Here is a 115343-nt window from a genome sequence, read left to right on the forward strand (position 1 = left end):
ACCAAGGACCCGACCGACATGGCCGGCTTCATCGCCGACCTCGACAAGGTCAAGGCCAAGGGCATCGCCGCCCCGCTGGCGGTCGGCAAGGACTGGACGCAGCTGATGCTGTTCGAGTCGGTGCTGATCACCAACCTCGGCGCCGAGAAGTTCACCGGCCTGTGGACGGGTGCCACCGACTGGAACGACGCCAGCGTCACGAAGTCCATCAACGACTTCAAGCAGCTGCTGACGTACACGAACAAGGACCGCGACGCCCTCGACTGGACCGACGCCGAGAAGCTCGTCATGGACGGCAAGGCGGCCTACCAGCTGATGGGTGACTGGGAGGCGGCCGACCTCGACGCCAAGGGCTTCAAGGACTACGGCTACTTCACGTTCCCGGGCAACGGCACCACCTTCCAGTGGCTCGCCGACTCGTTCGTGCTGCCCAAGGGCGCCAAGAACGCCGAGGGCACCAAGTGCTGGCTGAAGACCGTCGGCTCGGCCGCCGGCCAGAAGGCGTTCAACACCAAGAAGGGCTCGATCCCGGCCCGTACGGACGCCACGCCCAGCGACTACCCGAAGTACCAGCAGGCCGCGATGGCGGACTGGAAGTCGGCGACCCAGGCGCCGTCCTGCGCCCACGGCTCGGCCTGCTCGCAGGGCTGGCAGGGTGCGGCCAACTCGGCCCTCGGCGCGTTCAGCACCAACCAGGACGTCGCGGGGCTGCAGAAGGCTCTGGCCACCGCCGCGTCGGAGTTCGTGAAGAAGTAAGTCCCACACGCGGAGGGCGGGGCGGCCGTGAGCCGTCCCGCCCGAATGCGTAGAAACAAAAGAGGAGCCCTGATGCGCCGACTCCGGCACTGGGGACCGGGCCTGCTGCTGCTTTCCCCGTCGCTGATCCTGCTCGCGATCTTCGTCTACGGCCTGATCGCCTGGACGACCAAAGTCTCCGTCTCCGACGAGCACAACGCCCGGGGGTCGAAGGGCTTCGTCGGCCTCGAGAATTACACGAAACTCTTCACCAACGACATCAACGACCGGTTCACCCACTCGCTGAAGAATCTGCTTCTCTTCACGGTGGTGTTCCTGGTCGGGGCCATGTTCTTCGGCCTGCTGTGGGCGTTCATCCTCGAGCGTGGAATCAAGGCCGAAGGCTTTTTCCGTACGATCTACCTGTTCCCGATGGCGGTCTCGTTCGTGGCCTCGGGCGTCGTGTGGCGCTGGTTGATGAATCCGAACAAGGGCGACAACGCGGGCGGCCTGAACGCCGTACTGGGAAGCCTCGGTCTTGATTTTGCCCAGAGCACCTGGTGGACCAATCCGAACTGGGGCATGGCGTCGATGGCTATTCCGGCCATCTGGCAGTTGTCGGGTTATGTGATGGCGCTGTTCCTGGCCGGCTTCCGGGGCATTCCGCAGGAGCTGCGCGAGGCCGCGGCGATGGACGGCGCGTCGACCTACCGCCTGTACCGCAACGTGATCTTCCCGCAGCTCACGCCGGTCGCGCTGTCCGCGCTGATCATCCTCGGGCACATGTCGATGAAGATGTTCGACCTGATCATGAGCGTCTCGGGCCCGCAGTGGCTCACCGAGGTGCCCGCCATCTACGTCTGGCAGACGCTGCTGACCAGCGACTACGCCAAGGCGGCGGCCATCTCGATCATCCTGCTTCTGCTGGTCGCGGTGGTCATCGTGCCGTACCTGATCTACACGAACCGGCAGGAGAAGAACGCATGACCGCCGTTGCGACTCCGCCGCCGACGATCGAAACCCTGGCGCCTGCCCGGAAACCGAAGAACCGCGGTGGCGTGGGTTCGATCATCAAGTACGCCTTGGCCCTGCTGTTCCTGATCATCGTGCTGATGCCCCTGTACGTGCTGATCGTGACCAGTTTCAAGTCGGGCTCGGACATCGGCGTGGCCAGCCAGTGGAACCTGCCCGACAAATGGACCACGGCGTCGTGGGAAAAGGCGTGGACCGCACTCCAGCCCGCTTTCTTCCGTACGTTCCAGCTGGCCATCCCGGTCGCCATCATCTCGTCGCTGATCGGTGCCGCGAACGGTTTCGTGTTGTCGCGCTGGCGGTTCCCCGGTGCCGACATCGTGTTCACGCTGATCCTGTTCGGCATGTTCATCCCGTACCAGGCCGTCATGATTCCGCTGCGCGAGATCGTGACGACGCTGGGCATCCCGCCCGGCATCACGACGCTGGTCTTCGTGCACTGCGTCTACGGCATTCCGATCTGCACGCTGATCTTCCGGAACTACTACGCCACCACGGTTCCCGAGGAACTCATCGAGGCGGCCCGGGTCGACGGCGCGGGCCTGCTGCGCACGTTCGGCCGGATCATTCTGCCGATCTCGATCCCCGGCTTCGTGGTGACGATCATCTGGCAGTTCACGTCGGCCTGGAACGACTATCTGTTCGCCATCTTCCTGTCGAACACGAGAAACGGGCCGATCACGATCGCCCTGAACGCGCTGGCCGGCGCCCAGTCGCCCGACTACGCGGCGTCGATGGCGGGCGCGCTGATCACGTCGCTGCCGACGCTGCTGGTCTACGTGTTGCTCGGTCGCTGGTTCATCGGCGGCCTGATGGCGGGCTCGGTCAAAAGCTAGAGCCGTCGATGGCCCCCGGTGCGTCCGAACGGCGTGCCGGGGGCTTTCTTTTTCCCGTACGCCTCCAGCCCGCCCCCGCTCATCTCTATTCGGTCAATTCACCCTTGGCGTTAAAGACGTGGTCCATGATCACCTCTAGGCTCGACATCGTGAGCTTCACCGATCGCATGGCCTACGCCCTCGAGAAAGACCTGATCGACGACGAGCGCCACACGCGGGTCGGCCTGCGCGTCACCGCGATCACGGCGTTCTGGGCGGTCATCGTGCCCATCCTGGTCGTGTACGGGGTCACCGGCCGCCAACGGGAGACCGAGGTGCTCTCGATCGCCGCCTCCCTCACCGTGCTGCTGCCCTTCCTCGCCGCCGTGATCGCCACTCATGGACGCCGGTTCGGCATCGGTGGGGCGTACGTGGTGCTGACGCTTCTGATGGTTCTGCCCGCTGTCTGGATCGCCCAGCTGGGCTGACCGGCGCTGTCGGCGTGGCACGATGGGCGGCATGGCGGACAAGGGCGAGGAGCGCGACGGCGTCAAGCTGACCAACCTCGATCAGGAACTTTTCTCCGATGCCGGGGCGACCAAGCGTGACCTGGTCGACTATCTCGACGCGGTGACCGACCGGATCCTGCCGGTGCTGCGCGACCGTCCGCTCTCGGTGATCCGTCTGCTGCGCGGCCAAGACAAGTTCATGCAGAAGAACCTGCCCAAATACACGCCCGACTGGGTGCCCCGCACGTCGGTGTGGGCCGAGGCCAGTCACCGCGAGGTCACGTACGGGCTGTGCAACGACCACCGCACCCTCCTGTGGTTCGGCAACCAGCGCGCCATCGAGTATCACCCCGCCCTGATGCTCGCCGGTCAGACCGCACCGACTCACCTGATCATGGATCTGGACCCGCCCGAGGGCGGCGCGTTCCAGCTCGCCGTGCAGGCCGCCCGCCTGGTCCGCGAGGCACTGGCCAGTGCCGGCATGTCCGGCGCGGTCAAGACCAGCGGTGCCAAGGGCGTGCACGTGTTCGTCCCCCTCGACGGCAAGTCCGACCCCGAAGAGGTAGCCGCCGCCACTCGCGCCGTGGCCGCCCGCGCCGAGCGAATCGACCCCGAACTGGCCACGACCGCGTTCATCCGCGAAGACCGGCACGGCAAGGTTTTCCTGGACGCGACCCGGGCCGGCGGCGCCACGGTGATCGCCGCCTACAGTCCACGGGTCCGCCCCGGTGTCCCGGTGTCGTTCCCGGTCGCCTGGGACGACCTGGACAACGTGAAGCCGTCGGATTTCACCGTCCACACCGCACTGTCCCGGCTGTCCGACGGCGACCCGTGGGCCGCCGCGATGCCCGAACCGCAGCCCCTCGACCAGGGCCTGATCGACGAGGGCCGCACGATCCCGGTGGCTCGGGTGCAGGCCATGCACGAGGGCAAGCGCCGAGCCAAGGCCCGCCGAGAGGCCGGCTGACTGAGCAGCAGCAGGGCCGGCACGAACGCCCCGAACCGCGTCCCCGACGGAACACCCGCCGTAAGCACCTCCGGCTGAGTGCGTACGGGGAAACGGTCTTCAGGTTTGTCTTGATGCGGCGGTGAAGCGGGCGGCCAGCTCGGCCACGGCTGCGCGCAGCTCGGGGCACTCCTCGACGGTGAAGTCGAACGGGACGGCGGCCAGCCACTCCTGGGCGTACATGCGGGTGTTGGTGGTGCTGCCGGTCAGCACGCAGCGGTTGTCGCCGGCGGGCTCGAGGCGGCCCATCGTGGGGCGGATGAACGGGGCCACGCGGTCGTGCGGGGCGTGGAAGACGACGCGGGTCTGATATTTCCAGCCCGAGCCCAGGTTCTGCTCCAGGGACGCCACCGGGTCGAGGTCGTCGGGTGGGGTGAAGCGCTGCGCCAGCTGCTTCACGGCCCGCATGCGGTCGATGCGGTAGGTGCGGATCGCGTCGGCGCGGTGCGAGTGGCACAGCAGGTACCAGCGGCCGAAACGCACCACCACGGCCCACGGGTCGACCTCGGCGTCCCACTGGTCGCCGTTCTCGTTGGCGTACGTGACGAGCGCCCGGCGACGGTCGGCGACCGCTCCGACCAGCGTGCTCATCACGGCCGGATCGGCGCGGGACGAGCGGCGGTCAGGGGCGGCCGACGCGTACGCGCGCAGGGCGGCCGCCTGCCGGCCGACGTTTTCGGGGAGCGCCCGGATGACCTTGCTGAGGGCGCCGCCGATCAGGTCGTCGGCGTCGATCGCGGCCGGCTGCCCGTCGAGCACGGCCATGACGAGCCCGAGCGCCTGCTCCTCGGTGAACACGACCGGGGGCAGCCGCGTGCCGCGGCCCAGGCGATATCCCCCGTACGGGCCCCGGACCGACTCGACCGGGATGCCGGCCTCGCGCAGGATGCCCACGTAGCGGCGCGCCGCCCGTTCGGTGACGCCGAGCTGGGCGGCCAGCTGATCGGCGGTCGTGCCCGGGCGGGCCTGCAGGATCTCGAGCGTGCGCAGCGCCCGCGCGGTGGGGCTTTCCATCGCCCACACCGTAGCGGAAGCGGAACGTCCGGAATAGGTCCTAGGGTCGAGGCATGACGAACGGACAGATCGTGCTTCTCGGTGGCCTGTGGCTCGACGCGTCGGCGTGGGACGACGTCGTCGCCGACCTCACCCGTCAGGGGCGTCGCACGATTGCGGTGACCCTGCCCGGCCAGGGCGACGGGAACGCCACGGCGACGCTGGACGACCAGGTCAACGCCGTGCTCGCGGTGGTCGACGCGGCCGCGGGGGAGTCGATCGTGGTCGGGCACTCCGGATCGTGCACGCTGGCCTGGCTGGTCGCCGACGCCCGGCCCGAGCGGGTCGGCAAGGTCGTGATGATCGGCGGCTTCCCGCAGGCCGACGGCGACCTCTACGCCGACTTCTTCCCGGCGGTGGACGGGGCGATGGCCTTCCCGGGCTGGGAGCCGTTCGAGGGGGCGGACGCGGCCGACCTCGACGAGGCAGCGCGTCAGCGGTTCTCCGATGCGGCCATTCCGGTGCCCGAGGGTGTATCGAAGGCCGTCGTGCACCTGTCGGACGAGCGCCGCTATGGCGTGCCGGTCGTGATGGTCTGCCCCGAATACACCCCGGCCCAGGCCCGCGAGTGGATCGACGCAGGGGAGCTGCCCGAACTGGCCAAGGCCAAGCAGGTCGACCTCGTCGACATCGACTCGGGACACTGGCCGATGCTGACCAAGCCGGCCGAACTGGCCCACATCCTGGCCGCCGTCTGACCGAGAGCGCCGACGTCCGAGCGGCCGCCGACGTCCCAAGTCGAGCACCGGCGTCTGAGCGGGCGCCGACGTCTGAGCGGGCGCCGACGTCTGAGCGGGCGCCGATGTCTGGGCGTGCGCCGACGTCCCAAGCCGAGCGCCGGCGTCTGGGCGGGCGCCGACGTCCCAAGTCGAGCACCGGCGTCTGGGCGGGCGCCGACGTCCCAAGCCGAGCGTCGATGTCTGAGCGGGCGCCGACGTCTAGGCGGGATACGCCGACCAGACCTTTTTGGGCACGACCATGCGCCACGCGTCGAGGACGAGCTCGGTCATCCGATCCTCGTCCAACCGCGCCATCCACGCCTGGACCCAGTGGAAGCGCAGATCGGACTCGCGCGGCAGATGGAAGGTATCCGGCTCGGCGGCGATCAGGGCGTCACGCTCCTCTTTGGGGAAGCCGAAGCCCATGATCGTCTCGTCGCGGGAGAACGCCACATAGACGATCGCGCCGACCCGGAACTTCACGCGGTCGTGGATCAGGTGCTCGGAGCTGCGCGGAAGGTCGCGGGCGACCCGCCGGACGTCATCGACGGTGACCATGCGACGACCGTACGGCCGGGGTCTGACACTTTTCAGGGGCGGCGCGGCTTGGGCACCGGCAGGTTGGTGGTCGGCTCGTCGGGCAGCGGCGTGCTGTTCGGAACCTTCGCGCGGAACACCCGGTCGGCCGGCAGCCGATAGGTCGCGGCCTGCACCAACTCGTCGGGCACGGTGTCCTGACTTGGCTCAAGATCGCTGATCTTGGTTAGGGTGCTGGCTGTTGAGCTGATGTTTACTGGCTGCGCGGCACCGGTGCCTCATACGCCCGGCTGTACTGGGAAAGCCTCCGGCAGGTCAACGAATGGATCTCCGGGTCGGCCGGCGCGCCGGTGACCGTACCCACCGGCTGTTCGGTCTTCCCCAAGGAGCTGCAGCGCCCGTCTCGGCGGTGGGCGGAGCGCCGGTTCCCGAACGTCCGGTACTGGAACGAGCCCGGCAAGGGCGGCCACTTCGCGGCGTTCGAGCAGCTGGCGTTGTTCGTCGACGAGGGTCCGGTCATTCTTCCGGCTGGTCCGCTGATGGTCACCCATGCTCGGTAAGCGGCTGGCTAAAGATCAACAAGTGCCCATCGGGTGTCCGTACGTTGAAGTCGCGCATCCCGTAGGGCCGGTCAGCCAGTGGCTCGACGATGTCGGCGCCGCGGGCGCGCAGCTCGTCGTGGCAGGAATCGACGTCGTCGACGATAACCGTCACCCTGGCCGGGCCGACGCTGCTTTCGGCGTACAGGTGGAACTCGGCGGTGTCGCGGATCACGGCCGCGTAGCTAGGTGGGGTCTCCCAGGTGAATATGGTGTCGAATCCGAGCGCGTCCGTGAAGTACGACCGCGCTGCCTCCACATCTCGGCACGGCAGCACGGGAACCGCCACCCGCATGACCATTCCGTCACCTTAACCAACTTTGACTCAAGATCGCCGATCTTGGGTGGGGTGCTGGCTGCTGAGCTGCGGTTTCGTCGTATGAACGGCGAAAATCTGCGCACTGGCGGCCGGTTCCCGGCTGTCTCTCGTGGCGTATGTGCGCACGGTGAAGACGGCGTCGGGCGCCAGGGCGGTGCAGATCGTGCACTCCTCGCGTCGCGGGTCGCGGGACATCGAGCACATCGGCTCGGCGCATGACGATGCGGCGTTGGAGGCGCTCAAGGCGGTGGCGAGGCAGCGTCTGGCTGTGGGGCAGCCCGAGCTCGACTTTGGCCCGGACTTCGCGGCGTGCAGGCCGGCAGTGGTGTCGTTCATCCTCGGCGCGCGGATACCCGACGTGCTTGCGTGTCCGATCTACCACCACAAGCGCGAGTCGGTCGACGCGCACCCGACGGTCGTGTTCGCCGCCCTGGCCGTCAGCAGGTGGATCGAGCAGACCACCGGCTGGTCGATCAAGAAGTTCGTGCGCACCAGCCGCCGCTACCGCACCATCAACATCCAGGCCGGCGAGCACACCCTCACCACCGTCGACCCGCTACCCGAAGACCTCCGCGATGCCCTCACCCGCATCCACGACCGCGGTGCGCACTAATTTGAGCCAAGTCAGGGATCAGATGCTCGGAGCTGCGCGGAAGGTCGCGGGCGACCCGCCGGACGTCATCGACGGTGACCATGCGACGACCGTACGGCCGGGGTCTGACACTTTTCAGGGGCGGCGCGGCTTGGGAACCGGCAGGTTGGTCGTCGGCTCGTCGGGCAGCGGAGTGCTGTTCGGAACCTTCGCGCGGAACACCCGGTCGGCCGGCAGCCGATAGGTCGCGGCCTGCACCAACTCGTCGGGCACGGTGTGCTTGCCGCCCGAGCGCGCGCGAGGCGTGACCGTGGTGGCGTCGTCGGTCGCGTGCGCGCGGGGCGTGATCACGGTGGCGTCGTCGGTCGTGCGTGTGCGGGGCGTGACCACGGCGTCGTCTGTCGCGTGCGTGCGGGGGGTGACCACGGTGGCGTCGTCGGCGGTGCGCGGGTCGGGGAACTGCTGATAGGTCACGCCGCCGACGGCCGGGGGCTCGGCCACCGTGTGCCGCGGAGGCGGCGGCGGAGCGGGAAAGCCCGGCTTCTCGGTGCGCTCGGAAACAGCCGGAGCCGGAGCCGGGCCGGCGACGCCCTGGTGCCGGATCGCGCGGCCGGGATCGGTATCGGGCTCGGAAGGCGAAGCCGGCGACGGCGAAGCGGTCTCCTTCTTGGGCACAGCCGACCGGACGGCCAGGCTGAACACCCGGTTCGAGGCCGTTTCGTAGCCCTCCCGATAGGCCTCGTCGCGGTCCCGCTTGAGCTGATAGCGCTGGTGCACACGGCCGGCGGCATAGGCACAACAAGCGACGAACAAAGCCAGCAGGAGGAAAATGAGCACAGTGTCGCCCGGCGCGTTCATGCGTCGATTGTTTCGCTTTCAATAGACCGAGAGCTATGGCCCGTTTGACGTACCCCGATCGGATTATCCGGAACGCTCAGGTTCCGCTCCGATTCACCCGCCGGAGGTGGTGAGCGCGGCGGCGCAGGCGCGCACCTCCTGAATGAACAGCTCGGGCTGTTCGAAGGCCGCGAAATGCCCACCCCGCGGCGGCTCGTTCCAATAGCGGATATCGGTGAACCGGCGGGCCGCCCACCGCCGCGACGGCCGTGGATTTTCGCGCGGAAAGATCGAGCACCCCACCGGTACGGGAACCGCGGGCGCGTCGCTTCCGTCGCCGCGGAAGATCGCCTGTACGGCCGGGAAGCTCTCGTAATAGAACCGCGCGGCCGAGGCGCCGGCGCCGGGAAGCCAATACATCATCAGGTTGTCGAGCAGCTGGTCCCGGGTGAGCACATCACCGTCGGTCCAGGCGTGGAACTTCTCGACGATCCAGGCGCACAGCGCGGCCGGCGAATCGACCAGCCCGTACCCGATGGTCTGGGGCCGGGTCGACTGCACGAACGAGTAGCCGTCGCCGTCGGCCGCCGCGGCCAGGTCGTCCAGGGCCGACTGCTCGGCCGGGGTGAGCGCGCCGAACGTGGCCGGGTCGGGCGCGACCAGCGGCGGCACCAGGTGCAGGCCGATGACCCGCGACGGGTGCCGCAGGCCCAGTTCGGTGCTGACGCTGGTGCCCCAGTCGTGGCCCTGGGCGATGAACCGCGGATAGCCGAGCCGGGTCATCAGCTCGGCCCAGGCGTCGGTCGTCCGCGCCACGCCCCACCCGGCGACCGTCGGAGCCGAGCTGAATCCGTAGCCGGGCAGCGACGGGCACACCACGTGGAAGTCCGCCGAGAGCGGCCCGATCACGTCGAAGAACTCGACCACCGACCCCGGCCAGCCGTGCGTCATCAGCAGCGGCACGGCGTCCGGTCGCGGCGACCGCACGTGGACGAAGTGCACGGTCACGCCGTCGACAACGGAAAGGAACTGCGGGTGCCGGTTGAGTCGAGCCTCGGAGAACGGGTAGCCCGACGCCCAATAAGAGCATAAATCCGAAATGTGGGCTAGCGGGGTTCCCTGGACCCAGCCGGTCCGGGGCGCCGGAGAGGGCCATCGCGTCCGCGACAACCGGGAGCGCAGGTCAGCGACGTCGTCGGAGGTCACCGCGACGTGAAACGGAACGATCACCCTCAGGCTCCGCCGACGATTGCTCCGGTGGCCACCGCCTCCTGCAGTCCGCGCGCGGCCAGCCGGTCGGCCCGCTCGTTCTCGGGATGGCCGGCGTGCCCCTTCACCCAGTGCCACTGCACATCATGACGGCGTACGGCCTCGTCCAGGCGCTGCCACAGGTCGACGTTCTTGACCGGCTGCTTGGCCGAGGTCAGCCACCCGTTGGCCGACCAGCGCGGCAACCACTTCGTGATCCCGTCGCGCACGTAGATGCTGTCGGTGTAGAGCTTGACCGTCAGCTGCTCCCGGTTCAGCGTCTCGAGCGCCCGGATCGGGGCCATCAGCTCCATCCGGTTGTTCGTGGTCGGCGCGTGGGTGCCGCCGAACAGGTCCTTCTCCTTCGCGCCGTAGCGCAGCACCGCCCCCCAGCCGCCGGGGCCGGGATTGGGCACGCAGGCCCCGTCGGTGTAGATCTCCACCACGGTCATGTGAGCACCCTAACGGGGCGGCCCCGCCCACAGGCCGATGGGAAACGACGGCACGTAAAGTGGATCCGTGACGGACGAGGCGGTCGAGCTGCGCGACATCGTGGTGCGCTACGGCGACACGACGGCCGTCGGCGGCGTTTCGCTCACCGCCGGCCGGGGCCGGGTCCTCTCCCTGCTCGGGCACAACGGCGCCGGCAAGACCAGCCTGTTGCAGGTCTGTGAGGGCTTCCGGCGGCCCGACGGCGGCATCGCGCGGGTGCTCGGGCTCGACCCGATGGCCGATCACGACGCGCTGATGCCCCGGCTCGGCATCATGCTGCAGTCCGGCGGCGTCTATCCGTGGGCCACCGCGGGCGAGATCCTGCGTCTGTTCGCGTCGTTCGCCGCCACCCCGCTCGACGTCGACATGCTGCTCGACCGGCTGGGCCTGCGGAAGTTCGAGCGGACCAGGTGGCGCCGCCTCTCCGGGGGCGAGCAGCAGCGCCTGTCGCTGGCCGTCGCGCTGGTCGGCCGGCCCGAGCTGGTCTTCCTCGACGAGCCCACCGCGGGCATGGACACCGAGGCCCGCCACACCACCTGGCGCCTGATCGAGGAGCTGCGCGCCGACGGCGTGACCGTGCTGCTCACGACCCACCTGCTCGACGAGGCCGAGCGCCTGGCCGACGAGGTGGTGATCATGCGCTCGGGCGCGGTCGCCGCCACCGGCAGCCCGGCCGAGCTGACCGCGGCGGCCGGCATCGACCTGCTCGAGGTGCGGGCCGAGCCGGGTCTGGTGCCCGACGGCCGGCTGGCCGACTTCAAGGTCGTCGAGACCACCCCGGGGGAATACGCGATCACCGGCTCGCTCGACGCGGCCACCATCTCCGACGTGCTGGGCTGGTTCGCCGGCGCCGGGGCCCAGGTCACCGCGGTGAACACGCGCCGCCGCACGCTGGAAGACGTCTACCTGGCCCTGACCAGCGGCGAGAAGGTCTACCGATGAGCGGCGTCTTCGCCCCTGCCCCGGGCCGCGCGCCGATGCGCAGCGTCGTGGCCAGCCAGATCCGGATGGAACTGACGCTGACCGCGCGCCGGGGCGAGGCCGTGGTGCTGGCCCTGTTCGTGCCGCTGCTGGTGATGCTCGGGGCCGGGCTGACCGAGGCGACCAACGTGCCCGGCGACGACCGGCTCGCCTTCGTGGTGCCGGGGGTGCTGGCGCTGACCGTGATGTCGACGGCCTTCACCGGCCAGGCGATCACCACCGGATACGAGCGCAGCTACGGCGTACTGAAAAGGCTCGGGGCTTCTCCGCTCAACCGGTCCGGCCTGCTCTTCGCCAAGATCGCGGCGGTGCTCGGCCTGATCGTCGTGCAGCTGATCGTGCTGGCTGCGGTCGGCGTTGCGGTCGGCTGGCGGCCGCACCTCGAGATGCTGCTGCCCGCGCTCGGGGTCACCGTGCTGGCCACCGCGGCATACAGCGGACTCGCTCTTCTCATGGCCAGCCTGCTGCGGCCCGAGGCGACCACGGGCGCGGCCACGCTGATCTACGTGGTGATGCTGGCCGCGGGCGGCATCATGTTCGCCGCGCCCGACCTCGGGACGGCCGGCTGGTTCCTGCTGCCGCTGGCGGCGCACGCCGAGGCCCTGCGCGAGACGCTCTCGCACGGCGGCAGCGTCCCGGGCGCGATCTGGCTCAGCCTGGCCACCTGGGCCGTCGTCCTCGTCACCGCGGCGGCCAGGAAGTTCCGCTGGGAATGAGCAACGCCAGGAACGTCCGCTCGGAATGATCGGTGTCCACCGATCGGTGGACACGGGCTGACGACCGCGCGGTCGTCCCTCGGCGAGAAACAAAAAAGCACGATCAAAGGCATGACAGCCATTGAGGTGCGCGGCCTGAGAAAGGCTTATAAAAACCATGAGGTGGTCCGCGGCATCGATCTCGACGTGGCCCGCGGCGAGGTGTTCGCGCTGCTCGGCCCGAACGGCGCCGGCAAGACCACGACCACCGAGATCCTGGAAGGACACCGGTTCCGCGACGGCGGCGAGGCGCGGGTCCTCGGCGTCGACCCCGGCACGGCCGGGACCGAGTGGCGGGCCCGGATCGGCATCGTCCTGCAGGACACCGACGACGCGGCCGACCTGACCGTCCGCGAGATGGTCCAGCACGTGGCCGGGTTCTATCCGAAACCGCGCCCGGCCGACGAGGTGATCGGCCTGGTCGGGCTGGAGGAGAAGAGCAGGAGCCGCATCCGTACGCTCTCCGGCGGTCAGCGCCGCCGGATGGACGTCGCGCTCGGCATCGTCGGACGGCCCGAACTGCTGTTCCTCGACGAGCCCACGACCGGCTTCGACCCCGAGGCGCGCCGTCATTTCTGGGACCTGATCCGCACCCTGGCCGCCGAGGGCACCACGATCCTGCTGACCACGCACTACCTCGACGAGGCCGAGGCGCTGGCCGACCGGCTGGCCGTGCTGGCCGCCGGGCGGATCGTGGCCGAGGGCACCCCGGCCGCGCTCGGCGGGCGCTCGTCGGCCGGTGCGACCGTGTCGTGGCGCGAGGACGGGGTGCTGCGTTCCGAGGAGGTGCCCGACCCGACGCCGCTGATCCGCAAGCTGGTCGCGGCCGAGACCGACCTGAGCACGCTGACCGTCAGCCGCCCGACGCTCGAGGACACCTATCTGAACCTGATCGGAGCGCACCGATGAGCACCCTCTCCCTGGGCGTCAGCCGCGGCCACGTCGAGCTGCTCCAGTTCCTGCGCGACCGGACGGCCATGGTCTTCACGTTCGCCTTCCCGGTCATGCTCCTGCTGCTGTTCGGCACCATTTTCAGCGACAGCTACGACCAGCCGGGTGTGACCGCGGCCCACGTCTTTTCGGCCAGCATGCTCGCGTACGGAATCCTGACCACCGCCTTCGTGACGATGGGTTCCGGACTGGCCATGGATCGCGAGGACGGCACGCTGAAACGGCTGCACGGCACACCGATCAGCGCCACCTCGTACGTACTGGGAAAGCTCTTGCTGGTGTTGGCCCTTGTCGTCGCTGAGGCGGTGCTGCTGATCGCCGTCGGCACGCTGGTCTTCGACATGTCGCTGCCGGACGCCTCGCACTGGCTGGCCTTCGTGTGGATCTTCCTGCTCTCGGTCACCTCGTCGTCGCTGCTCGGCATGGCGGTCAGCGCGATCGTCAAGCACGCCCGCACGGCCGGCGCCATCCTGAACGTGCCGGTGGTGGCCCTGCAGTTCATCTCGGGCGTCTTCATCTATCCGGTCATCCAGCTGCCGTCGTGGCTGATCACGGTCTCGTCGATCTTCCCGGTGAAGTGGATGGCCCAGGGCTTCCGCTACGTCTTCCTGCCCGACGGCATGCGGGTCAACGAGGCGGCCGGGCAGTGGGAGCTGGGTCGCATCGCCTTGGTGCTCGGTGCCTGGTGTGTGGTCGGATTGGTGCTGTGCCTGGTGACCTTCCGGTGGACGCGGCCCGACAAGTGACCTCCGAGCCCCGCGCCCTGTTCTGGGACGCCTACCTGACGTTGATCGCGGTCGTCGTGGCGGCCGCGGTCCTCGCCGTGGACAGTTCCGCGCTCGCCGCCCGGATCGGGTCGGCCGCGGCGGTCCTCGGCATCGTGGGGGTGCATTTCGCGGTCGGCCGGCATCTGATCCGGGCCGACCGCGAGAGCGTGGTCCTGATGGGCGTCCAGCTGGGGCTGTTCGCCACCGCGGTCACCCTGGTGCCGAACGCGAACTGGCTGCTGTTCGGTGTGATCCCGCTGATCTTCCAGCTGGTTCCGCTGCGGGCGGCCACGATCGGGGTGATCGCGGCCAATCTTGTGCTGCCGGTCTCGAACCTGATCCTGCGGCCCGGCTCGCTCGGCATGGACCTGGTGATCGCGGTCATCTCGGCCGCCGGCGGCATCTGGCTCGGCTACTTCATCACCCGGGTGGTCGCGCAGAGCCGCGAGCGTCAGCGGCTCATCGACGAGCTGGAGAAGACCCGGGCCGAGGTCGCCCGGCTCTCCCGCGAGGCCGAGCGGGCCCGTCTCTCGGCCGAGATCCACGACACGCTGGCCCAGGGGTTCACCAGCATCATCGCGTTGCTGCAGGCGGCCGAGCCGGACATCGACCTGGCGGTGCGGACGGCGCGGGAAAATCTGGCCGAGGCGCGGTCGCTCGTCGCGGCGCTCTCGCCCGCGCCTCTCGCTTCAAGCTCACTTCCTTCCGCCGTACGCCGTCAGACCGACCGCTTCCACGAGGAGTCGGGCGTCCCGGCCGGTTTCCGGGTGACCGGCGACGAACGTGCACTGCCGACCGCCGTCGAGGTGGTGCTGTTGCGGGCGGCCCAGGAAGCGCTGGCCAACGTGCGGCGGCACGCGTCCGCGCACGAGGCGGCGGTCCTGCTGGCGTACACGCCCTCGTCGGTGCGGCTGGTGGTCCGCGACGACGGGTGCGGCTTCGTGCCGGGGGCGGCCGACGGCTACGGGCTGTCCGGCATGCGCTCGCGCGCGGCCCAGGTGGAGGGTGCGGTGACCGTGCACAGTGACCCCGACACCGGCACGACGATCGAAGTGGAGGTGCCGGCGTGATCCGGATCCTGCTGGTCGACGACCACCCGGTCGTGCGGCACGGGCTGCGCGGCATGCTCGAGGCCGAACCCGACCTGACCGTGATCGGCGAGGCGTCGTCCGGGCTTCAGGGCGTGGCGCTCGCGGTGGAAACACAGCCCGACGTCGTGCTGATGGACCTGCGCATGCCCGGCGGCGACGGCGTGGAGGCCACCGAGAAGATCGTCGCGCAGGCTCCCGGCGTACGGGTGATGGTGCTGACGACGTACGAGACCGACCGCGACATCCTGCGCGCGATCGAGGCGGGCGCGGCCGGCTACCTGCTCAAGGACGCGTCACCGGCCGACCTGGCCGACGCCGTGCGGGCCGCCGCCCGGGGCGAGACCGTGCTGGCCCCGAGCGTGGCCTCGACCCTCGTCCGGCAGGTGCGCAAGCCGCCGCCGCCCCCGTTGTCGGCGCGCGAGGTCGAGGTGCTGAAACTGGTCGCGCGCGGCCTGACCAACGCCGAGATCGGCAAGCGGTTGTTCATCTCGGAGGCGACCGTCAAGACGCACCTGTTGCGCGCCTTCAACAAGCTCGACGTGGCCGACCGTACGGCCGCCGTGACGACGGCCATGGAGCACGGGTTGCTCTAGGTTTCTTTCTTGACAAAAGTGAAGGTCAGCCCGGACTTGCCGGCGAGCTCGCCACCGGTGCCGAGCAGCGACACCTGTCCCTTGGCGCTGATCTCGGCACTGATCTGCACCTGCTCGAGCCGGTATTCGCCCATCGCGGCCGGCACCCCGTCGAGCACCGACCCCATCGTGGCCACGAACTGCTCGACCCGCTCGCGCAGCACCGCGGCCGGCACCTCACCCCAGCCCAGCCGCAGCTCGTCGGCCCGCCGGAACAGGCCGCGCTCGGTGCGCCCGCTCTGGCCCTCGTCAAGCCCGAAGATGCGTACCACGTCGTCGTCAGTCATGAACTCTCCCAGGGTCGGATGTGCAGATCGGGATCGGCGTACGCCGCATAGCCCAGTCCGAGCGGATTGCCGAACCGGGCCAGCAGATGGTTGCGCGCGTGGTGGACGGACTCGCCCAACGGCCGGCGCCGCAGGATGAACGCCGTGTAGAACGCGGCCGAGAACTCCGACGCGACGTCGTCCGGCACCTCGACGTCACTGCCGATGAAGCCCCGGTTCCGGTTGCCGTGCAGGAAGAGCGACGGGAACGAGAGCGCGCTGGTGGCCGCCATCCGGGACGCGCCGCAGGCGTTCATGAAGATCAACGGCATGTTTCCCGTACGGGCGGCACGCGTCATCCGCCGGTCGGTGAGCTCGATGCCGAGGTCGTCCAGGCGGGTCACCACCGTGCGCCCGTCCCCGCTGAGCTCGATCTCGTTGCCCAGCGGGTCGTCCGCCCGCGTGTGGCAGTGGCAGGCGAAGTGCTGGATCTGGTCCGGTTCGCGGCCCGCCGCGCCGGTCAGCGACAGGGCCGGGTCCCAGATCAGGTCGACCAGGCCGGGTTCGTTCTCGTCGCCGCTCGGATAGGCCCGCTCGATCTCGACGTGCTCCCGCGCCGGGCCGGTGAGCCACGCGAGTTCGGCCGCCGCGCCCGGCAGGCCGTCGTGCCGCAGGAAGCGGACCGGGATCCGGCCCTCGGCCCCCGGTTCCAGCGTCCGGCCCTGGGCCACCGGCGCCTCGGCGAACGACCGGCGGATCACGCACGAGAACCCGGCGAAGTGGCGGCACGCCTCGACCAGGCCGGCCCGGTTCGCGATCCGCCGCGTTCGGCGGGGCACGAACAGCGGGAGATACTCGATCGGCAGCAGGGTCTCGATGTCGCCGACGCATTCGATCAGTGGGGGAGTCGCGCCGGGGCGGTCGGCCATGGCCCGGGTGAAGAACTGCTGAATCTTGTCGATGTCTTCGGCCTGGTCGAACAGCAGGAGCATCATGAGCATGCCGGTCCGGCGCAGCATCTCGTACACGTCCGCGGCGTCGGCGTCGGCGATCTCCAGCTTGGGGATCGAGTCCTTGAGCTCGACGAGCAGGCGGTCCAGCGTCGCCCGGGCCTCGAGGACCCGTCCCGGGGCGGGCATCTTCAGCAGCAGCTTGCGCCGCGGGCGCCACGTTCTCGCCGGGATCGAAAACTCCAGGATCTCCCTCGACCGCACGGCGCGGATGGTCACCGCGGCCTGTGTCACTCGCCCACCGACGCCGGCTCGGCTTCCACGTCCACCGCGACGGCCTGGATCAGCCGGCCGCCCTGATAGAGCTGGAACCAGATCTGGTGCGTCCCGGGCCGTTCCGGCACGGCGAAGACGAACACCGCCTCGGCCGCCTGCTCGACGATCAGCGTCTCCCGCCCGGGTTGCGGGCGCAGGGTCGGGCTGTCGGCCACCGCCTCGAACTCGGCCAGCGGCTCGGCCCGTCCGCCCTCGATCTCGATCGGCTCGGTGATGAGGAAGGCGTCTCGCGGCGCCCCGTCCCGCACGACCGAGAACCGCATGCCCAGGACGCCACCGGCCCGCGCCCGGATCACCTCACCGGCCCGTCCGCTGCCGTCGGCGAGGTCGAGCGCCATGAACCCGGTGAAGTCGACGAGGGGCGGTCCGGTCACCGCGTCCTCGATGCTCTGCCGGACCAGCGGCTCGAGGCGCTCGCTCAGGATCTCGGCGACCGGTTCGGCCGCGCGCTGGGCGACCCGATCGGCCAGCCCGGCCAGTTGCTCCGGGCTCAGCTCGGGCGGGTCGATCCGGCGCGCCGGGAACTGCTGAGCCCGGAGACGCTCGAGCTCGGCCACGAGACTCTGCGTCGCCTTGCGGACGGCCGAGTCGTCGGCCGGTTCCTCGGACGGCACCAGCTCGGTCGGCGAGTCCACGCCGCTCAGCAGGCCGGCGGCGGCGATGAACGCCTCGGGATCGCGGGGGATCGGCACGTGCAGCTTCCGGGCCAGGTCGAAACGGTAGATCTCCACGGCCTCGGCCCGCTGATCGTACATATCGGACACTCGGTCGGACAGGTCCGCGAGGAAAGCGGAGGCCAGACCGAGGAGAGCTAGGGCGGCCGACAGCGCGAGGAGGGTGGCGAACCCGGTCAGGATCAGCGTCACCAGGCAGGCCAGAGCCGTGTTGACGGCCGCGGCGGTCACGACGCGACGCGCGGCGATCGATCGGTCGGCCCGCCGCAGGCGCGTGCGCACGTCGGGCGGAAGGACCAGCTCGATCCGGGGCCACACCGTGCCCAGGGAGAGGCCGGTGCGTTCGATGACGTCGGTGAGGGCGGCCGAGACCGCTGGCGTCCACAATGGCCGGGCGAACCCGCCGCGCCGGGCCGGGACGGGGATCGACGGCGTTCTCGTCGGCGGAGAGTCTGCTCGAGCCCGCTTGGCCCGCATCTGCCGGTCCACTTCGGCCCGTCCGAGAGCGATCCATTCATCGACGCTGACCGGTCCGGTCGCGAGCCATCCGAGCAGGGGGCGTTGCAGCCCGGCCACGACGACGGCCACCCCGACGGTGACCGCGATGGCGCTGCCCGGCTTCTTGGCCGCCCAGTCCGGACTGTTCGACACCAGGACGGCCATCGCCGACACCGTCGGTACGACGACACCGGCCAGACCATAGGGCCACGGGACCGTGTTGTCGCCGGAACGGAAGCCGACCCGGCCGAGCGCGATGAACAGGGGTAGCGCTGCCACCGCGATCAGAGTCCAGAGGACCGCCGGGCGATCGCGCAGGCCGCTCGCGACGGCGGCACTGATCGCGGCGCTCTCGAAGGCGGCCACGCACACCCAGTAGAGCCGGAACCGGGCCGTCCGGCTCCGGCTCGAAGGCCCGTACCGCATCAGTGCAAAAAGGGCGCCGACGCCGGACCGCCTGGTCGCGCTCGCGACAACGGCGGCCGCAGCCACGGGCACCAGCAGGGCGACACCGGTCGACAAAGACCCGGCCAGGACCTGGTTGTGGGCGAGCCAGGCGGTCGCGAGAGCGATGATTCCCGCCTCGAGCACTAGGAACGTGATCACGTCAGTCCGCAGCCGAGCCTGCGGGCCGGGCCAGAAGATCTGGGACGCCCAAGCGACGCCGAAGATCGCGACAAGGCACAACGCCAGACCGGAGACGAGAAGTGGGGCCCGGATGGTGGCGACCTGGTCGATGACCAGGAGCGGGCCGAGCACCGCGGCGGGTGCCGCGATCAACAGCAGAGCGACCGCCGCACCCGGCCGCCGGGGACGCTCGTGATCCGCCACCACCCAGAGATATCACGAGGGCGCAATCAAACCGTCGCGTGTGGACCTTGTGGCCGGGGTCACCCGGCGTTCACAGGAACTGCCAAGGGGAGCCACAGGTCAGGGCGAGGGGAACCCCGCAAGGTGGTTGAGGTGTCAAGCAATGGGACCGCAACGGAGGGAGACAGGGGATGAAACGGGAGACCGGTCGGCGTAGTGCCGCGCTGCTCACCGGCGTCCTGGTGGCGGCGAGCGCGGTGGGGACCGCCGCGGTGGCCGCCGCCGCGTACGCGTCCGAGAAGTCCGATTCCTCGGTCACCACGACCGATGACTCGGCCACCACCAGTACCGACAGTTCCGACAGCTCGTCGACGAGCGACTCGCCGTCGCTGTCGAGCGACAGCGGCAGCAGCGGCCAGTCCGCGACCTCGGGAGGGTCCTGAGATGCCGCTGATCGAGATGTTGCCGGTGGGCGCCGACACCGCGCAGTGGGACGTCTGGGGCACCGTGGCCCGCGTCGTCGTCACCGACCCGGCCGGCACGGACGAGGCCGCCGCCATCGTCGCCGACGAGCTGGCCGCGGTCGACCTGGCCTGCAGCCGGTTCCGCGACGACTCCGAACTGCGGGCGGCCAGTCGGTCCGGCGGCCGCCCGGTCATGCTCACCGACGTTGCCGCCGACCTCGTGCGGGCGGCGCTGACCGCGGCCCGCGAGACCGGCGGTGCCGTCGACCCGACCGTGGGCGCGGCGCTGTGCGGCCTCGGCTACGACCGGGACTTCGCCGCGCTGACCGGGCGCGAGGTGGCGCCCGCGGTCCGCGTGTTCCCGAAGCCCGACTGGCGGGCCGTACGGCTGCGCGGTCGCGAGCTGACCGTGCCCGACGGAGTGCTGCTCGATCTCGGCGCCACGGCCAAGGCGGTCGCCGCCGACCGGGCCGCCGCCAAGGTGGCGGCCCGTTGGGAAACCGGGGTGCTGGTGGCACTGGGCGGGGACATCGCCACGGCCGGCCCGGGACCCGAGGGCGGCTGGCGGGTGCTGGTGCAGGACCGTCCGGGCGATCCGGCGTGCACCGTCCGCCTCCCGGCCGGCGCCGCCCTGGCCACGTCGAGCACGGCCTCCCGCACGTGGGGCCGGCGCGGCGAGTTGCTGCACCACATCATCGACCCGGCCACCGGCCGCCCCGCCCCGCGCGTGTGGCGTACGGTCTCGGTCGCCGCCTTCTCCTGCCTGCGCGCCAACACCCTCAGCACCGCCGCCGTCGTCCGCGGCCACGACGCGCCCACCCTGCTCGGGGGCACGCCGAGCCGGCTGGTCACGCCCGCGCTCGAGGTTCTGCGGATCGGCGGGTGGCCGCAATGACCGACGCGCTCTGGTATTTCGCCCGGGGCAGCGGTGTCATCTCGCTGGTGCTGCTCTCCGTCGTGGTCGCCCTGGGCATCGGTGCCCGCAGCGGCCGTACGGCGTTCGGACTGCCCCGGTTCACCGTGAACCTGGTGCACCGCAACGCCGCCCTGCTCGCCGTGGTCTTCCTGATCGGGCACGTGGTCAGCCTGCTCTTCGACCCGTACGCCCAACTGCGCCTGTTCGACCTGGTCGTCCCGTTCGCCGGCAACTACCGCCCGGTCTGGCAAGGCCTGGGCACGCTGGCGTTCGACCTGCTGCTCGCGATCGTGATCACCAGCCTGCTGCGGCACCGGCTCGGCGCGCGCACCTGGCGGGTCGTGCACTGGCTGGCCTACCTGTGCTGGCCGATCGCCCTGATGCACGGTCTCGGCAACGGTTCCGACAACGGCACGGTCTGGCTGTGGACGATCTCGGCCCTGTGCACGGCCCTGGTGCTGGCCGCCGTCGCCTGGCGCCTCAGCCCGAGCTTCACCCGGTTCCCCCAGCGGGCGGACCGCAAGATCAACCCGGCTCTCCAGGAGGTCCGATGACCAGCGTCGCGGAAGCCCCGCCCGGCAGTTCGGTGCAGCTCCGGCTGCTCGCGGGCACGCCCGGCACCCGGCTCGATGCGCATCTCTCGCAGCACGGCCGGATGCCGGTGACCGACACCGCCCAGGTGATCGGGATGGCGCGCGACGCCGGCCTCACCGGTCGCGGCGGCGCCGGATTCCCGCTCTGGCGCAAGCTGAGCGCCGTCGCGGCGTCCGGCCGCCCGCCCATCGTGATCGCGAACGGTGCCGAGGGCGAGCCGGCCAGCGGAAAGGACAAGACCCTTCTCTCGTACGCCCCCAACCTGGTGCTCGACGGCCTGCAGCTGATCGCGTACGGGGCGAAGAGTGCTGTTCTCTATGTGCCCGCCGCGTCCCATCCGGGGCTGCGGAGCCTGCTCGACCAGCGCCGGTCGGCCGGGCTCGACCGGGTGCCGGTGCAGCTGGTCGCGGCGCCTGACGCCTTCGTGTCGGGGGAGGAGTCGGCGGTGGCGTCGGCCGTCGCCGGCCGGGGTGCGGTGCCGGCCGACAAGCTGATCCGCATCACCGACTCGGGGCCGGGCGGGGCGCCGACGCTCGTGCAGAACGTCGAGACGCTCGCACACCTGGCGATGATCGCGCGGTACGGCGCGGGCTGGTTCCGGACGGCGGGCACCTACGACGAGCCGGGCACGTTCCTGGCCACGATCGGCGGGGCGGTGGCCGCGCCGGGTGTGGTCGAGGCCGGCTACGGGGTCTCGCTCGGTGACCTGCTCACGGCGGCCGGCGGGGCCACCCGGCGACTGTCGGCGGTGCTGGTCGGTGGTTATCACGGCGGCTGGGTGCCGGCCGATCCGGGACTTCCGATCAGCCGGGCCGCGCTTACGCCGTACGGGGGAAGCCCTGGGGCCGGTGTTGTCATGGCGTTGCCGACGGACGCCTGTGGTCTGGTCGAGACGGCCCGGATCGCCGGTTATCTGGCCGGGCAGACCGCCGGTCAATGCGGTCCCTGCATCAACGGCCTGCCCCGGCTGGCGGACACGCTGACCGATCTGGCGCAACGCCGGGCCCGGCCGGGGTTGCCGGCCGAGGTCGAGCGCCTGGCCCGGCTGGTCACCGGTCGCGGGGCCTGTCGTCACCCGGACGGTTCGGCCCGGCTGATCCACAGCGCGATGCGCGCGTTCGAGGCCGACGTGGCCGCCCACCTGACCGGCCGGTGCCTGAGTGAGGAGAACTACCGATGAGAGTCCACATCGACTGGACCGCCTGTGACGGGCGGGGCCTGTGTGCCGAGTTGTTGCCGGAGTTGCTGTCCGAGGACGACTGGGGCTTCCCTGTGGCGCGCGGTGACATGACGGTGCCGCCGGCCCTGGAGCCGGCGGCACGTCAAGCGGTGGACCGGTGCCCGGCCCTGGCTTTGAAGCTGATTACTTCAGACCCAGCGCGCGCTTCATCGTGAAGAACAGGTCGGTCTGGTTGGTCACGCCGAGCACGTTGGCCGCCTGCGGGCCGCCGGCGGCGATCCGCACCTCGGTGCCGGTGTGCTGCTGCGAGCCGGCGATGTCGGCTGTGGCGTAGCTGATCGTCATGTTGGCGTCGTCGGCCGTGATCAGCGTGGCGGTGTAGCCGAGGGTCACGTCCTCGACGATCTGGCTGGTGTGACCGTGGTCGGCGGTGACGACGACCAGGGTGTCCGGGTTCTGCTTCTGGTACTGCAGCACCCGCTTGATCGCGGCGTCGAAGGCCACGGTCTCACCGATCTGACCGCACGGGTTGGCCGCGTGGTCCTGCTTGTCGATCGAGGCGCCCTCGATCTGCAGGAAGAAGCCCTTGCGGCTGTTGCGGGTCTGCTTGTCGAGCACGGTCAGCGCCTTGTCGGCCATGTCGACCAGGTGCGGCTGCGAGGCCGTACGGGCGGTGTTGACCGCGCACTTGGCCGGCTCGGTGCCGGTGCGGGTCGGCTTCGGGCCCACCCACTCCAGGTCCATGTTGTTCTTGGCGAAGGCGCCCAGGATCGGCTTGTTCGCGCTCGCCGCGGTCAGCCCCGCCGCGTCGGTCACGACCTGGTAGCCGTTGGCCTGAGCCTGCTGCGCCACCGTCAGGCCCTTGTACTGGCCGGCCTTGACGGTCTGGTCGAAGTACTGCTTGCCCCCGCCGAGCAGCAGGTCGGGCTTGGTCTGCACGAGCTGCTCGGCGATCGAGCCGGCCCCGCCGTTGACCTTGTCGTTGACCGCGCAGGTGGCCATCGCGTCCGGGCCCTTGCAGTCGCGGTTGATCACGTGCGAGCCGAGCACGGCCGGGGTGGCGTCCTGCAGTTCGGCCGTGGTGACGTCACCGGTCTTGTAGCCGGCCTTCTTGGCCAGCTCGAGGATCGTCGGCACCGGCTTCTCGTTCGGCAGCACCGAGATCGCGCCGTTGTAGGTCTTGTGACCGGTCGCCCAGCCGCTGCCCGACGCGGCCGAGTCGGTCACGTAGTCGGGCTTCGACGGGTCCGCCTTCTGCACCGCATAGGTGGTGTAGGCGCCGGTCAGCGGCAGCTTGTCCATCGACAGGCGGCCGTTCGCGCCGACCTGGTAGTTGCGGGCGATGGTGATCTCGCTGTCGCCCATGCCGTCCCCGATGAGCAGGATGACGTTGCGAGCCTGGCCACCCTTGATCGCCTGCTTGGCGGCCCAGGTGTTGTCCTGGTGCCCGTCGCCGGCCAGCGCGGCCGACGGGATCGCGATGATCGCGGCCGCCGCCACGAACAGGGCTTTCTTGGAACGCAGAGCATTCATTGATGCGCACTCCAATATGCGTTGAAGCTTGGTCGACTTCACGCCATCAGTCGACGATGACCGGTAGGTGGCCGCAACGTGACCAAAGGGCCAACTCGGGCCGCAGGGGACGTTGAACGTGAACGGGCAACAACCACGCGCTGTCAGTTTCCTGAGATCGCCGCGACTCGTAAGTGGAGGCCGATCCCCATTTGATCACGCCGTTTAGGCTCGCGGAGTGCTCAGGGTCCTGCGGCTGGTGCTCGCGATCGCGATCAGCGCGGCCGCGGCCCTCGGGGTGGTCCGGCTGGTGACTCCGGCGGACGGTGATTCCGGCGTACGGCGGCAATTGGCCTTTCTTCGTCATGAGCTCGAGTCGGGTGCGGCCGAGGACGCGCAACGGCTCTTCCCCGAGGGCTATTTCTTCCTGTACGCCCTCTACGGGCTCACCGCCGTCGACGCTTCCCGGCTGGATGATGCCCGCTGGGCGTTGTCCCGGCTGGAGTCCGACGCCGGCCGGGCACCGTTCGCCGGGGACATGCCCCTGCGGTACGGCGTCTTCTACCGCGGCTGGGTCAACTGGCTGCGCGGGGGCATCGCTTCGTTGTCCCGAGATCCGGCCGACCTGCGTGCGCTGCAGGAGGACTCGGCCGCCATCGCCGCCGCGTTCGACGCCTCGCCCACGCCCTACCTGACCTCCTACCCGGGCCAGGCGTGGCCGGTCGACTCGACGGTCGCGATCGCCTCATTGCGACTGCACGACAAGGTGCTCACGCCGGCCTACGACGTGACCGTGATCCGCTGGCTGGCCAACGTGCAGGCCCGGCTCGACCCGGCGACCCAGCTCATGCCGCACATCGTCGACGCCGACACGGGTTCGCCGACCTCGGGCGCCCAGGGCACCTCGCAGAGCCTGATCAACCGGTTCCTGCCCGAGATCGATGCCGATTTCGCCCGGCAGCAGTACACCCGGTTCCGCACGTGGTTCCTGGCCGCCCCGCTCGGCCTGGGCCCGACCGTGCGCGAATATCCGGTCGGCGTGGACGGCCCGGCCAACGTCGACTCGGGCCCGCTGGTACTCGGCACGAGCCTGTCGGCCACGGTGGTGACGATCGCCGCCGCCCGCCTGAACGGCGACCCGTCGCTGGCTCGCGGCCTGGCCCAGTTCGGCGAGGTGGCCGGCCTGCCCGTCTCGACCCCGTGGAGCAAGCGGTACGCGTTCGGCGCCGCCCCGATCGGCGACGCGTTCCTGGCCTGGTCCAAGACGGCCCGCCCGTGGGTCGCGGCGCCCCCGCAGCCGGCCTCTCGCGTGCTGTCCCGCTGGTGGCAACTGCCCCTGCTGACCCTCTTTGTGGCCGTCGGCCTCACGCCATGGCTGATCGGTGCGGCCCGTCGCCGTCACCGGCCTGCCTCTCAGGGGTGAACGGCCGTCCCTCCCAGGGGTGGCCTTGCCCGGCTTGGCCGATTTAGGCCGAAAAAAGCGTTCCGCCGCTAACGAGGCAATCAGCCGGTTAGCCTACGGAAAGCGAAACCGGATCTTTCTTCGGTTTTCGCAGCTCGGCCGGCCCAAGCCGGTTTCCCCGAGCCCGCCCATCGGTGCGGTACCCGAACAGGCAAACCCGTCGCAAGGCGGGGACGCAAAGCCAGGGGCCTCCCCCGACGGAGGCAGCCCAGCCGCCGAAGGAGACAGAAAGACATGCGCTATCCCAAAGCCCATGCAGACTCGAGCGGCTCGGTTCCGTTCGCTCTGCTTGGCTCCAAGTCCCTGCGAACAGCATTGTCGGTGACAGTTGCCGCAGCGATCGGTTTCGTACCCGCGCTGATGGTCGCCTCGCCGGCGAGCGCCGCACCGGGTGACCTCACCATCGCCGCCACCAGCGCGGTCGAGGGTGGCAACCTGACCTTCACGCTGACCCGCGTGGCCGGTGGCGGTCAGATGACCTACACGATGAGCACCACCGCCGGTTCGACCAACCCGGCGACGGCCGGCACCGACTACGTGTCGACGCCGACCCCGGTGACCGTCAACTTCAGCGACAGCGACACCACGAAGACGGTGGTCGTCCAGACGATCGACGACTCCCTGTACGAGGGGTCGACGCCGGAGACGCTGAACCTGGTCGCGACGCCGACGACCGGCTCGCCGGTCAGCGCGATCGGCTCGATCACCGACAACGACACGGCGCCGACCTACACGCTGAGCGCGTCGCCGAGCCCGGTCGTCGAGGCGACCGGTGCCAAGGCCACCATCACCGCCAAGCTGGACGCGCCGTCCGGCCTGGCCACGGTGGTCACGCTGTCCAGCGCGGACGACACCGCGATCGCGGGCAGCGACTACACCGCGATCCCGAACGGCACCACGATCACCATCCCCAAGGGCGACACCTCGGCCACGGCCGACGTGGCGGTCACCAAGGACGGGATCAAGGACGCCCTGGACCTCGAGTCGTTCACGGTCAACGGCACCGCGACCAACGTGTCGACGCCGGCCAACCGTTCGACGCAGGTCTGGATCAAAGACGTCGACGCGACGCCCGTGCTCACCCTGGGTGGCGGCGGCACCGTGGCCGAGGGCAGCAACCTGGTGCTCCCGCTGACGCTCGACCACGGGTCGGAGAAGCCGATCACCGTTCGCTGGGACGCGGTGGCCCCGTCGACTCAGCAGACCGGCCACGGTCTGGCCACGGCGGGTGACGACTTCACGTACCCGACCGCGGCGCAGCGGGTCATCACGATCCCGGCCAAGTCCACCACGGTCAACGCCACGATTCCGATCACGGCCGACTCGCTCAACGAGCTGCCCGAGGACTTTGCGGTCTCGCTGGCCGACCCGACCAACGCCACGCTGGGCACTCCGTCGAAGGTGGACGCGACCATCACCGACGGCGACTCCGCGCTCGCCCCGACCGTCGCGATCACTCCGCTCGCGGTGACCGAGGGCAACAGCGGAACCACCAGCAAGACCTTCACGGCCACGCTGAACCGCAAGTCGGGCCGGACGGTCACCGTGGACTGGAAGACCGCGGCCGCCGGCGTCGGTCTGACCTACGCCACGGCGGTCAAGGACTACATCGCCAAGAACGGCACGCTGGTGTTCCCGGCCGGGACGCTGACGCAGACGTTCACGATCGACATCGTCGGCGACACCATCGACGAGGGCACGGGCGAGACGTTCAACATCACGCTGACGGCGCCGACCGGGGACACCTCGGCCAACCTGAGCAGCCCGACCACGGCCATCACGATCACCGACGACGATGACGTGCCGACCGTGTCGTTCGACAACTGGAGCATGAAGGAGGGCAACGCCACCACGGCGCAGCTCCTCCCCGTCAAGCTCAGCAACGCGAGTGACCGGCCGCTGACGTTCGCCATCGCGGACGCCGGCTCCGGCACGGCCCTGCCGGCCACCTCGACCAGCACGGCTGTCGGCAACAACGACTACAACCTGCTCGCGGGCAACGTCGTCGTGCAGGCGGAGACCACCACCGGCTACGGCGTGGTCCTGCTCAACGGCGACATGATCAACGAGAAGGACGAGACGGCGACCTTCACGGCCACGCCGGACTCGGCTGCGGCCACCTATCTGGGCTCGGCGACGGCCAAGTCGATGACGTTCACCATCGAGAACGACGACAAGGCGCCGGACCTCGAGATCCAGAGCGTCAAGGGCGCCGAGGGCACCACGGTTCCGGTCACCGGCACGGTGACCGGCATGGCGGACGCCGCGGCCACCCTGAGCATCTCGTTCAAGGGCCAGTCGGTGAAGGGCAGCAAGGCGGCTGACGCCTCCGACTTCACCAACCCGGGTGTCAAGACCGTCACCATCGACCCGGGCACCAACCCGGGCACCGTGGTCGCCGTGGCCAACGTGGCCCTGACCGACGACACCATCCCGGAGCCGGTCGAGACGATCGTCGGCACCGGCACGGCGCTGGGCAACTTCGGCACCGTGACCGACGGCTACATCTACATCGACGCCAGCGACGGCTGGAAGGGCGACGAGCCCGGCGGCGAGGAGCCCGGCACCAAGCCGACCATCAAGGCGCCGATGAAGATCATGGGCCCCGGTTCGGTCGAGGTCGAGGGCATGGCCACGGCCGGCCAGGAGGTCCAGCTGTGGTGGGCTCCGGTCGGTGGCGGCGCCCTGAAGTGGGCCAAGAACGTGACCGCGGACAAGGACGGCTACTACTGGTTCAAGACCGACATCACCTGGGGTACCCGCTTCCAGACCATGTCGCAGAAGGTCAAGTCGGACGAGGTGACCGTCTGGGTCACGCAGGACCCGGTGTTCGTCATCTCGACCAGCACCAAGGGCCAGCTGAACCTCGGCGTCAAGGGCATGCCCTGGGCCGCGGGCCAGACCGCCGCTGTGCAGCAGTGGAAGAACGGCGGCTGGGTCACCATGTGGAGCGGCAAGACGGGCGCCGACGGCGTCTGGCGGGCCTCGCCGAAGTTCGCTTCGGGCACCAAGGTGACGCTGCGGGCCTGGGTCGCCGGTGAGCCGGGCAAGGGCACTCTGCCCGCCTTCACCGACCAGATGATGGCCACGGTCAAGTAACCAGCAACACCTGACGGAACGAAGGCGGGGGCGGCCATCTGGCCGCCCCCGCCGCTTTCTGTGGATAACTCAGGTCACCCGCTTGACATGCCGTAGTCTCCCCACCGCTCCCAGGGCGGGTGGGGGAGGCGGCGGCTGCTCACAAATGATCTTGATTTTGAGCGATCTTGGCGTCAGTCGATCTCGGCGACCGCCTGGGCGAACTGCGCCGAGTAGAGCCGGGCGTAAGCGCCGCCGGCCGCGATCAGGGAGTCGTGTGTGCCCTGCTCGACGATCTGGCCGTTCTCCATCACCAGGATCACGTCGGCGTCGCGGATCGTGGACAGGCGGTGGGCGATCACGAACGACGTGCGGCCCTCGCGCAGCGTGCCCATGGCCTGCTGGATCAGCACCTCGGTACGCGTGTCGACCGAGCTCGTCGCCTCGTCGAGGATCAGGATCGACGGCTCGGCCAGGAACGCCCGCGCGATCGTGATCAGCTGCTTCTGGCCCGCGCTGACGTTCGAGCCCTCCTCGTCGATCACCGTGTCGTAGCCGTCCGGCAGCATCCGCACGAAGGCGTCGACGTGGGCTGCCTCGGCCGCCGCCTGCACGGCCGCCATGTCGAACGAGTCGGCCCCGTACGCGATGTTCTCCGCGATCGTCCCGCCGAACAGCCAGGTGTCCTGCAGCACCATGCCGATCTCTTCGCGCAGCTGTTCGCGCGGCATGGTCGCGATGTCGACGCCGTCGAGCACGATCCGCCCGGAGTCCACGTCGTAGAACCGCATGATCAGGTTGACCAATGTGGTCTTTCCGGCACCGGTCGGCCCGACGATGGCCACGGTCTGGCCGGGGGCCACTGACAGCGACAGATCAGTGATCAGCGGCTTCTCGGGAAGGTAGCGGAACGACACGTTGTCGAAGACGATCTCCCCGCGTACGCGCCCAAGATCAACAGCGTCCGGCGAAGGGGACTGCTCCGGCGCGTCGAGCAGCGCGAACACCCGCTCGGCGGAGGCCACCCCGGACTGGATCAGGTTGGCCATCGAGGCGACCTGGGTCAGCGGCTGACTGAACTGCCGCGAGTACTGGATGAAGGCCTGCACCTCACCGAGCGACAGCGACCCCGAGGCCACCCGCAGACCACCGACCACGGCCACCAGCACATAGTTCAGGTTGCTGATGAACATCATGGCCGGCTGGATCATGCCGCTGATGAACTGGGCACGGAACGACGACGCGTACAGCTTGTCGTTGTGCTCGCGGAAGACCTGGTTGGCCTCGTCCTGCCGGCCGAACACCTTGACCAGCGAGTGCCCGGTGAACATCTCCTCGATGTGCCCGTTGAGCTTGCCGGTGGTCGCCCACTGGGCCACGAAGTTGGGCTGGGACCGCTTGCCCACCGCGGTGGTCACGAAGAACGAGACCGGCACGGTGACCAGCGCGATCAGCGCGAGCAGGGGCGAGATCCAGAACATCGCGCCGAGCACCCCGATGATCATCAACAGTGCGGTGATGAGCTGGGCGAAGGTCTGCTGCAGGGTCTGCGCGATGTTGTCGGTGTCGTTGGTGGCCCGGCTGAGCACCTCGCCGCGCGCCTGCTGGTCGAAATAGGACAGTGGCAGGCGGGACAGCTTGTCCTCGACCTCCTGCCGCAGCCGGTAGACCGCGGTCTGCACCACGTGCGCGGTGATCCGGCCCTGCAGGATGCCGAACAGCCACGCGAACACGTAGATGATGGCGACCCAGGCCAGCACGTTGAACAGCTTGTCGAAGTCGATGCCCTGCCCCGGCGTGAAGTCGATCGCCGAGAGCAGGTCGGCCTGGGTGTTCTCGCCGCGGGCGCGCAGGGCGGCGATCGCGTCGGCCTTGGTGACGTTGCCGTCGACCATCTGCCCGACCACGCCGGCGAAGATCACGTCGGTCGCGTGGCCCAACAGGTAGGGGCCGATCACCGACAGGGCGACGCTCACGGCGCCGGCCAGCATGACGAAGCCGACCAGCACCCGCTGCGGCTTGAGCCGGACCAGCAGACGCTTGAGCGAGCCGCGGAAGTCCTCGAGCTTCTCGGTCGGCGCCGGCCCGGCCATCATCCGAACCGCCGGCGGCCCACCCATGGGACGGGGTCCGCGATTGGGAGCAGTCATGCTGCGGCCTCCTGAGCGGTCAATTGCGACAAGACGATTTCTCGGTACGTGTCGTTGCTGTCCATCAATTCGGCGTGGGTGCCCGTGCCGACCACTCGGCCGTCGTCGAGCACCACGATCCGGTCGGCGTCGCGGATCGTGCTGACCCGCTGGGCCACGATCACCACGGTGGCGTCGGCGATGTGGTCGGTCAGCGCCGCCCGCAGCGCGGCGTCGGTCGCGTAGTCGAGGGCCGAGAACGAGTCGTCGAACAGGTAGATCTCCGGCTTGTGCACCAGCACCCGGGCGATCGCCAGCCGCTGCCGTTGCCCGCCCGACACGTTGGTGCCGCCCTGCGCGATCGGGGCGTCCAGGCCGCCGTCCATCCGTTCGACGAAGTCGCGCGCCTGGGCCACCTCGAGCGCCGTCCACAGCTCCTCGTCGGTCGCGTCCGGATTCCCGTACCGCAGATTGGAAGCGACCGTCCCCGAGAACAGGTAGGGCCGCTGGGGCACCAGGCCGACCAGCCGGGACAGCAGCGCCGGGTCGAGTTCGCGGACGTCGACCCCGTCGACCAGCACCCGCCCGCCGGTGGCGTCGAACAGCCGGGGCACGAGGTTGAGCAGCGTGGTCTTGCCGCTGCCGGTGCTCCCGATGATCGCGGTCACCTCGCGCGGCCGGGCCGACACGTCGATGCCGCAGAGCACCGGATGTTCGGCCCCCGGATAGTGGAAGTCGACGTCGCGCAGGTCGAGCTGCCCGTGCGCGGTCACGCTGGTGACCGCCGAGGCCGGTGGGACGACGCTCGACTCGGTGCCGAGCACCTCCTCGATGCGCTCGGCGCAGACCTCGGCCCGCGGGATCATCACGAACATGAACGTCGCCATCATGATCGACATGAGGATCTGCATCAGGTAGCTGAGGAACGCGGTGAGCGCGCCGACCTGCATGGCGCCGTCGGCGATGCGGTGGCCGCCGAACCAGAGCACCGCCACGCTGGACAGGTTCACGATCAGCATGACGGTCGGGAACATCAGCGCCATCAGCTTGCCGGCCTTGAGCGACACGTCGGTCAGCTCGCGGTTCGAGACCTCGTAGCGGTCGCGCTCGCGCTCGTCACGGACGAACGCGCGGATCACCCGGATGCCGCTGATCTGCTCGCGCATCACCTGGTTGACCCGGTCGATGCGTACCTGCATGGAACGGAACAGCGGCCGCATCCGCACGATGATCACGCCGACCGTGGTGACCAGGATCGGGACGATCACCAGCAGCAGGGCGGAGAGCGGCACGTCCTGCCGCAGGGCGAGCACGATGCCGCCGAAACACATGATCGGCGCCGAGACCATCAGCGTGAAGGTCATCAGCACCAGCATCTGTACCTGCTGGACGTCGTTGGTGGTGCGGGTGATCAGCGACGGCGCGCCGAACTGGCCGACCTCGCGGGCCGAGAACGTCTGCACCTGCCCGAAAATGGCGGCGCGGACATCGCGGCCCACTGCCATCGCCGTACGGGCGCCGAAATAAACCGCGACGATCTGCGTGGCGATCTGGCCCAGTGTCACGGCGAGCATCCAGCCGCCGATCTGCATGACATAGCCGGTGTCGCCCTTGATGACGCCGTTGTCGATGATGTCGGCGTTCAGCGTGGGCAGGTAGAGCGTGGCCAGTGTCTGCAGGAACTGGAAGAACACGACGAGACCGATGTCCCGCCGGTAGGGGCGTAAGTAGCCCCGGAGCAGTTGGATGAGCACTAGTGCGTCCCCCGTCGGATGAGCAGTCCGTCGAGCAGCAGGGAGGCGGTCTCCTCGCCGCTGAAGTTGTCCGGGTCGCCGAACGGCCCGTACGTGTTGGCGCCGCAGAACAGAAGCAGCAACGACGCCACTGCCGCGGGTGTGCGGCGGAGTTGGGCGCCGTCGGCCGCGATCACACCGGTGATCGCCGCGTGGAGCCGGGACCGGTTGTCGGCGAGTTGCAGGGCGGTGTTCCCGTCCCGCTGGCCGATGATCAGTGCCCGCGCCGCGGTCATCAGCTGAGCGTTCTCGGCGAACCGGCCGTGCACCAGGTCGGCCGCCTGCGCCATGCGGTCCCGCAGGGGCAACGCCGGGTCGATGGCGGCGAGCGCGTCGACCGTCGGTTGCGGGTCGAGGCCCTTGATCACCGAGCACACGACCAGCGACGACTTGGTCTCGAAGACGCCGAAGATGGTGCCCTCGGCGACGCCCGCGGCCTGGGCGATCTGGCGGGTGCTGACGTCGACCCCGTGCTCGTGCAGCAGCGGGATCGTCGCGGCGATCAGGGCCTCGCGCCGTTCCTCGGGCGCGAGCGCGGGCACGCGTCTCCGTTTGTTCTCCACGTCCAACCACTCTAATGAGCGAGCACTCACTCAGCCACTGACATTTGTCATGGGGCCTCCTTCGGGTGCGGGTTGGCTCAGGTTGCAGATCGGGTGGCCGATTACTGGGCCCGTGCAGGATGTCGAGATGGACGATCACACGGCCGACTACTGGGCGCGCCAGTTGCGCATCGGTGCGGCCATCGCGGCCGTGGTCACGGCGATCGGCGGGCTACGGATAGCGATGGGCTGGGACGGAGCCGGCCGCTGGTGGCTGGTCCCGGTCGGGCTGGCCGTGCTGGCCCAGATCGCGCTGCTCCGGCTGCCCTGGAACCGTCTGGTGCGCAGCCCGCGGACCCGGCGCTGGCTGACCCTGTGGTGGATGGCCGAGCTGCCGGTCGCGCTGCTGTTCGGCTGGGTCGACTCGGACGGCTGGATGCTTTACGTGCCGGCCGTGGTCCTGCTGCTGGTCTCGGCGGCGGCGCTCTGGTCGCCCCGGTTCGTCATCGCGCTCGGCGTGATCTCGGTCGGCGGCTACGCCGTCATGCTCCCGGTGCGGGCCGGCAAGACCTTCGGCACCACCTTCCTGCTGGTCGCCATGATGGGCTGCGTAGTCGGCCTGACCGCGATCTACGCCAAGAGCCGCCGCGCCCTGGACAGCCGCCGCCAGGCCGCCGAGCACCGGGCCGAGACCATGCTCGCCGCCTCGGCCGACGCGGTGATCGCGATCGGCCCGGACACCACGGTCCGCTACGCCACCGAGTCGGTCGGACAGCTGCTCGGCCTCCCGGTCGCATCGCTGGTCGGACGCACGATGATGGACCTGATCCCGGCCGACCGACAGGGCCGGGCGGCCGACTTCATGACCGCGGTGCTGGCGCTGCCGACCGGGCAGAGCCTGCGCGCCGAGTCGCAGCTGGGCGACGCCGCCGGGGAAACCGTCTTCGTCGACGTGCTCGCCACCAACTGGATGGACGACCCGGACATCGCGGCCGTCGTGGTGAGCCTGCGCGACATCGGGACCCGCCGCGCCCTCGAGGACCGGCTGCACCTGCAGGCGTTCACCGACTCGCTGACCGGCATGCCCAACCGCGCGCTGTTCCGCCGCCGGCTGGAGGAGGCCGTGACCACCGCGACGACCAGCAACCCGATCACCGTGCTGCTGCTCGACCTCGACGACTTCAAGCTGGTCAACGACAACCTCGGCCACTCGGCGGGCGACGACCTGCTGAGCACCATCGCCACCCGGCTGCGGGGCCACGTACGCCCGTCCGACGTGCTGGCCCGCCTCGGCGGCGACGAGTTCGCCATCCTCATGCACGACCTCGAGCCCGGCGACGCGGCCGCGCTGGCCGAGCGGCTGCTGCGCACGATCCGCGAGCCCATCCGGCTGGCCAGCCGTGACGTCGCCTGCTCGCTGAGCATCGGCATCGCGACCTCGGAGTCCTGCGCCGGGATCGACGACCCCAAGGTGCTCGCCGATCACCTGCTCGGCAACGCCGACCTGGCCATGTACGCGGCCAAGCGGGCCGGCCGCAACGGCTATGCGATCTTCGACCCGACCATGACGATGTCGGTGCTCGAGGAGGCCCAGCTGCGCAGCGACCTCGAGCACGCGCTCGAGCACGACGAGTTCCTCGTGCTCTACCAACCGGTGGTCGACATGCAGACGCAGAGCGTCACCTCGGTCGAGGCGCTGGTGCGCTGGGAACACCCGCGCGACGGCCTGCTCGGGCCCTACCACTTCATCGGCGCCGCCGAGGCCAACGGCCTGATCGTCCCGCTCGGCCGCTGGGTCCTGCGCGAGGCGTGCGCCCAGCTCGCCAGCTGGCGGGCCGCCTCCCCGGCCGCGGCCCGGCTCAAGATCAACGTGAACCTGTCGGCCCGCCAGTTCCAGTACGCGGGCCTGGTCGACGACGTCGCGCAGGCGCTGGCCGACGCCGGGGTCGACGCCGGCTCGCTCACCCTCGAGATCACCGAGTCGATGCTGATGGAGGACATCGAGACGGCCAAGCGCACCCTGTACGCCCTGCGCGAGCTCGGTGTCCGGCTGGCCATCGACGACTTCGGCACCGGCTACTCCTCGCTCAGCTACCTCAAGCAGCTCCCGGTCGACGTCATCAAGATCGACAAGACGTTCGTGGACGACGTGCACATCGACGCCGACGACGTGGCCCTGGTCGACGCGGTGGCCGGCCTCGGTCAGGCGCTCAAGATGCAGACCGTGGCCGAGGGCATCGAGACCGACGCCCAGTGGTCGACGCTGCGCAACCTCGGCATCGACCACGGCCAGGGATACCTGTTCGGTAAGCCCGCCGATCCCACCCAGATCCACGCACTCCTGACCGGCGTGGGCGCTATCTCAGCCTGAACCTGAACCGCGAGCCCTCACCCAGCGTGTACCTGTTGTAGGTCCCGCACCCCTGGGTTAGGAAGCTCCAAGTGTCGCTCATGAAACACGTGCGCCGTGTCGGCGGCGCCGTGCTCACACTCGCCGCCGCCGTCCTCGTCTTTCTCGCACTGGTCACGCCCGACCAGATCACCCGTCTCGCCCCGGGCAACTTCTGGGGCACCGCCCTGGTCCGCGTCCCGATCGAGGGCCTGCTCGCGGTCGCTCTGCTGCTGGCCCTGCCCGCCCGCGCCCGTCGCATCACCGCCACCGTCCTCGGCGTGCTGCTCGGCGTGCTGTCCGTCCTCAAGATCATCGACATCGGCTTCTTCGCCGTGCTGGCCCGTGCCTTCGACCCGGTCCTCGACTGGACGCTCTTCAAGGACGGCTTCAACTTCCTGACCGACTCGATCGGCACCGCCGGGGCGATCGGGGTCGCCGCCGGCGCCGTGCTGCTGGCGGTCGTGGTCCTGGGCGCGATGATTTTTTCCGTACGCCGTCTCAGCCGCCTGCTGCCCGCCGCGCCGAACCTGGTCCGGGGTGGCGTCGTCACCCTCTCGGTGGCCTGGATCGTCCTCGCCGTGATGGGTTTCCAGCTCGTCGGCGGCATCCCGGTGGCCAGCCAGACCGCGACCGACCTGGCCCGCGACACCGTGCTCGCGGTCCCGCAGGACATCCAGGACCGCAAGGACTTCGCCCGCGAGGTGCAGGACGACGACTTCAAGAACCTGCCCACCGACCAGTTGCTCAGCGCGCTGCGGGGCAAGGACGTCATCGTCGGCTTCGTCGAGAGCTACGGCCGTGACGCGGTCGAGAACCCGGCCTTCAACCAGCCGGTGGTCGAGCAGTTGCGGGCCGGTCAGCAGAAGCTCGCGGCCAAGGGCTTCACCGGAAAGAGCGGCTATCTGACCTCGCCCACGTTCGGCGGCGGCAGCTGGCTCGCGCACTCCACGTTCCTGTCCGGCCTCTGGATCGACAACCAGAACCGCTATCGCAGCCTGGTCGCCACCGACCGGCTCACCCTGACGTCGGCTTTCAAAAAGGCCGGTTTCCGTACGACCGGATTCGAACCCGGCGTCACGTTCGCGTGGCCCGAGGGACAGTTCTACGGGTACGAGCAGATCTACGACGCGCACACGCTCGGCTACCACGGGCCCATGCTGAGCTGGTCGACCATGCCCGACCAGTACGTGATGAAGAAGGTCCACGACTACGAACTGGGCCAGGACAAGCGCCGCCCGACCCTGGCCGAGGTCACGCTGACATCCAGCCACACCCCGTGGACGCCGGTGCCGTCGATGTTGCCGTGGGACAAGATCGGCGACGGCTCGGTCTACAACTCCCAGATCGCCGGGGCGGAGAGCCCGCAGAAACTCTTCAGCGAGGGCGACAAGGTCAAGCAGGCGTACGCCGGATCGATCGCCTACTCGCTCGACAGCTTGATGTCGTACGTGCAGGAGTACGGCGACGACAACCTGGTCCTGGTGCTGCTCGGCGACCACCAGCCGGCCTCGATCGTGGTCGGCGGCAACGCCACCAAGGACGTGCCGATCTCGATCGTCGCCAAGGACAAGAAGGTCCTCGACCGGATCAGCGCCTGGGGCTGGACCGACGGCCTCACCCCCGCACCCGACGCGCCGCTGTGGCCGATGAACGAATTCCGCGACAAGTTCCTCACCGCTTACAGCCCGCAAGGGGAGCCGCACTGACCGCACAGTGCCAATCTGCGAAAATCAGAAATCGACACCGATCTACCCGCGCGTAACTGACGTTCCGTAACCAAACTCCGGTTGGATACCCGTCGGCGGGTCGCGAGGGGGCGACCGCGTTTCGACGTGTGTGGGGGAGTTCGGTGAACGAGCGGAAGGGGCCATCGCGCGCGGACCGCTTGCGGCTGACCCGAATGCCGGATGTGCGCCCGCGCGACCGGTCGGCAGCACCGCCCGCCGCGCCTACGGCAGCACAGCCCGTGCCTGCGGCGGCATCGCCCGCTGTGCCTACGGCGGCATCGCCCGCTGTGCCTACGGCGGCATCGCCCGCTGTGCCTGCGGCGGCACCGCTCGCTGGGCCTACGGCAGCACCGCCTGCCGTGCCTGCGGTGGCACCGTCCGCCGTGTCCACGACAGTGCCGCCTGTGCCTGCGGCCGTGCCGTCGTTCGGGCCTACGGCCGTGCCGTCGTTCGGGCCTGCGTCGGCGCCGGATGGTGTCGCCTTGGCCGGGCGCTCGGAGTCGCGTTTTCCGGGGCGTGAGCGGGTGGCGCAACCGTCCGCCGTTCTGAGGGCGGCGCCGTCCGGGTCGTCGGCGCCGGACGCTGTCGCTCCGGCCGGGCGGGTCCCGGCTGCTTCAGCCACCCCAGTTCGTCCACGGCGTCGGGCGCGCAGGGGTTGGTGGATGATGGGTGGGCTGGTAGTGATTCTGGCGTCGGCGGGTGGCCTGGCCGTGGCTTTCCGGGCCGGGGCCGACGCCACGGTCCCGGCTCCCAGCGTCCCGCTCCTGGCAATCCCCACCAACACCGTCACCGAAGCCGACCCAGCGGTGACATCGAGCCCGTCGTGGGCCGCGCCCTCCGGCGCCGTGCCCTCGCCCTCACTCAGCGCGAGCCCGGCCGCGACGATCACAGCTCCGGGGCGGCCGGCGGTCACCGGGCGGGCCAACCCGTCCGGGGCCAACCTGGCCCTGACCGGCAAGGTGACGGCGAGCAGCATCGAGGGCAGCCCGTATCCCGCGAGCAAGGCGGTCGACGGCGACCCGTCGACGCGCTGGTCGAGCGGCTTCGCCGAACCGCAGTGGATCAAAGTAGACCTGGGCGAACGACACCGCCTGACCGAGGTCACGCTGATCTGGGAACACGCCTACGCGGTCGCCTACCAGATCGACATCTCAATCGACGGCAAGACGTGGCGCTCGATCTACACCACAAACGCCGGCCAGGGCGGCACCGTAGTAGCCGACGCCACCGGCACCGTAGCCCGCCAGGTGCGTGTGCTGGCCACCAAGCGCTCCAACCAGTACGGCTTCTCGCTCTTCGAGTTCCAGATCCGCTAGCCCCAAGCAAGCCCAACTCGAAGCAGGGCCCACCCTCCCGGGGGCCCCCGTCCACCGCCAATTATCCCGGATCTTCAAGATCGGTGCGGGGCGAAGCAGCTCTGCCTGTGGACAACTCTCGACTGTGGATAACGCGTCATTGAGCTGGCCCTCGCGGAGCGGCGGACGTGCGCGGGTGAAACGTTGCACTGCACGTGGTGGCGGTGTGCGTTTTCTGCTCACGGTGCGCGGTATCTGCACGGCTGCGCGGTGGCGGCAAGCGTTGCGCGGCACTGCAAGCGGTAACCGCGCACCGTGCGCGTAAACCACGCACGGTGCGCAGTCTCTGCGCCTGTTGCGCGCTGGCGGCGCGTTGCGGGCACTGGAGGTGGTGGCGGTGCGCGGTTACTCCCGCGGGGCGTGGTTTTTGCTCACGGTGCGCGGTATCTGCACGGCTGCGCGGTGGCGGCAAGCGTTGCGCGGCACTGCAAGCGGTAACCGCACACCGTGCGCGTAAACCACGCACGGTGCGCAGTCTCGGCGCCTGTTGCGCGCTGGCGCCACGTTGCGTGGCACTGCAAGCGGTGGCGGTGCGCGATTGCCCCCTACGGTGCGTGGTTGTCGCTCACGGTGCGCAGTCTCTGCGCGTGTTGTGCGCTGGTGGCGCGTTGCGTGGCACTGCAAGCGATAACCGCGCACCGTGCGCGTTAATCACGCACGGTGCGCAGTCGCAGCGCCTGCTGTGCGCTGGCGGCGCGTTGCGTGGCACAGCAAGCTGTGGCGGTGCGCGGTTGCCGCTCGCGGTGCGCAGTATCTGCACGGCTGCGCTGTGGCGGCAAGTGTTGCGTGGGTGGTGCGCGGTGCTCGACTCGTTGTGCGGGGGGCGGTGCATGGAGACGTACGGGAAGGAAATGAGGCGCTCCCCGCGGAAAGGACCACGGGGAGCGCCTTTGACGGTCGACTGGGACCTAGTCGACCGTCGGAGGGAGGCTTCTGGCTGCCTTCAACGCGGCGGCCGCGCTGGAATACGGGTTGTAGCTGTAGCCGCGGTCGAGTGAGCCGGGCACCTTGAAGTACGAAGCGGCCAGCTTCGCCGGATCAGTGGCGATCTCACCTCGTGCCGGAACGTCGTTGCCGTCGTCCCAGCCCCAGGGGGCGTTGGCCGAGTTGGTGCCGCAGCTCCACGTGCCCTGGCCGCAGCCGCCGGTGGTGTCTCCGGCGAATGTGCCCAGGTTGGCGAACAGGTTGGTGTTGTTGCGCTGCGCCCACAGGCCGCCGCTCGCAAAGATGTCGATCAGCTGGTAGCGCACGTCGCGGTCGTTGGGGCCGCTGGGCGCCTCGGACACGTTCGACGTCGGGAAGTAGACGACGCCGTCGCCGTTGATGTCGTATTGCGGCCAGGCCTTGAGCCCGTGCCCGCCGCGCTCCTGGGCGGTCACCGGGTGCTGGAACGAGTCGTGCGGCGACGACTTGAACTGCATTGTTCCGTCGATCGTCTCACTTCCGTTCGTCCAGTCGCTGCCGCTCGGCACGTACGAGTAGAAGTCGCTGTGCGCCACCGTGACCGCGGCCTTGAGCGTGCCGTAGGTGGAGCCGTCCTTCTGCACGATCTCGAGGACGCCCTCGCCGTCGTTCTCGTGCTCGGTTTCGAAGAACGGGTGGTCGATCCAGTCGCGCGGGTGGAAGAAGAAGTACGTGAGGTAGTAGTGCGTGCTGGTCTCGAGCACCGAATAATAGACGGCGGCCGAAGTGTTCTGCCCGGCGTTGTCCCAGTTGTCACGTCCGTTCAGGTTGCCGTCGAAGTCGTACCTCGTAATGAAGTCGCTCTTGCCCCCGAGGGCATGCGCACCGGTGGTGTCCACGTCCTGGTAGTGCACCGGCGCCCAGCGCAGCGCGAGCTCGGCCCGGCTGGGCGCGGCCTGCGCCGGCGCGGCGAGCCCGGCCGCCGCGAGCACGCCGGCCACGCCGACGGCGGCGGCCCTGCGAACGATCCCCATGTTGCCCTCCTCAAGCATTGATGATCGTAAATGTATGCGCGCCGGATGGACACGGGGAGGCTTGAAAATGACGGGCCGGCGGCGGCTACGCTGAAGCCGTGTTCAAGGTCGAATTGGGCGGGGGCGCCGAGCTCCGGCCGCTGGAACCGTGGCGGGCGGGCGAATTCCTGGCCCACATCGACCGGGCGCGGGCCTCCGTCGACCCGTGGATCCCGTGGGCGAGCCGCAGCACCGACCGCGAGTCGGCCCGCGCGACGCTGCAGAAATACGCCGACCTGCAGGCCCGCGGCGAAGGCCGGATCCTCGGCATCTGGCTCGACCGGGTGCTGGTCGGCGGCGTCATGACGTTCGGCTACGACCCGGCCTCCGGCGTCTGCGAGGTAGGCTGCTGGCTCGAGCCGTCCGGCAGTGGCCGCGGCCTGATCACCAAGGCGGCCGGCCTGCTCATCGAGTGGCTGATCCGTGAGCGGGACGTCTACCGGATCGAGTGGCACTGCCGCCCCGACAACGTCGCCAGCTCCAACGTCGCGCGCCGCCTGGGGATGAAGCACGAGGCGACGCTGCGGGCGAACTTCGTGTGGAAGGGCGCACGGCACGACACCGAGATCTGGGCCGTGCTGGCCCCGGAGTGGCCCGGCCTGGAGGACTGACGATGTCGCCCGGCGATCCGGTTCTGAGCGATCGCGCCGAGGGCGGGCGGCGGGTGCCGTTGCTGGTGTGGCGCTTGGAGCGGCCGGTGCGGTCGATCTCGTCGGCCGTGCTCGGTGGCGGCATCGGCGAATGCGACTGGCTCGTCAACGCGACCGTGCCGATGTCCTACGACCGCGACGATCCGGCCGACCATCTGCGCGAGATCGCCGCCGCACTCGATCTGCGGGGGCGCGGCGTGGGGCTGCTGACCGGCGTCGACGTGGCCGACGTGGTGCGCGCGTCGGACGGGGGAGTGCGGCTCTGGGCCACGGTCGGCTTAGGGGCACCGATCCAGGCGGCGAGCCCGCCTTCAGAGGACGAGTCAGCGACGCGCGTGGGAACGGTCAACATCGTGGCATGGCTTCCCGTACGACTCGGGGACGGCGCCCTGGTCAACGCGGTGGCCACCGTGACCGAGGCCAAGACGCAGGCGATCCGCGATCTGGGCCTGGCCGCGACGGGGACGGCCACCGACGCGGTCTGCGTGTTGTGCCCGACCGACGGACCGGTCGCCGACTATGCCGGACCACGCTCGACGTGGGGAGCGCCGTTGGCCCGCGCCGCTTACGACGCGGTGCGGCGCGGGGGAGCGGTCAACCTGACCGGCACCCAGTCGTGGTCCGACCGCGCCGATGGCGCGCAGCCGCCGCCGCACCAGGCCGGCGGCGGCGGCAAACGTCAGTGGTAGGTGAGCTCGCCCGCCTCGATGGCGGCGCTCACCGTGTTTTCCGGTGGGGCGAGCGGACACTGGTAGGCGTCGTTGTAGGCGCACGACGGGTTGTAGAGGTAGTTGAAGTCGAGGCGTACCCGCGTAGGGGAAAGGGTCTGTAATCCTCGCCCGTGGGTGCCCTTGACCGTGTCGGTGAGGTAGCGCCCGCCGCCGTAAGCGCCCCGCCCACAAGTCGCGTCGCGCACGGGCAGGAACAAACCGCCGCCGTAGGCCGCGATCCACCACAGCGACAACTCGCCGACCGGGGTCTCCAGGATGCCGGCCCGGGTGTAGTGGACCACGCCGTCGGCGCCGCCCGTGTCGATGTCGATCTCGCCGGGCGCGGGCCGCAGTTCGGCCTCGACGATCGCGTCGTCGTTGGGCGCGAAATAGCGCAGGCCCTCGAAGGTGGCCCGATCATCAAGCGCGATGGCCGACTGCGGGTGCGTGGCGAACAGCTTGTCCCGTTCGGCGCGGAACTGTTCCAGGCCGGTGTCGGCCAGATACATCCGGGCCACGGTCTCGCGATAGTCGGTGAGCTCGAGTGCCTCCATGACCCCCAAAGTAGCCCGAAAAAGAAGAGGACGATCAGGCTTGGTACGCGCGTACCTCGGTTGCCTTCACGCTGGCCCACACCTCGCGGCCGGGCTCCAGCCCCAGGTGAACGGCCGCCGCGGGCGTCACATCGGCCGCCACCGGCAGGGCGCCGCCGAGTTCGATCCGCAGGCTTCCGCCCTGGCGCGAGACCGACATCACGGTGGCGGGCCAGGTGTTGCGGGGGCTGCCGTCGGGGCGGCTGGGATAGAGCGACACGGCCGACGGCGGGAAGGCCACGAAGACGGCGGAAGCGGACGAGGCGGACGCGGTGATCAGCGTGAAGCCGTCGGGCAGCGTGACCGTCGTACCGTCGGCGCGGCCGTGGTAGAGGTTCAGGCCGACCAGGCGGGCCACGTAGTCGGTGCGGGGCTCGGCGGTGATCGTGGCGGCGTCGCCGGTCTGCACGACGCGGCCGTCCTCGATGATGACCAGGCGGTCGGCCAGCATCAGCGCGTCCAGCGGGTCGTGCGTGACCAGCACGGTCGCGCCGGGGAAGGCGGCGAGGTGGCCGCGCAGCTGGGCGCGGGTGTCGAGGCGGGTGCGGGCGTCGAGCGCGGCCAGCGGTTCGTCCAGCAGCAGCATCCGCGGCTCGGAGGCGAGCGCCCGGGCCAGGGCCACCCGCTGGGCCTGACCACCGGAGAGCTGACGAGGCTTTTTCCGTACGTGGTCAGCCAGGCCCACGCGATCCAGCCACTTCTGGGCGTTCTGCCGGGCCTCGGCGCGCGGCACCCGGCGGCAGCGTGGACCGAACGCGACGTTGTCGAGCGCGCTCAGGTGCGGGAAGAGCAGGTAGTCCTGGAACACGACGCCGATCCGCCGCTGCTCGGGTGGCAGGGGGTCGAGGCGTACGCCGTCGAGGGTGATCTCGCCCGCGTCCAGCTGCAGCAGGCCGGCCAGGGCGCGCAGGGTCGTGGTCTTGCCGGCGCCGTTCGGGCCGAGCAGCGCGACGACCTCGCCCGGTTCGGCGGTCAGCTCGACGTCGAGCGTGAAGCCGTCCCGCCGGACTGTGATGGACGCGGCCAGACTCATGCGGCGACCCACTTGTCACGGAGCGCGGCCAGGATGCCGACCGAGACGACCAGCAGGATCAGGCTCAGCACGATCGCCGCGTCCACGTCCTGTTCCAGGGCCAGATAGACGGCGAGCGGCATGGTCTGCGTACGGCCGGGGAAGTTGCCGGCAAAGGTGATCGTCGCCCCGAACTCGCCCAGCGCCCGCGCCCAGCAGAGCACCGCGCCGGCCGCGATCCCGGGGGCGATCAGGGGCAGGGTGACCCGGCGGAACGCCGTCCAGCGGGTGGCGCCCAGCGTGGCCGCCGCCTCCTCGTAACGGGCGTCGGCCCCGCGCAGCGCCCCCTCGACGGCGATCACCAGGAACGGCATCGCCACGAACGCCTCGGCCACGACCACGCCGGTGGTGGTGAACGGCAGGCTCACCCCGAACGTCTGGTCGAGCCACTCGCCGACCAGGCCGCGCCGCCCGAAGACGAGCAGCAGCGCCACGCCACCCACCACCGGGGGCAGCACGAGCGGCACGGTGACGAGCGCGCGGACGAACCGGCGGCCCGGGAACTCGAGGCGGGCCAGGACCCAGGCCAGCGGTACGCCGAGAACCAGGCACACCACCGTGGCCAGGCTCGCCGTGATCAGCGAGAGGCGCAGCGCGGTGAGGATGCCCGGTTCGGTGAGCCGTTCCGGCAGGGTCGACCACGGCGCCCGGATCAGCAGCCCGGCCAGGGGCAGGATCAGGAACGCGAGGCCGAGAACCGCCGGAACGGCCAGGGCTAACGGGATGCGGAACTTGTTCAGGGCTTCTGGAACCCTGCGTCGGTGAGGATCTTCATCTCGGGCTCGGACTGGACGAACGCGACGAACGCCTGGGCACCGGTCGCGTTGGGCGCGTTCTTGAGCACGACGATCGGGTAGTCGTTGATCGCGCCGGCCGATTCCGGGAACTCGACACCGTCCACGTCGGCGCTCGCCGCCTTGGCGTCCGTGCGGTAGACCAGCGCCGCGTCGACCTCGCCGAGCTTCACCTTGGACAGTGCCGCCTTGACGTCCTGCTCCAGCGTCACCGGGGTGAACTGGACGCCGGCCGCCTCCATGGCCTTCTTGGCCGCCGCGCCGCACGGCACCTGCTCGGCGCACAGGGCGACCTTGAGGTCCGGGTTCTTCAGGTCGGCCAGCGAGGCGATCTTCTTGGGGTTGCCCTTGGCGGTCGCGATGACGAGCTGGTTCTTGACGAAGACGGCGGGGTCACCGGCGGCGTCGCCCGCGTCGACGACCGTCTTCATGGTGGCCGGGCTGGCCGCGGCGAACACGTCGGCCGGTGCGCCCGAGGTGATCTGCTGGGCGAGACCGGAGCTGCCGCCGTACGAAATCGTGACCTTGACGTTGGGGTTCTGCGCCTGGAAGTCTTCCTTGATCTTGTCGAACGACTCGGTGAGCGACGCGGCGGCCAGCACGATCACTTCGCCGGTGGCGCCCGTGCCGGCGCTGCCCTCCGGGGAGGAACCTCCGCTCGCCGCTGAATCATTGTTGGCACCGCAGGCCGCGGTCGCCAGGACAGCGAGCATCGCGACCCCGGCCAGGACTCTCTTCATTTGTCGTCTCCTCGCTCCACGACCACTGTGGTCGATTTGATGACGGCGACCGCCGTCGAACCCACCTCGAGCCCCAGATCGTCGACCGCCTCGCGGCTCATCAGCGACACCACCCGGAACGGCCCGGCCTGAATGTCGACCTGCGCCATCACCTCGTCGCGGACGATCGCCGTGACGATGCCGCGGAGCCGGTTGCGGGCCGACGAGCGGCTCGCCCCCGGATCGGGCTGATCGGCCAGCGACCGGGCGAACGCGGCGAGGTCGGCCCCCGCGACGTGGCGGTGCCCATGGTCGTCGCGCCCGGCCTTCAAGCGCCCGGCGTCGACCCAGCGGCGGACCGTGTCCACGCTCACGCCGAGGAGGTCGGCCGCCTCACCGATGCGATACGTCGTCACAGTGGTCACTTTAGGGCCGCTTCTGCGAGGGCTCCTACCTCGTACGGCTGGCAGATGCGGAACCGTTGCACAGCTCACATGAGCGACGGCATGCTGGTGGCGTGCCCGAACGCATTGCCGAGGTCACCGCCTTCCTGGCCGAGGTGCTCACCCCGCGCGCGCCGCTCACCGTGATCGTCGACGGGGGAGACCACGGCGCGGCCGCCGTCTTCGCCGCGCAACTGGCGGCGGCGTTCCCGCCCTCGGCCCGGGCCTGGAACGTCGACGCGGTGATGGGCTTGAGCGGCCCGTCCGGCGGCGGTTTCGACTCGGCCCTCAACGTCCTCGAACCGGCCGCCGACCATGTGATCGTCCAGCTGCGCGCGGGTCCCCGCGGTTCCGGCGGCTCGGGTTCGCGCGCCCACGTCGTGATCGACCACCACGATCCGCAGTGGCCGGTGATCCGGCACGTCCACCCGCGCCTCTGCGAACCCGACCGATGGCACCTGTCGGAGAGCCGGGCCTTCTTCACCACCCGGGCCGCCGGTTGGGACGAGAAATTCGGAGACGACCTTCCCGCGTACGCCAAAGCTGTCGACGCCGCCGCCCCGGCCCCCGGCGATCTGGCCGTCGACGTCGGCTGCGGCACCGGGCGGGCGCTACCGGCCCTGTCCGCCGCGGTCGGGCCCACCGGCCGGGTGATCGGTCTCGACTGCACTCCGGCGATGCTGGCCGAGGCCCGATCCAAGGGCCGCGACCACGCGGCGGCCCTGGTGCAGGCCGACGCCCGCCGCCTGCCCCTGCCGGACGGGACGGCGGCCGTGGTCTTCGCGGCCGGCCTGGTCCACCACCTGCCCGACCCGGCGGCGGGCCTGGCCGAGCTGGCCCGGATCACCCGGCCCGGCGGGCGGCTGGTCCTCTTCCACCCGACCGGGCGGGCGGCGCTGGCGGCCCGTCATGGCCGCGAGCTGACCCCGGCCGACCCGCTGAACGAGGACAACCTGACCCGGGCGTGGGCCGCCACCGGCTGGACACCGACCCGCTACGAGGACGCCGAGGACCATTTCCTGGCCGTCGCCGTCCGCACGCCTTAGTTCTCCGGGGGCAGCCACCCGGGGGCGTCGAGGCGGACCGGCTGCGGGCCGACCAGTGCGGTGAGCTGCTTCTCCAGCTTTTCGAGCTCGTCCGCCCCGATCTGCGCCTTCCACCGCTCCCGCAAATCGTCGAAGATCGCCTCGCCCGTGCGCATCACCTCGAAGCCCAGCGCCGTGACCTCCAGCCGCTTGCGGCGAGCGTCCCGCGGGTCGGGGGCGGTCGTGACCCAGCCGCGTTCCTGCAGGTCGGCGATCGTCCGGGCCGCCGACTGCTTGGTGATGGAGAGGCGCCGGCCCAGGTCGGAGGCACTGTCGGCGCCGGCCGCGATGGCTCGCATGGCGAAATCGTGCACGGGGCGTACGTCGTAGCCGCGTTCCGACAGTTCGGCCCGCGCGGAGTCGACCAGCGTACGGAAGCCACCCAGCAGCAACAGCGCGAGGTCAGCGCCCGAACGTGACATACGAGTCAGGCTAGCGCCTGGACATTCGACAGTCTTGCTGTCTATCGTCGGTACAAGAAAGACAGTCATGCTGTCGAAATGGAGGACCCCGAGATGACCATCACCCACTACCGGGCCGAGATCAACGGCACGACGCTGCACTATGTGTCCGCGGGCTCCGAGGGCACGCCGATCCTGCTGGTCCACGGCTTCCCGGAAACCTGGTACGCCTTCCACGAGGTCATCCCGCGGCTGGCCGCCGAGCACCGGGTCTTCGCGGTCGACCTGCGCGGCTTCGGCGACTCGGCGGCCGGCGACAACGACAGCAGGACGGCCGCCGAAGACCTGCACCAGCTGATCGCCCACCTCGGCGCCGGTCCGGTGCACCTGGTCGGCCAGGACATCAGTGGCGGCGCGGTGTTCCGCCTGGCCAGTACACACCCGGAAGACGTGCTCAGCCTCACCGCGATCGAGACCGGACTGGCCGGCTTCGGGCTGGAGGCGCTGGCCGACGTCACCCACGGCGGCGTCTGGTACATCGGCGCCCTGGTCACGCCGGGCGTCCCCGAGATGCTGCTGGCCGGCCGCGAGCACGAATTCCTGAACACCCTGCTGCCGAGCGGAACCGACAAATTCGTTCCCTCGTACGCCCGTAAGGACGGCTGGCGAGGCGCGTCCGGCCTCTACCGCTCGATGCTCAGCGAAGGCGACGAACTACGGGCCCTGCCTCGCCTCACTATGCCCGTGCTCGCCGTAGGCCCGTTCGCCGAGGCCACCATGAAGCAGGTCGCCGACCATGTGACGTCCGTACATCTGGAAGGCGTCGGCCACTACGCCGCCCTGGAAGCTCCGGACCAGGTGGCCGACGCGATCCTGAGTCAGGCCCGGTGACAGACCGCTTCCAGGTTGATGCCGTGCGGATCGGTCACGAACCCGCCGTAGTAGTCGTCGTGATACTCCGGATGCACCCCGGGCTCGATCAGTGACCCGGCGCCGGCCTCGAGCGCGGCCCGATAGAAGGTCTCCACCTCGTCGCGGGTGTCCACGGTGAAGGCCAGGTGCATGTTGGTGCCGACGGTCCCGCCGTCGATGAGCCAGAAGTACGGTTTCACGCCGGCCAGCCCGAAACCGGTCATCGCGGTCGGCTGGTTCGGCGTGGCGTTCGGCGGGATCTCCAGCATCTTGACGATCCCGATGGACGCCAGCACGGGCTCGTAGAACGCCACGGCCACGCCGAGGTCGGGCACGGCCAGGTTGAGGTGGTCGATTCGGGATCCGGAACGGTCGAGTGTCATGCCCTCACCGTTCCCGGGATAGCGGTCATCATGTGACCGCTATCCCCGTCGTGTCTCAGCCGAGGGCCTTGAGCTGCTCCTCGAGACGCTCCCGGCGCTGCTCCAGCGTGTCGATGATCGCCTCGTTCTCGGCGATGCCGGTCAGCTCGGTCGCGATCTCCTCCGGCTCGATGTAGCCCTCGGAGGTGTCGCTGTCCTGCCCCCGGCGCGCGGCCGCGTCGCCCCCGACCCGGCGCAGCTCGGCGAGCTCCTGGTCGAGGTCCTTCAGTTCCTGCCGCAGCTGGTCAGCGGTCTTCTCGTCACTCATGGCGCCATCCTAGAACTGGCGGCAAGTTTCGCTGTCGGGTCATGAATATTTCATAGATCTGTTCAACTATTGCGAACCTGTGACGCGGACTGTAACGATGACCGTCGATCGACAGGAGCCCCCCCATGACTGTCACCCGTCGTACCCTGCTGTCCGCGGCCGCCCTCACGCCCGCGGTGACCCTGCTGAGCCGCCCGGCCGCGGCCGCGTCCCCGCCCGGCGACGTGGTCGGCAAGATCAGCGTCGGCTACCAGGGCTGGTTCTCGTGCCCCGGCGACGGCGCCCCGATCGGCGGCTGGTGGCACTGGAGCCGCGACCGCTTCCAGCCGCCGTCACCGGCCAACACCACGATCGTGTCCTGGCCGGACATGCGCGACTTCACCCACGCCTACCCGACGGCCTATCCGAATCTCGGCGGCGGCCGGCCCGCGACGCTCTTCTCCTCCTACGACCAGCAGACCGTCGACACGCACTTCCAGTGGATGCGCACCCACGGCATCGACACCGCGGCGCTGCAGCGCTTCAACCCGATCGGCGACGAGGGCCCGACCCGCAACGCGATGACGGCCAAGGTCCGCGCCGCCGCCGAGGCGACCGGCCGCAAGTTCTACATCATGTACGACGTCACCGGCTGGACGTCCATGCAGAGCGAGATCAAGCAGGACTGGACACAGACGATTTCCCCGTACGTCTCCTCGCCCTCCTACGCCCGCCAGAACGGCAAACCGGTCGTCTGCATCTGGGGTTTCGGCTTCAACGACGACGGCCGCCCGTTCGCGCCGGCCGCCTGCCTCGACGTGGTGAACTGGTTCAAGGCCCAGGGCTGTTACGTGATCGGCGGCGTGCCCACCTATTGGCGTGAAGGAAAGAACGACAGCCGTACCGGCTTCTCCGACGTCTACCACGCGTTCCACATGCTCTCGCCGTGGATGGTCGGCCGCACCGGCACGCTCGACGGGCTCGACTGGTTCCTGGCCAACGTCAACACCGCCGACCAGGCCGACTGCACCGCGCACGGCATCGACTACCAGCCCTGCGTGCTGCCCGGCGACCTGTCGAGCGGGCACCGGCGGCACGGCGACTTCTACTGGCGCAGCCTCTACAACATGGTCAAGCTGGGTGCCCAGGGCCTCTACGTGTCCATGTTCGACGAGTTCAACGAGGGCAACCAGATCGCCAAGACGGCCGAGACGAGCGCGTCGGTGCCGGCCGGCACGGGCATCCGGGCCCTCGACGAGGACGGCACGTTCTGCTCGTCCGACTACTACCTGCGGATCACCGGCGACGGCGGGCGCATGCTCAAGGGCCAGATCGCCCTGACCCCCGTACGCCCGACGCCGCCGGTCACCGGGACGACGACGCCGACCGGTGACCTGGCCGCGGGCCGGCCGGTCACCGCGAGCAGCGCCAACGGCCCGTACGGGGTGGCCAACGCCGTCGACCGCAATGCGGACAGCTACTGGGAGAGCGCCAACCACGCGTTCCCGCAGTGGTTCCAGATCGACCTGGGCGCTGCCTATCCGGTGCGACGGCTGGTGCTGCGCCTGCCCGGCTTCTGGGAGCGGCGCACCCAGACGATCGCCGTGGAGGGCATCGCGGCCGCGGCGACCTGCGTGTTCGACCCCGCGTCGGGCAACTCGGCCACCATCACGCTGCCGGGCACGCCGGTGCGGAACCTGCGCCTCACCTTCACCGCCAACACCGGTTGGCCGGCCGCGCAACTCTCAGCCGTGGAGGCGTACGGCTAACCCTCGACCTGGGCCAGCCGGTTCCGCAGTGCGGCGGTGACCGCCTGCTGGGAGTCCGCGCCCAGCACCAGCCGCATCGGAGCGGGTTCCACGCCGGCACTCTCGATCACGCGAGCGGCGTATTCCACCGGGTCGCCCGGGATCTCGACCAGACCCTGCTGGAGGCCCCGGACGAAAGAGGCAGGCGTTCCGTCGTACGCGGGAAGGGGTTGCCCGATCTTGAGACTGCCCCCGGCGAACGAGGTGCGGGCCCCGCCCGGCTCGACCAGAGTCACCCCGATCCCGAAGGGCGCGACCTCGCCGGCCAGGGCCTCGATGAAGCCTTCGACGCCCCACTTGCTCGCGTGATAGAGCGACGCGCCCGGGAAGGCGGCCAGCCCGGCGACCGACGAGATCTGGATGAGCCGGCCGCCGCCCTGCGCGCGCAGGTGGGGCAGGGCCGCGCGGGCGGTCTGGATCGAGCCGAGCAGGTTGGTGGCGATCTGGTGCTGCATCTGCTCGTCGCTGACCTCCTCGGCCGCGCCGAACAGCCCGTAGCCCGCGTTCATGACCACGACGTCGATCCGTCCGAGCTCGGCGAACGCCGCGTCCACGACCTCGCGGACCTTGGGCAGATCGGTGACGTCGACATGCCCGAGCCAGGTCAGGTCGAGGTCGTCGGCACTGCCTTCCCGCCGTACGGTGCCCGCAACTCGATTTTTGTCAGCCAGCAGCCGGCGCGCCATCTCGTGCCCGAAACCGCTGCTCACACCCGTGATGAACCAAGTTTTCATGCCTCCCAGCCTCGGCCGGCGGCGTGCTTCGTGGCAGGTCCCCACTGGGGTACCCCCACCGTCGCCGGCCGCGGCCTAGCGTGGATCGCATGGACAACGCCCTCGGGGACTACCTGCGCGCACGCCGTGAGCTGGTCACTCCGGCCGAGGTGGGCCTGCCGCCCGGCACCGGCCTGCGGCGGGTGCCCGGCCTGCGCCGCGAAGAGGTGGCGATGCTGGCCGGCATCAGTGCCGAGTACTACCTGCGCCTGGAACGCGGCCGCGACCGCAGCCCGTCGGCCCAGGTGCTCGGCGCGCTGGCCCGGGTGCTGCAGCTCGACGCCGAGAGCACCGCCTACCTGCGCGCGCTGGCGGCCCCGGTCAAGGTCCCACGCCCGGCCGCGCAGGAGATCCCACGCAGCATCGACCTGCTTCTCCGTACGATCAACGTGCCCGCCCTGGTCTTCAACAAGTACAGCGACGTCCTGGCCGCGAACGCCCTGGCCCGCGAACTGTCCCCCGACATGGTCCCCGGCGTGAACCGCCTGCGAACCCTCTTCACCGACCTGGACGCCCGCGCCTACCACCCCGACTGGCCGTCCTACACGGCGGCCGCGGTGGCCCACTTGCGGGCCCAGGCCGGAACCGACGTCGACGACCAGCGCCTGCACGCCCTGATCGGCGAACTGTCCTTGAAGAGCGAGCGTTTCCGCCGCCTGTGGGCCCGCCACGACGTCCGAACCGCCAGCGGCGGCACCTTCCGGATCCGCCACCCCCGGGTCGGCGACATCGAGCTGCTGATCGACAAGTTCGCCGTCCTGGGCACGAACGGCCTGGAGGCGCTCCTCCTGCACACCGAGCCGAACTCCCGCTCGGCCCAGGCCCTGGCCGAGCTGGCCACATCCGTCGCCGCCGATTAGCCCGTATGCACGTGCGTACGGGTCGTGCGCGTATCGGAGCTGGTGGCGGTCCGATTTTGTCGGTGGTCGGCGATAGCATCGCGACCATGACCGCTTCCGCGCACGACATCGCCGCAGCTCTGCGTGAACGGCTACCGGGCATCGGCAAGAAGAAACTCCACAAGCTGCTCTATTACGCGCAGGGCAGTCACATAGCGTCGTTTGACCGGCCCCTCTTCTCCGAATCGATCAAGGCTTGGGACATGGGTCCCGTCGTCGCCGAGCTCTGGCGGGACGAAGACCGGAACGAGCCGCGCCCCGAACCGCACGACCTCGGTGAGGCAGAACTGAACACCGTGGGCTACGTGGCAAGTAGATATGGCTGGCTGACCGGAAGTCAGCTCGAACGGCTCACACACACCGAACACCCCTGGCAGGCCGGCGACGCACGACGGAAGGTAGGTGACTCGAACCGCATCGAGCTGGAGTGGATCCGCCGCCACTTTGTCGCCGAGGCAGTCAACGACGGCGAGGAGGAGGAAGTCCTCGACCCATCCGTGATCTCGGCGTCCATCGCGGACACGCAGACACCGAACGGTCCCGGACGTTTGGACGACATCAGCGGCCTGATCGGCAAGCTGAGTCGTGCCTAGTCGGTCGAGCGGATGGAACCTGGCCGAGTTCAACGAATGGGTCGACCGGTGGATCGATCTGGACTCGCCTGACGACGACCTACGGTTAGCGGTACGCGCCTGGTTGCTTTCTCGCCTCGAGGATCCCTACCAGGGCGTGCGGCGCGAACCTGGCTTCGACAATCTGTGGTCGTGCGCCATCCCCGGAACAAGACGTGAGTGGACAGCCGTCGCATGTTCGTACTTCGTCTTCGAGTCGACGGGAACCGTCCGATGCAACAGTCTCGCCACCCTGAGTTGGCCGGTCTGAGATCGGCTCTGGCCCCAGAAAGTGCTGGTCAGAGCGGGAGGTTGAGCATGCTCAGGCTGGTGACCGGGCGGAAGCCGGCCCCGGTGTAGAGCGCCAACGCCCCATCGTTGTCCGGCTCGGTCTGCAGCGACACCCGGCGCGCGCCCGCGGCCCGGGCGGCCACGATGACGTGGTCGAGCAGAGCCCGCGCGATCCCCTGACGACGTGAGCGAGGCGGCACGAACAGGTCGCGCACGAGCCACGCGGTTCCCAGAGTCAGCGAGGCCGGGATGACCGTGGTGGTGATCAGGCCGCCGGCGTCGGAAGGGGCTGCGACCGCGAACCGGCCCGCGGAGATCTGCTCGGCCAGCCAGGCCTGGGTCGCGGTGGGCGCGGACGGTTCGCCGTAGTGCACGCGGTATTCGTCGAACAGGGCGGCCACCCCGGGGAACGACGCGTCGCCGGGCGTCACCCAGGTGATCACAGCGCGGCCAGCTCGGCCTCGAGCAGCCCGCGCACCCAGTGCTGCCGGTCAGCGTCGGCGTCGATGCCGCGGCTGGGGCCCTCGGTGAGCATCAGGACGTAGAGGTGCACTCGGTAGAGCGCCAACCGGACCTGCTCCTCGGCCGTGAACGACTCGATGCCGTAGCCGGCCGCGAACGGATGGTCAGCGGTGATGCGTCGGCCGAGCGCCGGTGACACGAAATCGAGCAGCGGATCCCCGTACAGGAAGCGCTCCCCGTCGACCAGGCCGCTCAGCGAACCGTCGGGGGCGACCAGCACGTTGCCGTCCCACAGGTCGAAGTGCAGCAGCGCCGGCCGGGTGACCGTCGCCAGCGCCGGCCGGTGGCGGTCGACCAGGCCGTCCAGCGGCGGCAGCGACACGCCCCAGAGCGCAGCGTCAGCGCGCAACGACTCGATCATCGCGCCGAACGCCGTCGGCCAGTCGGGGCCGGACGGGCGGTCGCCGGTGTAGCCGTAGTGCGGGCCGGTGATCTTGTGGACCCGGGCGACGGCCGTGCCGAGCTGCCGCCGGGCGAGCGGCGAGTCGCCCGCCGTGAGTGGCCGGCCGGGCAGCAGCGTCGCGATGATCCAGCCGTCGGTGTGGGCGAGAACCGTGGGGACCGGTGCCACGTCGCGCACCAGACCGAAGTACGCGACCTCGGCCGGGAGCATGCCCGCCTCGTACGCGAGAAGGGAAGCCGACGGTGGCGGACCCACCTTGACCACCACCTCGCGCCCGTCGGTGAGCGAAGCTCGCCAGACCGCCGCGAAGCCACCACCGCTGAGTTCGGCGGCCGCGGATACGACGGCGCCGAGACCGTCATGGACGATCCCGGCGATGTCAGCAGTGTCGAGCAGTGGTTGCGTAGGGCTCGGCATGAAACCGAATCTAGTGGGCGACCGCCAGCACCGGCTCGCCCGTTTCGACCGGCAGAGAGCTCGGCCGTACGACGCCCCACAGCACGACAACCGCAGCGGCCATGCCCCCGGCGACGACGATCGCCATCGCGATCGCGCTGTTACCGAGCACCCCGACCAGCGGGGCGGCCAGCGCGCCGACGCCGAACTGCACCGCGCCGAGCAGGGCCGCGGCCGTACCGGCGGCCTCGCCGTGCCGGGACAGCGCGAGCGCCGGAGCGTTCGGCATGGCCAGGCCGACCGCGGCCAGCACCAGCCACAGCGGGACCAGGATGCCGGCCAGTCCACCGAACCCGGTCAGCGCGAAGATCAGCAGCACGATGCCGGACACCGCCCCGGCGATCAGGGCGCCGCCCAGGATCTGGGTCGGCTGCCAGCGCCGGAGCAGCCGGACGTTGAACTGGGTGGCACCGATCAGCGCGACCGCCCCGGCGGCGAACACATAGGCGAACTGCTGCTCGTTCATGCCGTACTCGTCCTGGAAGATGAAGGACGAGCCGCTCACGTACGCGAACAGGGCGGAGAAGGCCAGCGCGGCAACCAGGATCAGACCCACGTACGCGCGGTCGGTGAACAGCCGGCCGTAGTCACGCAGCGTGCCCGCCGCGCCGCCGTTGCGGCGCTGCTGGACGGGGAGAGTCTCGGGCAGGACCAGGGCCGTGGCGGTCAGGATCGCGATCGAGACCACGGTCAACACCACGAAGACACCGCGCCACGAGGTCCAGTTGAGGACCGTGCCGCCGATGGTCGGCGCGAGGATCGGCGCTACCCCGACGACCAGCATCAGCCGGGAGAAGAGCTTCGCGGCGGCGAGGCCGGAGAACAGATCACGCACGATTGCCATCGCGATCACGGCCGCGGCGGCCGCGCCCAGACCCTGAAGCACCCGCAGCGTACCGAGCACGGCGAGGTTCGGGGCGATCACACAGAGCACCGAGGCCAGCACGTGGACGGCCATGCCGGCGAGCAGGGGAGTGCGTCGGCCGAATGCGTCCGAGAGCGGGCCGATCAGCAACTGTCCGAGTGCCAGCCCGAGCAGCGTGCCGGTCAGCGTGAGCTGCACGGCGGCGTCAGTGGAATGCAGGTCGGTGGTGATCGTCGGAAGCGCCGGCAGGTACATGTCGATCGTCAGCGGCCCGAGCGCGGTCAGGAACCCCAGCACGAGGACGATTCGGAGGCGGCGGCCGGAGGGCAGGAGGTCGCCAGGTGACAATTCAGCGCGCATATTCATCCGCAAGTCCTCCGGGCCCGGCATTGTTCCTGCTCGTAATGGTGATCACAGATCGGCCGAATGCTGGAAATGAGCTTGACGCGGCGGGCGCGAATGAGGTGACCGGACGCACGTGTGGCGTGGGCCGCGATCGGTTGTGACCTTCGGGCGGCCGGAGAAGGCTGGTTCCCGTACGCGTAAGAAAAGTTCGCGCAAGACAAGGCTAGTGGAAGGCGACCCCGTGCCCCTGCGTCCCCCAGCAAGGGCCTGGGCGGTCTGGGCCGTCGGCCTCGCCGCGTACATCGTCGCAGTGCTGCACCGCACCTCGCTCGGCGTCGCCGGGCTGGACGCGCAGCATCGCTTCGGCATCGGAGCCGGAGCGCTGGCCTCGTTCGCCGTCCTGCAACTGCTCGTCTACGCGGCCCTCCAGGTGCCGGTCGGGTTGCTGCTCGACCGGTTCGGTTCGCTGCGTCTGGTGGTCAGCGGCGGCGTGCTGATGGCGGCCGGTCAGGCGATCATGGCGACCACCGATCACGTCGGCGGTGCCGTGCTGGCCCGCATCCTGGTCGGCGCGGGCGACGCGATGACCTTCATCAGCGTGCTGCGCCTGGTGCCGCAGTGGTTCCCGGCCCGCCGGGTGCCGGTGATGACCCAGGTCACCGGGCTGGTCGGGCAGGCCGGGCAGGTGCTGTCGGCCGTCCCGCTGGCGGCGCTGCTGGCCGGTCCCGGCTGGGGCACCGCGTTCCTGGCCACGGCCGGCGCCGGTGTGTTCGTCGCGGTCGCCGCCCTGGTGGCCCTGCACGACACCCCGGAGCGGCGGGTCAGTCGTGGTCCCGCGATCACGATGCGGCAGGTCGGCCTCGACCTGAGCAGCGCCTGGCGGCATCCGGGCACCCGGCTCGGCCTGTGGACGCATTTCACCACCCAGTTCACCGGTACGGTCTTCGCGCTGATGTGGGGTTTCCCGTTCCTGATCGCCGGGCAGGGCCTGCCCCAGGAGACGGCGAGCTCGCTGCTCACGCTGTTCGTGCTGGTCGGCATGGCGGCCGGCCCGATCGTCGGGATGCTGGTGCAGCGGCACCCGCTGCGCCGGTCGTGGCTGGTGCTCGGGGTGATCGCGGCCAACGCGGCCGCGTGGGGCCTGGTGCTGGCCTGGCCCGGACACGCGCCGATGGCGGTGCTGGTGATCCTGGTCGTGGCGCTCGGCCTGGGTGGTCCAGGTTCGATGATCGGCTTCGACTACGCCCGTACGTTCAACCCGCCGAACCGCCTCGGCACCGCCACCGGAGTCGTGAACGTGGGCGGCTTCGTCGCGTCGCTGCTGTCGATCGAATTGATCGGGCTGATTCTCGATGCGCGTACGGGCGGCGGCGTGAACTATGACATCACCGACTTCAAAGTGGCCATGTCGGTGCAATACGTCTTCATCGTCATCGGCGTGACCGGAATCCTGCGAACCCGCAGGCTGGCCCGGCGGCGGATGGCCGAGGAGGGCATCGTGGTGCGCCCGTTGCGCGAGGTGTGGGCGGAACGGAGGGGTTTAGCGATCGCCCGTCCGGAGAAGGCAGACACCTTGTCGCGATCGAAATGACCCGGAAGGTAAGGGCAGAGGAGGACATGACCGAGCACGCACCGGCCAAGATCTGGTCCGGTATCGACGTCCCCAAGACCATCGGTGGAACCCTGGCCGCGATCACCGCGGCCGTCCTGGGTTCCTTCCTAGGAGTCGCCGGCACTCTGATCGGCGCGGCCGTAGCCAGCATCGTGGGCTCGGTCGGAACGGAGTTGTACACCAGGTTCATCCACCGCGGCACCCAGACGATCAAGTCGACGTTCGTGACCGCCCCGGCCGCGATCGGCACCCCGCCGGTGGCCGCCGCCGAGGACGAGGTCCCCTCGCAAGAAGAACCGGCGACACCGCTCAAGATGCGCTGGGGGCGGATAGCGGGTCTGGCCGCGGTCGTCTTCGTGCTGGCCATGGGCAGCGTGACGGCGTTCGAACTGATCAGCAAGCAGACTGTGGCGGACGCGGTCGGGCACAAGACCAGCTCGTCCACGACGATCGGCTCCGCGTTCAGCGGCGACGATGCGAAGAGCACGCCCGCGCCGTCCGAGTCGGCCTCGACCGAGCCCACGGCCGATCCCACCGAGACCGCGGATCCGGCCACCACGCCGACCGCGGACCCGACGACCCCGCCGACGGCCGACCCGACCGCCGATCCGACCGGGACCACGGCCCCGGAGCAGTCCGGCAGCACCGACCAGGGCACCACGCCCACCGAGGCGCCGACCGGGGAGCAGAATCAGGGCACGACGCAGGATCAGCAGGTTCAGCCTCAGGGGGAGTGATGGACGCCAAGGACGTACTGATCGAGGCCTTCGGGCGCCTGCCCGAGCTCGTCGACACGGCGGTGCGCGGGCTCACCCCGGAGCAGCTCCGGTGGCAGCCGGCGCCCGGCGCGAACTCGATCGGCTGGCTGGTCTGGCACGCCACCCGGGTGCAGGACGACCACGTCGCCGACGTGATGGGCGCCGAGCAGGTCTACGCGACCGGCGACTGGCCCGCGCGGTTCGGGCTGAAGGACGCCCGTGAGACCGGCTACGGCCACGACGCGGCCGAGGTGGTGGCGGTGGCTCCGGAGAGCGCGGAGGCGTTGATCGAGTACTACCGGGCGGTCCACGACCGTACGGTGGCCTGGATCGCCGGACTCAGCGAGGCCGATCTCGACCGGGTGGTCGACGACAACTGGGATCCGCCGGTGACGCTCGGCGTACGGCTGGTCAGCGTCTATGACGACGACGCGCAGCACACCGGTCAGGCCGCGTACGTCCGCGGTCTTCTCTGACGGAAGGCGGGCGGGTGCAGAACCCGCCCGCCACAAATCAGGCCGACGACGGCTCGGTCAGCGGCAGCCGTACGAGAAACCTGGTGTCGCCCGGCTTGGAATCGAGCTTGATGTCGCCGCCGTGGCCGTTGACCACGATCCGGTACGAGATGTCCAGGCCCAGGCCCGTGCCCTCGCCCACCGGCTTGGTCGTGAAGAACGGCTCGAAGACGCGCTTCTTGAGATCCTCGGGCACGCCCGGACCACTGTCGCCGACCGAGACCACCACGTGGTCGTCCTCGCGGTAGGTCTTGATGGTCAGGGTGCCGGCGCCCTTCATGGCCTGCACGGCATTGTCGATCAGGTTGGTCCACACCTGGTTGAGCTCGGCCGGGTGGGCCGGGACCTGCGGCAGCGTACGGTCGTAATCCTTGACGATCTTGACCCCGTTGCCGATCTTGTGGTTGAGCATGACCAGCGTGCTGTCGAGCCCGCCGTGCACGTCGATCCACTGGTGCGCGGCCCGGTCCATCTGCGAGTACTGCTTGGCCGCGGACACCAGCGACGACACCCGGCCGGTGGCGTCCTCGATGTCGGTCATCAGCTGCTCGGTCTCGAGCGCGTAGCCGATCCAGTGGATGGCCTGATCGAGCAGCTCGCGGCTGCCGACCCGTTCCTCGATCAGGGTCAGGCACTCGATGTCGATGCCGCCCTGGGCGAAGACCGGAGCCAGGTCCCACCCACCGGTGACCTGGCGTTCGTCCATCCAGTCGCCGAGCTCGTCCTCGCGGTCGGCCGTCTCCATGGCCGTGAGCGGCTTGGCCTTGGCGGCCCGCTCGATCACGTCTTCCTGAAGCTCGACCAGCGCCACCAGCTTGGCCGGGTCGACCTTGCCGGCGGCCAGCATGGCCAGCTTGTGCCGCATGCCGGCGACCCGCTGGCGGAGCGCCGCGGTGGCCCGCGAGGCGGCCGCGGCCGGGTTGTTCAGCTCGTGCATCAGGCCGGCCGAGAGCGCGCCGAGCGCGGTGAGCCGCTGCCGCTCGCTGACCGCGGCCTGGGTGTTGCGCATGCCGATGGTCAGGCCCTCGAGCAGGTGGATGGCCATCGGGAACCACTCGCGCATCATCGAGCCGAAGTCGGTGGCCGAGATGACGAAGAAGTCGCTGTCGTCCAGGGCGCGCAGGGTGGCCATGTACTTCCGGGGGACGCCGTCGTCTCGCAGGTAGGCGTTGGTGGCGCCCATGTAGACGCCGCGCTGCTCGGTGCGGTTGGTGCGGACCTCGTCCTGGCCGACCCGGCGGGTGAGCTCGATGGTGCCGGTCAGCAGCACGAAGAACTGGTCGGCCGGGTCACCCTCGCGGATCACCACGCCGCCGGCCGGCATGTGCATCGTGCAGCCGTGCTCCGAGATCCAGGTGAGCTGGTCGTCGGTCAGCTTCTCGAACAGGAACAGCGTGCGTAGCTCGTCGTTGGTGAGCTGTCCCGGCTCGCAGGGGACGAGCCGGACCTCGTCGCTAGTGTCGGTCATGGCTTTACTGCGCCTCCAGGTAACGATGGACCAGCGTGACGGCCATCGCGCCTTCGCCGACCGCCGAGGCCACCCGTTTCACCGAGTTGGCCCGGACGTCGCCGGCCGCGAAGATGCCGGGAACACTGCACTCCAGGTAGAACGGATCGCGGTCCCGATCCCATCCCTTCGGACGGGTGCCATTTGAGAGCAGATCCGGCCCGGTGTAGACGAAGCCCCGCTCGTCCCGGGCGACGGCCGTGCCCAACCAGTCCGTACGCGGCTCGGCGCCGATGAAGACGAAGAGGTAGCCGCACTCGACGGTGGTGCTCAGCCCCTCTTTGCTGTCACAGATCGTGATCGCCTGGAGGTGCCCGTCGCCCTGGGCGCCGATGACCTCGCAGCGCGTCCGGACGTTGATGTTGTCGACCGCGTTGAGCTGCTGGATGAGGTAGTACGACATCGACGCCTCGAGCGAGTCGCCCCGTACCAGCAGGGTGACACTCCGGGCGTACCGGCTGAAGAAGAGCGCCGCCTGACCGGCCGAGTTGGCACCGCCGACGATGTAGACGTCGCTGCCCGCGCAGGACGGGCCCTCGGTCGAGGCCGAGCCGTAGTAGATGCCCGACCCGGTCAGCTCGGGCACGCCGTCGGCGACCAGCGGGCGGTAGGCGACCCCGGTGGCCAGCACGATCGAGTGGGCCGAGATCTCGCCGCCGTCGGCGAAGGTCAGGGTGCGGGCCGAGCCGTCCTGCCGCAGGCCGGTGACGTCGCGGGTGGTCAGCACCTCGGCGGAGAACTTGCCGGCCTGGCGGCGGGCCCGGTCGGTCAGCTGAGCGCCCGAGATGCCGTCGGGGAAGCCGAGATAGTTTTCGATGCGCGAGCTCTGCCCGGCCTGGCCGCCGACCGCACGGCGCTCGACCAGCAGCGTCTTGAGGCCCTCGGAGGCGCCGTAGACGGCCGCGCCGAGCCCGGCCGGTCCGCCGCCCACGATGATCAGGTCGTAGAAGTCACGGTCGGGCGTGATCGAGAGCCCGACCGCCTCGGCCACCTCGGACGTGGTCGGCTGGGTCAGCGCGCGCCCGTCGGCGGTCACCACCAGCGGGACCGACTCGGGACCGACCCCGGCCGCCTCGAGCAGCCGGCGCCCCTCCGACTCGTCGGCGCCGAGCCACTTGTAGGGCACCAGGTTGCGGGCCAGGAAGTCGCGGATCTGGAACGACGGCTCGCTCCACCGGTGCCCGACGACGCGGATGTCCTCCATCTCGCGGTCGCCGGTGGCCTGCCAGGCGTCGAGCAGGGCGTCGATCACCGGATAGAGCTTCTCCTCCGGCGGATCCCAGGGCTTGAGCAGGTAGTGGTCGACGTCGACCACGTTGATCGCCTGGATCGCGGCGTCCGTGTCGGCGTACGCGGTCAGCAGTGCCCGCCGCGCGTTGGGGAACAGGTCCATCGCCTGCTCGAGGAACTCGATGCCGTTGACCTGCGGCATCCGGTAGTCGGCGAGGATGACGGCGACACGGCCGCCGCGCAGTTTGAGCTCTTTGAGCGCTTCGAGGGCCTCGGAGGCCGACGAGGCGCGCACGATGCGGTACTGGTCGCCGTAACGACGGCGCAGGTCGCGGGCGATCGCCCGGGAGACCGCGGGGTCGTCGTCGACGGTCAGGATCGCGGGGTGGCCCATGGCAGTTACCTCAGCTATCCGCAGTCGGGGTGGCCAACAGGTCGGCGAATTCGGGGTGTCGGTCCAGATATCCGATGACGAAGGGACAGGACGGGACGACCGGGGTGGCGCGGCCGCGGGCATCCTCGAGCGCGGCCGAGGCGAGACGGCCCGCCAGGCCCCGGCCCGAGAAGGACTGCTCGATCTCGGTGTGCAACAGCTCGATCTTGTCGCCGTGGCGGCGGTAGTGCAGCACCCCGGCGACCTCGCCGCCGAGCAGCAGCTCGTAGCGCTGCCGCTCGAAGGCGTCGACCACGACCGCGTCGGCCGCGTCGGGCACGCCGACCTGGGCGCTGCCCTCGACCCGAAGCTTACGTCGGGCCCGTTCGTAGAAGCTGGTGCGGCCGAGCCGGATCACCTGGGCGGCGGACGGGATCGGCTCGATCGAGAGCTGGTCGCCCGGGCCCGCGTAGCCCTCGATGATCCCGTCGACCTCGATCGCGAGCCGGCCGCTGGCCGGCAGCACGTCGAGGTCGAGCCGCTCCTGCAGGGCCAGCATGAGCGGGCGGTTGAACGACGAGTGGGCGGCCGAGGCGGTGACGATCAGGCCCTCGACGTTGGGCGAGACGATCGGGCCGCCGGCCGAGAAGCTGTACGCCGTCGAGCCGGTCGGGGTGGCCACGATGACCGCGTCGGCCGCGTAGCTCACGAAGTTCTTGCCCTCGAGGCAGATGCCGACCGCGGCCAGCCCGTCGCCCGGCACCCGCACCAGCGCGATGTCGTTGAAGGCGGACACATCTTTGCCGTCGGGCAGCGTCGTGCGGACGGCCAGGCGCGACTCGATGGTGAACTTGTGCTCGTCGATCGCCGTGAGCGCGGCCGGCAGGTCGGGCAGGTCGACCTCGGCCAGGAAGCCGAGCCGGCCCACGTTGACGCCCAGCACCGGGGTCTTGCGGCCCTCGGCCATCCGCATCGTGCGCAGCATCGTGCCGTCGCCGCCCAGGCTGACCAGCAGGCCGGCCCGCTCGACCATCTCTTCGGCGGTGACCGCGACCGCCTCGCAGTCGATCCGGTCGATCTCGTCGTGCAGCCCGAGCACCTTGACGTTGCGGCGCTCGGCCCAGTCGACGATCGCGTCGATGGCCGATCCGCAGTCGCGCCGGGGGTGCAGCACCAGGCCGACGACCTTGACCATGCCCATGCCGGATTACCGCCCGTTCTCGTAGTTCAAGAAGACAGCCTTGCACGTTCGGCGCCGGATCGGCGAGGGCAGGCGACCGAGCACACCTGGTTCGTACGGGCAGGTTTCCTTCTTGTTTCTTGACAGCGTTGTCAGAGATAGACAGTCTCCGATTTATCCCCGGTTTTCCCCGGCGCTCCGAGAGGATCCCCATGCGCCTACGATTGCTGGCCATCACCGCGGCGGCGGTCACCGTCGCCACCCTCAATCCGATCCCCGCACAGGCCGCCCCCACTCCCTCCCCGTCGACCGGCCTCGACGCCGGCATGCTCAGCGCCATGCGTCGTGACCTCAAGCTCACCGACGCCCAGATCGCGACCCGGCTGCGCACCGAGGCGGCCGCCCCGGTGATCGAGAAGCGCCTTCGTGCGTCGTTGGGCACGTCCTTCGCCGGCGCCTGGATCCCGGCGGGCAGCTCTCGACTGACGGTTGCGGTCACGTCCGCTTCAGCTGCGGCTTCCGTACGGGCGGAGGGCGCCGACGCTCGTGTCGTCGCTCGTAGCGATTCGGCGCTGACGGCCACCCGCACCCGGCTCGACAAAAAGGCCAAATCGGCGCCGTCAGCTGTCCGCGGTTGGTACGTCGACACCCCCAACAACCGGGTCGTCGTCATGGCCGCCCCCGGCTTCACCCAGGCGGCACGTGATTTCGGCGGCGCCGACGTCACCGTGGTCACGCAGGCCGAGCAGCCCCGCACGATGTACGACACCCGCGGCGGCGACCAGTACGTGATCAACGGCAACACCCTGTGCTCGGTCGGCTTCTCGGTGGCCGGCGGTTTCGTGACCGCGGGCCACTGCGGCGGCACCGGCAGCCCGACCCTCGGCTACAACAACGTGTCGAGCGGTAACTTCGCCGGCTCGTCCTTCCCCGGCAACGACTACGCCTGGGTCCGTACGAACGGCAACTGGACCTCACAGCCGTGGGTCAACAACTACGCCGGCGGCAACGTGACGGTCGCCGGTTCGCAGGACGCCGCGATCGGCAGCTCGATCTGCCGCTCCGGCCGCACCACGGGCTGGCGCTGCGGCACCCTGCTCGGCCGCAACGAGACGATCAACTATTCGCAGGGCGCCGTCTCGGGCCTGTCCCGCAGCAACGCCTGCGCCGAGCCCGGCGACTCGGGCGGCTCCTGGATCTCCGGCAACCAGGCCCAGGGCGTCACGTCCGGCGGCACCGGCAACTGCTCGAGCGGCGGCACCATGTGGTTCCAGCCGGTCAACGAGATCCTGCAGACGTACGGCTTGTCGCTGACCACCACCGGCGGCGGTGGCACCGGATCGTCGGTGATCAGCAGCCTGAACAACAAGTGCCTGGACGTGCCCAACAGCAACTTCTCCGACGGCGTACGGGTGCAGATGTGGAACTGCAACAACACGGCCGCGCAGAAGTGGAACTTCGTGAACGGCACCTTGCAGACGTCGAACAACAAGTGCCTGGACGTGGCGTGGGGCTCAACGGCCAACGGAGCAGTAATCCAGATCGTCAACTGCAGCGGCAATCCCGCCCAGCAGTGGGTGCTCAGCAGCGCCGGTGACCTGGTCAACCCCCAGGCCAACAAGTGCCTCGACATCGACGCGTGGAACGCCAACGACGGCGCAGTCCTGATCCTCTGGGAGTGCACCGGCGGAGCCAACCAGAAGTGGCGCCGCGGCTGACCTCACGCACCGCATGAACGGCCCGGCCTCGTGCCGGGCCGTTCATCGTCTGCGGCCGGGGCGCGATGGGGCAATGCGGGCGGGGATTAAGGGCGTTCGGGATGATCTTTAAGGTGCGTTTAATGCGGTGCTGCCGAGGATGATCCGGTCCGCTTACTACGGAGGCCGGTTCCACGATGCGTCACAGAAGAACGTTGCGTCACAAGCGCACGATTGTCCTCTCCACCGCGGCTGCGGTGCTGGTGGGGGCCACTACCTGGCTTGCTCTGCCGGCCTCGGCGGCGGCGCCCACGGCCACTCTGCGTACGGTCTCGGACTGGGGCTCGGGGTGGCAGAGCGAGGTGACGATCAAGAACACCGGCGCCGATGCGATGTCGTCGTGGAAGGTGGAGTTCGATCTGCCGGCCGGAGGTGCGATCGGTAGTTTCTGGGACACCAACCTGAAAGTCGCGGGCAGCCACCTGACGTTCTCCAACCGGGACTGGAACGGCAGCCTCGGGGTGGACGCCAGCGTCACGTTCGGGTTTGTCGGGTCGGGCGGTAAGCCGGCCAACTGCAAGCTCAACGGCATGCCCTGCGAGGGCAACGGCGAGGTCATTCCGACGACGCCGCCGACCGTGGCGCCGACGACTCAGGCTCCGACGGCGGCCCCGACGACGCAGGCACCCCCGGCCACGACCAAGCCGGCCGAGCCGACGAGTGAGCCCAAGGAAGACGTGCCGCCGAAGAGCGACATCCTCCCGGTCAAGGTCACCAACGACACCGGCCGCGGCGAGAACGTCTTCCTCTACATGCTCGGCACCAACCTGAACACCGGCAAGCTCGGCTACGTCAACGCGGCCGGCGCGTTCACCGACTGGACCGGGGGCGCCTCCACGCCCGTACCGGCGCCGGATGTTTCGATCCCCGGCCCGGCCAACGGGTCCAGCGTCACCATCAAGATGCCGAAGAACCTGTCCGGCCGCCTGTACATGTCGTTCGGGCAGAAGCTCGACTTCCGGCTGACCAACGACGGGCTCGTGCAGCCCGCGCCGTGGGCCGGGGCCGACCCGAACCGGGACATCCTGTTCGACTGGAGCGAGTTCACCCTCAACGACGGTGGCCTGTTCATCAACAGCTCGCAGGTGGACATGTTCGCGGTGCCGCACGCGGTCAGCGTGACCGGCGGCGACGGCAGGACGCTCACGACCGGTGCGGTCAAGCCGGGCGGTCGTCAGCGGGTCATCGACGCGATCAAGGCCGCGCCCGACTTCGCCAAGAGCGTGGTCACCCGGGGCGACGGCACGGTGCTGCGGGTGCTGGCGCCGGGCAAGGCAGCCGACGCCGGTCTGATGAACCCGACCTACCTCGACTCGTACATCACGAAGTCGTGGAACGCGTACACGAACAAGAACCTGACCGTGGTGCCGTTCGGCGACCGGCCGGACACGAAGTTCTTCGGCCGCACCTCGGGCAACGTCATGAACTTCACCGACACCAGCGGCAAGACGGTGGCCTCGTTCAACAAGCCGTCCACCGCGAACGTGTGGGGTTGCGACGGCGCCCTCGGCGCCCCGAACGACCTGGTCGTGGGTCCCATCGCCCGTACGCTGTGCGCCGCGCTCACCCGCAACACGCTGGACCGCCTCGACGTGCAGCCGAGCGGCACGGCGGCCGACTTCTACCAGGGTGACACCCCCAACGTGTACGGCAAGGTCATCCACGACAACATGGTCGACGGCCGGGCGTACGCGTTCGCCTTCGACGACGTGCAGGCCCAGGAGTCGCTGGTCCACAGTGGCGACCCGCGCCTGGCCGGGATCACGCTGAGCCCGTTCTAGGCAAGGAGCGTCCGGCATCGATATGGTGCGCGGATGTCTGATACCGGAGCGCCGGCACCGCAGCGGGAGGGGACCGCGCGGTGGCCGGCGCTCCGCGTCATCCTGAAGAACCCGTGGGTGGTGGCGGTCGCCGCGGTGGCCGTCCTGGGCGCCGCGATCTTCACGGTGGTCGGCGGCGGCGATCCGGCCGGGCCGGTCGGCAGCTTCGTCTCGGCCCAGCCAGGCGCTCCGAAAGCTGACAACACCAAACCCAAGGCAAGTTCTTTCCCCGTACGGGCGTCAGACGACCTGGCAAGAGTGTGTGAGGGCTGGTTCTACCCCGATTCCCCTCGCTACGACGGCCGGGCACCGCATCAGATCAGCATCGCCGTCCGGGACCAGTCCTCCGACACGACGCACAGGGTGAAGGCCGCCCTGGACGTCCCGCCCACACTCAGGGCGAAAACCCGCGAGGCGTGGATGCCCTCGCAGCCCGCCAAGTCACAACTGGTCGCCTGCGTGACCCTGGACAAGACCGGAACCCAGGTCAAGAAATGCGACCAGGTCGCCCTGAAGCGCGGCGTCTTCACTGTGGCGGTCTATGAGGTGGCCACCCACCGTGAACTGGTGAAGCGCGAGGTGACCGGCGACGTGGTCCGGTGCCCGAACGTGATCCCGCTGGGCACCGGCGACACGATCGCCACCACGGTCTCCGACCGCACGCTCTATCGGCTGCTGGACGACTACGTCACCGGTTGACCCGAGGGTCAGGACCGGCGTTCGCTCCGGGCGGCCAGCAGCTCGAGCCGGGACGATTTGTTCGGGCCGTTCAGGTCGTCGAAGAAATCGAGCAGCGACTGGTGGGTGAACAGATAGCCGCCGCCGACCCGGTGCAGGAAGAGGCACCGGGTGGCATGTTCCAGAGCCGGTAGGCCGGGCAGCACGAAAAGGCCGTGGTCGCGCAACACCCGCCGGATCATCGCCTGTTCGACTGCCGCGTAGAAGCCCAGGCAGGTCAGGGCGTAGGTGAAACCACCGACCCCGGCGAACAACGCGAATCGGCCCGGATCCAGATCGGTCACCAGGGCGATCGGCAACCAGGCGACGCCGGCCCCGAGCAATCCGATGACCACCGCGACCAGCGGCGCGATCCTCAGCGCGGCCCAGAGCTTGGGGCTGGGCAGCTCGGTCTCCCCCGCACGCGCTTTCAGCTGCCCCAGTGTGTGGGAATACGAGTAGCTGACCCAGGCGGTCGCGACCACCGCGACCGTGACACTGACGGCGACGCCCAAGGCCGCCGCCGATCCGGACGGGAGACCGATCAGGGCCGCGGCGGTCAGGCCGATGATCCCGGCGACCACCAGGGTTCCGGGGCTGTCGATAAAGCCCAGCACAAGTGCGGAGAAGGGAAACACCCACTCCCACGGATCGAGTTTCTCCCTTCGGTTCAACCAGCGGTTCTGGAAGTACTGCAGGGACCACGTCTCCAGGCGCTCATTTACCGGAAGAGCGAAGCACAACCCGGCAAGGACGCCGATGAGGAGGCCGGCCCCGCCGAGCAGTGCATAACCGGTCGGACCGAGAACCAGAATGCCCAGGGCGGCGCAGGTCCAACTCGCCACTCGTAGCGGCTTTCGCTCCCCGAACGGAAGCCAGTATTTGTCGATCACATCGATCGTGAAGATCGTCTGCGAGTTCGCCCGGAGTCTTCCGGCCAGGGTGACCAGGCTGCTGAGCAACGCGTGTCCGGACAGGGTCGCGATGGGATAGCGCTGGAGCATGGCGACCACAAAGGCGTGGAACAGCCGGGTCTTGGCGTCGCCCGGTCCGTCGCCGATCGACTCGCCGTGTGCGCCGTCGCCCGGAAAAGCCAAGGTCAGCACGCTGAGCATGAGTGGCGAAACCACCAGTTCACGTAACTCCTGATCACCGGCCAGCGCGGCTCGGGCGTCGGCCGCACCGGGTCCGATCCGATGAAGGAAGTCGTTCACCTGATCCGGTGTCAGCGGCTGCAGGCGCAGCGTTCCGTACAGCTTCAGCCGTCCGTGGAGTTCCTCGTAGTCGGCGCTTCGACAGCCGACCACGATGGCCGTGGTGCCGTGGTCGCGACGGAACTCGTTGATGGCGTCGACACACGACTCACGATGCGCCTCGGCCACCTCGTCCAAGCCGTCCAGCAGGAGCGTGAGCTCACCCGCCTCCAGCCAGCCCCGAACGTGCCGGCTCGGCACCTGATACCGCTCGGACACCTCGGCGATGATCCACTCGGTCAACTGCTCCTTGCGTTGCGTCCAGGAAGACAGGTTGAGCATCACGGGCAGGATCACCAGGGCGTGATTCTCCCCGTCCGGACGGTGGGCGGCGTCCGCCAGGAGGTCTCGGAGCAGTTCCAGCATCATGGTCGTCTTACCGGAACCGGGAGCGCCCAGCACGAGCATGGTGCGGTCGAGATCCTTGAACACCGTCCGCATCGCTGTCCCGGGTGGTACCGGCCGCGGCTCACCCTCCGGCTCGGCCGCCAGCACCTGCCATGGATGTGGGGCATCCACCGTGGTCTCCAGCCCGAGCTCGATGCGCGCCTGCTGATGGAAGGAGCGTTCGAGCACGCCCTGGATCCAGTAGCGGTGCATCCGTTCGAGGAGCACGGCTCGGGACTGCGCCCCGGTCGTGGGAACGTCGGGTGCGCTGTCCCGTTGCCGGCGGACCTCCAGGATGACGACCGCCAGCACGAGCACGGCCATCAGCGGCCAGGCCACCCAGAGATACGGCTGCCAGCCGTCCGGCAGGGCCGAGGTGGCCACATTGGTCGCCACGCCCAAGGCGGCGACACCCAGGACTCCGAGGACGGCGGTCGTTGCCCGCGTGCGCATGCAACGATTTGTACAGCACAGCCGCGATCCGCCGGCGAACAGTTCTGGTCAGGCGGTCTGCGGCTGCAGGTGGGTGGTCAGCCAGTCGACGGTTTCGCGGAGGTAGTCGGCTCGCGACGAGCGGTGCAGCAGCTCGTGGCCCTCGTTGGGGAACAGCAGGTAGCGGTGCGGTACGCCCCGGGCCGCCAGGGCGTTCACCACCTGCTCGGCCTCGATCACCGGCACGTTGCTGTCGTTCTCGCCGTGCACGATCATCAGCGGCGTGCGCAAGCGGTCGATCCGGGTGATCGGGGACAGGTCGGCCAGCAGCTCGCGATCCTCGAGAGGGTCGCCGTATTTGGAGACCGCGGCGGCGGCGATCCACGGCTCGGTGTGCTCGTAGAACGTGGCGAAGTTGGACATGCCGCACACGTCGATGCCGACCGCGAACATGTCGGGGAACGTGGTCAGCGCGGCCAGCGTCAGGTATCCGCCGTACGAGCGGCCCATGATGCCGACCCGGGTGACGTCGAAGGACGACTGCAGGAAGCGTACGCAGGAACGCACGTCCTCGATCGCGTCGTAGCGCAACGCGAGATTGTCGGCGTTGACGAAGCTGCGCCCGAAGCCGGACGAGCCGCGTACGTTCGGGGCGAACACCGCGATTCCGCGCGCCACCAGGGCCTGGAAGAGCACGCCGTGGCCGGGACGTTCCTGGGCCTCGGGGCCGCCGTGGAACCACAGCACGACCGGGTGCGGCCCGTCGCCGGCCGGGCGGAACAGCCAGCCGGTCAGGGTGAGGCCGTCGTGGGCGGTGAACGTCTCGAGTGTGGGGACGACCGCGTCGGGTGCGGCCGGGAAGGCCGAGACGGGACGTACACCCTCGGCCGAGGACACCCAGACGCCGTGCGGCTGGCCCGGCGCCTCGGCCGTGAAGGCCAGCGTCGAGCCGTCGAAGCACCAGGACAGGCCGCTGATCACCCGGCCCGGCTGCGGGGTCAGCGGCTGGGAGGTTCCGGCGTCGAGGTCGATCAGGTCCACGCGCGACTCGCCGCCGTGCACGTTCCACAACACCGCGGCCGTACGCCCGTCCGCCGTGACCGCGAAGGTCTCCACCTCGTCGCGGTCCGACCAGGCCAGCAGCTCGAGTTCGCCCTTGACCAGCCGGATCAGCTGGGGCAGTTCGTCGCTCTCGCTGCGGGCACAGATGGTGTCCCCGGCGAAGACGGCCTGTTCGCCCCGGGTGACGAACGTGTCGTCGCCGGTGCTCAGGTCGCGCAGGACGACCCAGCGGTCGCCGCGCGGCCCGAACCGCAGCAGCGCCTGCGTGCCGTCGGAGGAGACGTCGAGCAGGGAGACGAGCTCGCCGGAAGCCACCACCGTGCGGTCGCCGGTGACCGGGTCGACGGTGAGGGCCGTCGTCAGGTTCTCGGTCAGGGCGAGCAGCGACCGGCCGGGCAGCCAGCGCATGTTGTCGGCCGTGTCGGACCCGAACCCGGCCACCTGGTGCAGTTCGGAGCCGTCCGGCCGGACCAGCCACACCTCGTGCCGCGGCGCGCCGCCGGGAGCGGTCAGGCAGGCCAGCCAGCCGCCGCCGGTCGACCACTGCACCTCGGCGACCGGCGCGTCGCCCGTGTCGACCAGGAACTTCAGGTCGCTGCCGACCGGCTGCACCCACACCTGCGGGCGGCCGCTGCGGTCGGAGACGTACGCGGCGTGCCGGCCGTCCGGCGAGAGCGCCGGCGACCAGCTTCCGGAGACTTCCGAGGGGAAGGAACCCGTATCTATCGTCGTCCAGCCCAGGGGCAATACGGTGACGTCGACACGGTTGAGCTGACCGGTCATACGGTTCCTCCCTCGATATCTAGATGCCTTTGTCCTGCAACCACATCTCCAGCAGGGCGAGTTGCCACAGCTGGTTGGCGCCGAGCGTGGTGCGCGGCGTGTTCGGGTCGGCCAGCAGGAAGTCCACGTACTCCGGCCGGAACAACCCCCGCTCGCGTGCGGCCGGGGCCGACAGCGCGTCGCGGACCTTCTCGAGCATCGTTCCCTCGAGGTGCCGAATGCCCGGAACCGGGAAATATCCCTTGGTGCGGTCGATCACCTCGTCGGGCACGACACCCCGGGCCGCCTCCTTCAGCACCCCCTTGCCGCCGTGCGCCAGTTTCAGAGCGGGCGGGCAGGCCGCGGCCAGTTCCACCAACTCATGATCGAGGAACGGTACGCGAGCCTCGAGGCCCCACGCCATAGTCATGTTGTCGACCCGTTTGACCGGATCGTCGACCAGCATCACCTGGGAGTCGAGCCGCAACGCCGCGTCCACCGCGGTGTCGGCGCCGGGCCGGCCGAAACTCGCCGCGACGAACTCCCGGCTGACGTCCGCGTCGATCAGCCACTCGGCGTTGAGCTGCTGAGCCAGCTTGCTGTGGGGACGATCGAAGAATTCTTTCCCGTACGCATCCACAGCCTCGCCGTAGGGCACCCCGGCCAACGGCGGGTACCAGCTGTAGCCGGCCAGGATCTCGTCCGCGCCCTGACCCGATTGTACGACCTTGACCGACTTCGACACGTCCTCGCTGAGCAGGTTGAACGCGATGCAGTCGTGCGAGACCATCGGTTCACTCATCGCGGCGACCGTGCGGTCCACCGCCGGGAGGAACCTGTCCCGGCCGATCCGGATCTGGTGGTGCGTGGTGTCGAACTGTTTGGCCACGATGTCCGAGTAGGCGAACTCGTCGCCCTGCTCGCCGCCGCCCGCCTCGAACCCGATGCTGAACGTGGTGAGGCCCTTCTGCCCCTGCTCGGCCAGCAGCGCCACGATGTAGCTGGAGTCGATGCCACCCGAGAGCAGCACACCCACCGGCACGTCGGCGACCATGCGCCGCTCGACGGCGATCTTGAGCTTCTCGTGGATCAGTTCGGGCCACTCGGCGTCGGCGATGTCCGGGCGGCGGGTGTGCGACGCCTCCCAGTAGACCCGGTCGGTCGCGGTGCCGTCGGTCCGGATGATCCGTACGGTGGCCGGGGGAAGCTTCCGGACGCCGTTGATGATCGTGCGCGGCGCCGGCACCACCGAGTGAAACGTCATGTAGTGCTGCAGCGCGACCTTGTCGATCGACTTGTCCACGTCGCCCGCGGCCAGCAGCGCGGGCAGGGTCGACGCGAAGCGCAGCCGGCCCGGCGACTCGGCCAGATAGAGCGGCTTGATGCCGAGGCGGTCGCGGGCCAGCATCACCGTGCCGGTGTGGTGCTCGACGATCGCGAAGGCGAACATGCCGAGGAAGTGCTGCACACAGTCGGCACCCCAGCGGTGGTACGCCTTGATGATCACCTCGGTGTCCGAGGTCGAGAAGAACGTGTAGCCGTAGCCCCGGAGCTCGTCGCGCAGCTGCTTGTAGTTGTAGATGCAGCCGTTGAAGACCAGCGACAGGCCCAGCTCCTCGTCGATCATCGGCTGCTGCCCGGCCTCGGACAGGTCGATGATCTTCAGCCGGCGGTGACCGAGGGCCACCGGGCCGCGTGCCCAGAGGCCCTCACCGTCGGGACCGCGCGACTCCAGGCACGGCAGCATCCGGCGGACCGCTTCCTCGTCCGCCAAGTGGCCGTCGTACCGCAGCTCGCCCGCGATTCCGCACATAGTTGATGAACCTCCCTGTTGTCGGTTTCGCTTCTGTGAAGGAGCCGTAACGCCGGTGTCACCCCAGCAACCAGGTGTCCTTCGAACCGCCGCCGCGCGACGAGTTGACGATCATCGAGCCGGCCGGGGCGACCCTCGTGAGCGCGGCCGGGGCGACCACCGACTCGGAGCCGGTGAACACGAAGGCGCGCAGGTCGACGTGCCGGGGCGCGAGCTGGTGACCGTCGAACACCGGGTGCGTCGAGAGCGCGACGACCTCCTGCGCGACCCACCGGTGGGGAGCGGTGCGGATCTGCCGGCGTACGGCGGAAAGGTCTTGATCGGACGCATGGGGACCGATCACGATGCGATCGCCGCCGTAACCGTCCACCGGCTTGCAGACCAGCTGGTCGAGCCGGTCGAGCACCTCGGCCCGCTGCTCCGGGATGCCGCAGAGGTAGGTCGGCACGTCGGCCAGCAGCGGCTTCTCACCCAGGTAGTACTCGATCAGCTTGGGCACGTACGCGTACACGGCCTTGTCGTCGCCGATGCCGTTGCCGAGCGCGTTGGCCAGCACCACCGTGTCGGCGTGCAGGGCGGTGACCAGGCTCGGTCCCAGCGGCATGCCGTCGGCGCCGGGGGAGTGGACCAGGCTGTCCTCGCCCATCCGCAGATAGATGACGTCGACCGGGTAGCGCTTGCCGTCACGCAGCCGATAGACGCGGCTCTCGTCGACGAAGAGCTCCGTACTGCGTACGACGGGAACCCGCATCTCCTCGGCCAGCATCCGGTGCTCGAACCAGGCCGAGTCGTCCGGACCCTGGCTGAGCACCACGATCCGCGGGTCGTCGCCGGCGGCCGGACGGGCCGATTCGACCAGCGCGCGCCGCAGCAGCTCGGGGGTGCGCTCGATCGAGATCAGATCGTCCGGCTCGGGCAGTTCGGGCAGCACGGCCTCGGTCAGCCGGCGGTTCTGCATGGCGTAGGCGATGCCGGACGGGACGCGCAGGTTGTCCTCGAGCACGCACCATTGACCGTCGGTGTCGCGCACCAGGTCGACGCCGGCCACCTGGGCCCGCACCCCCTCGTGCGAGACGAGGGCGCCGCTCGGCCGCAGCTCGGGCGAGCCGTCGATCACCCATTCGGGGACGATGCCGTCCCGCACCACCTCGCGCTCGCCGTAGACGTCCTGGATGAACCGGTCGAGCGCCCGGACGCGCTGGACCAGCCCGCCCTGCAGCGAGGCCCAGTCGGCGGCGGGCACGATCCGCGGCACCAGGTCGAACGGGAAGAGCCGGGTGGCCGCCTCGCCCGCGACGCTGAACGTGATGCCCCGCTGGCGCTGTTCGTCGTCCCGCGCGTCCTCACGGCGACGCAGGCCACCCGAGCCCAGCGCGGTCAGGACATTGAGGATTCCCGCGTACGCCGGTGCCACGTCCCCGCTGGGGAAAGCCTCGTCCCCGGCGCGCGAGTAGGGGAACAGCCCACCCGGCACGGTCTGGCCCTCGGGGCCGATGCCGGTCGCGCCGCCCCGGGTGTCGGCCACCACCAGGTCGACCACGTCGGAGATGCGGCCGCGGCGAGCCATCGCCCGCCGCTGACGGGCGGCCGAGCTGCCCCGGCTGAGCGCCCGCACCGACAGGTCGAACACCTGCTCCCAGTCGCCCAGTTCCTCGAGCTGCGGCCGGAGGTCGCCGACCAGCCGCTCGACGGCCACGGCGGCCGGCACCGGTGCGTTGTGGTGGATGAGTTCGCCTTCCAGCCCGCTCCGGGCCGCGCGCCACATCGCCGCGCGGTGCAGCGGCGGCCTGATCTTCTGGGCCGGCCGCTCCGCGCGGTAGTCCTGCCGGGCGCGCAGCACCAGACCCCGGAACAGCCCGGCCAGCAGCACGACCGTGTCGACGTCCGGGCTGGAGTCGGTGACCCGCAGCTCCACCGTGGGCAGATGGGCCGACGGGCGTACGTCGAAATAGACCATCTTGGGATCGGTGATGGTGCCCGAGGCGAGCAGGTCGGCGACCAGTTCGTCGTAGTCGGCGGCGCTGTTCAGCTCGCCCGGGTCGCCCGCGGTCGGCCAGCGCAGCCAGACCAGCGAGCGCACGCTGGAGTAACCGGAGTCCTCACCCATCCAGTAGGGCGAGCTCGTGCTCAGCGCGAGCAGGGTGGGCAGCGCCGAGGAGACCCGCTGGGCCACGGCGACCGCCTCGTCGCGGTCGGGGACGCCGACGTGCACCTGGGCGCCGCAGATGAGCTGTTCCCGGGCCAGCAGCTGGTAGTCGTCCAGCATCCGCCGATAGCGCGAAGTCGGCGTCACGGGGAGTGACTCCAGGTCGACCAGCGGGACCGTGCCCGCGGCGACGAGGCCCAGCCCGAGCGACTCGGCGACTCCGATCGCGGTGCGCCGGCGGTCGACGATCGCCTCGCGCAGACCGTCCAGCGTGTCGGCCACCGGGGTGTTCGTCTCGACCACGGAACGGTGCAGCTCGGCCGAGAAATGCTCCGGGTTCAACTGGTCCAGGATCTCCTGCGCCCGGGGCACCAGTTCCCGGGTCACCAGGTCGACGACGTGCAGTTCCTCCTCGGCGCCGAGGTTCAGCTCGTTACCCGCCGTGGGGTCGCCCGCCGCGACGCTCAGAGACTCCGTCATGAGACCCGCCTATCCCTAGCCCGACACTCCCGCGAGCCTCGCCATCACATGTACCGATCCTGTTCCGTGCCCATTTCCTGCTTGGGCCAAGCATGACTGTGATGACACAGCGGGCGGTATGCCACGTTGTCGCGCACACCCTGTAACCTCGGGCCGTTCTCTCACCGGGAGGTTGTTTGATGAGCAGTGTCGTCGTGGTGACCGGTTCGGCCGGGCTGATCGGATCCGAGTCGGTGCGGCACTTCGCCGGCCTCGGCATGGACGTGGTCGGCATCGACAACGACATGCGCAGCTACTTCTTCGGTAAGGACGGGTCCACCCGCTGGAACCTGGACCGCCTGACCAAGGAGGTCGGTTCCCGCTACACGCACCACGAGATCGACATCCGCGACCGCGAGGCTCTGCTCAAGCTTTTCGCCTCGCTGGGCAAGAACGTCGGCCTGGTCATCCACGCCGCCGCGCAGCCCTCGCACGACTGGGCCGCCAAGGAGCCGTTCACCGACTTCGACGTGAACGCGGTCGGCACGCTCAACATGCTCGAGGCGGCCCGCTCTTTTTGTAAAGATGCGCCGTTCATCTTCACCTCGACCAACAAGGTCTATGGCGACACCCCGAACCGGCTGCCGCTGATCGAGCAGGACACCCGGTACGAGCTGCCGGCCGACCACCAGTGGTATGAGGGCATCGACGAGGACATGTCGATCGACCAGACCCTGCACTCGGTGTTCGGCGCCTCCAAGGTCGCGGCCGACGTGCTGACCCAGGAGTACGGCCGCTACTTCGACATGCCGACCGCGGTGTTCCGGGGTGGCACGCTGACCGGCCCCGGCCACTCGGCGGCCGAGCTGCACGGCTTCCTGGCCTACGTGATGCGCTGTGTGATGGAGCAGCGGCTCTACCACATCTACGGGTACAAGGGAAAAATGGTGCGCGACGCCATCCACTCCCACGACCTGGTGTCGGCGTTCGAGGCGTTCTACCGCGCGCCGCGGGTGGCCGAGGTCTACAACATGGGCGGCGGCCGGTTCTCCAACTGCAGCCACATCGAGGCGTTCCAGATCGCGTCCGAGATCACCGGTCTCGAGGCCCGCACCGACTACGTCGACCAGGCCCGCACCGGCGACCACCAGTGGTGGATCAGCTCGACGGCCCGGTTCGAGCAGCACTACCCCGAGTGGAAGCTGACCTACGACGTGCCGGCCATCCTGCGCGAAATGTACGAGGCTAACCAAGACGTCTGGACGCCCGCTGCCTCTTAGCTGTGGCTTCCCTGGGGTCCCACGCGTCGTAACGGCGGGGTAACCCAGAATCGGTACATTGCCGGAATGTCCGTCTTGAAGGCATTCCGGCAGGACGTCCCGGCCTCGGTCGTGGTCTTCCTGATCGCCATTCCGCTCTCGCTCGGCATCGCGGCCGCCTCGGGCGCGCCCCTCATGTCCGGCCTCATCGCGGCCGTCGTCGGTGGTGTCGTCGTGGGCTTCCTCGGCGGCGCACCGCTGCAGGTCAGCGGCCCGGCCGCCGGCCTCACGGTGATCGTCGCGGGCACCATCGCCACGCACGGCTTCGCCGCCACCGCCGCCATCGTCGCGATGGCCGGCCTGATCCAGATCCTGCTCGGCGCGGCCCGCCTGGGCCGGGCCGCGCTCGCCCTCTCACCGGCCGTCGTGCACGGCATGCTGGCCGGCATCGGGCTGGTCATCGCGCTCAGCCAGGTGCACGTGCTGCTCGGCGGCGACGCCCAGAGCGAGGCCTGGAAGAACCTGCGCGACCTGCCCGCCCAGATCATCGGCAACCACGGCCACTCGACCCTGCTCGGCCTGCTCACCATCGCGATCCTGCTGTTCTGGCCCCGGATCGTGAAGACGTCCCTGCTGCCCGCCGCCCTGGCCGCGGTCGCCATCACCACCGCGGTGTCGGCCTTCTTCGGCACCGACGTGCCCCGGGTCGACCTGCCCGCCAACCCGCTCAGCGAACTGACCCTCCCGCGCTGGCCCGACGCCGGCGTCGGCACGATCGCCGGCGCGGTGCTGGCCATCGCTCTCGTCGCCAGCGTCGAATCCCTGCTCTCGGCCGTGGCCGTCGACCGTATGCACGACGGCCCGCGAGCCGATCTCAACCGGGAACTCGTCGCCCAGGGCGTCGGCAACACCACCTCGGGCCTGCTCGGCGGGCTCCCGATCACCGGCGTGATCGTGCGCAGCTCGACCAACGTGGCGGCCGGGGCCAAGACCCGCATGTCGGCCATCCTGCACGGCCTGTGGATCGCGCTCTTCGTGCTGCTGTGCGCGCCGCTGCTCGAGATGATCCCGATGGCCGCCCTGGCCGCGGTGCTCGTCGTGGTCGGGTTGCGGCTGATCAGCCTGGCCCAGATCCGCACCTACGTGCGGCATCGCGAACTGCCCACGTACGTGGTGACCGCCGTCGGGGTCGTCGCCACCGACCTGCTGACCGGTGTCGGGATCGGGCTCGCCCTGGCCGTGCTGGTGATGCTGTGGCGGGTCGCGCGCTGTGAGGTGCGGGCCGACTCGCCGTCCGACGGGACCTGGACGGTGACGATCAGCGGGACGCTCGCCTTCGTCGGGTCGCAGCGGGTCGGGCGCACGCTGGCCGGCCTGCCCGCGGGCGCTTCCGTCATCGTCGAACTGCATCTCGACTACCTCGACCACGGTGCCTTCCAGGTGATCGACGACTGGCGGGAGGCGTACACGAAGGCCGGGGGAACCGTCACCGTCCGCGAGGCGCACGAGGGCTGGTTCCAACGCGCCACCAGCGGCCGCCTCGGCGCCGGCAAGACGGCCACGCCGAGGCGGTTCGGCTCGTGGACCCAGTGGCAGGACCTCGACCGTCAGCGGCGCGACGCCATGGCGGCCGGGATCCGCGAGTTCGAGCGCAGCGTGGCACCGTTGGTGCAGCCGCACCTGGCCGGGCTGGCCCGCGACGGGCAACAGCCGGAACAGCTGTTCATCACCTGCGCCGACTCGCGCCTGGTGCCCAACCTGATCACGACCAGCGGACCGGGCGACCTGTTCACCATCCGCAACGTGGGCAACATCGTTCCCCCGTACGCCTCCGGCGACACCTCGGTGGGTGCGGGCATCGAATACGCGGTCGACGTGCTCGGGGTCAGCGAGATCACGGTCTGCGGCCACTCCGGCTGCGGTGCCGTGAACGCGCTGATGACCGGCGGCTACACCCCCGACGGCACGCTGGGCCGCTGGCTGTCCCAGTCCGGCGTCCAGTTCGACAACTGCGGCGACGAGGAGGGCTGCGTAACCGCCAACGTCGCCCAGCAGCTGGTCAACCTGCGCACGTATCCCGCCGTCCAGGCCGCCGAGGCCGCGGGCCGGCTCACGCTGAACGGCCTGTATTTCGACCTGGCCGAGGCCCGCATGTACCGCGTCGACCCGGTCCTCGGCATCCGCCCGCTCGAGGCCGTGAGTTAGAGCCCACCCGCCGGTGGTTTCACGGGGTCGTTGCACCACGGTCGCGGACGTAGACGGGCACACGATCGCCGCAGTCTCGGAGCCGCCCACCTGATTGTGCGTCTTGGTCCCAGGTCAGCGAGCGTTTCGAGTGGGCGGGAAGGGTGACCGTGTGGAGCGGGGCGTGGGCTTACGGCGTGGGCGATGCACCGAGCGCCCGATGCGTAACGCCGCGGTCAAATCCCGGCGCAGCACAGGCCGTGGCCGGGACTGTAGATGACCGGTCAGCGGCTGAGCAGGTCGGCCAGGGTGGTGGCCGGGCGGCCGGTGAGGCGGGGGAGGGCGTCGCTCACGGCCTCGAGCTCGCCCGCGGCGATGGCGGTGTAGGTGCTCACCCACGCGTCGAGCTGCCACTGCGGGGCGCCGTAGGAGGCGCGGGACGCGTACGCCTCGGGAAGGCTCTCGTTCTCGAAGCGCACCTTCCGCCCGGTGGCCGCGCTGATCGTCTCGGCCACCTCGGCCAGGCTCAGCGCGGCCGGCCCGGTCAGGTCGTAGGTCTGCCCGGCGTGCGGGCCCGGCTCGCGCAGCACCGCCACCAGCGCGTCGGCGATGTCGTCCTGCGCCACCACCGCGGCTCGGCCCGAACCGGCCGGGCCGCGGATCACCCCGTCGTCACCCACCATCATCGGCAGGAAGTCGGCATACAGGTTGTCGCGCAGGAATGTGAAGGCCGGCCCGCTCGCGCGGATGTGCTGCTCGGTGGCCCAATGATCGCGCGCGAGGGTGAAGGTCGCCTCGGGCGCCGCGCCCATGAACGACGTGTAGACCAGATGCTCCACGCCGGCCGCGACCGCCGCGTCGACGAAGCTGCGATGCTCGGCGACCCGGTCGGGCGTCTCGGCCGCCGACACCATCAGCACGGTCGAAGCCCCCTCCAGCGCCCGCCGCACAGCCGCGCCGTCGCGATATTCGGCCACAGCCACCTCGGCGCCGGCCACTTCGGGAGCCCGCGCCGCATTCCGGACCAGCAGCCGCATCGGCCGTTCGAGCCGCCGGGCCACCCGTCCTCCCAGGCGCCCGGAGGCCCCCGAAACCACGATCAAGTTCATTCCCCAGTTGTACGCCTCCCCGCCCCGCTCAAACGCAACTCTCCGTCTCGGATTCCGGGCGGCGTCCCGGCTCGGTGTGTTCCACGGGTGGTGTCGGCCGATCGGGCAAACGTTGACGGCGAGAGGTGGATCCGGACGATTTGGTAGTTTGTGAGTTATATGACCGGGACATACTGCGGGGGAACGGCCCACTCGTCTCGACTTCGAGGGATCTGATGACTGCTCTTCTCCGGCGCGCCCAGGTCTGGGGTGTCGTGGCCGCCTCCGTCGCGGGCGTGGCCCTGGCCGGCGGGCCCGCGTTGGCGGCGCCCAAGAACACGATCCCCGGAGCGGGCACGTTCCTGGTCGGCAAGGACTTCAACGCCGGGGTCTACCGGTCGCCGGGCAACGATTCCTGTTACTGGCAGCGGGCCACCAACGCCAGCGGTTCGATGAGCAGCATCATCGCCAACGACATCGGCGGCGGCCAGCGGCTCGTCTACGTCAAGCCGACCGACAAGGTCTTCAAGACCAGCGGTTGCCAACCGTGGACCCGCGTCACCACGGCCGCCATGACCGCGAAGTCGAAGAAGACCACGATCCCCGGCAACGGCGTCTTCTTCGTAGGCGCCGACTTCGTGCCCGGCACCTACCGTTCCACCGGCAACACCGACTTCTGCTACTGGGAACGCTCCCGCTCCGCCGACGGCGCCTCGGCCAGCACGATCGCCAACGAGTTCGCCCAGGGCCAGCTCGTCGTGACCATCACCCCCGGCGGCCTCTTCCAGACGAGCGGCTGCAAGCCCTGGACCCGAGTAGTCGGCTGACCGTTCGCGGCAGCCGGTCGCCGCGTTCAGCTGCCAGGCAGGCGCCCGGTGGTCGCGGGAGGATCACCTCGCTCGGGATCGGCGATCGCCGGAACCATGAGGACGGCCGCCGACCTTACTGCGGAAAACCACACCCCGACGCCGGGCAATCGATCCCTGAGCAGGTCGTTTCCGTATCTGTGAGCGAAGGGCGAGCCGAGAGGGGTGTCGATGACCAAGATGACCGCGACCACGGACGGAAGTCGCCGGGTGGTCAGCCACGAGCAGGTCGTCCGGGCCGGCGTCGAGCATTTCCTCGAGCGGTCGACCCTCGACATGGAGGCGCTCGCGGGCGGGATGGCGATCAGCCGGGCCACCCTCTATCGGGTCGCGGGCAGCCGGGACGCCCTGCTCGAGGCCGTGCTGGCCGCGGTCACGACGACCATGTTCGACGAGGCGCGGGCGGTTCGGACAGAGTCCGGATTCGACGGTGTGGTCGAGGTTTCCCGGCATTTCGGCGAGCAGTTGCGCTCGCCCGTGCTCGCCCGGTTCCTGCGGCTCGACGCCGAGGCCGCCGGTCGCATCCTGTTCACCCCGGCCGGGGGCGTGCACGAGAGCGCGGTGGCGGCCCAGATCGAGGTCTTCCGCGAGACCGGGGTGGCCGCGCAACTGCCCGACGACGCCGATCTGGGCCGCATCGCCTATCTCTACGTGCGGATGGTCGGGACGTTTCTGTATTCGGAGTTCTTCACCGGTCGCCGCGCCGATTTCGACGAACTGATCCCGTCCTTACGAGCGCTGCTCAATCAGCCCGACTGAGCAGATCGCGCACGAGCGACATCCCCGTGTGCAGTTCGGTAAAACTCGTGCTCAACGGCGCCGGCCCGATCCGCAAGCCGTCCGGGCGGCGGTAATCGGGCAGCACACCCCGCTCCCAGAGCCGTTCGAGCAGTGTGTCGAACCCCGGTTTCTGCAACGTCACATGCCCGCCCCGGCGGGCCGGGTCGCGCGGTGACGCGATGGCCACACCCAGGGGGACCAGCCATTCGTCGGCCAGTTCCAGCGCGTACGCGGAAAGCCGTTGCGATTTCTGCCGGACCGCGGCGATCCCGGCCGATTCGAGCATGTCGAGATTGGCGTGCAACGGCACCATGGCCAGGATCGGCGGGGTGCCGCTCAACAGTCCCCGCGCACCCTTGGCGGGCTCGTATCCCGGTCCCATCTCGAACGACGCCCGGTGCCCGATCCAGCCCTGGATCGGCTGGCGCAATTCGGCCAGCAGATCGTCGCGCACATAGGCGAAGGCGGGCGATCCCGGTCCGCCGTTGAGGTATTTGTACGTGCAGCCGACGGCCAGGTCCACGCCCCATTCGTCGAGCTCGATCGGCACCGCGCCGACCGAATGGGAAAGGTCCCACAGGGTCAGCGCGCCCGCCGCGTGCGCGATCTCGTTGATGGCGGCGACGTCGGCCAGCCAGCCCGACCGGTAGGCGACGTGGCTGAACGAGACCAGCGCCACGTCGTCGTCGATCACGTCGGCGACCTGCGCCGGTTCGATGCCGGCGACCGGATCGGTGGTGATCCAGACCAGCTCGAGACCGCGTTCGGCCGCGATTCCCTCGAGTACGTAGCGGTCGGTGGGGAAATTGTCCTGGTCGATCAGAATCTTCCGCCGGTGCGGGCGCGCGTCGACGGCGGCCCGGGCCAGTTTGTAGAAAAGCACGGTGGTGGAGTCGGCGATCACCACCTGACCGTTCGCGGCGCCCAGGGCGATGGATCCCAGCCGGTCGCCGAGCGTGATCGGCCATTCCCACCACTCGTCGGTCCAGCCGCGGATCAGCCGGCCCGCCCACTGTTCGCGGATGAACTCGTCCATCAGTTCGGCGGTGGCTTTCAACGGGCGGCCGAGCGAATTGCCGTCCAGATAGGAGACGACGTCGGTGGCGAGGAACTGATCCCGGTATGCGGCCAGCGGATCGGCCGCGTCCAGAGCGGTGGGGTCGGTCACCCGAGAAGGCAACCACACGGCTCAGATATTGGCGAGCGATCCATCGGTGAGAATCGGTCCCCAGTACGCCCACTGGCCGTCGTTACGCACGAAACGGCTGCGCTCGACCATGTCGCCGTTCTTGCCGTGGTCTTTGTAATGGGCCCGGAACTCGACGACACCCTCGTCGTCGAACATGCCCCCACCGGTCGACTCGATGATGTCGAGACCGGTCCAGCGCAGTTTCGAGTCCGGTTCGATCCGCTCGGGCCGGGTCTTGGGATGCCAGCTGCTGAGCACGTACGCGTCGTCGTCGAGCGCGAACGCCGAATAGCGCGACCGCATCAGCGCCTCGGCCGTGGCCGGCGGCTGCCCATGGTGGGCCGGCTCGCAGCATTCCTCGTACGGCAGCCCCCGCCCGCACGGACAGAGCTTGGTCTTCTGCGCCATGAGACCCATCTTGTCAGCCACCCGTCGCTCGACGCCGATCCGGTTCCACGATCGCACCGAGCGGCCGCCCGCGCGGCGCGTTCACAAGACTCGGCACCAGGGCGCTCGGTTCAGCCGGCGGCGCGAGAGCCGAGGATCCGGCGGGCACCACGGCGCACCTCGGGCCGCGGATCGTCGAACAGCCGCGACAGCAGATCGGCCGGCACCCGTCGCTCGAAGGGCCGCAACGCCCGGGCCGCCTCCCGGATCACCCCAGCCGCCGGATCCTGCAACAGAGGCAAAAAGCGTTCCACCCGTACGGCGTCAATCGCCACGAGCGCACGCACGGCCGCGGCCCGGATCCGCGGGTCGGGGTGGCTGAGCAACGGCGTGAGCAGCGCCTCGTCGTCGTAGCGGCCGACTTCGCCCAGACCCGCGACGAGCCCCGGCGTCGGGTGGGCGGTGACGGCCGCCCGGTAGTGGGAGAGCGGGTCGGCGATCCGAGTGCGGGCGTAGGCGCGCACGAGCGGGGCCGGGTCGTCGGCGGCCGCCGCGACGTCGGCGTCGAGGCCGGAGAAGGCCATCTTGACCAGCGCCGCGATGCGGACACCGGAGAAGCGGGACGCCGCCATCCGGCGCAGATCGGCCGTGTCGGCGTGTCGCACCGCCGCCTCGGTGGCGCGCGAGCGGATCACCACGTCGCCCTCGTGCAGCGCGAAATGCAGCAGCTCGGCCGAGGTCCACCGGTCGAGCTGCTCGCCGACGCCGAAGGCGAGCCGCCGGGGCGCCGGCCGCGGAGAAGCCATCAGCAGCGGGGCGACCCGATCGAAGTTCGCCGCCGTCGCCGCGCGCACCTGCTCCATCGCCCAGCCACCCCGCATGCGCCCGGCGGTGTGGGCGGCGATCGGCACCGCGGCCGGCAGGTAGACCTCAGGTTGCTCGGCGAGCAGGGCGGCCACCGCGACTCGGGCCGGCTCCCGCACCGGGCCGACCCAGTCGCCGCTGCGCAGCACCAGGAACGGCATCACCCCGGGCGCGGGCCGAGCCGCCATGGCCAGCACCGCCTGCTCGCGCACCCGCCCGTCGCGATGCATGGACGCAAGCGCGAGCAGCTCATGCCCCAGCCCGCCGCGATGCAGGGAAGCCGGCACGGCCAGGTCACGCGCCCGCTCGTCGCGGTGTGAGGAAGCCATCTGGCGTTCGTGGCCGAAGCTGCGACGGAGGCGTTCCATCAGGCCGGGACCGGAGCCGGAGCTGGGCCGGTCGAGCCCGATCAGGGAGTCGGCCCGCTCCCACCAGGTGTGGCCGCGGAAGCGATCGTCGAGCTGCGTGACGAGGCGCGGTCGCTCGATCAGCGAGACGAGCGTGACGAGCGGGAACGGTGAGACCACGTCGGTCGGCAAGGCCGGCGAGATCGGCGAGGCCGGGGATGTCGGTGCGGCCGACGATCGGCCGAGCGCCACGAGCACGGCGTCCAGTGCCTCGCCGCCCCGCCGGGCGGCCTCGTCGAGCAACGGCGAAGCGGTCATCGGGCCATCCTGCCGGGCCGTCCGGGGATCCGTCCGCTCGTTTTCTGTGCGGGGCGTTATGGAACTGTGGTGTAAGTCGATGCCGGGGGTTTCGTTGCGGAGAGCGACGGCTTAATCGCTTCACCAGGGGACGGGCGCGCACGCCACGCAACATCGCGGAAACACTCGACCGGGCGCTTGCAGGGTGGACTGCAAAGATGAACGTCGAAATCTGGAGTGGCTGCAAGTAGCGGTTCGAAATTTGCATTGATCTGACGTAGGATTCCCGCGTGACCAAACGTCTGGCCGAGGTGGCCAAGAAGGCGGGCGTCAGCGAGGCGACCGTCAGCCGGGTGCTCAACGGGCGCAGTGGCGTGAGCGAGGCGACCCGGGCGTCGGTGCTGACCGCGCTCGATGTGCTCGGCTACGAGCGGCCGACCAAGTTGCGCGGCGAGCGTGGCCGGCTGGTCGGGCTCGTGTTGCCCGAGCTGCAAAACCCGATCTTCCCGGCCCTGGCCGAGGTGGTCACCGCCTCGCTGGCTCAGCGCGGGTTCACGCCGCTGCTGGCGGCCCGCACGATCGGCGGTGTGCCCGAGCGCGACTACATCGAGATGCTGCTCGACCACCAGGTCTCGGGGGTCGTGTTCGCCGGTGGCTCCTATGCGCTGGCCGAGGCCGAGCACGGGCACTACCGGGCGCTCACCGATCGCCGCATGCCGGTTGTCATGGTCAACGCGGGCGTTGCTGACCTGGGGTTTCCGCACATCTCGACCGATGACGCGGTGGCCGTCGAGCAGGCGTACGGGCATCTGAGGTCCCTCGGTCACGAACGCATCGGCATGGTCATGGGCCCCGAGGATCATGTGCCGTCGCGGCGCAAGCTGGCCGGGCTCGAGGGCAAGGAGTTCTTCGTCGAGCGCACGAACTTCTCGATGGAGAGTGCCCGGCTGGCCGCGGCCAAGCTGATCGACCGCGGCGTGACCGGCATGATCTGCGCGTCCGACGTGCTCGCGCTCGGCTCGATCCGGGCCGCCCGCCGGCTCGGGCTCGACGTGCCGTCCGACGTCTCAGTGGTCGGCTTCGATGACTCGGCGTTGATGACCTGCACCGATCCGCCGTTGACGACCGTGCGGCAGCCGATCGAGATGATGGGCCAGGCCGCCGTCGACCTGCTCGTCAACCAGATCGAGGGCAGCGGCGTCGAGCCGGACGAACTTCTTTTCGAGCCGGAGCTCGTGGTCCGGGGTTCCACCGCCCCGGCCAAGAAAGCGGGCTGACCAGCAAGTTTGTTTACCGAAGGGCGGGCCGATCGGCCCGCCCTTCGTCGTGTGCGCACATCTGACGGCCCGTCGAGTTTTTTCTTACATCAGTCGGCTTCTTGCGGCGACCCGTAGGACTTTGTATCGTCACCTCCACGAAACATGACGAGAGACCTGGATCACAAGGTCCTCGTCGGTAACCGTGACGACACCGCAACTCGAATTCATGGCCCTGGATAGAACCCGTTCCCGAAGGGATGGACAGATGTCCGTACCGCAGTACCGGAAGGCGGCGGCGCTCGCGCTCGCGGCCGGCCTGGGGATCAGCCTGGCGGCGTGCTCGACCAAGAGCAACGACGACTCCGGGACTGACGTCAGTGGCAAGGTCACCATCACCGTCGACTGCCAGCCGGTCGGCGCGCAGAAGGAGCTCCTGGCGAACTGGAACGCCGACGTCGAGGCGTTCCAGAAGGAGAACCCCGACATCACCATCAAGAGCGTCAGCGTCGGCGAGCAGTGCAACAACCCGCCGGACTTCACCGCCCGCCTGGCCGGCGGCACGATGACCGACGTCTTCTACGGCTACATGACCGACCTGCAGCAGGTGCTCGACTCGGGCCAGGCGATGGACATCACCTCGGCCGTCAGCAAGGACACCATCCCGACCTGGGACAGCGTCGACCCGGCGATCAAGGACGTCTTCACCGAGGAGGGCAAGCTCTACGCCATCCCGGTCAAGAACTACTCGATGGGCCTGGTCTACAACAAGACGCTGTTCAAGAAGGCCGGTCTGGACGCGGCCAACCCGCCCAAGACCTGGGCCGAGGTGCGCGCGGCGGCCAAGAAGATCGCCGCGACGGGCGGCGGCGTGGCCGGCTACTCGGAGTACAGCGCGGGCAACACCGGCGGCTGGCACTTCACCGCCGAGACGTACTCGCAGGGTGGCCGGGTGCTCAGCGAGGACGGCAAGAAGGCCGCCTTCAACGACGCCGCCGGCAAGCAGGTGCTGCAGAACCTCAAGGACATGCGCTACGGCGACAACAGCATGGGCAGCCGCCAGCTGCTGCAGTGGGGCGACCTGCTGACCAACGCCGGCGCGGGCAAGGTCGGCATGTTCATCGGTGCGCCCGACGCCACCCAGGCGATCGTCAGCCAGTTCCAGGGCAAGTACGAGGACTGGGCGATGGGCCCGATGCCCGGTCAGGACGGCCCGGCCAAGGGCACGCTCGGCGGCGGTGAGGGCTACTTCTTCAAGAAGGGCCTGAGCGACGCCCAGGTCAAGGCCGGTCTCAAGTGGATCGCCTACCAGAAGCTCACGCCCGGCAAGGGCCAGTTCGACTACGCCCGGGCCAAGCCGCAGAACTACCCGGTCGGCCTGCCCCAGCCGCTGCTGTTCACCAACGGCAGCGAGGCGCAGAAGCAGGAGCTCGACCTGCGCAAGGCCAACGCCAACATCGACACGGCCAACTTCAAGGTGTTCGAGGACAACCCGGTGCCGATCGTCGGGGAGCCGCGCAACGCCCAGGCCATCTACGCGGTGCTCGACTCGGCGGTGTCCGGGGTGCTGACCAACCCCAACTCCAACATCGACGCACTGCTCAAGACGGCCGAGACGAAGGTCAACCAGCTCCAGGCCGCCGGTAGCTGATCAACGGGGGGTGCGGGAGCCGGCGACGGCTCCCGCACCTGATGAAGGAGTTCGCCTTGGCGACCATGACCGCCCCCGGCGTCACCACGCAGCCCGCGCCGGCTCCGATCAAGAAAAGCAGCAAGACCGGCCGCAAGGTCCGCGACAACCTCACCGGGCACGCGTTCCTGATCGGGGCGGTCGTCTGCTTCGCCCTGTTCATGTGGTTCCCGATGGTCCGCGGCATCGTGATGAGCTTCCAGCGCACCCGCCGGGGTGAGACGAGCTGGGTCGGCTGGGACAACTACACCCGCATCATCGCCGACCCGAGCTTCTGGATCGCCTGGAAGAACACGTTTCTGTTCACCGCGCTGGCCCTGGTCGTCGGGTACGTGCTGCCGTTCTTCATCGCGATCCTGCTCAACGAGCTGCGCCACGCCAAGGGCTACCTGCGGATCCTGGTCTACCTGCCGGTGATGCTGCCGCCCGCCTCGGCGCTGTTCCTCTTCAAGTACTACGCGTACGACCCGAGCGACGCCGGCCTGTTCAACGCCGTCCTCAAGTTCCTGCACCTGCCCACCTCGGAGTGGATGCAGTCGCCGACGATGACGATCCCGGCCATGGTGATCGCGTCGACCTGGATGAACCTGGGCAGCGCGGTGCTGATCTACCTGGCGTCGCTGCAGAACATCCCGGGCGAGCTGTACGAGGCGGCCGAGCTCGACGGCGCGGGCGTATGGCGGCGGATCTGGAACGTCACGATCCCGCAGACCCGGCTCATCCTCGCGCTGCTGGCGATGCTGCAGATCGTGGCCACCATGCAGCTGTTCATCGAGCCGCTGATCCTGGCCAACGGGGCCGGCACGCAGGACTCGGCGACCTCGGTGGCCTACCTCATCTATCAGCACGGCTTCTTCCAGAACGACCTGAACGGCGCGGCCGCCCTCGGCGTGATCATGCTGATCGTTCTGGCCGCGTTCTCCGCCGTGTACGTGCGACTGACCACGAAGCAGGACTGAAGCCATGGCCGATGGAACCCGGACCCTCATCTCGCAGGCGCAGTTGCAGCGCGGCCGCGGCAGGTACCTCTACTGGGCGCTGCTGATCCTGGTGGTCGGCGGGTTCACCCTGGTCTTCCTGGGCCCGCTCTACTGGATGGTCACCGGCGCGCTGAAGAGCGGCCAGGAGGTAGCGCAGACCCCGCCGACGCTGTGGCCGCACGACCCGCAGCTGCAGAACTACGCCGACGCCTGGAACAACCTGGACCTGGCCAAGCTGATGTTCAACACCTTCTACTACGCGGCCGGCGCGGTCTTCTTCCAACTCGTCTTCGACACCGCGGCCGCGTACGCCCTCTCGAAGCTGCGCCCGGTCTTCGGCAACGTGATCCTCGGGGCGATGCTGGCCACGCTGATGATCCCGGCCATGGTGCTGATCGTCCCGCAGTACGTGACCGCCATCGACCTGCCGATCGTGCACGTCAACCTGCTCGACTCGCCGTGGGCGCTGTGGCTGCCGCTGATCGCCAACGCGTTCAACATCTTCCTGCTCAAGCGGTTCTTCGACTCGATCCCGGAGGACCTGATCGCGGCGGCCCAGGTGGACGGCGCGTCGCCGCTGCGCACGCTGTGGTCGATCATCCTGCCGATGTCCCGGCCGATCCTCGGCGTGGTGTCGATCTTCGCGGTGACCGCGGTCTGGAAGGACTTCCTCTGGCCCAAGCTGGTCATGCCGTCGCCCGAGACGCGCACGCTCAGCGTGGGCATCTACGCCTTCTCCGGTGGGACGCCGATGAACGTCGTCATCGCCGCCTCGGTCATCGCCGCCATCCCGACGGTGATCATCTTCCTGCTCTTCCAGCGAAACATCATGTCGGGCCTGACGTCCGGCAGCCTCAAGGGCTAGCGCGCCCGGAACGAGGCGCGCGAACGAAGCGCGCCCAAGCGAAGCGGCGCGAAACGAAGCGCGCCCGAAACGAACGAAATGGGCGGCCGTTGAACGGCCGTCGGACCCAGCGTGCACAGAAAGCGGGTAAAAGTGTCTCTCCAAGATTCCCAGTGGTGGCGTGACGCGGTGATCTACCAGGTCTATCCGCGCAGCTACGCCGACGCGAACGGCGACGGCGTCGGCGACATCGCCGGCATCCGGGCACACCTGGGACACCTGAGCGCGCTCGGCGTCGACGCGATCTGGATGAGCCCCTGGTACCCGTCGCCGATGGCCGACGCCGGCTACGACGTGGCCGACTTCCGCGACATCGACCCCGCCTTCGGCACGCTGGCCGACGCCGAAGCGCTGATCGCGGAGGCCAAGCAGGCCGGCATCCGGATGATCGTCGACATCGTCCCGAACCACATCAGCAGCGAGCACCCCTGGTTCAAGGCGGCGCTGGCCAGTCCCGATGCGCCCGAGCGCGACTACTTCTGGTTCCGGCCGGGCCGGGGCGGCAACGGTGACGAGATGCCGACGGACTGGCGGGGGGAGTTCGGCGGCACCACCTGGACGCGTACGGCGGACGGGTCTTGGTATTTGCACTTGTTCACACCCGAGCAGCCGGACCTGAACTGGGATCACCCGGACGTGCGGGCCGAGTTCGAGAGCATCCTGCGGTTCTGGTTCGACCGCGGGGTCGACGGCATCCGGATCGACTCGGCCGCCCTGCTGCTCAAGGACCCGGAACTGCCCGAGGTGCTCGAGGACAACCCGCACCCGTTCCACGACCTCGACGGCGTGCACGAGGTCTATCGGGCGTGGCGGCGCGTGGCCGATTCGTACGGGAAGGATCGGGCCTTGATCGGTGAGGTCTGGATGCCCGACATCGAGCGGTTCGCCAACTATCTGCGGCCCGACGAGCTGCACGCGGCGTTCAACTTCGACCTGCTCGGCTGTGCCTGGGATCCGCGGCTCATGCGCGAGAGCGTCGACCGCACACTGGACGCGCACAAGGCGATCGGCGCGCCGGCCACCTGGGTGCTGTCCAATCACGACGTGACCCGGCACGTGACCCGGTACGGGCGCGAGGACACCACGTTCAGCTTCGAGAACAACCTCGACGGCACCCCGGTCGACCTCGAGATGGGCACCCGCCGGGCCCGGGCCGCGGCGCTGCTCTCGCTGTCGCTGCCCGGCGCCACCTATATCTATCAGGGCGAGGAACTCGGGCTCTGGGAGAACGAGAACATCCCGCCCGAGCAGTTCCAGGACCCGATGTGGGGCCGTCGCGGGCACAGCCGCGACGGCTGCCGGGTGCCGCTGCCGTGGACCGGGGACGAGGCGCCGTTCGGCTTCACCACCGCCACCCCCTGGCTGCCCCAGCCGGCCGAGTGGAAGGACCGCACGGTGCAGGCCCAGACCGGCGACCCGAACTCGATGCTTGAGCTCTACCGCTCGGCGATCGCGCTGCGCCGCACGTCGGTTCGGGAGGCGTTCGCCTGGCTCGACCTCGGGCCGGATGTGCTGGCCTTCTGCCGCGGCCACGACTTCGCCTGCGTTCTCAACATGTCGGGCGCCCCCATCGCCCTGCCCGCTCACGATTCCGTTCTGCTCGCCAGTGGACCTCTCGACGGTGACCGCCTCCCCCAGGACACCGCCGTGTGGCTGCGCATGCATTCGTAACACCCGGGGGCTGGCCACCTTTCGAAAGGGATCCCCATGGCCAACCGAAAGTTACTGTGGTGCGCGCTCGCTGCCCTCACGGCGAGCACCGCCGTAGTCCTCAACGCTCCATCGGCTCAGGCGGCCGGGCTTTCTCCGTTCGACATCACCGGGCGGGGCGCGACCGTGCCCTTCGTCGAGATCGAGGCGGAGAAAGCCGCGCACAACGGCACGTCGACCGGCACCGACCGGACGTACGGGAAACTCTCGTCCGAAGCCTCCGGCCGCGAGGCGGTGACGCTGGACGCGGCCGGCGAGTACGTCGAGTTCACGCTGACCAAGCCGGCCAACGCGGTGACGTTCCGCTACAGCATTCCGGACAGCGCCAACGGTTCCGGGCGGGATGCCACGATCGATTTGCGTACGGGCTCCACGCTGATCAAAACAGTGCCGGTCACCTCGAAGTACAGCTGGTACTACGGCTACTACCCGTTCACCAACAACCCGGGTGACCCGCTGCCGCACCACTTCTACGACGAGGCAAGGGCGCTTTTCGGTACGACGTACCAGGCCGGCACCAAGATCCGTCTGCAGGTGTCGTCGACCGCGCAGTCGCCCACGTTCACCATCGACCTGGCCGACTTCGAGCTGGTGCCCGACCCGATCGCCAAGCCGTCCGGCGCCATCGACGTGGTGGCCGACTACGGCGCCGACGCGAGCGGCGCGACCGATTCCACGGCCAAGTTCCAGGCCGCCATCAATGCCGGCGCCGCGAGTGGCCGGGTCGTCTACGTGCCGCGGGGCAACTTCACGCTCTACAGCCACGTGATCGTCGACCGGGTCACGCTGGCCGGGGCCGGACCCTGGTACACCGTGCTCGGCGGGCGGCACCCGACCCAGCGCAACCTGGCCGCGGGCATCTACGGCAAGTACACCAACGAGGGCGGCCCGAGCCAGAACGTCGTGGTACGCGACCTGGCGGTGATCGGTGACATCCGCGAACGGGTCGACGAGGACCAGGTCAACGCGTTCGGCGGCGCGATGTCGAACTCGACCATCGACAACGTGTGGATGCAGCACACCAAGGTCGGCGCGTGGATGGACGGGCCGATGGACCGCTTCACCATCAAGAACAGCCGGATTCTGGACCAGACCGCGGACGGCGTGAACTTCCACATCGGCGTCACCAACTCGACGGTCACCAACACGTTCCTACGTAACACCGGCGACGACGCGCTGGCCATGTGGGCCGAGAACGTTCCCAACGTCGGCAACTCGTTCACCCGCAACACGATCGTGGCTCCTATTCTGGCCAACCACCTGGTCTCGTACGGGGGTCGCGACATCACGATGACCGACAACGTGGTGAGCGAGTCGGTGTCGAACGGTGGCGGCATCCACGTCGGCAACCGCTATCCGGGGGTCACCGGGGCGACAGCCGTGGCGGGGACGTGGACGCTGGCCCGCAACACGCTGATCCGGGCCGGGAATTCCGACTACAACTGGAACTTCGGGATCGGGGCGCTCTGGTTCTGGGGTGACTCGTCGCCGATCACCGGGGCGACGATCAACGTGAGCGACACGGACATCCTCGACAGCTCGTACTCGGGGATCCAGTGGATCGGCAACCAGACCAGCGGACTGAACCTGACCAACGTCAACATCGCCGGCGCCGGGACGTTCGCGTTGCAGGCCCAGGCTCCGGCATCGGCCCGGTTCACCAACGTCAAGGCGTCGGGGATCGCGCAGGCGCAGACCGTCTACAACTGCGCGGGCGCGGGGCTGCAGATCGCCGACGGCGGGGGCAACTCGGGCTGGTCGACGGCCAACTCGTACTGCGGCCCGTGGCCGGCCCCTCGATACGGCAACACGCCGACCACCCCGCCCACGACTCCTCCGACCACCCCGCCCACGACCACCCCGCCCCCGTCCACCGGCAACCTCGCGCAGGGCAAGCCGGTCACCGTCTCCTCGGCCAACGGGCAGTACGTCGGGGCCAACGCGGTCGATGGCAACCAGGCGACCTACTGGGAGAGCAGCGGCGCGCTCCCGCAGACGTACACGGTGGATCTGGGCTCCTCGCAGGCGGTCGGTCGTCTGGTCGTCAAGCTGCCTGCCAACTGGGAGTCGCGCAACGAGACCATCGCGGTCTCGGGCTCGACCGACGGCTCGTCCTACACGTCGCTTGTCCCGGCCGCCGCGTACACCCTGAATCCTCAGGCGACCATCACCCTGCCGAGCGGTAGCCGGCGCTACGTGCGGCTCACCATCTCGGCCAACACGGGCTGGCTGGCCGCGCAACTGTCCGAGCTGGAGGCGTACGGGGACGGTGGAACCACCACGCCACCGACCACGCCACCTACCACCCCTCCGGCGAGCGGGAATCTGGCCTCGGGACGCCCGGCCACCGCGACCAGTCAGGCCGACGTCTACACCCCGGCCAACGTGACCGACGGCAACGCCAACTCCTACTGGGAGAGCACCAGCAACGCCTTCCCGCAGTCGATCACGGTCGACCTCGGCGCGTCGCGAACGGTCGGGCGGGTCGTACTCAAGCTCCCGCCGGCCGCGGCGTGGGCCACCCGCACCCAGACGCTGTCCGTGCTCGGCAGCACCGACGGCTCGTCCTTCTCGTCCCTGAAAGCGAGCGCCGGCTACACGTTCAACCCGGCGAGCGCCAATACCGCCACCGTCACCCTCACCCCGGCCACCGCGCGTTACGTGCGGCTGACCTTCACCGGTAACACCGGCTGGCCCGCCGGCCAGCTCTCCGAGTTCGAGGTCCATTCCTCCTGAGCCCGTCCCGCTCTGATCCTCGAAGAAAGGTGCGCTCCCGCATGTCCAGAATGAGGCTTTTAGCCGCGGCGATAGCCGCGAGCGTCGTAGCCGCCCTGATACAAGCGCCGGCCGCCCTCGCGGCCGGACCCAACCTGGCCGCCGGTAAGACCTTCAGCGCCAGCAGCTTCACCGACGTCTACCCGGCCGGTAATGCGGGTGACGGCAACGCCAACACGTACTGGGAAAGCAACAACAACGCCTTCCCTCAGTGGATCCAGGTCGACCTGGGCACCGCCCAGCAGGTCAACCAGGTCGTCCTCAAGCTGCCACCGGCCGCCGCCTGGGCCACCCGCACCCAGACGCTCAGCATCCAGGGCAGCACCGACGGGGGCTCGTTCGCGACCCTCAAGGCGAGCGCCGGCTACGTCTTCAACCCGTCGAGCGCCAACACCGTCACCGTCGACTTCACCGCGGCCAGCGCCCGCTTCGTGCGGGTGAATGTCACCGGCAACACCGGCTGGCCCGCGGGTCAGCTGTCCGAGGTCGAGGTCTACGGCCCGGTCTCGGGCGGTGACACCCAGGCCCCGAGCGCGCCGGGCAACCTGGCCTTCACCCAGCCGGCCTCGGACCAGATCCGGCTCACCTGGTCGGCCTCGACCGACAACGTCGGCGTCACCGGCTACGACGTCTTCGCCAACGGCACGCTGCGGACCAGCGTCGCCGGGAACGTGCTGACGTACACCGACACCCAGCCCGCCACGTCCACCGTCACCTATCAGGTGCGGGCCAAGGACGCGGCCGGCAACACCTCGGCGCTGAGCAACGCGGTGACCCGCAACGGCACCACCCCGCCGGGCACCAACCTGGCGCTGAACAAGCCGATCGAGGCGTCGTCGGTCGTCCACACGTTCGTGGCGACCAACGCGAACGACGGCAACACCGCTACCTACTGGGAAGGCAGCGCCTACCCGGCCACGCTGACCGTCAAGCTGGGCGCCAACGCGTCCGTCTCGTCGGTTGTCGTCAAGCTCAACCCGGACAGCTCGTGGGGCGCGCGTCAGCAGACGTTCTCGATCCTCGGGCGAGACCAGGGCGCGACCGCGTACACGACGATCGTGGGCTCGGCCACGTACGCCTTCACCCCCGGCTCGGGCAACACGGTGACCATCCCGGTCAGCGCGACCACGGCCGACGTCCGGCTGTCGTTCACCGCGAACACCGGCGCCCCCAGCGGTCAGGTGGCCGAACTGCAGGTCAACGGCACCGCGGCGCCCAACCCGGACCTCACCATCACCGGCACGTCGTCCTCGCCGGCCGCCCCGGTCGAGACCGACGCGGTCACGCTCTCCGCGACCGTGCGGAACGCCGGTGGTCTGGCCAGCCCGGCTTCCAACGTCAACTTCTACCTGGGTACGACCAAGGTCGGCACCGCCACCGTCGCGGCTCTTGCGGCCGGCGCCTCGGCGACCGTCTCGGCCAACATCGGCGCTCGTGACGCGGGCACGTACGCGGTGACGGCCAAGGTGGACGAGGCCAACACGGTCATCGAGTCGAACGAGGCCAACAACTCCTTCACGGGCTCGCTGACGGTGACGCCGGTCAGCAGCTCGGACCTGGTTGCCTCGGCCGTCACGTGGTCGCCGGGCACCCCGGCCGCCGGCAACACGGTCACGTTCTCGGTGACGCTCAAGAACCAGGGCTCGGCGGCCTCGGCCGGTGGCGCCCACGGCATCACGCTCACCGTGCTGAACGGGTCGACGGTGGTGCGGACGCTGACCGGCTCCTACACCGGCGCCCTGGCCGCGGGCGCGTCGTCGCCGGCGATCAACCTCGGCACCTGGACGGCGGTCAACGGGCGTTACACCGTACGGACGGTGGTGGCCAATGACGCCAACGAGCTGCCCGTGAAGCAGGCCAACAACACCAGCGAGAAGTCCTTCTTCGTCGGTCGTGGCGCCAACATGCCGTACGACATGTACGAGGCCGAGGACGGCACGGTCGGTGGTGGCGCGGCGGTCGTCGGGCCCAACCGCACCGTCGGCGACCTGGCCGGTGAGGCTTCGGGTCGCAGGGCCGTGACGCTCAACCAGACCGGGGCGTACGTGCAGTGGACGACCCGGGCGGCGACCAACACGGTGGTGGCGCGGTTCTCCATCCCGGACGGCACGACCAGTTCGATCAACGTGTACGTCAACGGGACGCTGAACAAGACGCTGCCGCTCAACTCCAAGTACGCCTGGCTCTACGGCAACGAGACCGCGCCGCAGAACTCGGGCACCGGGCCGCGGCACATCTACGACGAGGCCAACATCCTGCTGACCGGTTCGTTCCAGGCCGGCAGCACGATCAAGCTGCAGAAGGACTCCGGCAACTCGGGCAGCATCGCGATCGACTTCATCAACCTGGAGCAGGTCAGCCCGAAGGCCAACCCGGATTCGGCCCGCTACGTGGTGCCGAACGGGTTCGACCAGAACGCCGTACAGGCCGCCCTGGACACCGCCCGTCAGGACAGCACCAAGCTCGGTGTCTACCTGCCGGCCGGTGACTACCAGACCGGCAGCAAGTTCAACGTGGGCGGCCGGGCCCTGCGCGTGGTCGGCGCCGGACCCTGGTACACCCGCTTCTACACGCCGTCCGGCCAGACCGAGACGGACGCCGGTTTCCGGGCCGACCCGACCGCCAACGGGTCGACGTTCGCCGACTTCGCGTTCTTCGGCAACTACACGATCCGCATCGACGGCCCCGGCAAGGTGTTCGACTTCGCCAACACGGCCAACATCACCATCGACAACATCTGGGCCGAGCACGTGGTGTGCCTCTACTGGGGCGCGAACACCGACAACATGGTGATCAAGAACAGCCGGATCCGGAACACGTTCGCCGACGGTGTCAACATGACCAACGGCAGCACCGGCAACCTGGTCGACAACAACGACGCCCGGGCCACCGGCGACGACAGCTTCGCGCTGTTCTCGGCGATCGACGCGGGCGGGGCGGACGAGATCAACAACGTCTACTCCAACCTGACCAGCACGCTGACCTGGCGGGCGGCCGGAATCGCGGTCTACGGCGGGTACGCCAACACGTTCAAGAACATCTACATCGCGGACACCCTGGTCTACTCGGGCATCACGATCAGCTCGCTCGACTTCGGCTACCCGATGAACGGGTTCGGCGCCGACCCGCCGACCGTGCTCGACAACATCTCGATCGTGCGGGCGGGTGGCCACTTCTGGGGCGCCCAGGTGTTCCCGGCGATCTGGGTGTTCAGCGCGTCGAAGGTCTTCCAGGGCATCCGGGTCAGCAACGTCGACATCGTCGACCCGACCTACTCCGGAATCATGTTCCAGACCAACTACGTGGGCGGCCAGCCGCAGAACATCGTGAAGGACACCGTCTTCACGAACGTCACCATCACCGGCGCGCAGAAGTCCGGCGACGCGTACGACGCCAAGAGCGGCTACGGCATCTGGGCCAACCCGCTGCCCGAGGCCGGTCAGGGTCCCGCGGTGGGCTCGGCGACCTTCACCAACCTGCAGATGAGCAACAACTACCGCGACATCGAGAACCCGACGTCCACCTTCACCATCAACCGCAACTGATCCTGACCCTGCTCCCATAAGAAGGAGGGGTCCGCGAACGTCCCCCGCGGGCCCCTCCGGGTGCGTATTTTCGTCCACATGGAACGTCTCGTCCTGCCCGACGGCCGTACGCTCGAATATCTGGTGGACGGCCCGCCCGGCGGCCTCCCGCTGGTGCTGCACCACGGCACCCCGTCCGGCGCGGTCCGCTACGCGCCGATCTTCGACTCGGCCCTGAGGCACGGCCTGCGCATCGTGCTGGCCAGCCGCCCCGGTTACGGCGGCTCCTCGCCCCACCCCGGCCGCCGCGTGTCCGACGTCGCCGCCGACACCGCGGCCCTGCTCGACGGCCTCGAGGCCGCCCACTTCGTGACGGTCGGCTGGTCCGGCGGCGGCCCGCACGCCCTGGCCTGCGCCGCCCTGCTTCCCGGCCGCTGCGCCGGCGCCGCCACCATCGGCGGCGTCGCGCCCTATTCGGCGCCTGGCCTCGACTGGCTCGACGGCATGGGCGCGGAAAATGTCGCCGAGTTCGAGGCCGCGGCGGCCGGCGTGGCCTCGCTGGACGCCTTTCTGACCGGCATCGCCGACCCGCTGGCCCGGATCACCGCGCCCGACGTCATCGAGGCCTACGGCGACCTGTTGTCCGAGGTGGACAAGCGGGCCCTGACCGACGGCCTCGACGACTACCTGGCCGAGTCGACGCGCTACTCGGTGTCGGCCGGCATCGCCGGCTGGCGCGAGGACGACCTGGCCTTTCTGGCCGACTGGGGGTTCCCGCTCACCGACATCCGGGTGCCGCTGGCCATCTGGCAGGGCGAACAGGACCGGATGGTCCCGCCCGCGCACGGTCACTGGCTGGCCGGGCACATCCCCGGGGCCGAGGTCCACCTGCTCCCCGACGAGGGCCACCTGTCCCTGATCGCCGGCATCGACACCATCGTCGAGAATCTGCTCGCCCACGTAACGGTCTAGCGTCGATGGCCCTCAATGGATAACTTAGAGCTTCGTCTATCCACGGGGGATATTCATGTTTTCGATCCGACGCCTCACGGCGGCGGTAGCGGTCGCCGTGGCGGTGGCCGCCACCCTGTCCGCTCCGGCTCACGCGGCCGCCGTCGCGCCGTTCGCGCTCACCGTTCCCGAGATCAGTTTCTCGACCACCGGGTCCGCACTGCCGCTGGTGCTGTCGCCGGACGCGGCGGAGATTCCGCCCGCGCTGACCGATGTCCAGATCGACGTGGACACGTCCGGCCTGGACGCCATCGCGTCCGTGACCGTTCCCGACGGCTCGATCGGCACGCTTGAGGCCGCCTCGGGCTGGCGGCTTCCCGACCTGTTCGTGAAGGCATTGCCGGAGGCGGAACTCGGTGCGTCCGGCGCGCTCGAGGTCACGCTGACCGCCGACGGGTACGAGCCGATCGTCGCCGTGGCCACGCTGACCGTGAACGACATCCACGTCTACGCCGGACCGCCGAATGCCACGTACACGGTGACCGACGGGACCGCGGTGGCCAAACCGGTGCTGCAGTTCACCAGCACCGGGGCCGTCGAGACGACCGAGATGACCTTCCGCATCGTCGGCGACCCGGGGCTGCTCTTCGTCGACCCGAAGCAGGGCGAGCTCCTCTGCTGGCGCAACACCAGCGAGGTCCGTTTCGTCGAGCGCTTCTGCGACTACTCGTTCCTCTGGATGACGCCCGGTTCGACGTGGCAGATTCCGCTCACCGAGACGCGCGCTCCGGGCGCCGAGCCGGGCGACCAGTACAACTTCCGGGCGACGTTCTGGCTCGGCACGGGTGCCCGCAACGTGGTCGAGGCGCTGAAGAAGCAGTCCGGGATGATGCGGGGCACCAGCATTCGGGGCGTGTACCCGCCGCAGAAGCTCCCGGACGGGGTCGGCGGTCCCTTCGGCACGGAGTCGTCGACGACCGGGACGATCACCGTCGGCGGCTGAGTCCCGGCGGCCGGCACCACGGCGGGGTCGTGGTGCCGGCCGGAACGGGGACTGGGCCTAGACCTCGACCGGGGTGAGTTCCGGCGTGGCCTCGGCCAGGCGCTCGGGGGCCGGTTTGCGGGCCGCCGGCACCAGCAACGCGACCAGGAAGGCGGCCGCGGCCAGCACGGTCAGGATCAGGAACGACACCGTGTAGCCGGACTCGGCGGGCAGGCCCTGGACGCCGGGGTGGCTGGTGATGATCGAGCTGACCAGTGCGGTGCCGAGCGAGGCGCCGATGGTGCGGATGTTGGTGTTCATGCCGCTGGCCACGCCGGTCTGGTGCCGCGGCACGCTCTGCACGATCAGGTTGACCAGGCTGGAGTAGACCAGGCCGAGCCCGATGCCGAAGACACCGCCGGCCACGGCGACCTCCCAGCGCTCGCCGTGCCGCAGGGCCAGCGACAGGGTGGCTACCGTGCTCAGGCCGGCGCCCCACAGCAGCTGCGCCTTGGGGCCGGCCCAGCGGGTGAGCGGGCCGGTCAGCGAGCCGAAGACGGCCATCGCGACCAGCATCGGCAGCATCAGCAGGCCGGCGCCGGTGACCGTGGCGCCGAAGCCGTAACCGGAGGCGGCGGGGATCTGGATGAGCTGGGGCAGGAACGCGAACACGCCGAACATCGCGGCGCCGAAGAGCAGGGCGACCAGGTTGGCGGTCCAGACCGCGGGCAGGCGCATCATCCGCATGTCGATGAGCGGTTCGGGGGAGCGGAGCTCGGCCACCAGCCAGGCGGCGAAGAGCGCGGCGGCGGTGGCGAGCAGCCCGAGCGTACGGGCGGAACCCCAGCCCCACACGGCGGCCTTGCTCAGCGGGAGCAGCAGCGCGACCAGCCAGCCGGACAGCAGCGCGGCCGAGAGCCAGTTGACCCGGCCCGGGGTGCGGACCGGCGACTTCGGCACGTAACGCCAGGCCAGCAGGCCGACCACGACGACCACGGCCATCGGCAGCCAGAACAGCCAGCGCCAGCTCAATGCGCCGACGATCGGACCGGCGAGCACGATGCCGAGGCCGCCGCCGGTGGCGATGACCGCGGCCAGCACACCGATGGCCGAGGTGACCCGGGCCGGCGGGAACTCGTCGCGGACGATGCCGAACGAGACCGGGAAGATCGCGCCGCCCAGACCCTGGATGACGCGGGCGACGATGAGCACGGTGACGTTGGGGGCGACCGCGGCGAGCAGGCAGCCGACGGCGATCGCGGCCAGCGCGACCAGCAGCGCGCGGTCCTTGCCGGTCATGTCGGCGATCCGGCCCATCAGGGGGGTGGCGACCGAGGCGGCCAGCAACCAGGCGGTGAGCACCCAGGTGACCGTGCCGGCCGAGGTGTGCAGATCCTGCTGGATCGTCGGGAGGACCGGCGTGACCAGCGACTGCATGAGCGAGAACGCGGCCGCGGCGGCGGCCAGGACGGCAAAGGTCGTCCGGGGCGTGCCCTGGTAAAGTCGAGGCATGCCTCCAGATTAGTGGAGGGGTGCCTCCGGTTTGCAATGTGGGGTGGGTCTCATGGCGGTCGCGGTACGCCGTCCCCAGCGCGCCGACGCGCGGCGCAACTTCGACGCGCTGCTCGTCGCGGCACGGGAAGCGTTTGCCGAGAACGGCACGGACGCGTCACTCGAAGACATCGCCCGGCGGGCCGGGGTGGGCATCGGCACGCTCTATCGCAACTTCCCGACCCGGCAGGATCTGTTCGAGGCCGTCTACGTCGACGAGATCGACCAGCTCGGCCAGGTCGCGATCGCCGTCTCCGAGCTGCCGCCGTGGGAGGCCCTCACGGCGTGGATCAACCAGTTCGTCTCGTACGCGGCCACCAAGCGAGCGGTCATCGAAGCGCTCAACCGTGAGTCCGAGATGTTCAAGTCGTGCCGGGCCGCCATGTATGAGGCGGGCGAGCCGCTCTTCCAGCGTGCCCAGCAGGCGGGTGAGGTGCGCGGCGACGCCAGCTTCGACGACCTGCTGCGCATGGTCTCCGGGCTGACCTCGGGCTCGTTCGTCGACAACATTCAGCGCGACCGAGTGATCGGGTTCGCGCTGGCCGGGATCAAAGCCTGATCGCCTGACCGCTGCGCGCGCTCTCGCGGGCCGCGTCGAGGACGGTCATGTTCCGTACGACGTCGTTCGGGTCGACCGGCAGCGGGCCCTCGCCACGCACCGCCGCCGCGAAGGCCGGGTAGTAGAGATCCCAGCGGCCGCGCTCGCTGCGCACCCGGGTGCCGTCGTCGCCGCGGTAGATGCGGCCCCACGTCTCTTCGGCCTCGACACCCCACTGGTCGCCCAGATCGGCGGGGGAGCGGCCGGCCTTGAGCTCGGCCTCCTGACCGTCGATGCCCGCGATCACGAAGGTGCCGGTGGTGCCCGCGACCCGGTAGCGCGGACCCGGGGCGCCCTGCCGCCAGCTGCCCCACAGGTGCGACTCGACGCCGTTGACGTGGTGCAGCGCGAGGAAGAAGTCGTCGTCGAGTTCGCCGCTGCCGCGGACCTCGGCGTAGGCGCGGACGGCCGGACCGTTGAGCACGAGGGCCTGGTCGACCAGGTGCGACCCGAAGTCGAGCAGGGTGCCGCCACCGGCCGGGCCCGGCTTGCGCTCGGGGGACCAGCGCTCGAAGCGGGACTCGAAACGGCGTACGGTGCCGAACTGGCCGTCGTCGATCAGACGCCGCAGCGTGCGGAAATCGGAGTCGTAGCGGCGGTTCTGATAGACGCTGAGCAGCACACCCTTGGCCTTGGCGGCGGCCACGACCTCGCGGGCCCGGGGCGCGTCGAGGGTGAACGGCTTGTCGACCACGACGTGCAGCCCGTGAGCGATGGCCTCGAGCGCCAGTTCGGCGTGCGTGGTGACCGGCGTCGAGATCGCGACGGCCTCGGCCCCCGCCTCCTTGAGCGCGGCGATCGAGTCGAACGCCGCCTTGCCCGGCAGGTTGCCGGCCAGCTCCTTGCGGCGCTCCTCGTTGGTGGTGACCACACCGAGAAACTCGATGCCGGCCGCCGAGGCGATCAGCGGCGCATGAAAGATCCGCCCACCCGACCCGTAGCCGACCAGCCCGAACCGCACCGCATCACTCATGCTCGAAAGCTTTCCACACCCCCGCACCCCGGGTCAGAGGAGGCCGGGTGCTTCGGTCGGCAGTCCGGCCGCGCGTGCGACGTCGAACATGCGCCGGTCGTAGGTAAGCAAGGTATCCAGAGAGTCGCCGACCACCTCTGGGCGCTGGCCACATAGCCTCGCAGTTCCTTCGCATGCTTGCGCCCGGAGAGCAGGGTGCCGAGGGCGGACGCGTCGACGTAGATCACCAGTCGTCCTCGTCCCGTGAGCTGAGCAGGATGTCCAGCGGGGAGGCGTCGACCGGAACGTCGTACTGCGGCAGCCGGTCGAGGTCAGCGGTCGTCGTGGCCTTGAGCCGGATGAGGCCCTTGGCGACCAAGGGGGAGTATCGGCCCAGGCTGCCGACCACGGGCAGCAGCACGGCGATCACCTTGCCGTGCCGGGTGACCTCGATCGTCTCGCCCTGCTCGACGCGGGTGAACATGGCACTCGGGTTGTAGGAGAACTCGCGAACGGAAACCGAACTCATCGGGCGCCTCTCCGTCGATGTACCTACTTCGACGGAATGTACCTACCTGAGGGCTCAGGCGGGGACGGCTGTCTTGCGCTGGGCCTTGGCTGAGTACATGGCGATGTCGGCCCGGCGGGAGAGCTCGGCCAGCGTCTCGCCCGGCCCGGTGACGGCCACGCCGATGCTGGCGCCGACGGTGACGGTGGCTCCGGAGCCGAGGTGGACCGGTGCGGTCAGGTGGGCCGACAGTGTGGCCGCCAGCTCGTCGGCCGCCGCCGGGTCGGTGACGCCGGTCAGCAGCAGGGCGAACTCGTCGCCGCCGAAGCGGCCGGCCAGGCCGCCGCCGTGCCGGGTGAGGCGGGCGGCGATCTCGATGAGCAGCTCGTCGCCGGCCGCGTGGCCGTGCGTGTCGTTGACCTGTTTGAAGTCGTCCAGGTCGATGTTGAGCAGCGCGACCGTGCCGGGCCGCCCGGTGGCCACCGCCTCGGCCGCGGCGCGCAGGAACTTGCCGCGGTTGGGCAGCTGGGTCAGGTGGTCGTGGTGGGCGCTGTGCTCCAGCTCGGCGTGGGCCAGGCAGCCGTTCTCGGCCAGGATCACCTGGTTGGACAGGTTGCGGAACGCGTCCAGCACGTCGGGCGGCACCGACCGCAGTCCGGCCACCACGATGTAGACCTCGCCGATGTGCAGCACCTCCCAGGCGCGGTACTCGGGCAGCAGGCTGCGCAGCATGTCGCGGTCGGTGACGATGGCCGGGTCCAGGCGCCGGTAGCGCAGGTCCTCGGGTGCGCCGGCCACGTTCGAGAGATAGAGGCCGTCGGCGTCGCGACGAATGATGATCATCGCGATGCCGGGGTTGAGGCGCACGATCTGTTCGCCGACCTCGCGGCCGATCTGGCGGATCCGCTTCACGTCGGTGATGCCGACCATGGCCAGGCCGCCCCGGGCCAGGGCGGACTCGCGGGCCATGTCGCGCTCCTGGCGGCGCAGGGCCAGACAGATGCCGCGGGCCAGCGCGCCCATGAGGATCAGCTGGGGCAGCAGGTTGAGCACGACGCCCTCGTGCCAGGTGACGACCCGGCCGGCCGAGTCGGGGGAGATGGCGACGGCGGACGGGATGGCCACGGTCAGGGTGGCCAGCCGGGTCAGCCACTGGGCCGACCCGCCGTACTGGGAGAAGACCGCGGCGGCGCCGAGGGCCAGGCCCGTGGTGGCGAGCGGGTCTTTGAGGCCGGAACCACCGAGCACCACCAGTACCGGCACCACCGGTACGGTCCACCAGCTCGACGAGCCACGCCAATGGGTCAGGATCAGGATGGCGAGCAGGGCCGCGATCGAGGCCCCGGACAGCTGGACGTAGCCCTCGGAGCGCCCGGCGTTGCCGAGCTGCAGGAGCTGACTGCCCGCGCCGAGGAAGCCGACGGCGAGCGCCGCCAGCCGGGCCTGGTTTCGCGCCCCGGCCGGGAGGCGCGACCTGAGTTGCCGCACGTTCGTCCATCGGCGGCCAGAGGCGCGACCTGAGTGCATGCTGTGTTCCTCGCCTGTCGGATGGGTGACCGGTCCCGTCTGCCGAGGCATCTGATGCGTCAACATTTGCCGCATGGAGCCCGCGCAGATGGAACGCACGCCGTTCGCCGACCTCGACCGGCAACCCCGCGAGATGACCGCGATGCTGCTGGCCGCACTCGAGACGATGGGCCGCCATCCGGAGATCAGGCGGGTCCGGCGAACGGCGATGGACGCTCTCCACCCGGCCGACGGCTGGCGGGTGCTCGACGCGGGATCCGGGGCGGGCGACGTGGCCCGGTGGATCGCCACCGAGGTCGGCCCGACGGGTGAGGTGATCGCGCTCGACTACTCGGCCGCCACCATCGCCGCCGCCATCGAGCGGCACGACGGCAGCAACGTGCGCTACACGACCGGTGACGTGTCGTCGATCGACCTGCCGTCGGCCAGCGTCGACGGGGTCTGGTGCGAGCGGGTGCTCCAGCACGTCGAGGACGCCGACCGGGCGATCGCCGAGCTGGTGCGGGTGACCCGGCCCGGCGGGCGGGTCTGCCTGATCGACACCGACTGGAGCTCGCTCGCCTTCGACGGGGTGCCCGCCCGGCTGGCCGGCACGGTGGTGGCCGACATGCACGGCCGGCTCACCCCCAAGCAGGTCGACATGGGTCGCACGCTGCGGCGCCGGCTCGTCGGGCTGGGGCTGGAGGACATCAGCGCGACCCCGGTGACCTGTGTCTTCGGTGACCCGGCGTCGGCCGCGGTGGTGCTCCCGATGGTCAATCCGATGGTTCCGGAGCAGGCGTGGAGGAGTGCTCCGGGCGTACGGGAAAAGTGGTTTGCGCAGGTCGACGAGGCCGGCGCCCGGGGTGACTTCCTGGCCATCCTCACGATCTGGGTCGTCGCCGGAACAACGGGGAGCAAGGCCTAAGCGACGCGCCGCCAGTACTGCTTCTTCTTCTCGTCGCGTACCACGAAGCCCATCCGGCCCAGCTCCTCGCGCAGCTCGCGGATGTCGTCCTCGTCGCCCGAGTCGAGCGCCTTCTGCCGGGCCGCGAAGATGGCGTCGGGCAGGTCGGACAGGCCGGGGACCCAGCGCCGGTACGCCTCCAGATAGGGATCCTGACCGGCCCAGGCCACGCCGCGCGCCCCGAACGCCTGCTGGAGTTTCGCGTGCGACAGATGCGACGGCTCCCGGGCCAGCTCCTGCCCGCTGCGCCCGAGCAGCACGAGCTGGTCGCGGTCGGGGAAGGCCACGGCGATCTCGCCCCGCGGCACCACCCGCCGGTGGCCGGGCCGGGTGAGCACGACCTCGAGCGTGGTCACCCGCACGGTCAGCGACTCGGCGTCGACCAGGGCGGCGAAGATCAGCCCGATGATCGCGCCGACCCCGAGCGCGACGACCAGGTCCCACGGCTCGGGCAACCGCCGCACCAGGTTGAACGGACCGCCGAAGGGCAGCCACTCGATCAGCTGCAGGACGCCCCACAGCAGGGCCGCACCGACCACGGGCAGGCAGAGCCACACCAGCACCCGTACCCACACCGGGGTGGGCACTCTCGTTTCCTGTTCCAGCACACCGATGACTCTGCCCGGGGCGGAGGGCCGCCGGATACCGACTCCGGTCGACATGGCGTAGACCAAAGTCGACTGCCCGTCCGAGCGCGCCGCCGGTAACTTCAGGGGCATGAGGAGATGGCTGGTCGACGCGGCGGTGGCCCTGGCCGCGTTCGGGCTGGGCGTCTTCTTCATGGTCAACTCGCTGTCCGACGAGGGTGCGGCGCCGGTCTGGCTCGAGCTCACGCTGGGCGTGCTGTCCGCGGCCGGCCTGGTGTTCTTCCGGCGTTCCCGGCCGGTCACGCTCGCCCTGGTCCTCATCCCGCTGGCCATCCTGTTCGCGCTGCCGATGGGAGCCCTGCCGTTCGCCCTGTTCGCGGTCGGGGTGTATCGCCGCGGCGGGGTCGCCGTCGGGCTGACCGCGCTGCACGCCGTGCTGATCGCGGTGATCTACCGCGTGGCCATCGGCGATGTCGGGCTCTACTACGAGATCGTCACGTTCCTGGTGCTGCTGCACGTCAGCATGGTCGCGGTCGGCATGCTGACCCGCTCGCACCGCAAGCTCGTCTCGTCCTGGGCCGAGCGGGCCCGGCAGGCCGAGGAGGGTCAGCGGCTGCGGGTCGAGCAGGCCCGCCTGGCCGAGCGTGAGCGGCTGGCCCGCGAGATGCACGACGTGCTGGCCCACCGCATGTCGCTGCTCGCGGTGCACGCGGGGGCTTTGGAGGTACGCCGTGAGGCGTCCCCGGCCGAGCAGGCGGCGGCCGGCGTGATCCGGGAGTGCGCGCACGACGCCCTGGAGGATCTGCGCACGGTGATCCACATGCTGCGGGACCCGGCCGAAGACCACCCCCAGCCGACCCTGGGCGACGTTCCGGCGCTGGTCGAGCAGTCCCGGGTGGCCGGCGCCGAGGTCGGCCTGGCCCTGGACAGCGGCGGTGACGTGCCCGACAGCGTGGGCCGGCACGCCTACCGGATCGTGCAGGAGGCGCTGACCAACGCCCGCAAGCACGCGCCGGGCGCGCCGGTGCGGGTCACGATCAGCGGCGACGCGGCCCGCGGCCTCGACGTGGCGGTGGCCAACAAGCTGGCGCCCAGCGGTGACCTGCCGGGCGCCGGGGCCGGCCTGACCGGGCTCGGGGAGCGGGTCGCCCTGGTCGGCGGCCGGCTCGAGCACGGCCCGACGGCGGGCGGCGAGTTCCGGGTCAGGGCGTGGCTGCCGTGGCCGGCGTGAGGGTTCTGCTCGTCGACGACGACGCCCTGGTCCGGGCCGGGCTGACCATGATGCTCGAGGCGTTCGACGATCTGGAGGTGGTCGGGGCGATCGCCGACGGCACCGAGGTGGCCTCGGCCGTCAACACCCACCAGCCCGACGTCGTGCTGATGGACATCCGGATGCCGGGCCTGGACGGACTGAGCGCCACCGAGTCGCTGCGCCGGCGCAAGGACGCGCCGCAGGTCATCGTGCTGACCACGTTCGACACCGACGAGCACGTGCTGCGGGCGCTGCGGGCCGGGGCGGGCGGGTTCCTGCTCAAGCACACCCCGCCGCGCGAGATCGCCGACGCCGTCCGGCGGGTGGCCGCGGGCGAGCCGATGATGTCGCCCGAGGTGCTGCGCACGATGATCGGGCTGGTCTCCGGGGCCGGCGCCGACCCGGGCCGCGATCAGGCGCGGGCGGCCCTGGCCCGGCTCAGCCCGGGCGAGCACGACGTCGCGCGGCTGATCGCCGAGGGCCGCACCAACGCCGAGATCGCCGCCGAGCTGCTGATGAGCACGGCGACGGTCAAGGCGTACGTGTCCCGGATCTTCACGAAGCTGACACTGACCAACCGGGTCCAGATCGCCCTGCTGGTCCACGACGCGCGTTAAGCGACCGGCATCATCCGGGCCAGCAGGGCGTCGAGCGGCACGCTGGCGAAACCGATCCGCACGTCGCTGGCCCCGTACGGCATCCAGAGCCGCCCGTCGTGCACGATCCCGCCGCACGAGTAGAGCACGTTCGGCACGTACCCCTCACGCTCGATGTCGTCCGGGTCGATCAGGCCCTCGGGCAGGTCGGCGATGACCTTCGACGGGTCGTCGAGGTCGAGCAGCATGGCCCCGATCGCGTAGCGCCGCATCGGCCCGACGCCGTGGGTCAGCACGAGCCAGCCGGCCTCGGTCTCGATCGGCGAGCCGCAGTTGCCGACCTGGATCAGGTCCCATCCGCGGTGCGGCAGCAGCAGCGGCGCCAACGGCTGCCAGCGGTGCTGGTCGTCGCGGACGGCCAGGCCGAGCGTCTCGCCGTCCGAGCGGCAGAGCGCCATCTTGCGCCCGTTGATGTAGCGAGGGAACAGCGCCACGCCCTTGTTGCGGGCGGCCGGACCGCTCATCCGGGTCACCTCGAAGTGCCGCAGGTCGCGCGAGAAGATGACCCGCCCGCTGATCTGCCGCCCGTCGTACGCGGTATAGGTCGCCTGATAGACGTGGCGCCCGTCCGGGTCGGTGACGCGGACGAACCGGGCGTCCTCCATGCCGTTGCTCTCGGCCGGAGTGGCCGGCCACATGATCCGCTGGTGCAGCGGCACGGCGCACGGGTATTCGACCGCGTAGTCCTCGGACACGATGTGCCGGATCTCGTCGATCGTGTCCTGCGAGTGCGGCCTGGCCATCAGCTCGCCCGGGATGTGGGCGATGACGTCTTCGAACTCGACGTCGGTGAACCGCTCGGGCAGGGCCGAGACGACGTAGGCCGAGGCCTCGTTGTCGATCTGGCCGTCGATCAGCGCCGCCTGCAGCTGGTTCTTCCAGTGCGTGGCGCCGACCCGCTGGCCGATCATGAGCGGGCCGGTGCGGTCCTCCATGCGCAGCGTCTCGCCCGGGCCGAGCACGGCCGAGCAGAACCCGACCGACGAGATGTGACCCTCGCCGATCTGGCGCAGGCTGATCGCCACCCGCAGCTCGCCCGGCTCGAGGCCGGCCTGGTCGGGGTGCTCGACCATCGACGGGTTGCACAGCGCGGCCGCCTCGACGGCGAACTCGTGGCTGAAGTACGCCCCGATCAGCGTGCGCGCGGTCGGCGACAGCTCGATCTCGGGCGGCACCCGGTGCTGGACCAGCTCGTAGTGGTGCTGGAACGTGCCGAGCAGGTCGTGGTGGCGTCCGCCGAAGCGGGTCAGCACGTCGTCGAGCAGGCGCCCGATCTCGGCCTCGTCGAGCTGGAGGATCCGTTCGATCAGCCGGCCCGCACGGTTCTTGACGGTCTGCGAGTCCTCGCCGGGGACGAACAGTTTGATCACGACGCGCCGGCCGTCCGGCTGCATCACGACGTCGTGCCTGGTGATCATCTGGGAAGTATTCATGGTTGCGGTCACGCTAGGCCGCCTGACGGTCGGGTCGCGCTCCGGGTCGCCAGCGTGCGGGCGTGCTGCAACGTGGAGACCAGCGCGAGGGTGGATTCGGCTCCTTGATTCACATTAGGGCCATTTGCCGTCAACCCGTCATAACATCCGCCGGTTAGGGGGTCGTACATCGGCTTCCGCCCGTCGTTGTCGCCCAGGAACCAGGCGATCGCCCGGAACAACTGCTCGTCCCAGCGGTCGTCACCGGTGACCGCGGCCGCGGTGGCGCAGGCGTCGGCGGTCGCCGCGGCCTCGATCGGCTGCTGGTCGAAGCGGTGCTTGGGCACGCCGGGCTGCCACCCGCCGACCGGCACGACCGACAGGTGCCCGTCGTGGTCCTGCTCGCGGCACAGCCAGGCCAGCATCTTCAGGCCGGCCCGCAGCAGCGTCTCGTCGCCCAGCAGGTCACCGGCCGCGATCAGCACCTCGGGCAGCGCCGGGTTGGAATAGGTGAGCTCGGGTTCGGGCCAGATCCAGTCCGGTCCGGCCGAGGGCAGGCCGATCACCGTGGCCGCGTCGGCCAGCAGCTCGCTCGCGTCCGTGCAGCGCGGGTCGGTCCGCAGCACCTCGGCCGCGCCCAGCCCGGCGAAGGCCATCGCGCGGGGCCAGGCCGACCGGGTCCGGCAGCCGACCAGAAACGCGTTGAGGGCCTCGCGCCGGATCCACGGCACGCTCGAGCGCCCGGCCGCGGTGCCCAGACCCCACAGCGCGCGTCCCCACCAGTCACCCGTCGACGGTTCGTCCTCCCAGTTCCGCCCGTACGAGAACCGGTTGCGGAACCCGCCGTCCGAACCGGCCGCGTGGGTCAGGAAGGCCAGGTAGCGCTCGGCCAGCCCGGCCAGCTGGATGGTCGGCCGCGGTTCCCGGCAGATCAGCAGCAGGCCGCGGGACACGTCGTCGACGCAGTAGCCGTGCTCGCGCCGCACGATCGCGTTGCGGGCGTGCTCGAGCAGCCCGGTGTCGTCGGAGAGCCGGGCGACATGCGACCAGTCCGGCGCGGGGGCGTCGGCGAGCTGGATCGGGGGTGGGACGAGGCGGAGCCCACCGGGGGCCTTGGTCGTCGTCACGCCGGAACCGGAGTGGCCAGCGGCGTACGGGTGGTGAGCAGGCGCGATGCGAGAGCCTGATAGCGGGCGGCGACGGCCGGCCAGCGCAGGGTCGGGCCCCCGGCCAGACCGGTCAGCCCGACCGACAAGTGCGGCTCGGCCAGCACGTGCCGGATCGCCGACGCCATCGCCTCCGGGTCCTGATGCGGCACGAGCAGGCCCGGACCGTCGGCCAGCAGCTCGACGGCGTGCGGGAACTCGGTCGCCACGACCGGGATCCCGGCCCCGACCGCCTCGATGAGCACGCCCGAGGTGACCTGCTCGGTCGAGTCGTACGGCAGCACCACCACGTCGGCCGACCGGATCAGCCGGGACAGTTCGTCCTCCTCGAGGTACGCGTCCTCCCAGCGCACCTGCTCGGTGACGCCCAGCGAGCCGGCCAGTTCCTTCAACGAGTTCCGGTACTCGTCCCCGAAATGCTCGAGCACCTTGGGGTGGGTCCGCCCGGCGACGGTGTAGACCGGTGCCGGCTCGACGTCGCCGAGCAGCGCCAGCGCCCGCAGGGCCCACTCGATGCCCTTGCCGGGTCCGAGCAGTCCCCAGCTCAGCAGGTTGGGCCGGTCGTGGTCGACGCGCGGACCGGTGCCCCGGCTGGCGGCGCCGTGCGGGATGACCGAGATCTTGCGCGGGTCGACGGCGTAGCCCGCGGTCAGTCGTTGCCGGGCGGTGTCGGTCATCGTCACGACCGCGTCGGCCGTGGCCGCGATCCGCTCGAGCACGTCGCGCTGCAGCGGGTCCGGTGAGCTGAGCACGGTGTGCAGCACGACGATCGAGGGCACGGTGAGCGCGCCGAGCAGGGGGAGCACCTCGGCGCCGGCGTCACCGGGATAGATGCCGTACTCGTGCTGGATGACCGCCACGTCGTACCGGTTGAGCACGTCGGCCGCGGCCCGCCAGCCACCCGCGGTGTCGGTGTGCCAGGTGTGCACGGTCCGCGGGGCGGCGCGGTCGAGTTCGATGCCGCCGCTGACACTGTCCTTCGCGAGCAGCCGGACGACCCCCGAGGAACTGCCATTGCCCAAGTGGGTCGCGAGTGCCGCATTGAAGGTCGCCAAACCGCATTGGGTCGGTGGGTAAGTGCTCAGAAAACCGTACGTCGCGGGCATGACTCGGCCTTTCTCGGTCTGCGGCCGACTGGTCCGCAGCACGGCTCAGCGCACGCGGACTCAGCGGTGGCGGCCGCGCGCAAACGCCATTGCGAAACACCGGATAAATACCCGGTTTAACGCGAATTTCACATTACGACGTTAACAAGAGAGGCCTATTCAGCTGACGATTTTTCGGTAAATCTCCAGGTAGTTCTCAACCATCCGGTCGCGGGAGAACCGTTCCCGGGCCCGCCGGGCACAGGCGGCCCGGTCGATGTCGCCGATCCGCTCGACCGCGGCCACGGCTTCGTCCACGTTCTCGACCAGATGCCCGGTCACGCCCTCGTCGACCACTTCCGGCATGGAGCCTTTCCGGTACGCGATCACCGGCGTCCCACAGGCCATCGACTCCACCACCGACAACCCGAACGGCTCGGCGAACCGGATCGGATGCAGAAGCGCGGCCCCGGATCCGAGAATCGTGCCGCGTTCGTCCGGCCCGACCGAGCCCCGATAGACCACGCGGTCCCCGTCGATCCGCGGCTCGATCAGCTCCTCGAAGAACTCGCGGTCCTGCACGATCCCGCACATCACCAGCCGCCGGCCGGCCCGCCGCGCGATCTCGATGGCCAGGTCGGTGCCCTTGTCCGGATGGATGCGCCCGAACAGGATCAGATCCTGGCTCGCGGTCCCCGAAAAAGGCAGCCCGTCCAGGTCGATGCCGTGGTGCACGGTGCCCAGATAGTCGAGATCGGGCGAGCGGTCGCTGTCCGAGATCGAGACGTAGGCCGACCGGCCGCGGCGGTACGCGGGCAGGATGTTCGACCCCGAGAAGCCGTGAATCGTCGTCACCATGGGTGCCCGGCACGAGGCCGAGAACGCCAGCGGCAGCCAGTCCAGGTGGTTGTGCACCAGGTCGAACTCGCCCGAGCGGGCCAGCGCGTGCCCGACGTGCAGCGCCTCCCAGACCCGGCCGTCGAGATCGGCGTTCTCCTCGTAGCCGCCCGGCACCACCCCGTCCAGGGTCGCCTTGGTGATCGAGTCGAGCGTGGCGAACAGGGTGACGTCGATGCCGCGTTCCACCAGTCCCTCGGTGATCAGGCTGGTCACCAGTTCCCACGGGCCGTAGTGCCGGGGTGGCGTACGCCAGGCGATCGGACCCAGCATGGCGACTTTCACGACAATTGCCGTGTATTGGGAGTTAACACGTGCTTAGTATGCCCAGCCGACAACCCGGCCGCCGAAGTGTTAGAGAAGAGCCATGACGGATCTCTGGTGGAAGAACGCGGTCGTTTACCAGATCTACCCGCGCAGCTTCGCGGACGCCGACGGCGACGGCATGGGTGATCTGCGGGGAATCATCGACCACCTGGATCACCTGGCCGAACTCGGCGTCGACGTGATCTGGCTGTCGCCGATCTATCCGTCGCCGCAGGACGACAACGGCTACGACATCAGCGACTACCAGGACATCGAGCCGGTCTTCGGCACCCTCGAGATCTTCGACGAGCTGCTGGCCGGGGTGCACGCCCACGGCATGAAACTGGTCATGGACCTGGTCGTCAACCACTCCTCGGACGAGCACCCGTGGTTCGTCGAGAGCCGATCGGGCAAGGACAGCCCGAAACGCGACTGGTACTGGTGGCAGCCCGCCCGCGAGGGCCTCGAGCCCGGTACGCCCGGCGCCGAGCCGACCAACTGGGGCTCGGTGTTCGGCGGCTCGGCCTGGGAGCTGGACGAGAAGACCGGCGAGTACTACCTGCACCTGTTCTCGAAGAAGCAGCCCGACCTCAACTGGGAGAACCCGGAGGTCCGCGAGGCCGTCTACGCCATGATGAACTGGTGGCTCGACCGGGGCATCGACGGCTTCCGGATGGACGTCATCAACATGATCTCCAAGGTGCTGCCGCTGCCCGACGGACGACTGGTGGCCGGTTCCGCGTACGGGGACGGCTCCCCGGGTTTCATCAACGGCCCCCGCATCCACGAGTTCCTGCAAGAGATGCACGCGAAGGTCTTCGCCGGCCGCGACGCGATGCTGACCGTCGGCGAGATGCCTGGCGTCACCGTCGACGAGGCCATCCTGTTCACCGACCCCGAGCGTCACGAGGTCGACATGGTCTTCCAGTTCGACCACGTCTGGGCCGACCGCGGCGCCGACCCGTGGCTGCTGATGCCGTTGCAGCTCACCAACCTCAAGGCGATCTTCAACCGGTGGCAGGCCGGCCTGGCCGAGGTGGGCTGGAACAGTCTCTACTGGAACAACCACGACCAGCCGCGCGCGGTCTCCCGTTACGGCGACGACAGCGCCGAATATCGGGTGACGTCGGCCAAGATGCTCGGGACGGTGCTGCACCTGCACCGCGGCACGCCGTACATCTATCAGGGTGAGGAACTGGGGATGACCAACTTCCCGTTCCGGACCATCGACGACTTCCGCGACATCGAGGCGCTCGGGCAATATGCGCAGGCGCTCGGCAGCGAGGGGCGTACGGCGGAAGAGGTTTTGACCGTGCTCCGCGCCCGCGGTCGCGACAACGCCCGCACGCCCATGCAGTGGGACTCGTCGGAGCACGCCGGCTTCACCACCGGGACGCCGTGGCTGGCCGTCAACCCGAACTACCCCGAGATCAACGCCGAGGCCGCGCGGGCCGATCCCGATTCGGTGTTCCACTACTACCGGCGGTTGATCGAGCTGCGGCACACCGAGCCGGCGATCGTGGACGGCGATTTCACCATGGTGCTGCCCAACCATGAGCAGCTGTACGCCTTCACGCGCGCCCTCGACGGCACCGAGCTGCTGGTGATCGGCAACTTCTCCGGTTCGTCGGTGCGCGCCGAGCTGGACGACGACTGGTCGGGTGCCGAGCTGCTGCTGAACAACCTGCCGACGGCCCCGGTCGATCTGACTTTGGAGCCGTGGCAGGCGGTCATCTACAAGAGGGCATAAAGATCAAGAGCCTTTTGTCCCGGCGGGGTGGTGGGTGACAGACCGTCGCTCCCGCGGGGACCCGGGCGGGGTGAGCAGGGCGCTGGCGCGCCCGGAACGCTCACCCCACCCGGGCGGCCTGCGTAAGTGGTTGCGCCCAAGGGCAAAAAACCTAGGCCGTGAGCACGGGCCACGCGTAGGCCAGCAGCGCGACGGCGGCGCCGAGCAGGGCCAGGCTGATGCCGCGGGTCGTGATCGGCAGCGCCGCCAGCACGAGCAGGATGACCGCGATGATGTAAAGAACGCCCTGGGTGGACATGGAAGCTCCTCGATTGTGGGGATGGCGGCGCACAGTTACCCCCACATCGAGGACGTTCAAACCATGGTCAACTCGAGCGTCGAACTCGGCCCGATCGTCGTCTCGGTCGGCACCAGGCGGGTCGCGCGGCCGGGTGGCTCGCCGGTGCCGTAATTGCGCAGGAAGCGCGGGTGGGCGCCGCCGCTGATCTGCACGCGCAGGCGGTGCCCGGCCCGGAACACGTGACCGGCGTGGCCGAGGTCGACTTCGATGCGGCCCGCGGCGCTCATCCGGGTCAGGCCGTCGCAGATGTTGAGCGAGCGGCCGGCCGGGTCGACGTCGCAGAGCCGAACAAAAAGGTCGCCGGACGCCGCGGTGGTCGAGGCGTCGAGCGACGCCCGTACCGGGCCCAGCACGGTCACCGGCGTCTCCAGGGCCGGGCCGGTGAAGAGCAGCACGTCGGCGCGCTTCTCGAGGGCCGCCTGGTCGACCTGGCCCTGTGTGCGGGACTGGAGCGCGCCGCCGATCGACGGGGTCGGGTCGGTGGGGTCGTAGCGGAACGTCCAGCCGCGCTCGGCGGTGAACCCGTCGAGTGGCCACGGTCGTGCTTCAGAGCCCGGCGGCGGCCAGTCGGGCAGGTCACGCCATTCGTCCACGCCGCCCACGTGGACCCGTACGGCATAAGCCGGAGGTTCCTGTCGCAGCCGGCGCA

General features: G+C 69.7%; 103 protein-coding genes, 2 pseudogenes and 1 riboswitch (2 of these 106 only partly in view). Of the genes and pseudogenes, 56 read left to right on the plus strand and 49 right to left on the minus strand.

What is annotated here, in order from left to right:
• The 5 genes from KOI35_RS04040 to ligD all read left to right on the plus strand — a co-directional run.
• Positions 1-756, plus strand: the 3' portion of a protein-coding gene (locus KOI35_RS04040; protein ID WP_215784592.1) for an ABC transporter substrate-binding protein. It extends 513 nt beyond the left edge of the window; 756 of the gene's 1269 nt are visible here — the last part of the coding sequence; the start codon falls outside the window, past its left edge; it ends in the stop codon at positions 754-756.
• Positions 757-894: 138 nt separating this feature from the next.
• Positions 895-1722: a carbohydrate ABC transporter permease gene (locus tag KOI35_RS04045; RefSeq protein WP_438870585.1), complete on the plus strand. Its 828-nt coding sequence runs from the start codon at positions 895-897 to the stop codon at positions 1720-1722.
• A gap of 125 nt (positions 1723-1847) precedes the next feature.
• A complete protein-coding gene (locus tag KOI35_RS04050) occupies positions 1848-2603 on the plus strand; it encodes a carbohydrate ABC transporter permease (protein ID WP_246612577.1) in 756 nt (251 codons plus the stop codon).
• A 149-nt stretch (positions 2604-2752) separates the two neighbouring features.
• Positions 2753-3070 carry a hypothetical protein gene (locus tag KOI35_RS04055; protein ID WP_215784594.1) on the plus strand — a complete coding sequence of 106 codons (318 nt, stop codon included), beginning with the start codon at positions 2753-2755 and terminating at the stop codon, positions 3068-3070.
• A gap of 22 nt (positions 3071-3092) precedes the next feature.
• Positions 3093-4058: a non-homologous end-joining DNA ligase gene (gene ligD, locus KOI35_RS04060; protein ID WP_438870579.1), complete on the plus strand. Its 966-nt coding sequence runs from the start codon at positions 3093-3095 to the stop codon at positions 4056-4058.
• A 99-nt stretch (positions 4059-4157) separates the two neighbouring features.
• On the opposite strand, the gene KOI35_RS04065 is transcribed toward ligD, so the two are convergent.
• Entirely contained in the window at positions 4158-5111 is a 954-nt protein-coding gene (locus tag KOI35_RS04065) for a helix-turn-helix transcriptional regulator (protein WP_215784596.1), read from the minus strand.
• Positions 5112-5164: 53 nt separating this feature from the next.
• Between KOI35_RS04065 and KOI35_RS04070 the strand changes: the two genes are divergently transcribed.
• Complete coding sequence (locus KOI35_RS04070; protein WP_215784597.1) at positions 5165-5848, plus strand: alpha/beta fold hydrolase; 684 nt, start codon at positions 5165-5167, stop codon at positions 5846-5848.
• Between the two features lie 240 nt (positions 5849-6088).
• Here the strand turns inward: KOI35_RS04070 and KOI35_RS04075 are convergent, their stop codons facing one another.
• Complete coding sequence (locus KOI35_RS04075) at positions 6089-6427, minus strand: MmcQ/YjbR family DNA-binding protein (RefSeq protein WP_215784598.1); 339 nt, start codon at positions 6425-6427, stop codon at positions 6089-6091.
• 32 nt (positions 6428-6459) lie between these two features.
• Entirely contained in the window at positions 6460-6597 is a 138-nt protein-coding gene (locus KOI35_RS04080) for a hypothetical protein (RefSeq protein ID WP_215784599.1), read from the minus strand.
• Positions 6598-6756: 159 nt separating this feature from the next.
• Between KOI35_RS04080 and KOI35_RS04085 the strand changes: the two genes are divergently transcribed.
• Positions 6757-6966: a hypothetical protein gene (locus tag KOI35_RS04085; protein WP_215784600.1), complete on the plus strand. Its 210-nt coding sequence runs from the start codon at positions 6757-6759 to the stop codon at positions 6964-6966.
• On the opposite strand, the gene KOI35_RS04090 is transcribed toward KOI35_RS04085, so the two are convergent.
• Positions 6950-7306, minus strand: a complete 357-nt coding sequence (locus KOI35_RS04090; protein ID WP_215784601.1) for a bleomycin resistance protein — start codon at positions 7304-7306, stop codon at positions 6950-6952. The genes KOI35_RS04085 and KOI35_RS04090 overlap by 17 nt on opposite strands.
• Positions 7307-7433: 127 nt before the next feature.
• On the opposite strand from KOI35_RS04090, the pseudogene KOI35_RS49290 reads away from it, so the two are divergent.
• Both KOI35_RS49290 and KOI35_RS47060 read left to right on the plus strand, forming a co-directional pair.
• Positions 7434-7613 (plus strand): annotated as a pseudogene (locus KOI35_RS49290) (IS1634 family transposase); the annotation flags it as partial.
• A gap of 66 nt (positions 7614-7679) precedes the next feature.
• Positions 7680-7937, plus strand: a pseudogene (locus KOI35_RS47060) (IS1634 family transposase); the annotation flags it as partial.
• A 114-nt stretch (positions 7938-8051) separates the two neighbouring features.
• Here KOI35_RS47060 and KOI35_RS04100 read toward each other — a convergent pair.
• From KOI35_RS04100 to rnhA, 3 genes are all read right to left on the minus strand, one after another.
• A complete protein-coding gene (locus KOI35_RS04100) occupies positions 8052-8774 on the minus strand; it encodes a hypothetical protein (RefSeq protein WP_215784603.1) in 723 nt (240 codons plus the stop codon).
• A gap of 93 nt (positions 8775-8867) precedes the next feature.
• Complete coding sequence (locus KOI35_RS04105) at positions 8868-9983, minus strand: epoxide hydrolase family protein (protein ID WP_215784604.1); 1116 nt, start codon at positions 9981-9983, stop codon at positions 8868-8870.
• Positions 9984-9985: 2 nt separating this feature from the next.
• On the minus strand, positions 9986-10453 hold the full coding sequence (gene rnhA, locus KOI35_RS04110) for a ribonuclease HI (RefSeq protein WP_215784605.1): 468 nt from the start codon (positions 10451-10453) through the stop codon (positions 9986-9988).
• A gap of 67 nt (positions 10454-10520) precedes the next feature.
• On the opposite strand from rnhA, the gene KOI35_RS04115 reads away from it, so the two are divergent.
• The 6 genes from KOI35_RS04115 to KOI35_RS04140 all read left to right on the plus strand — a co-directional run bounded on the left by KOI35_RS04115 (position 10521) and on the right by KOI35_RS04140 (position 15631).
• Positions 10521-11435 (plus strand): ABC transporter ATP-binding protein, encoded by a 915-nt coding sequence (locus tag KOI35_RS04115; RefSeq protein WP_215784606.1) that lies wholly within the window; start codon positions 10521-10523, stop codon positions 11433-11435.
• Positions 11432-12190 (plus strand): ABC transporter permease, encoded by a 759-nt coding sequence (locus KOI35_RS04120; protein WP_246612396.1) that lies wholly within the window; start codon positions 11432-11434, stop codon positions 12188-12190. The genes KOI35_RS04115 and KOI35_RS04120 overlap by 4 nt, the downstream gene beginning before the upstream one ends.
• 111 nt (positions 12191-12301) lie before the next feature.
• Positions 12302-13138 (plus strand): ABC transporter ATP-binding protein, encoded by an 837-nt coding sequence (locus KOI35_RS04125; protein WP_215784607.1) that lies wholly within the window; start codon positions 12302-12304, stop codon positions 13136-13138.
• The gene (locus KOI35_RS04130) at positions 13135-13926 is read left to right on the plus strand and encodes an ABC transporter permease (protein ID WP_215784608.1); all 792 of its coding nucleotides are present in this window, start codon (positions 13135-13137) and stop codon (positions 13924-13926) included. Before KOI35_RS04125 ends, KOI35_RS04130 begins: the two co-directional genes overlap by 4 nt.
• Positions 13923-15017, plus strand: coding sequence for a sensor histidine kinase (locus KOI35_RS04135; RefSeq protein ID WP_308120779.1), 1095 nt, complete (start codon positions 13923-13925; stop codon positions 15015-15017). The genes KOI35_RS04130 and KOI35_RS04135 overlap by 4 nt, the downstream gene beginning before the upstream one ends.
• Positions 15014-15631, plus strand: coding sequence for a response regulator (locus tag KOI35_RS04140; RefSeq protein WP_215784609.1), 618 nt, complete (start codon positions 15014-15016; stop codon positions 15629-15631). Before KOI35_RS04135 ends, KOI35_RS04140 begins: the two co-directional genes overlap by 4 nt.
• Here the strand turns inward: KOI35_RS04140 and KOI35_RS04145 are convergent.
• The 3 genes from KOI35_RS04145 to KOI35_RS04155 are packed head-to-tail and all read right to left on the minus strand — an operon-like array spanning position 15628 to position 19225.
• Positions 15628-15957 carry a Pepco domain-containing protein gene (locus KOI35_RS04145; protein WP_215784610.1) on the minus strand — a complete coding sequence of 110 codons (330 nt, stop codon included), beginning with the start codon at positions 15955-15957 and terminating at the stop codon, positions 15628-15630. The genes KOI35_RS04140 and KOI35_RS04145 overlap by 4 nt on opposite strands.
• Positions 15954-17150, minus strand: a complete 1197-nt coding sequence (locus KOI35_RS04150; protein ID WP_215784611.1) for a CHAT domain-containing protein — start codon at positions 17148-17150, stop codon at positions 15954-15956. Before KOI35_RS04150 ends, KOI35_RS04145 begins: the two co-directional genes overlap by 4 nt.
• Positions 17151-17176: 26 nt before the next feature.
• On the minus strand, positions 17177-19225 hold the full coding sequence (locus KOI35_RS04155) for a hypothetical protein (protein ID WP_215784612.1): 2049 nt from the start codon (positions 19223-19225) through the stop codon (positions 17177-17179).
• 170 nt (positions 19226-19395) lie between these two features.
• Between KOI35_RS04155 and KOI35_RS04160 the strand changes: the two genes are divergently transcribed.
• From KOI35_RS04160 to KOI35_RS04180, 5 genes are read left to right on the plus strand one after another with little or no spacing between them, the layout of a single operon-like run.
• Positions 19396-19647 (plus strand): hypothetical protein, encoded by a 252-nt coding sequence (locus KOI35_RS04160; protein WP_215784613.1) that lies wholly within the window; start codon positions 19396-19398, stop codon positions 19645-19647.
• Position 19648: 1 nt separating this feature from the next.
• The gene (locus tag KOI35_RS04165; protein WP_215784614.1) at positions 19649-20563 is read left to right on the plus strand and encodes an FAD:protein FMN transferase; all 915 of its coding nucleotides are present in this window, start codon (positions 19649-19651) and stop codon (positions 20561-20563) included.
• Positions 20560-21138 (plus strand): ferric reductase-like transmembrane domain-containing protein, encoded by a 579-nt coding sequence (locus tag KOI35_RS04170; protein WP_246612397.1) that lies wholly within the window; start codon positions 20560-20562, stop codon positions 21136-21138. Before KOI35_RS04165 ends, KOI35_RS04170 begins: the two co-directional genes overlap by 4 nt.
• Entirely contained in the window at positions 21135-22358 is a 1224-nt protein-coding gene (locus KOI35_RS04175) for an NADH-ubiquinone oxidoreductase-F iron-sulfur binding region domain-containing protein (protein ID WP_215784616.1), read from the plus strand. Before KOI35_RS04170 ends, KOI35_RS04175 begins: the two co-directional genes overlap by 4 nt.
• A complete protein-coding gene (locus KOI35_RS04180) occupies positions 22355-22573 on the plus strand; it encodes a ferredoxin (RefSeq protein WP_215784617.1) in 219 nt (72 codons plus the stop codon). Before KOI35_RS04175 ends, KOI35_RS04180 begins: the two co-directional genes overlap by 4 nt.
• Here the strand turns inward: KOI35_RS04180 and phoA are convergent.
• Positions 22542-23933 (minus strand): alkaline phosphatase, encoded by a 1392-nt coding sequence (phoA, locus tag KOI35_RS04185; protein ID WP_438870580.1) that lies wholly within the window; start codon positions 23931-23933, stop codon positions 22542-22544. The genes KOI35_RS04180 and phoA overlap by 32 nt on opposite strands.
• Before the next feature lie 175 nt (positions 23934-24108).
• Between phoA and KOI35_RS04190 the strand changes: the two genes are divergently transcribed.
• Both KOI35_RS04190 and KOI35_RS04195 read left to right on the plus strand, forming a co-directional pair.
• Positions 24109-25293 (plus strand): hypothetical protein, encoded by a 1185-nt coding sequence (locus tag KOI35_RS04190; RefSeq protein WP_215784619.1) that lies wholly within the window; start codon positions 24109-24111, stop codon positions 25291-25293.
• Positions 25294-25472: 179 nt separating this feature from the next.
• Positions 25473-25552: riboswitch (cyclic di-GMP riboswitch) on the plus strand.
• A gap of 101 nt (positions 25553-25653) precedes the next feature.
• Positions 25654-28431, plus strand: coding sequence for a beta strand repeat-containing protein (locus KOI35_RS04195; protein WP_215784620.1), 2778 nt, complete (start codon positions 25654-25656; stop codon positions 28429-28431).
• 173 nt (positions 28432-28604) lie between these two features.
• On the opposite strand, the gene KOI35_RS04200 is transcribed toward KOI35_RS04195, so the two are convergent.
• The 3 genes from KOI35_RS04200 to KOI35_RS04210 are packed head-to-tail and all read right to left on the minus strand — an operon-like array spanning position 28605 to position 32895.
• Positions 28605-30560: an ABC transporter ATP-binding protein gene (locus KOI35_RS04200; RefSeq protein ID WP_215784621.1), complete on the minus strand. Its 1956-nt coding sequence runs from the start codon at positions 30558-30560 to the stop codon at positions 28605-28607.
• Entirely contained in the window at positions 30557-32293 is a 1737-nt protein-coding gene (locus tag KOI35_RS04205; protein ID WP_215784622.1) for an ABC transporter ATP-binding protein, read from the minus strand. The genes KOI35_RS04200 and KOI35_RS04205 overlap by 4 nt, the downstream gene beginning before the upstream one ends.
• A complete protein-coding gene (locus KOI35_RS04210) occupies positions 32293-32895 on the minus strand; it encodes a TetR/AcrR family transcriptional regulator (RefSeq protein ID WP_215784623.1) in 603 nt (200 codons plus the stop codon). The genes KOI35_RS04205 and KOI35_RS04210 overlap by 1 nt, the downstream gene beginning before the upstream one ends.
• Before the next feature lie 127 nt (positions 32896-33022).
• Here KOI35_RS04210 and KOI35_RS04215 point away from each other — a divergent pair, with 127 nt between their 5' ends.
• The 3 genes from KOI35_RS04215 (at position 33023) to KOI35_RS04225 (ending at position 38309) form a co-directional block, all read left to right on the plus strand.
• On the plus strand, positions 33023-35245 hold the full coding sequence (locus KOI35_RS04215; RefSeq protein WP_246612398.1) for a putative bifunctional diguanylate cyclase/phosphodiesterase: 2223 nt from the start codon (positions 33023-33025) through the stop codon (positions 35243-35245).
• Between the two features lie 80 nt (positions 35246-35325).
• On the plus strand, positions 35326-36972 hold the full coding sequence (locus KOI35_RS04220; RefSeq protein ID WP_215784625.1) for a sulfatase-like hydrolase/transferase: 1647 nt from the start codon (positions 35326-35328) through the stop codon (positions 36970-36972).
• A gap of 701 nt (positions 36973-37673) precedes the next feature.
• A complete protein-coding gene (locus KOI35_RS04225; protein ID WP_215784626.1) occupies positions 37674-38309 on the plus strand; it encodes a discoidin domain-containing protein in 636 nt (211 codons plus the stop codon).
• A gap of 947 nt (positions 38310-39256) precedes the next feature.
• On the opposite strand, the gene KOI35_RS04230 is transcribed toward KOI35_RS04225, so the two are convergent.
• Positions 39257-40285 carry a hypothetical protein gene (locus KOI35_RS04230; RefSeq protein WP_215784627.1) on the minus strand — a complete coding sequence of 343 codons (1029 nt, stop codon included), beginning with the start codon at positions 40283-40285 and terminating at the stop codon, positions 39257-39259.
• 98 nt (positions 40286-40383) lie between these two features.
• Here KOI35_RS04230 and KOI35_RS04235 point away from each other — a divergent pair, with 98 nt between their 5' ends.
• Together KOI35_RS04235 and KOI35_RS04240 are read left to right on the plus strand one after the other, a co-directional pair.
• Positions 40384-40935 carry a GNAT family N-acetyltransferase gene (locus KOI35_RS04235; protein ID WP_215784628.1) on the plus strand — a complete coding sequence of 184 codons (552 nt, stop codon included), beginning with the start codon at positions 40384-40386 and terminating at the stop codon, positions 40933-40935.
• 2 nt (positions 40936-40937) lie between these two features.
• Entirely contained in the window at positions 40938-41663 is a 726-nt protein-coding gene (locus KOI35_RS04240; protein WP_215784629.1) for an adenosylcobinamide amidohydrolase, read from the plus strand.
• On the opposite strand, the gene KOI35_RS04245 is transcribed toward KOI35_RS04240, so the two are convergent.
• The 5 genes from KOI35_RS04245 to KOI35_RS04265 are packed head-to-tail and all read right to left on the minus strand — an operon-like array spanning position 41654 to position 45278.
• Positions 41654-42238, minus strand: a complete 585-nt coding sequence (locus KOI35_RS04245) for a DUF1684 domain-containing protein (protein ID WP_215784630.1) — start codon at positions 42236-42238, stop codon at positions 41654-41656. The two genes, KOI35_RS04240 and KOI35_RS04245, sit on opposite strands and share 10 nt — an antisense overlap.
• A gap of 34 nt (positions 42239-42272) precedes the next feature.
• Positions 42273-43310 (minus strand): ABC transporter ATP-binding protein, encoded by a 1038-nt coding sequence (locus KOI35_RS04250; protein WP_215784631.1) that lies wholly within the window; start codon positions 43308-43310, stop codon positions 42273-42275.
• Positions 43307-44089 carry an ABC transporter permease gene (locus KOI35_RS04255; RefSeq protein WP_246612586.1) on the minus strand — a complete coding sequence of 261 codons (783 nt, stop codon included), beginning with the start codon at positions 44087-44089 and terminating at the stop codon, positions 43307-43309. Before KOI35_RS04255 ends, KOI35_RS04250 begins: the two co-directional genes overlap by 4 nt.
• Positions 44086-44883, minus strand: a complete 798-nt coding sequence (gene modA / locus KOI35_RS04260; protein ID WP_246612399.1) for a molybdate ABC transporter substrate-binding protein — start codon at positions 44881-44883, stop codon at positions 44086-44088. Before modA ends, KOI35_RS04255 begins: the two co-directional genes overlap by 4 nt.
• Positions 44880-45278 carry a TOBE domain-containing protein gene (locus KOI35_RS04265; RefSeq protein ID WP_215784632.1) on the minus strand — a complete coding sequence of 133 codons (399 nt, stop codon included), beginning with the start codon at positions 45276-45278 and terminating at the stop codon, positions 44880-44882. The genes modA and KOI35_RS04265 overlap by 4 nt, the downstream gene beginning before the upstream one ends.
• A 101-nt stretch (positions 45279-45379) precedes the next feature.
• On the opposite strand from KOI35_RS04265, the gene KOI35_RS04270 reads away from it, so the two are divergent.
• Positions 45380-46351, plus strand: coding sequence for a methyltransferase domain-containing protein (locus tag KOI35_RS04270; protein WP_215784633.1), 972 nt, complete (start codon positions 45380-45382; stop codon positions 46349-46351).
• Here the strand turns inward: KOI35_RS04270 and KOI35_RS04275 are convergent.
• The gene (locus KOI35_RS04275; protein WP_215784634.1) at positions 46348-46812 is read right to left on the minus strand and encodes a MarR family winged helix-turn-helix transcriptional regulator; all 465 of its coding nucleotides are present in this window, start codon (positions 46810-46812) and stop codon (positions 46348-46350) included. The two genes, KOI35_RS04270 and KOI35_RS04275, sit on opposite strands and share 4 nt — an antisense overlap.
• Before the next feature lie 78 nt (positions 46813-46890).
• On the opposite strand from KOI35_RS04275, the gene KOI35_RS04280 reads away from it, so the two are divergent.
• The gene (locus KOI35_RS04280; protein ID WP_246612400.1) at positions 46891-47682 is read left to right on the plus strand and encodes an alpha/beta fold hydrolase; all 792 of its coding nucleotides are present in this window, start codon (positions 46891-46893) and stop codon (positions 47680-47682) included.
• On the opposite strand, the gene KOI35_RS04285 is transcribed toward KOI35_RS04280, so the two are convergent.
• Both KOI35_RS04285 and KOI35_RS04290 read right to left on the minus strand, forming a co-directional pair.
• Complete coding sequence (locus KOI35_RS04285; protein ID WP_215784635.1) at positions 47670-48086, minus strand: VOC family protein; 417 nt, start codon at positions 48084-48086, stop codon at positions 47670-47672. The two genes, KOI35_RS04280 and KOI35_RS04285, sit on opposite strands and share 13 nt — an antisense overlap.
• 55 nt (positions 48087-48141) lie before the next feature.
• Positions 48142-48393, minus strand: coding sequence for a hypothetical protein (locus KOI35_RS04290; RefSeq protein WP_215784636.1), 252 nt, complete (start codon positions 48391-48393; stop codon positions 48142-48144).
• A 125-nt stretch (positions 48394-48518) separates the two neighbouring features.
• Between KOI35_RS04290 and KOI35_RS04295 the strand changes: the two genes are divergently transcribed.
• On the plus strand, positions 48519-50141 hold the full coding sequence (locus KOI35_RS04295; protein WP_215784637.1) for a galactose-binding domain-containing protein: 1623 nt from the start codon (positions 48519-48521) through the stop codon (positions 50139-50141).
• Here KOI35_RS04295 and KOI35_RS04300 read toward each other — a convergent pair.
• The gene (locus KOI35_RS04300) at positions 50138-50914 is read right to left on the minus strand and encodes an SDR family oxidoreductase (protein ID WP_215784638.1); all 777 of its coding nucleotides are present in this window, start codon (positions 50912-50914) and stop codon (positions 50138-50140) included. The genes KOI35_RS04295 and KOI35_RS04300 overlap by 4 nt on opposite strands.
• A gap of 89 nt (positions 50915-51003) precedes the next feature.
• Between KOI35_RS04300 and KOI35_RS04305 the strand changes: the two genes are divergently transcribed.
• Both KOI35_RS04305 and KOI35_RS04310 read left to right on the plus strand, forming a co-directional pair.
• Positions 51004-51813: a helix-turn-helix domain-containing protein gene (locus KOI35_RS04305; protein ID WP_215784639.1), complete on the plus strand. Its 810-nt coding sequence runs from the start codon at positions 51004-51006 to the stop codon at positions 51811-51813.
• An 86-nt stretch (positions 51814-51899) separates the two neighbouring features.
• Positions 51900-52445, plus strand: coding sequence for a Panacea domain-containing protein (locus KOI35_RS04310; RefSeq protein WP_215784640.1), 546 nt, complete (start codon positions 51900-51902; stop codon positions 52443-52445).
• A 317-nt stretch (positions 52446-52762) separates the two neighbouring features.
• On the opposite strand, the gene KOI35_RS04315 is transcribed toward KOI35_RS04310, so the two are convergent.
• The 3 genes from KOI35_RS04315 to KOI35_RS04325 are packed head-to-tail and all read right to left on the minus strand — an operon-like array spanning position 52763 to position 55366.
• A complete protein-coding gene (locus KOI35_RS04315; protein WP_215784641.1) occupies positions 52763-53197 on the minus strand; it encodes a GNAT family N-acetyltransferase in 435 nt (144 codons plus the stop codon).
• Positions 53194-54096 (minus strand): aminoglycoside phosphotransferase family protein, encoded by a 903-nt coding sequence (locus KOI35_RS04320; RefSeq protein WP_215784642.1) that lies wholly within the window; start codon positions 54094-54096, stop codon positions 53194-53196. The genes KOI35_RS04315 and KOI35_RS04320 overlap by 4 nt, the downstream gene beginning before the upstream one ends.
• Before the next feature lie 10 nt (positions 54097-54106).
• Positions 54107-55366, minus strand: a complete 1260-nt coding sequence (locus tag KOI35_RS04325; protein WP_215784643.1) for a multidrug effflux MFS transporter — start codon at positions 55364-55366, stop codon at positions 54107-54109.
• 220 nt (positions 55367-55586) lie between these two features.
• Here KOI35_RS04325 and KOI35_RS04330 point away from each other — a divergent pair, with 220 nt between their 5' ends.
• Genes KOI35_RS04330 through KOI35_RS04340 form a run of 3 tightly spaced genes read left to right on the plus strand, consistent with a single transcriptional unit; the run spans position 55587 to position 58191 of the window.
• Positions 55587-56936, plus strand: coding sequence for an MFS transporter (locus KOI35_RS04330; protein WP_215784644.1), 1350 nt, complete (start codon positions 55587-55589; stop codon positions 56934-56936).
• 26 nt (positions 56937-56962) lie between these two features.
• Complete coding sequence (locus KOI35_RS04335; RefSeq protein WP_215784645.1) at positions 56963-57694, plus strand: hypothetical protein; 732 nt, start codon at positions 56963-56965, stop codon at positions 57692-57694.
• Positions 57694-58191, plus strand: a complete 498-nt coding sequence (locus KOI35_RS04340) for a mycothiol transferase (RefSeq protein WP_215784646.1) — start codon at positions 57694-57696, stop codon at positions 58189-58191. Before KOI35_RS04335 ends, KOI35_RS04340 begins: the two co-directional genes overlap by 1 nt.
• Before the next feature lie 37 nt (positions 58192-58228).
• Here the strand turns inward: KOI35_RS04340 and KOI35_RS04345 are convergent, their stop codons facing one another.
• Genes KOI35_RS04345 through KOI35_RS04355 form a run of 3 tightly spaced genes read right to left on the minus strand, consistent with a single transcriptional unit; the run spans position 58229 to position 62541 of the window.
• On the minus strand, positions 58229-59698 hold the full coding sequence (locus KOI35_RS04345) for an ATP-binding protein (RefSeq protein ID WP_215784647.1): 1470 nt from the start codon (positions 59696-59698) through the stop codon (positions 58229-58231).
• Between the two features lie 4 nt (positions 59699-59702).
• The gene (locus KOI35_RS04350) at positions 59703-61361 is read right to left on the minus strand and encodes an NAD(P)/FAD-dependent oxidoreductase (RefSeq protein WP_215784648.1); all 1659 of its coding nucleotides are present in this window, start codon (positions 61359-61361) and stop codon (positions 59703-59705) included.
• 10 nt (positions 61362-61371) lie between these two features.
• Positions 61372-62541, minus strand: a complete 1170-nt coding sequence (locus tag KOI35_RS04355) for an NAD(+)/NADH kinase (protein ID WP_215784649.1) — start codon at positions 62539-62541, stop codon at positions 61372-61374.
• A gap of 191 nt (positions 62542-62732) precedes the next feature.
• On the opposite strand from KOI35_RS04355, the gene KOI35_RS04360 reads away from it, so the two are divergent.
• The 3 genes from KOI35_RS04360 to KOI35_RS04370 all read left to right on the plus strand — a co-directional run bounded on the left by KOI35_RS04360 (position 62733) and on the right by KOI35_RS04370 (position 66796).
• On the plus strand, positions 62733-64238 hold the full coding sequence (locus KOI35_RS04360; protein WP_215784650.1) for a ricin-type beta-trefoil lectin domain protein: 1506 nt from the start codon (positions 62733-62735) through the stop codon (positions 64236-64238).
• Between the two features lie 176 nt (positions 64239-64414).
• On the plus strand, positions 64415-66058 hold the full coding sequence (locus KOI35_RS04365; RefSeq protein WP_215784651.1) for a beta-1,3-glucanase family protein: 1644 nt from the start codon (positions 64415-64417) through the stop codon (positions 66056-66058).
• A 33-nt stretch (positions 66059-66091) separates the two neighbouring features.
• Positions 66092-66796 (plus strand): hypothetical protein, encoded by a 705-nt coding sequence (locus KOI35_RS04370; RefSeq protein ID WP_215784652.1) that lies wholly within the window; start codon positions 66092-66094, stop codon positions 66794-66796.
• An 8-nt stretch (positions 66797-66804) separates the two neighbouring features.
• On the opposite strand, the gene KOI35_RS04375 is transcribed toward KOI35_RS04370, so the two are convergent.
• The 4 genes from KOI35_RS04375 to KOI35_RS04390 are packed head-to-tail and all read right to left on the minus strand — an operon-like array spanning position 66805 to position 75149.
• The gene (locus KOI35_RS04375; protein ID WP_215784653.1) at positions 66805-68907 is read right to left on the minus strand and encodes an NACHT domain-containing protein; all 2103 of its coding nucleotides are present in this window, start codon (positions 68905-68907) and stop codon (positions 66805-66807) included.
• 48 nt (positions 68908-68955) lie between these two features.
• Entirely contained in the window at positions 68956-70731 is a 1776-nt protein-coding gene (locus tag KOI35_RS04380; RefSeq protein WP_215784654.1) for a S9 family peptidase, read from the minus strand.
• 19 nt (positions 70732-70750) lie between these two features.
• Entirely contained in the window at positions 70751-72523 is a 1773-nt protein-coding gene (locus KOI35_RS04385) for an N-acetylglutaminylglutamine amidotransferase (RefSeq protein ID WP_215784655.1), read from the minus strand.
• A gap of 58 nt (positions 72524-72581) precedes the next feature.
• Positions 72582-75149, minus strand: a complete 2568-nt coding sequence (locus tag KOI35_RS04390) for a carboxylate--amine ligase/circularly permuted type 2 ATP-grasp protein (protein ID WP_215784656.1) — start codon at positions 75147-75149, stop codon at positions 72582-72584.
• A 179-nt stretch (positions 75150-75328) separates the two neighbouring features.
• Here KOI35_RS04390 and KOI35_RS04395 point away from each other — a divergent pair, with 179 nt between their 5' ends.
• Together KOI35_RS04395 and KOI35_RS04400 are read left to right on the plus strand one after the other, a co-directional pair.
• Positions 75329-76408, plus strand: coding sequence for an NAD-dependent epimerase/dehydratase family protein (locus KOI35_RS04395; protein ID WP_215784657.1), 1080 nt, complete (start codon positions 75329-75331; stop codon positions 76406-76408).
• 66 nt (positions 76409-76474) lie between these two features.
• On the plus strand, positions 76475-78592 hold the full coding sequence (locus KOI35_RS04400) for a SulP family inorganic anion transporter (RefSeq protein ID WP_215784658.1): 2118 nt from the start codon (positions 76475-76477) through the stop codon (positions 78590-78592).
• Positions 78593-78855: 263 nt separating this feature from the next.
• Here the strand turns inward: KOI35_RS04400 and KOI35_RS04405 are convergent, their stop codons facing one another.
• Positions 78856-79680, minus strand: coding sequence for an SDR family oxidoreductase (locus tag KOI35_RS04405; protein WP_215784659.1), 825 nt, complete (start codon positions 79678-79680; stop codon positions 78856-78858).
• A 215-nt stretch (positions 79681-79895) separates the two neighbouring features.
• Here KOI35_RS04405 and KOI35_RS04410 point away from each other — a divergent pair, with 215 nt between their 5' ends.
• A complete protein-coding gene (locus KOI35_RS04410; protein WP_215784660.1) occupies positions 79896-80486 on the plus strand; it encodes an Rv1352/Rv1906c domain-containing protein in 591 nt (196 codons plus the stop codon).
• 210 nt (positions 80487-80696) lie between these two features.
• A complete protein-coding gene (locus KOI35_RS04415) occupies positions 80697-81284 on the plus strand; it encodes a QsdR family transcriptional regulator (RefSeq protein WP_215784661.1) in 588 nt (195 codons plus the stop codon).
• Here the strand turns inward: KOI35_RS04415 and kynU are convergent.
• The 3 genes from kynU to KOI35_RS04430 form a co-directional block, all read right to left on the minus strand.
• Positions 81268-82473, minus strand: coding sequence for a kynureninase (gene kynU, locus KOI35_RS04420; protein ID WP_215784662.1), 1206 nt, complete (start codon positions 82471-82473; stop codon positions 81268-81270). The genes KOI35_RS04415 and kynU overlap by 17 nt on opposite strands.
• Before the next feature lie 21 nt (positions 82474-82494).
• Complete coding sequence (locus tag KOI35_RS04425; protein WP_246612401.1) at positions 82495-82902, minus strand: YchJ family protein; 408 nt, start codon at positions 82900-82902, stop codon at positions 82495-82497.
• Positions 82903-83012: 110 nt separating this feature from the next.
• Complete coding sequence (locus KOI35_RS04430; protein WP_215784663.1) at positions 83013-84410, minus strand: HEAT repeat domain-containing protein; 1398 nt, start codon at positions 84408-84410, stop codon at positions 83013-83015.
• 269 nt (positions 84411-84679) lie between these two features.
• Between KOI35_RS04430 and KOI35_RS04435 the strand changes: the two genes are divergently transcribed.
• From KOI35_RS04435 to KOI35_RS04475, 9 genes are all read left to right on the plus strand, one after another.
• Complete coding sequence (locus tag KOI35_RS04435) at positions 84680-85666, plus strand: LacI family DNA-binding transcriptional regulator (protein WP_215784664.1); 987 nt, start codon at positions 84680-84682, stop codon at positions 85664-85666.
• A 247-nt stretch (positions 85667-85913) separates the two neighbouring features.
• On the plus strand, positions 85914-87296 hold the full coding sequence (locus KOI35_RS04440; protein ID WP_215784665.1) for an ABC transporter substrate-binding protein: 1383 nt from the start codon (positions 85914-85916) through the stop codon (positions 87294-87296).
• Positions 87297-87352: 56 nt separating this feature from the next.
• The gene (locus KOI35_RS04445) at positions 87353-88294 is read left to right on the plus strand and encodes a carbohydrate ABC transporter permease (protein ID WP_246612402.1); all 942 of its coding nucleotides are present in this window, start codon (positions 87353-87355) and stop codon (positions 88292-88294) included.
• 4 nt (positions 88295-88298) lie between these two features.
• Positions 88299-89180, plus strand: coding sequence for a carbohydrate ABC transporter permease (locus KOI35_RS04450; RefSeq protein WP_215784667.1), 882 nt, complete (start codon positions 88299-88301; stop codon positions 89178-89180).
• A gap of 132 nt (positions 89181-89312) precedes the next feature.
• The gene (locus KOI35_RS04455; RefSeq protein WP_215784668.1) at positions 89313-90890 is read left to right on the plus strand and encodes a glycoside hydrolase family 13 protein; all 1578 of its coding nucleotides are present in this window, start codon (positions 89313-89315) and stop codon (positions 90888-90890) included.
• A 36-nt stretch (positions 90891-90926) separates the two neighbouring features.
• Positions 90927-93665 carry a galactose-binding domain-containing protein gene (locus KOI35_RS04460; RefSeq protein ID WP_215784669.1) on the plus strand — a complete coding sequence of 913 codons (2739 nt, stop codon included), beginning with the start codon at positions 90927-90929 and terminating at the stop codon, positions 93663-93665.
• 41 nt (positions 93666-93706) lie between these two features.
• Entirely contained in the window at positions 93707-97249 is a 3543-nt protein-coding gene (locus KOI35_RS04465) for a galactose-binding domain-containing protein (RefSeq protein ID WP_246612403.1), read from the plus strand.
• A 78-nt stretch (positions 97250-97327) separates the two neighbouring features.
• A complete protein-coding gene (locus KOI35_RS04470; RefSeq protein ID WP_215784670.1) occupies positions 97328-98200 on the plus strand; it encodes an alpha/beta fold hydrolase in 873 nt (290 codons plus the stop codon).
• Positions 98201-98255: 55 nt separating this feature from the next.
• Positions 98256-99182 (plus strand): hypothetical protein, encoded by a 927-nt coding sequence (locus KOI35_RS04475; RefSeq protein WP_215784671.1) that lies wholly within the window; start codon positions 98256-98258, stop codon positions 99180-99182.
• Positions 99183-99239: 57 nt separating this feature from the next.
• On the opposite strand, the gene KOI35_RS04480 is transcribed toward KOI35_RS04475, so the two are convergent.
• Positions 99240-100673, minus strand: coding sequence for an MFS transporter (locus KOI35_RS04480; protein WP_215784672.1), 1434 nt, complete (start codon positions 100671-100673; stop codon positions 99240-99242).
• Positions 100674-100725: 52 nt separating this feature from the next.
• Here KOI35_RS04480 and KOI35_RS04485 point away from each other — a divergent pair, with 52 nt between their 5' ends.
• The gene (locus KOI35_RS04485) at positions 100726-101271 is read left to right on the plus strand and encodes a TetR/AcrR family transcriptional regulator (RefSeq protein WP_215784673.1); all 546 of its coding nucleotides are present in this window, start codon (positions 100726-100728) and stop codon (positions 101269-101271) included.
• Here KOI35_RS04485 and KOI35_RS04490 read toward each other — a convergent pair.
• The 3 genes from KOI35_RS04490 to KOI35_RS48775 form a co-directional block, all read right to left on the minus strand.
• Positions 101261-102283 (minus strand): Gfo/Idh/MocA family protein, encoded by a 1023-nt coding sequence (locus tag KOI35_RS04490; protein ID WP_215784674.1) that lies wholly within the window; start codon positions 102281-102283, stop codon positions 101261-101263. The genes KOI35_RS04485 and KOI35_RS04490 overlap by 11 nt on opposite strands.
• 223 nt (positions 102284-102506) lie before the next feature.
• Complete coding sequence (locus KOI35_RS04495; protein ID WP_215784675.1) at positions 102507-102791, minus strand: type II toxin-antitoxin system Phd/YefM family antitoxin; 285 nt, start codon at positions 102789-102791, stop codon at positions 102507-102509.
• A 54-nt stretch (positions 102792-102845) separates the two neighbouring features.
• On the minus strand, positions 102846-104258 hold the full coding sequence (locus tag KOI35_RS48775; RefSeq protein ID WP_215784676.1) for a GGDEF domain-containing protein: 1413 nt from the start codon (positions 104256-104258) through the stop codon (positions 102846-102848).
• A gap of 112 nt (positions 104259-104370) precedes the next feature.
• Here KOI35_RS48775 and KOI35_RS04505 point away from each other — a divergent pair, with 112 nt between their 5' ends.
• Entirely contained in the window at positions 104371-105204 is an 834-nt protein-coding gene (locus tag KOI35_RS04505; protein WP_215784677.1) for a methyltransferase domain-containing protein, read from the plus strand.
• Here KOI35_RS04505 and KOI35_RS04510 read toward each other — a convergent pair.
• Positions 105201-105851 (minus strand): YqeB family protein, encoded by a 651-nt coding sequence (locus KOI35_RS04510; protein WP_215784678.1) that lies wholly within the window; start codon positions 105849-105851, stop codon positions 105201-105203. The two genes, KOI35_RS04505 and KOI35_RS04510, sit on opposite strands and share 4 nt — an antisense overlap.
• A 109-nt stretch (positions 105852-105960) precedes the next feature.
• On the opposite strand from KOI35_RS04510, the gene KOI35_RS04515 reads away from it, so the two are divergent.
• Positions 105961-107061, plus strand: a complete 1101-nt coding sequence (locus KOI35_RS04515; RefSeq protein ID WP_215784679.1) for a sensor histidine kinase — start codon at positions 105961-105963, stop codon at positions 107059-107061.
• Complete coding sequence (locus tag KOI35_RS04520) at positions 107049-107699, plus strand: response regulator transcription factor (RefSeq protein WP_215784803.1); 651 nt, start codon at positions 107049-107051, stop codon at positions 107697-107699. The genes KOI35_RS04515 and KOI35_RS04520 overlap by 13 nt, the downstream gene beginning before the upstream one ends.
• Here KOI35_RS04520 and KOI35_RS04525 read toward each other — a convergent pair.
• The 4 genes from KOI35_RS04525 to KOI35_RS04540 all read right to left on the minus strand — a co-directional run bounded on the left by KOI35_RS04525 (position 107696) and on the right by KOI35_RS04540 (position 112571).
• Positions 107696-109171: a glycoside hydrolase family 130 protein gene (locus tag KOI35_RS04525; RefSeq protein ID WP_215784680.1), complete on the minus strand. Its 1476-nt coding sequence runs from the start codon at positions 109169-109171 to the stop codon at positions 107696-107698. The genes KOI35_RS04520 and KOI35_RS04525 overlap by 4 nt on opposite strands.
• An 8-nt stretch (positions 109172-109179) precedes the next feature.
• Complete coding sequence (locus tag KOI35_RS04530; RefSeq protein ID WP_308120781.1) at positions 109180-110277, minus strand: glycosyltransferase; 1098 nt, start codon at positions 110275-110277, stop codon at positions 109180-109182.
• Positions 110274-111422: a glycosyltransferase gene (locus KOI35_RS04535; protein WP_215784681.1), complete on the minus strand. Its 1149-nt coding sequence runs from the start codon at positions 111420-111422 to the stop codon at positions 110274-110276. Before KOI35_RS04535 ends, KOI35_RS04530 begins: the two co-directional genes overlap by 4 nt.
• Before the next feature lie 159 nt (positions 111423-111581).
• On the minus strand, positions 111582-112571 hold the full coding sequence (locus KOI35_RS04540) for a glycosyltransferase family 4 protein (protein ID WP_246612404.1): 990 nt from the start codon (positions 112569-112571) through the stop codon (positions 111582-111584).
• A gap of 94 nt (positions 112572-112665) precedes the next feature.
• On the opposite strand from KOI35_RS04540, the gene KOI35_RS04545 reads away from it, so the two are divergent.
• Positions 112666-114354 carry a glycoside hydrolase family 13 protein gene (locus KOI35_RS04545; RefSeq protein ID WP_215784683.1) on the plus strand — a complete coding sequence of 563 codons (1689 nt, stop codon included), beginning with the start codon at positions 112666-112668 and terminating at the stop codon, positions 114352-114354.
• A 151-nt stretch (positions 114355-114505) separates the two neighbouring features.
• Here the strand turns inward: KOI35_RS04545 and KOI35_RS04550 are convergent, their stop codons facing one another.
• Together KOI35_RS04550 and KOI35_RS04555 are read right to left on the minus strand one after the other, a co-directional pair.
• Positions 114506-114652 carry a hypothetical protein gene (locus KOI35_RS04550; protein WP_215784684.1) on the minus strand — a complete coding sequence of 49 codons (147 nt, stop codon included), beginning with the start codon at positions 114650-114652 and terminating at the stop codon, positions 114506-114508.
• A gap of 56 nt (positions 114653-114708) precedes the next feature.
• Positions 114709-115343, minus strand: the end of a protein-coding gene (locus KOI35_RS04555) for a CocE/NonD family hydrolase (protein WP_215784685.1). The gene runs 919 nt beyond the window's last position; the window shows 635 of its 1554 coding nt (coding positions 920-1554); the start codon falls outside the window, past its right edge — the gene reads right to left on this strand; the stop codon is at positions 114709-114711.

It is taken from the genome of Paractinoplanes bogorensis (genome assembly GCF_018829635.1).
Taxonomy (GTDB): domain Bacteria; phylum Actinomycetota; class Actinomycetes; order Mycobacteriales; family Micromonosporaceae; genus Actinoplanes; species Actinoplanes bogorensis.

Coding starts and splice junctions, on each gene's coding strand:
- KOI35_RS04050 (WP_246612577.1), top strand. CDS start 1,848: ATGCCCCTGTACGTGCTGATCGTGACCAGTTTCAAGTCGGGCTCGGAC.
- ligD (WP_438870579.1), top strand. CDS start 3,093: ATGGGCGGCATGGCGGACAAGGGCGAGGAGCGCGACGGCGTCAAGCTG.
- KOI35_RS04065 (WP_215784596.1), bottom strand. CDS start 5,111: ATGGAAAGCCCCACCGCGCGGGCGCTGCGCACGCTCGAGATCCTGCAG.
- KOI35_RS04070 (WP_215784597.1), top strand. CDS start 5,165: ATGACGAACGGACAGATCGTGCTTCTCGGTGGCCTGTGGCTCGACGCG.
- KOI35_RS04075 (WP_215784598.1), bottom strand. CDS start 6,427: ATGGTCACCGTCGATGACGTCCGGCGGGTCGCCCGCGACCTTCCGCGC.
- KOI35_RS04090 (WP_215784601.1), bottom strand. CDS start 7,306: ATGGTCATGCGGGTGGCGGTTCCCGTGCTGCCGTGCCGAGATGTGGAG.
- KOI35_RS04100 (WP_215784603.1), bottom strand. CDS start 8,774: ATGAACGCGCCGGGCGACACTGTGCTCATTTTCCTCCTGCTGGCTTTG.
- rnhA (WP_215784605.1), bottom strand. CDS start 10,453: ATGACCGTGGTGGAGATCTACACCGACGGGGCCTGCGTGCCCAATCCC.
- KOI35_RS04120 (WP_246612396.1), top strand. CDS start 11,432: ATGAGCGGCGTCTTCGCCCCTGCCCCGGGCCGCGCGCCGATGCGCAGC.
- KOI35_RS04125 (WP_215784607.1), top strand. CDS start 12,302: ATGACAGCCATTGAGGTGCGCGGCCTGAGAAAGGCTTATAAAAACCAT.
- KOI35_RS04130 (WP_215784608.1), top strand. CDS start 13,135: ATGAGCACCCTCTCCCTGGGCGTCAGCCGCGGCCACGTCGAGCTGCTC.
- KOI35_RS04145 (WP_215784610.1), bottom strand. CDS start 15,957: ATGACTGACGACGACGTGGTACGCATCTTCGGGCTTGACGAGGGCCAG.
- KOI35_RS04160 (WP_215784613.1), top strand. CDS start 19,396: ATGAAACGGGAGACCGGTCGGCGTAGTGCCGCGCTGCTCACCGGCGTC.
- KOI35_RS04165 (WP_215784614.1), top strand. CDS start 19,649: ATGCCGCTGATCGAGATGTTGCCGGTGGGCGCCGACACCGCGCAGTGG.
- KOI35_RS04170 (WP_246612397.1), top strand. CDS start 20,560: ATGACCGACGCGCTCTGGTATTTCGCCCGGGGCAGCGGTGTCATCTCG.
- KOI35_RS04175 (WP_215784616.1), top strand. CDS start 21,135: ATGACCAGCGTCGCGGAAGCCCCGCCCGGCAGTTCGGTGCAGCTCCGG.
- KOI35_RS04180 (WP_215784617.1), top strand. CDS start 22,355: ATGAGAGTCCACATCGACTGGACCGCCTGTGACGGGCGGGGCCTGTGT.
- KOI35_RS04200 (WP_215784621.1), bottom strand. CDS start 30,560: ATGACTGCTCCCAATCGCGGACCCCGTCCCATGGGTGGGCCGCCGGCG.
- KOI35_RS04215 (WP_246612398.1), top strand. CDS start 33,023: ATGGACGATCACACGGCCGACTACTGGGCGCGCCAGTTGCGCATCGGT.
- KOI35_RS04220 (WP_215784625.1), top strand. CDS start 35,326: ATGAAACACGTGCGCCGTGTCGGCGGCGCCGTGCTCACACTCGCCGCC.
- KOI35_RS04230 (WP_215784627.1), bottom strand. CDS start 40,285: ATGGGGATCGTTCGCAGGGCCGCCGCCGTCGGCGTGGCCGGCGTGCTC.
- KOI35_RS04240 (WP_215784629.1), top strand. CDS start 40,938: ATGTCGCCCGGCGATCCGGTTCTGAGCGATCGCGCCGAGGGCGGGCGG.
- KOI35_RS04245 (WP_215784630.1), bottom strand. CDS start 42,238: ATGGAGGCACTCGAGCTCACCGACTATCGCGAGACCGTGGCCCGGATG.
- KOI35_RS04250 (WP_215784631.1), bottom strand. CDS start 43,310: ATGAGTCTGGCCGCGTCCATCACAGTCCGGCGGGACGGCTTCACGCTC.
- modA (WP_246612399.1), bottom strand. CDS start 44,883: ATGAAGAGAGTCCTGGCCGGGGTCGCGATGCTCGCTGTCCTGGCGACC.
- KOI35_RS04275 (WP_215784634.1), bottom strand. CDS start 46,812: ATGTCACGTTCGGGCGCTGACCTCGCGCTGTTGCTGCTGGGTGGCTTC.
- KOI35_RS04280 (WP_246612400.1), top strand. CDS start 46,891: ATGGAGGACCCCGAGATGACCATCACCCACTACCGGGCCGAGATCAAC.
- KOI35_RS04285 (WP_215784635.1), bottom strand. CDS start 48,086: ATGACACTCGACCGTTCCGGATCCCGAATCGACCACCTCAACCTGGCC.
- KOI35_RS04290 (WP_215784636.1), bottom strand. CDS start 48,393: ATGAGTGACGAGAAGACCGCTGACCAGCTGCGGCAGGAACTGAAGGAC.
- KOI35_RS04295 (WP_215784637.1), top strand. CDS start 48,519: ATGACTGTCACCCGTCGTACCCTGCTGTCCGCGGCCGCCCTCACGCCC.
- KOI35_RS04300 (WP_215784638.1), bottom strand. CDS start 50,914: ATGAAAACTTGGTTCATCACGGGTGTGAGCAGCGGTTTCGGGCACGAG.
- KOI35_RS04305 (WP_215784639.1), top strand. CDS start 51,004: ATGGACAACGCCCTCGGGGACTACCTGCGCGCACGCCGTGAGCTGGTC.
- KOI35_RS04310 (WP_215784640.1), top strand. CDS start 51,900: ATGACCGCTTCCGCGCACGACATCGCCGCAGCTCTGCGTGAACGGCTA.
- KOI35_RS04320 (WP_215784642.1), bottom strand. CDS start 54,096: ATGCCGAGCCCTACGCAACCACTGCTCGACACTGCTGACATCGCCGGG.
- KOI35_RS04325 (WP_215784643.1), bottom strand. CDS start 55,366: ATGAATATGCGCGCTGAATTGTCACCTGGCGACCTCCTGCCCTCCGGC.
- KOI35_RS04335 (WP_215784645.1), top strand. CDS start 56,963: ATGACCGAGCACGCACCGGCCAAGATCTGGTCCGGTATCGACGTCCCC.
- KOI35_RS04340 (WP_215784646.1), top strand. CDS start 57,694: ATGGACGCCAAGGACGTACTGATCGAGGCCTTCGGGCGCCTGCCCGAG.
- KOI35_RS04345 (WP_215784647.1), bottom strand. CDS start 59,698: ATGACCGACACTAGCGACGAGGTCCGGCTCGTCCCCTGCGAGCCGGGA.
- KOI35_RS04350 (WP_215784648.1), bottom strand. CDS start 61,361: ATGGGCCACCCCGCGATCCTGACCGTCGACGACGACCCCGCGGTCTCC.
- KOI35_RS04355 (WP_215784649.1), bottom strand. CDS start 62,541: ATGGGCATGGTCAAGGTCGTCGGCCTGGTGCTGCACCCCCGGCGCGAC.
- KOI35_RS04360 (WP_215784650.1), top strand. CDS start 62,733: ATGCGCCTACGATTGCTGGCCATCACCGCGGCGGCGGTCACCGTCGCC.
- KOI35_RS04365 (WP_215784651.1), top strand. CDS start 64,415: ATGCGTCACAGAAGAACGTTGCGTCACAAGCGCACGATTGTCCTCTCC.
- KOI35_RS04370 (WP_215784652.1), top strand. CDS start 66,092: ATGTCTGATACCGGAGCGCCGGCACCGCAGCGGGAGGGGACCGCGCGG.
- KOI35_RS04375 (WP_215784653.1), bottom strand. CDS start 68,907: ATGCGCACGCGGGCAACGACCGCCGTCCTCGGAGTCCTGGGTGTCGCC.
- KOI35_RS04380 (WP_215784654.1), bottom strand. CDS start 70,731: ATGACCGGTCAGCTCAACCGTGTCGACGTCACCGTATTGCCCCTGGGC.
- KOI35_RS04385 (WP_215784655.1), bottom strand. CDS start 72,523: ATGTGCGGAATCGCGGGCGAGCTGCGGTACGACGGCCACTTGGCGGAC.
- KOI35_RS04390 (WP_215784656.1), bottom strand. CDS start 75,149: ATGACGGAGTCTCTGAGCGTCGCGGCGGGCGACCCCACGGCGGGTAAC.
- KOI35_RS04395 (WP_215784657.1), top strand. CDS start 75,329: ATGAGCAGTGTCGTCGTGGTGACCGGTTCGGCCGGGCTGATCGGATCC.
- KOI35_RS04400 (WP_215784658.1), top strand. CDS start 76,475: ATGTCCGTCTTGAAGGCATTCCGGCAGGACGTCCCGGCCTCGGTCGTG.
- KOI35_RS04405 (WP_215784659.1), bottom strand. CDS start 79,680: ATGAACTTGATCGTGGTTTCGGGGGCCTCCGGGCGCCTGGGAGGACGG.
- KOI35_RS04410 (WP_215784660.1), top strand. CDS start 79,896: ATGACTGCTCTTCTCCGGCGCGCCCAGGTCTGGGGTGTCGTGGCCGCC.
- KOI35_RS04415 (WP_215784661.1), top strand. CDS start 80,697: ATGACCAAGATGACCGCGACCACGGACGGAAGTCGCCGGGTGGTCAGC.
- KOI35_RS04425 (WP_246612401.1), bottom strand. CDS start 82,902: ATGGCGCAGAAGACCAAGCTCTGTCCGTGCGGGCGGGGGCTGCCGTAC.
- KOI35_RS04430 (WP_215784663.1), bottom strand. CDS start 84,410: ATGACCGCTTCGCCGTTGCTCGACGAGGCCGCCCGGCGGGGCGGCGAG.
- KOI35_RS04440 (WP_215784665.1), top strand. CDS start 85,914: ATGTCCGTACCGCAGTACCGGAAGGCGGCGGCGCTCGCGCTCGCGGCC.
- KOI35_RS04450 (WP_215784667.1), top strand. CDS start 88,299: ATGGCCGATGGAACCCGGACCCTCATCTCGCAGGCGCAGTTGCAGCGC.
- KOI35_RS04460 (WP_215784669.1), top strand. CDS start 90,927: ATGGCCAACCGAAAGTTACTGTGGTGCGCGCTCGCTGCCCTCACGGCG.
- KOI35_RS04465 (WP_246612403.1), top strand. CDS start 93,707: ATGTCCAGAATGAGGCTTTTAGCCGCGGCGATAGCCGCGAGCGTCGTA.
- KOI35_RS04470 (WP_215784670.1), top strand. CDS start 97,328: ATGGAACGTCTCGTCCTGCCCGACGGCCGTACGCTCGAATATCTGGTG.
- KOI35_RS04475 (WP_215784671.1), top strand. CDS start 98,256: ATGTTTTCGATCCGACGCCTCACGGCGGCGGTAGCGGTCGCCGTGGCG.
- KOI35_RS04480 (WP_215784672.1), bottom strand. CDS start 100,673: ATGCCTCGACTTTACCAGGGCACGCCCCGGACGACCTTTGCCGTCCTG.
- KOI35_RS04485 (WP_215784673.1), top strand. CDS start 100,726: ATGGCGGTCGCGGTACGCCGTCCCCAGCGCGCCGACGCGCGGCGCAAC.
- KOI35_RS04490 (WP_215784674.1), bottom strand. CDS start 102,283: ATGAGTGATGCGGTGCGGTTCGGGCTGGTCGGCTACGGGTCGGGTGGG.
- KOI35_RS04495 (WP_215784675.1), bottom strand. CDS start 102,791: ATGAGTTCGGTTTCCGTTCGCGAGTTCTCCTACAACCCGAGTGCCATG.
- KOI35_RS04505 (WP_215784677.1), top strand. CDS start 104,371: ATGGAGCCCGCGCAGATGGAACGCACGCCGTTCGCCGACCTCGACCGG.
- KOI35_RS04515 (WP_215784679.1), top strand. CDS start 105,961: ATGAGGAGATGGCTGGTCGACGCGGCGGTGGCCCTGGCCGCGTTCGGG.
- KOI35_RS04525 (WP_215784680.1), bottom strand. CDS start 109,171: ATGAATACTTCCCAGATGATCACCAGGCACGACGTCGTGATGCAGCCG.
- KOI35_RS04535 (WP_215784681.1), bottom strand. CDS start 111,422: ATGCCCGCGACGTACGGTTTTCTGAGCACTTACCCACCGACCCAATGC.
- KOI35_RS04540 (WP_246612404.1), bottom strand. CDS start 112,571: ATGCTGGGTCCGATCGCCTGGCGTACGCCACCCCGGCACTACGGCCCG.
- KOI35_RS04545 (WP_215784683.1), top strand. CDS start 112,666: ATGACGGATCTCTGGTGGAAGAACGCGGTCGTTTACCAGATCTACCCG.
- KOI35_RS04550 (WP_215784684.1), bottom strand. CDS start 114,652: ATGTCCACCCAGGGCGTTCTTTACATCATCGCGGTCATCCTGCTCGTG.